Raw genomic sequence first — 114,899 nt, 5'->3', positions numbered from 1 at the left:
CCGATGGGCACTCGCGTACGAGTGGTGGCCCCGGTGTGCGAGTTGACGGCGCGTCACACGCGCGACCTTCGTACGCGGTGACCCGTAGGGAGCACCGGAGTCCCGACCGGTGGCCCCGAAGCGAGGAATAGGCAAGGCTTGCGCGGTGAACGTGCTGGACATTCTGCTGCTGCTCGCCGCCGTGTGGTTCGCGGTCGTCGGCTACCGCCAGGGCTTCATCGTCGGCATCCTCTCGGTCGTGGGTTTTCTCACCGGCGGGCTGCTCGCGATCGTGCTGTTGCCGCCGCTGTGGAGCGAGTTCGGCGGTGACGCCTCGCCGGGCACGCTGGGCGCGGTGCTGGCCGTCGTCGTGGTGGTCGTCTTCGCCTCCGTCGGACAGGCACTCACCACGCAGATGGGCAACAGGCTCCGGGGGCGGGTGACCTGGAGGCCGGCCAAGGCGGTGGACGCGACGGGCGGCGCCCTCGTCAACGTACTGGCGCTGCTGCTCGTCGCCTGGCTGCTCGGCTCCGCCCTGGCCACCACCTCGCTGTCCACGGTCGGTCAGGAAGTGCGCAACTCCTCGGTGTTGCAAGGAGTGTCGCGGGTGATGCCGACCCGCGCCGACACCTGGTTCGCCGGTTTTTCGACCGTGCTTGCGCAGAACGGCTTCCCGCAGGTCTTCTCGCCCTTCACCAGCGAGCCGATCACCGCGGTGCCCGCGCCGGACCCGGCTCTGGCGGGAAGTGAGGTCGTGGAGCGGGCGAAGCGTTCCATCGTCAAGGTGACCGGTACGGCGCCCAGTTGCAGCAAATCGCTGGAGGGCACCGGATTCGTCTTCGACAGGCAGAGAGTGATGACCAACGCGCACGTGGTCGGCGGTGTGCCGGAGCCGACGGTCCAGGTCGGCGGCGAGGGACGCAAGTACGAGGCGAAGGTCGTGCTCTACGACTGGAAGCGAGATGTCGCCGTGCTCGACGTACCCGAACTCCGTGCTCCCGCACTGGAGTTCACCGAGGGTGCGGCGGCCACCGCCGATGACGCCATCATCGCAGGCTTCCCGGAGAACGGCGGCTTCGACGCCCGCTCGGCACGCGTCCGCGGCCGGGTGCAGGCGAAGGGCCCGGACATCTACCACCGCGGCACCGTGCGCCGGGACGTCTACTCGCTGCGCGGCCCGGTACGGCAGGGCAATTCGGGCGGCCCGCTGCTCACACCGCAGGGAAGGGTGTACGGGGTCATCTTCGCCAAGTCCCTGGAGGACGCGCACACCGGCTACGCGCTCACCAACGACGAGGTGCGGGAAACCGCGGCCCGCGGGCGTACTGCGGACGACCGGGTCGAAAGCCAGGGCTGCGCCCTGTGATCGGACACGTCTGATGGCCGATCAACAGGACGACAGCGCCCGGTGGTTGAGGTGCTGCGACGCTTCAGCCGCGGGGATGGCGCAGTCTTGCGCCCACCCAGCGCGCACGGCGCCGCAGAATCCGCGGGATACCCATGCGGGCATCGTGTGCGGTGCGAGGAGAATGTGAGACGGCCCTTGGCCCTGCGCCACGCTTTCTGACGCTGGTTTCCCGGTTCTTCTCCCGGGTGCTACGAGACACGTCACGGTGATCGTGAGTCCAGCCCATACCGGGGACTCTGCCCCGCTTCGGCGATCGGTAACCGCCCGACCCGAACTCGATCGGCCTATGCTCCGGGCACGTGTGCGAACCGGGCTCCTGGCCTGCGCTCCCAAGGGTCGTACGGCTTGCGCCGGCACTCCTCGCACGGCTCCGCCGAGCGCCGCCCCCCCCGCCGTGGGCACGTACGCGGAACCGCTGTCGGCACGTGCGCGGAACGGCCCCGGGCACGTCCGAGCGAGCCCTGCCGGGACGCGTCAGCGGTCCGGCTCGGGGTCCCGGAACCAGTCGACGAGCTCCGTGGTGAAGCCGGCCGGGTCCTCCTCGTGCGGGAAGTGCCCCAGCCCGTCGAACAGCCGCCAGCGGTACGGCGCTTCGACGTACGCGCCCGAGCCCGCGGAGCTGCGGGTGCGAAGCACCGGATCGAGTGAACCGTGCAGATGAAGCGTCGGCACCCGTACCGGTCGCTTCATCCGCCGGTAGAACTGCACGCCGTCCGGCCTCGCGAGCGAGCGCATCAGCCAGCGGTAGGGCTCCACCGAGCAGTGGGCCGCCGACGGGATGCACATCGCCCGCCGGTAGACCTCCAGGTCCTCCGGTGTGTACGTGTCGGGGCTCGGGCCCGTCCAGTCGCTGACGAGTCGTCCGACCAGCGCACCGTCGTCGGCGGTCAGCTGCCGCTCGGGCAGCCACGGGCGCTGGAAGCCCCAGATGTGGGAGCTCGCTGCCGTCTGGCGCGGATCGCGCAGCATCGCCGCGCGCCACCGCCGGGGGTGCGGCATGGACTCCACCGCCAGGCGCCGGATCAGCTTGGGCCGCATCACTGCAGCCGTCCACGCCAGGTAGCCGCCGAGACCGTGGCCGACGAGCGCCGCGTCCGGCTCGCCGAGCGAGCGGATCACGCCGGTGACGTCCAGTGCCAGGTTCGCCGGGTCGTAGCCCCGCGGGGTGCGGTCGCTGCCGCCCACACCGCGCAGGTCCATCGCCACCGCCCGGTAGCCCGCTTCCGCGAGCGCCGGCAGCTGGTGCCGCCAGGTCCACCAGAACTGCGGGAAGCCGTGCAGCAGGAGCACCAACGGCCCCTCGCCCATTTCCGCGATGTGGAAGCGCGCTCCGTTGGCGGCGACATCACGATGGGTCCAGGGGCCGTCGAGTTGAACGGCAGGCGGTACGGCGGAGGTCATACGGGAAAGTCTGTCACTGATTCTTCACCAGTCGGACCGCCTCCGGCTCGGTGCTGCGACGCGGGTGCGGCTTGGCGTTCGCCAGAACGGCGGCGGAGTCCTTGGCCGAGGCGATGGCCTTCTTCGGTGGCTCCAGCTTCTTCATCAGCCGGGCCGCGAGCCAACCGCAGACGACGGCGAACAGCAGCATCAGACCACCGGTGATGAGGAACGCGATGGCCAGCGGAATGCTCCACCACGCGTACAGCCAGTAGGCGAGCGCGAAGCTGAAGACCGGCAGCGAGAAGAGCGCCAGTACGCCCGCGACCGCGAAGAAGGCGATGCTCACCGCACCGCGGATCGCCGAGCTCTTCACCTCCGACTTCGCCAGCGCGACCTCGGCGCGGAAGAGGTTCGACATCTCCTCGGACGCCCGGGAGACGAGATCCCCCAGGCTCGGCTTGCCGTTGGCGGCTGTGCTCATCACTCACTCCCTGTCATAGGCGCGCCCGTGGAACTTACTTCGGCGTCACATCATGCCGCAGCTCCCTTCGTATCGTCGTCGCTGGTGGGTGGTTCGGCACGCCGTGGTGGCAGCGGCGTCTGCTTTCGGGGGATCTCGATGCATCTGCGTCGCCTGTGTGGCGCGCCGCCCGCGGCTGTGCGCGCCGGCCGGCTGCCGCCCGCGCCCGACTGCCGAGCACTCGGAAGCGAGGACGCGGAGACGGGCGGGTGGGACACGGCGATCCGTGCCCCACCCGCCCGTCATCCACCACCGGCACCGTCCCGGGCGAGCACCTCCGGGTGCCCGCCCCGCGCGGCTGCGCGCCTCCGCACCCGTCGGGAGGTCGCGTGCGGCTGTCGACCCGTCAGTCGTCCCCGCCGCCGGATGCCGGCAGCTGCTTCTGGATCAGCTCCATCACGGACGAGTCGGTCAGGGTGGTGACATCGCCCAGCTCGCGGTTCTCCGCGATGTCGCGCAGCAGCCGTCGCATGATCTTCCCGGAGCGCGTTTTCGGCAGCTCGGCGACCGGCAGGATGCGCGAGGGCTTGGCGATCGGTCCGAGCTGCTTGGCCACGTGGTTGCGCAACTCCGTGACCAGTTCGTCCTGTTCCGTCTCCGCCGCGCTGCCGCGCAGGATGACGAAGGCGCAGATCGCCTGGGTGGTCTGCGGGTCGGTGGCGCCGACCACCGCCGCTTCGGCGACCGAGGGGTGGGAGACCAGCGCCGACTCCACCTCGGTGGTGGAGATGTTGTGGCCGGAGACCAGCATCACGTCGTCGACCCGACCCAGCAGCCAGATGTCGCCGTCGTCGTCCTTCTTGGCGCCGTCGCCGGCGAAGTACCGCCCCTCGAAGCGGGACCAGTAGGTGTCCAGGAACCGCTGATCGTCGCCCCAGATGGTGCGCAGCATCGACGGCCACGGCTCGGTCAGCACCAGATAGCCGCCCGACCCGTCCGGCACCTCCCGCGCCTCGTCGTCCAGCACCGTCGCGGCGATGCCCGGCAGAGCCACCTGCGCGGACCCCGGCTTGGTGGCTGTCACGCCGGGCAGCGGGCTGATCATGATTCCGCCGGTCTCGGTCTGCCACCAGGTGTCCACCACCGGGGTGCTGCCGGCGCCGATGTGCTCGCGGTACCAGACCCACGCCTCGGGGTTGATCGGCTCGCCGACCGAGCCCAGCAGCCGCAGGGAGGAGAGGTCGAACTCGGCCGGGATGTCGTCGCCCCACTTCATGCAGGCACGGATCGCGGTGGGGGCGGTGTAGAAGATGGTCACGCCATACTTCTGGATGATCTCCCACCAGCGGCCCTTGTGCGGGGAGTCCGGTGTGCCCTCGTAGAGGACCTCGGTCGCGCCGTTGGCGAGCGGCCCGTAGACGATGTACGAGTGCCCGGTCACCCACCCGACGTCGGCGCTGCACCAGAAGACGTCCGTCTCGGGCTTGAGGTCGAAGACGGCGTGGTGGGTGTAGGCGACCTGGGTGAGGTAGCCGCCCGAGGTGTGCAGGATGCCCTTCGGCTTACCCGTGGTGCCCGAGGTGTAGAGGATGAACAGCGGGTGCTCGGCGTCGAACGCCTCCGGCGTGTGCTCGTCGGACTGGCGCTCGACGACGTCGTGCCACCACACGTCGCGGCCCTCGGTCCACTCGACGTCCTGACCGGTGCGCCGGACGACCAGCACGTTGCGCACGTTCTCGGTGCCGGGACGCGTCAGCGCCTCGTCGACGGCGGGCTTGAGTGCGCTGGCCGAACCCTTGCGGTAGCCGCCGTCGGCGGTGATCACGACGCGTGCGTCGGCGTCGTTGATGCGGGTGGCGAGCGCGTCCGCCGAGAACCCGCCGAAGACCACCGAGTGCGGGGCGCCGATCCGGGCGCAGGCCAGCATCGCGACGACCGTTTCCGGGATCATCGGCATGTAGACGGCGACCCGGTCGCCGGTCCGGACGCCGAGCTCCAGCAGCGCGTTGGCCGCCTTGGAGACCTCGCGCTGCAGCTCGGCGTAGGTCAGGGTGCGGCTGTCGCCGGGCTCGCCCTCGAAGTGGATTGCCACCCGGTCGCCGTTGCCCGCCTCGACATGCCGGTCGACGCAGTTGTAGGCGACGTTGAGCCTGCCGTCCTGGAACCACTTGGCGAAGGGCGGGTTGCTCCAGTCAAGGGTCTCGGTCGGCTCCGTCGACCAGCTGAGCCTGCGTGCCTGCTCGGCCCAGAAGCCGAGCCGGTCGGCGCGTGCCTGCTCGTACGCCTCGGCTGTGACGTTGGCGTTGGCGGCGAGCTCGGCCGGCGGCTCGAACCTCCGCTCTTCGCGGAGCAGATTGGCCAGGCTTTCGTTGCTCACGACATCTCCCTCGTCCCATGGCTCTCGCCCGGGGTGTGCGCTGTGTCCCAGGTCATAGCTGACCAGCTCCCGCCGGGCCCTGACAAGGGTTCACGGGCAAGTGGTGTAGACCTCTATCGGTGAGTGGCGTGCTGCCGCGCCGGACGGTTGCCGGACGGTCGTGGAACCGTTCGGCGCGCGGTCGGCGGGTCCGCCCGCACGGGCCGCCACCGGCGTCCGATCCGGAGTGCAGCTCGTACGGCCCGGGGCGCCGCTCAGGTGGACGCTGCTCTCGGTGAGGTCCCGGTACCGCGAACGTACGCCCGCGCCTCACCGCCGCGGAAGCACATCGGCCGCGGCGCCGAGGAGCGGCGGACCGCGACTTTCGCGGCCCGCCGCTCGGGCTTCGGTCGGCCGTCCGGTGCCTCGGTCGGTCCGGTCGGCTCCTCGGCCGGTCCGGTTCTTCAGCCGGCCGTCCGGCGCCTCAGTCGACCGTCCGGTGTCCGGCGGCGGATGTGGCGACGGCGTCGGATTCCGGTTGGACCGGCGTGAAGACCGGAGCGCCGCCGCTCAGTTCGGCTCCGGCGTCGGGCAGCTCCCGGTGGTCCAACACGTACGCCTGCGCCTCGCCGACGTGGAAGTACATTCCGTGCAGCTCCAGCGAGCCCTCGGCCAAGCGCCGGCCGACGCAGCTGTGTGCCCGCAGGTGCTCGAGCTGCTGCACCACGTTGGCCAGACAGAGCGCCTCGATCTCGTCCGCGGGCTCCCGTTCGGCCAGTCGCGGGCCGGCGACGGACTCCCGGGCCCGCCGCAGGCTCGGCCTGCCGTGGCGCAGCCAGCGGGAGAGTGAGCCGTCGCCGTCCGCAAGGCTGCTTCCCTCGGCGTGCAGCGCGTGCAGCGCGTACATCGCGCCGCAGCCCGAGTGCCCGCACACGGTGATCGAACCCACTTTCAGCACGTCCACGGCGTACTCGATCGCCGCGCCCACCGAGTCGTCGCCGGTCTCCCGGCCGGGCGGCGGCACCAGATTGCCGACGTTGCGGACCGTGAACAGGTCGCCGGGGCCGCTGGAGGTGATCATGCTGGTCACCAGCCTGGAGTCGGCGCAGGTCAGGAAGAGGTGCGAGGGTTGCTGGCCGTCGCGCGCCAGCCGGGCGAGTTCCGCCCGTACGAGTGGCGCGGTGGCGCGCTGGAAGTTCCGTACGCCGCCGAGCAGTTGACCGCGCCGCTCGGTGCGCGGGCCCTGCTTCTCCCGTGGGTGGGTGCAGTGGTGGTTGCGCCAGGGCGTCCAGGGTGTGCAGTGGTGGACCGTGCTCGGCTCGGCGATCCGCGCACCCGACCTGCCGGTGAGGCTGACCTCGCCGCCGTGGGTGGTGTACGCGGTCCGCCAGTCCTGGAGGGCCTCGTACGCCGCGTGGTCCATGAAGGAGCCGTCCAGCTCGATCACCACCCGGCCGCCGTCGGGAAGGCGGCCGAGCGCCCTGCTCAGTCTGGGCACCGCCAGGAACGTCAACTGCCCGCGCACCAGCACCCGGTGCTCGCCGCCCCCGGGCTGCGGGTTCTCGTGCATGATCCGGGTGTGCGTCAGCCGGTGCAGGTTCACGCCGACGGCCACCAGAATGCCGATGATCACTCCTTCGAGTACACCGAGGAGGACGACACCCGCGGCGGTCGCCACGTAGACCCACACCTCGCGGTGCCGGTTGACGGTCCGGATGTGCGTCAGGTTGACCATCTGCACACCGACCACCATCACCAGCGCGGCGAGTGCCGCCAGCGGGATCAGCTGGAGGACGGGCACCAGCAGGGCAGCGGCGAGCACCACCCAGCAGCCGTGGAGAATCGTCGAGCGCCGACTCACCGCCCCCGCCTGCACGTTGGCCGCGCTGCGCACCGCGACGCCCGTCACGGGCAGTCCGCCGAGCGCGCCGGACACGACGTTCGCCGCGCCCTGTCCGCGCAGCTCCCGGTCCAGGTCGGCGCGCGGGATGCGGGGCCCTCCCCGCTCGTTGGTGCGGCCGGCGGCCAGCTTGTCCACGGCCACGGCGGAGAGCAGCGACTCCACGCTCGCCACCAGCGTGATCGTCAGCACCGCGGCGATCAGACCGAGTACGGGCCCTTCCGGCACCTCGGGCAGCGCATGGCTGCGCCAGGACGGCAGGTCGACCCGCGGCAGGCTGAGCCCCGCCACCACGACCAGTCCGGTGGCCAGGAGAACCGCGGCGAGCGGGCCGGGGACCGTCCGCACCAGCCGCCCGGTGCGCCCGCGCAGCCGCGGCCACGCCAGCAGTACGGCGATCGTCAGCGCGCTGGCGCTGAGCGCCGCGGGGTGGGGGTTCGCCAACTGCTCCGGCAGTGCTTTCACGTTGGCGACCGCGGAGCTCTCCGGGTTGCCGCCGAGCACGATGTGCAGTTGGGCCAGTGCGATGGAGACGCCGATGCCCCCGAGCATCCCGTGCACGATGGCAGGGCTCACCGCGAGGGCCGAGCGGGCCACGCGCACGTAGGCCAGGACGAGTTGGGCGAGCCCGGCGACGACGGTGATCGCGCAGGTGGCGCGCCAGCCGTACTGCTGGATGAGTTCGGCGGTGACCACGGTGAGGCCGGCGGCGGGCCCGCTGACCTGGAGCGGCGCTCCGCCGAACCGGCCCGCGACGATCCCGCCGACGGCGGCGGCCACCAGACCGGCCTGGAGCGGAGCTCCGGTCGCCAGGGCGATGCCCAGCGAGAGCGGGAGCGCGATCAGGAAGACGGAGACGGACGCGGCGCGGGAGGCGGCTCGGCCGATCTCTCCGCGTCCGTCTCCGTCTTCCTGATCGCGCTCCCGCTCTCGCTGGGCATCGCCCTGGCGACCGGAGCTCCGCTCCAGGCCGGTCTGGTGGCCGCCGCCGTCGGCGGGATCGTCGCGGGCCGGTTCGGCGGAGCGCCGCTCCAGGTCAGCGGGCCCGCCGCCGGCCTCACCGTGGTCACCGCCGAACTCATCCAGCAGTACGGCTGGCGCGCCACCTGCGCGATCACCGTCGTCGCCGGGCTCGCCCAACTCGTCCTGGCCTACGTGCGCGTGGCCCGCTCGGCCCGGAGGGCGCCGAGGGTGGGAACGCGTGCGCAGGCGGACATCGATCTCGTTTCCGTCGCGGTAGTTCATCACGGTTTGTGTGCATTCAACTACCCCCAAGGGGAGGTAAATGAATCGTAATGACAGGTAAAGGAAGGCATGTGGTGATCCAGGGTGCTCCGTGTCGCTCTTCCGCCTTATGAGTGAACGATGAGCTGTTGTCCGCTTGTCATATCAATGTGCTTATCGGATCCATGCCACGTTGAGTCCGAATCAGCTGATTCGCTGTCAATGTGCGCGTGGGACGGCCTGTCAGTGCTGGTCAACAGGGTTCGGCAGCTGTCGCCCACTGCTCCCCGGCCGGCGCCGCACCTGTCTGCCCGCGCCGAAAGGCGAGGTGGAAACGTATGGCCAGGCCACGGACGTACCTCACGGGTGCAGCCGCGCTCGTCGCGACCGCCGTGCTCGCGACCGGGTGCGGAACCGGTTCCGACGGTCAGTCCGACCGGGACGGGAGCGCGGAGCAGGGGGAGAAGCAGGGGCAGGTGGACAAGCCGCTGCGGTCTCGGCTCATCGGTGACGGTTCGACCTCGTTCACCGGTATCCAGCCCAACCAGCCGCGGCCGAAGAAGCTCGTGCCGGGCGAGAAGCCGCCGCAGTTCGTGGTCTTCTCCTGGGACGGCGCGGGCGAGGACAGCAAGAAGCTCTTCTCCCACTTCCGCAAGCTCGGCAAGAAGTACGACGCACAGATGACGTACTTCCTCTCCGGCATCTACCTGCTGCCCGAGGGCGAGGCGAGTCGCTACAGCCCGCCCGGCCGCAAGCCGGGCGCCTCCGACATCGGCTACCTCAAGGACGAGAACGTCAGAGCGACGCTGGAGCAGGTCCGCGGCGCCTGGCAGGACGGCAGTGAGATCGGCACCCACTTCAACGGCCACTTCTGCGGGCCGAACGGAGTGGACAGCTGGAGCGTGGAGGACTGGAAGAGCGAGATCCAGCAAGCCAAATGGTTCGTCAAGAACTGGAAGAGCACCACGGGTTGGAAGGGCGCCGAGGCGCTGCCCTTCGACTACGAGCAGGAGCTGGTGGGTGGTCGTACGCCCTGCCTGGAGGGTCGCGACAACGTGGTGAAGGCCGGCAAGGAGCTGGGCTTCCGCTACGACTCCAGCGGCAACGGCAGCCAGGTCTGGCCGGGCAAGAAGGGCGGCATGTGGGACATCCCGCTGCAGATGGTCCCGATGCCCGGTCGTGCTTTCGAGACGCTTTCCATGGACTACAACTTCATGGTCAACCAGTCCGGACCCGGCAGCGGGGAGCCGGCCAAGCACCCGCAGTGGGAGAAGCAGATGCGCGACGGTCTGCTCCAGGGCTTCGACCGCGCCCACCAGGGCAACCGCGCTCCGCTGATCATCGGAAACCACTTCAACGGGTGGAACAACGGCATCTACATGAAGGCCGTCGAGGACGTGATCAAGACCGTGTGCGTGAAGGACGACGTCCGCTGTGTGTCGTTCCGTCAACTGGTGGACTGGTTGGACCTCCAGGACAAGGAGGTGCTCGACAAACTCCGCGGCCTCGGTGTCGGTGAACGGCCCAAGGGCGACTGGCAGCGCTTCCTCGCGGCGGGCCCGCCGGCCAAGTAGGCATCCGCGTCGGGTGAGAGGCGGCCACCACGGTTCGGTGGCCGCCTCTCACGTTCCGTCCCGATGGGCACCTCGCCCGTCCAGTGCGGAAGTCTGCGGTGGGCGCGGGCCCGGTGTGTTGTGCGCAAGCCTGCGGTGCGCAGGGTCGGATCAGGCGGGCTGGGGTGCGAGGAGATCCTCGCCGAGCAGGAAGTCCGGGTCGATCTGATGGGTCAGATCGGTGCCGGTGCGGGCGTTGCCCCAGCCCGTCGCGTTCTTGAGGTGGAAGTGCACCATCTGGTCGGTGTAGCGGCGCCAGTTGCGGTGGGCGTACGAGTCGTCGGCGGCGTCGTGAAGGGTGCGCAGTGCGTGCCTGTTGGCCTCTTCCAGCTGCGCCCAGGGGAGGGCTCGACCCTTCTCCCTGCCGCGCACCCAGTCCGAGTGGCCGAACGCGGCGAGCAGGTCGTCGCCCACCTCCGCGCTCAGGAAGTCCAGGTCGTCCTGGTTCTGGACCTTGTTGCCGACGACCTGGAGCCGTACGCCGAAGTCCCGGGCGTACTCGCGGTACTGGCGGTAGACGGCCACGCCCTTGCGGGTGGGTTCGGCCACCAGGAAGGTCGTGTCGAAGCGGGTGAACATGCCGGAGGCGAAGGAGTCCGAGCCCGCGGTCATGTCGACGACCATGAACTCCGAGCGCCCGTCCACCAGATGGTTCAGGCACAGTTCCACCGCTCCGACCTTGGAGTGGTAGCAGGCGACGCCGAGATCGTCCTCGGTGAACGGCCCGGTGGCCAGCAGTCTGACGTCCCCTTCTTCCAGTGTGAGCCGGTGGGCGCAGGCGTCGTAGACCGGGTTCTGTCCGGTGATGCGCAGCAGCCGCGAGCCGGCGCCGGGGGGAGTCGTCTTGATCATGGAATCGGCGGAGGCGATACGTGTGTTCGACCCCCGGAGGTAGTCCTTGATCAGGGGGAGGTGCGCGCCCATGGCCGGGATGCCGGCCGCCTCTTCGTCCGTCATGCCCAGAGCGGCGCCCAGGTGCTGGTTGATGTCCGCGTCGATGGCGACCACCGGCAGCCGGCGAGCGGCGAGATGACGGATGAACAGGGACGACAGGGTGGTCTTGCCACTGCCGCCCTTGCCTACGAAAGCGATCTTCATGTTCGTCAGGGTAGGACGGCACAGGTGGTGGAGCAGGTAGCCGAGTGGGCAAGACCACTCGATCGAGGGGCGTAGCGGCACCGCGGTGTGCGTAGGGTCGTGACCCATGAGCAACAGTCCCCAGGCACCCGGCTCGCAGCCGTCCGCCGGTGCTGATCCCTTGGTACCGCTCGGCGGCCTCCCCGGCGTGGGTGAGGCCGTCGATTCGGTGCGCCGCGCCGTCGACCTGCTCTACAAGCACCGCGTCATGCGGCGGCGGAGTACCGAGGTGACCGCCGAGGCCGTACTGCGCGGAGCGCGTGCCAGTGCGGGCCTGGCCGGCGCCGACTGGGCGCTGGAGGAGGTGCGTCGGCGCAGTGATTTCAGCGTCGACGGGCAGGCTCGGACCGTCGGTGCCGCGCTGCGTGTCACCGCCGAGGCGGGTCAACTCCTGCCGATCTGGCGGCAGTCGCCGCTCCGGGTGCTCGCACGGCTGCATCTGGTGGCAGCCGGCGGCGTGCAGCGGCCGGAGGTGCCGGGCAGCGGGGTGGACGCGATCGGTCGCCCGCGGCTGGCCGGCGAGTCGGTCGACGAGCCGACGCTCCCCTTCGAGCTGCCGTCGGCCGACGAGGTGTCCGCGCGTCTGGAGTCGCTCGCCGAGCTGATCGTTGCCGGTTCCTCCGCGCCCGCGCTGGTGACCGCCGCGGTGGTGCACGGCGAACTGCTGGCTCTGCGTCCCTTCGTCTCGCACAACTCCCTCGTCGCGCGCGCGGCGGAACGGGTCGTCCTGGTCGGCAGCGGCCTCGACCCCAAGTCGATCTGCCCGGCGGAGGTCGGCCATCAGGAGGCGCAGTCCGCCGACGGCGGCTACGCGGGCGCCTTCGAGGGGTACCTGTCCGGCACGCCGGAAGGTGTTGGCGCCTGGATCGTGCACTGCGGCCGATCGGTACGCCTGGGTGCGCGCGAATCGACCGCCGTCTGCGAGGCGATGCAGCGCGGCGCAGCCTGAGACATCTGTGACGGCGTGAGAGTCGCGAATTTTCCCGAGGCATGTGCCGGTGTGCGCAGTTGGACGTTTTCGGCGGTGCCCGTTGTCGGGTGAAACGCCGGGGTGAACGCCGGGGCGCGTTCCGGTGTGCGGGGTTCCGGTTGCCGCCTTTTGATTGAGGCGCGTCCGGTGTCGAGTCTGCCGGTGGCACGAAATTACGGCGGCACTGCTCTCGCAGTGCCGCCGCTGACATGTCCACCGGGGTACCAGTGCGTGCTCGAATCAGATCCGATCAGGTCGGGACTTTGCCCGTTACCTGGACGGTGGGCCCGTATTCGACGGGTCGGCGTCGCGTGGGTTCCCGATATTCATGCGCCGGTCCGTGGGCCTTGAACTCCTATTTCCGTCATCCTCTCGGATATCGGTTGAGGTCTCGCGGGCCGTTAAGTCCTTTGTACTCCGGTATGGGAGCGAGGGGAAGCCCGGAGGGCAACGTTGACTTTCCGCCGTTCTTGAGCCACTTGGGGTAGTCGGGTGGGCCGGTGGGCGACAACCGGGCCCGGCTCGATCAACCGGCGTACCGGTGCGAGCGGCGGGCAGAGGAATCGTGGGTGTCGTGGGTGTGCGGTGGAGGTCCGGGCCTTCTCGCGGTCCGAGCGGCCGTCCGCGCGGACCCGGCCTGCGTTGAGCCCCGCGCGGCCCCGCGCGGGACGTGGGTGACGCACTGGTGCGCGGGCCGCGACACTGCGCAGGGAAGCCGCTAAGCGGCTGACCCGGCACGTCTGCGCGCGGCGTACCAGAGCAGCCCGGCGGTCGCCGCCGCGGCTCCGACCGCTGCCGCCGCGGTGACGATCGGGCGGGGCGGCAATGAGGGCAGCCGCTGCTTGAGGCTGACCGGCCGGCTGAACGTCAGCACCGGCCAGTCCCTGGCGACGGCCTCCCTGCGCAGTGCGCGATCGGGGTTCACCGCATGCGGGTGCCCGACCGTCTCCAGCATCGGGACGTCGGTGGCCGAATCGCTGTAGGCGTAGCAACGCTCGAGGTCGTACCCTTCGCTCTCGGCGAGCTCCCGGACCGCCTCCGCCTTGGTCGGTCCGTAGGCGTAGTACTCGACCTCGCCGGTGTAGCAGCCGTCCTCGACGACCATGCGCGTCGCCACCACCCGGTCGGCGCCGATCAGTTCGCCGATGGGCTCGACGACCTCGGCGCCCGAGGTGGAGACGATGACGACGTCGCGTCCCGCGAGATGGTGCTGCTCGATCAGCGAGGCGGCCTCGTCGTAGATGAGCGGGTCGATCAGTTCGTGCAGGGTTTCGGCGACGAGCTCCTTCACGTGCTCGACATTCCACCCCTTGCACAGTGCGGACAGATAGGAGCGCATTCGTTCCATCTGGTCGTGGTCCGCGCGTCCGGCGAGGAACACGAACTGGGCGTAGGCGGTGCGCAGTACGGCCCGACGGTTGATCAGGCCGCCCTGGTAGAACGACTTGCTGAAGGTGAGCGTGCTCGACTTCGCAATGACCGTCTTGTCCAGGTCGAAGAAGGCAGCTGTGCGGGGCATCGAGTGGTTTTCCACGCTGTGGAGGATACCGATGATTGGCGCCCACCATTCGGCGTAAGCTGTTGCGTGTGGGTTTGCTCGAGAAGGCTCTCGGGTACACCATGGAAGTCACGGATCGTTCGCGACCGTGTTAACCCGGTTCGGCTCCTCCCCCCCGAGTCGACCGTGGAAGACGACCCCCGCTCTCCCCCCCCCGGCGGGGGTCGTCGCATGTCCGGACACCTTTGACCGCCCGACTCCGCCGCTGAGTGGCTGTCGGGCTGCCGGTGCACGGGCGTCGGCGCCCTACGGGGAGCCTCGGATGGGAATCACTCTGGGTAGTGGCCGGCTGCTGCGAGCCGACGGCGATGTATGACTCGGAAGCGTGAGCGAGTTATTCACAACCCGTGGGTTATCCACAGAATCTGACCAAGATCCCCAAGTTTCCCCGGACTTCTGCACGGTGAAGGCGCAAGGCGCCCCGGGCTTTGCGAATGGCCGTGGGGGCGCGCTCACCGAGCCCGAAGGGGAAGGCCAGATGGCCGAGACGATCCTGATCGTGACCGAGGACGCCGATCTCCTCGACGACCTGCTGCGACTGTGCGCAGCCGCAGGAGCGGAAGCGGAAGTGGTGCACGGGCCCCGGGTCGCGGATCCGTCCGGAGCACGGTCCTGGCGCTCCGCGCCGCTCGTACTGCTGGGAGACGACCGGGCGCGTCCGCTCGGCGCCGAACTGCACTCGGTGGCCCGCAGGGAGGGTGTGCTGCTCGTCGGCAAGGACCTCGACGACCACTCGATCTGGGAGCGGGGTGTGCGTCTGGGGGCGGAGCAGGTGGTCTTCCTGCCGGACGCCGAGCGATGGCTCACCGGCCGTATCGCGGACGCGGTGGAAGGCGTCGGGCGTCCCGCTCTCACCGTCGGGGTCGTCGGCGGTCGCGGCGGGGCGGGTGCCTCGACACTCGCCTGCGCGCTGGCGATGAGCGCCGCACGCGACGGCGAGCGGACGATGCTCATCGACGGAGACCCGCTCGGCGGCGGTCTGGACATCCTGCTCGGCGGTGAGTCCGCCGACGGCTTGCGCTGGCCCGCGCTGCTGGAGTCGCGCGGGAGGGTGGCGGCCAAGGCGCTGGAGGAATCCCTGCCTGCGGTCGCCGAGTTGAGGGTGCTCAGTTGGGACCGCAGCGACTGCGTGCTGGTCCCGCCCGAGGCGATGCGAGCGGTGCTCGGCGCTGCACGCCGGCGGGGCGGGGCGGTGGTGATCGACCTGCCCCGCCAGCTCGACGAGGCGGTCGCGGAGGCGCTGACGCAGCTGGATCTCGGCCTGATGGTCGTGCCCGCAGAGCTGCGGGCGATCGCGGCGGCCCGCCGGGTGGCGGCTCGTTGGGCGCTGCTGCTGAAGGACCTGAGGGTGGTGGTGCGAGGCCCGTACGCCGCCGGTCTGGGCGCCGAGGAGGTGGCGGCGCTGCTGGACCTGCCACTCGCCGGTGAAGTCCCGACCGAGCGCGATCTGTCCGAGGCCGCTGGCCGCGGCAGGCCGCCCGGCGCGTCGGCGGGTGGCCCGCTGGGGCGGTTCTGCAGCACCTTCTGGTCGCGGGCCCTGCCCGGGGACGGGCTGCAGGGGAGCGCGACCTCGTGAGCGGGGGACAACCGCCGTACGCCTCGGGCCCGTACGCGTCGGCGTCGTATGCGTCGAGTCTGCACGCGGGTCTTCGTGGTGTGCGGCCCGTCACGACGCCGGGCAGGGCCGGGCTCCGACAGCCCCTCGACATCGCTCGAGCGCGCGAAGGAGCGAGCGAACCGGCTGCTCCGTCCGAGGAGTTGGTCGACGCCGTCCGCCGCAGGCTCGCCGAGTCGGCGGCGGACCCGACCCCCTCACAGGTGGCCGCCGCACTGCGTGCCCAGGGCCGGTTGCTCGGCGACAGCGGCGTACTCGCCGTCGTGAACGCCCTGCGATCCGAGCTGGTCGGTGCCGGTCCGTTGGAGCCGCTGCTCGCCGACCCCGAGGTGACGGACGTGCTGGTGGCCGGCCCGCACCGGGTGTGGGTGGACCGCGGGGGAGGACTCGAGCGCACGGACGTCACGTTCACCGACGCCAAGTCCGTGCGTCGGCTCGCGCAGCGACTGGCGAGCGCGGCCGGCCGGCGGCTGGACGACGCCAGGCCGTGGGTCGATGCGCGACTCCCGGACGGCACGAGGTTGCACGCGGTGTTGCCGCCGGTGGCGGTGGACGGCCCGTGTCTGTCGCTGCGGGTCGTGCGCCACCGGGCTTTCGGCCCGGCCGAGTTGGTGGCCGCGGGCACCCTGCCGACGGGCGGTGACCGATTGCTGCGATCGGTCGTGGACGCCAGGCTCTCCTTCCTGGTCTCCGGCGGCACGGGCAGCGGCAAGACGACCCTGCTGAGCTGCCTGCTCGGCCTGGCCGGCCCGGCGGAGCGGCTGGTGCTGGCCGAGGACTCCGCGGAGCTCCGGCCCACGCACCCCCACGTCGTACGGCTGGAGGCCCGGCCGGCGAACCAGGAGGGGGCGGGCCGGGTCGATCTGCGCGATCTGGTCCGACAGGCACTGCGGATGCGTCCTGACCGGTTGGTTGTCGGAGAGGTCCGGGGCGCGGAGGTGATCGATCTGCTCGCCGCCCTGAACACAGGCCACTCCGGAGGGGCAGGCACCCTCCACGCGAACGCGGCGGCCGATGTCCCCGCCCGCCTGGAGGCTCTGGGAATGGCGGCCGGGGTGGGGCGGGCGGCGCTGCACAGCCAGATCGCTGCCGCCCTCGATCTCGTCCTCCATCTGCACCGGGACAGCGCGGGGCGCCGCCGCCTCGCGGAGGTGCACGTACTGCGCCGGGACGCCGACGGGCTCGTACGTACGTTGCCCGCCGCGCGTTGGGGCCCTGCGGGCTTCGTCGAGGCAGAGGGCTGGCCGGTGTTGAAGGACCTCTGCGCACGCGGGGGAGGGGCGGCATGAGCGCGGCACTGGTCGAAATGGCTTGGGCGAGCAGGCAGTTGGGCGGCGGCGAGATGCCTGTCGCGCTGCTGCTGTGCGGTGTGCTGGCCGCTGCGTGGTGGGGTGGTGCCGCGCGGCCGGAGGTGCGGCGGGCACGCGCCCTGTTCGGTGGCGCGGAGCTGTGCGCTTCGCCGTGGAGGCCGGGCCTCGGCGGCGGGCTGCGGCAGAGTGCTCGGCGGGACCCGGTGTCGCGGTGGGTGTTGCGGAGGTGGCCGCCTCGGTGGCGGGGTTCGCCCGGTCACAGCGCTGCCGTTGCGCCGATCGGCCGGCAGCGAGGAATCCGGCTGACGCCGCCCGACGCGTTGCTCTCCCCACGGTCGGCGCCCGAAGCGCTCGTGCTCGGCAGACTGGTTCTGTGCCTCTGCGTGGCAGCGGGTGGAGCGCTGGCGTACTGGCAGCGTTCGCCACTGCCGCTGCTCGGTTGCCTCGCGGCGGCCGTGGCGGTGCGTCGCGGGCTGGGGAGTAGGGCCCGGCGGGTTCTGGCGGACCGTCGTGAAGCGGCGGTGGTGGAGCTGTGCGTCGAGGTCGCGGCCGAGCTGAGGGCGGGCAGTCAGCCGCAGCAGGCACTGTTGGCCGTGGGCGTCACAGACCTCGGACCGCCGGGCACGGCGGTGTTGGCCGCCGCCCGATTCGGAGGGGATCTGCCCGGTGCGCTGCGGAGTGCCGCCAGACAGCCGGGCGGCGCGGGTTTGGGCGGAGTCGCCGCGTGCTGGCAGGTGGCGGCGGAGGGCGGCTCGGGTCTGGCCGTCGGCCTGGACCGCGTGGCACACGCTCTGCGCCTGGAGCGTGACCAGCGCGAGGACCTCCGAGCCCAGCTGGCGGGTCCCCGCGCGACGGTGTCGATCCTGGCGGGACTGCCGCTGCTCGGGGTGTTGCTGGGTACGGCGATGGGCGCCGACCCGTTGGGAGTGCTGCTGCACACGCCGGTCGGCTGGGCCCTGCTCGCGGCCACGCTGGGCCTGGAGCTGCTGGGAGCCCTCTGGGCGCGGGCGATCGTACGTCGGGCGGCGGGCAAGGGAGACGGGGAGGAGACGCGATGAGCATCCGGGTCGGTACGGGAGTTGTGGGGTTCGGTACGACTCCGGCGGGTTGTGTCAGTGCGGGCGTCGCAGCAGAGAGCTGGGCGGCCCCCGTCATCGGGCTGCCGGGCTGCCGGAAAGGGCAGTTGCAGGCGACCGCAGGCTTGCTGCCCGCCTGGCCGTCGGTGCTCTGGTTGTCGGTGGCCGTGGCGGCCGGCGTGGCGTTGCTGGGTCTGCGACGGTGGCGCCGCTCCCGAGGGCGGCGTGCCCGCGCAGTGCTGCTGCTAGGCCCGGTGGCGCCCGTGGTGGCGGCCCGGTCCGAGGGAGCTCGGGCGAGCTCCCGGAAGAGGTTGGCACGGCTCACGGCGCCTCGCGGTCTCGTTCCCGCGGCGGCCGGCCTGTCGGTGGCGGTTCTCCTCGAAGGTCTGCTCGGGGCGCAGTTCGGCCTGCTGCTTGGCGCCTGCTCGGCAGCGGCGGTGTGGCGAGTGCCGGGCACGCGGACCGGCCGCGGGCGCGGAGAGAAAGCGCAGCTGAGGGAAGCGGGCCGTCAACTCCCTTTCGCGGCCGAGTTGTTGGCGGCGTGCATCGCAGCCGGCAGTCGGCCGCGGGAGGCGGCGTGGGCGGTGGGCGCGAGCCTGGGCGGGCCCTTCGGAGAGCGTCTGGTGAGGGTGTGTCAGGAGCTTCGGCTGGGCGCGGAGCCCGACGTCGCCTGGCGGTGCGTCGCGGACGTCGAAGGCGGTCGCCGGCTGGCCCGCTGCCTGGAGCAGGCGGAGCAGTCCGGAGCGCCCGTGGTCGATGAGATATCGCGTCAGGCGGCGGCGGCGAGAGCCGACCGGGCTCGTACCAGCGCTGCCCGTGCCAGACAGGCGGCGGTGCACGTCACCGCGCCGCTCGGGCTGTGCTTTCTGCCCGCGTTTCTGCTGGCAACGGTCGTGCCCGTGGTGATCGGCCTCGGGCAGCGTCTCACCTAGGTCGCTCGCCCAACGGCACGCTCCCGTAAGTCCGTACCGCGTCCCGGCCGCATCGCGTTCCGTGGCTTTCCCCGCTCTGCGCCGCCCGATCCTGTGACCGGGGCGTTGCTCGGCGGGTGCCGGACAGATCGTCGGGCGGCACGGCGCTGGACGGTTGTCTTCGATTCTTTCCACCCGGATCAGTCTCAACTCCGAGGAGATAAAGCCATGTTGATGTGCCCCACCGTGCGACGGCGGCGTATCGCCGATGCCTTGCCGTATTGCGGCCGGCTTCGGCGTGCTGCGCGTTGGCCCCGTACGACCGACGCAGGGATGAGCACTGCGGAGTACGCGGTGGCAACGCTCGCCGCCTGTGCTTTCGCGGCGGTCCTGTACCAGGTGCTGACCAGTTCGTCCGTCACGGCGGCGTTGCAGGGACTGATCGAGCGTGCGTTCAGTTCGGCGGTGTGAATGCGTGGTCGCCGGGGTGAAGGCGGATGTGCGTCGGGGTCGGGCGCGGTGTCTGTGCCGGTGGCGGGATTCGGGACAGGCCACGGCGGAGACCGCGGTGGTCGTCCCGTCTCTGGTCCTGCTCACCGCGATGCTGCTGTGGGGGCTGCTCGCCGGCGCGGCTCACATCCAGTGCGTCGACGCCGCCCGCGCCGGAGCCAGGGCCGCTGCCAGGGCGGAACCGTGGCCTGGTGTGACGGCTGCGGCTCGACAGGTGGCTCCGGCCGGTGCGGAGGTCGAGGCACGTCGTGTCGGCGACCTGGTCCGCGTGCGGGTGAGAGCGCGAAGCGCCGGCCCTGGCCCGCTGTCTGTCGAGTTGAGCGCCGAAGCGGTTGCCCAGGCGGAGGACCGCCCGCCCCCGGGCGGTCCTCCGCCTGGGCAACCGCTTCGGCGCTCAACTCGACAGACAGCGGGCCAGGGCCGGCGCTTCGCGCTCTCACCCGCACGCGGTCGGCCCGGGACCGTCCGAGCCCGGGAGCCGCGTGTCGTCACCGTTGCTGCCGTCACCGCCGGTGGCGACAGCGCCGAGTGCGCCGACGATGCCGAGCGCGCCGATGCGTACGCCTCCGAGCGGTGGGCCCGAGCGGCCCGGGGAGAGCGCCGAGCCAGAGGGAGCAGCGGAAGCCGCCCGTGATGGTGGGGTGGGCGCGCCGGGGGCAGAGGGCGGGAGCGTCGGATGAGCGGAGGGGAGAGTCGGCCGGTCGGCCGGGGCCCTGGGCGGCCATTCGACGGCGCCCTCGGGCGGTGGCGCGCAGAGATGCAGGGGCCTCACCGGTTCTGCAGTTCGGCGGGTTACCGACTTCGTCGTTCGGCGAGATGCGGGGATGACGGAGGCTCCGCCACCGTGTGGGCCGCGTGGTCGGCGTTGGCCCTGTGCACCGTGTTCCTGGCGCTGATGTCGCTCTGCGAGGTTGTCGCCGTGCGCCATCGCACAGCCGGCGCGGCGGATCTGGCAGCGCTCGCGGCGGCAGCCCGGGCACCTCAGGGGCAGCGACCCGCCTGCGGCGCGGCACGTCGAGTGGCCGAGGCGCAGGGAGCCTCCGTGGTGCGGTGTGTGCTCGGGCCCGGTGGCGCTGTGGACCTCACGGCCCGGATATCTCGCGGTCCGTACGCGCCGGAGATTCGGTCGAGGGCGGGGCCGCCCGGAGCAGTTCGGTGAGCAGACGCAGCGCGCCGCGTTTGTGCAGGGGCTCGTTGCCGTTGCCGCACTTCGAGGACTGCACACAGGACGGGCACCCGCGTTCGCACTCGCAGACCGCGATGGCTTCGCGAGTCGCCCCGAGCCACCGCTGTGCGGTGCCGAAGGCACGTTCCGCGAAGCCGGCACCGCCCGGCTGCCCGTCGTAGACGAAGACCGTGGGGAGGAGCGTGTCGGGATGCAGCGGGACGGAGACGCCACCGATGTCCCACCGGTCGCAGGTGGCGAAAAGCGGCAGCATGCCGATCGAGGCGTGCTCGGCGGCGTGCAGCGCTCCGGGGAGCATCTCGGGGCCGATGCCGGCGGAGTCCAGCTGACCCTCCGAGACCGTCCACCACACGGCGCGTGTGCGCAGTGTGCGCGGCGGCAGGTCGAGTTTGGTCTCGCCCAGGACCTCGTTCGTCACCAGCTTGCGCCGCAGATAAGAGACGACCTGGTGGGTGACCTCCACCGAACCGAAGCACAGTTCGCCCTCGCCCCAGGGCACTCGGGAGGTGGTCTCCAGGATCGTGATGGCGGTGGTGTCCCTGGCCATGGTCGACCACGGCGGACTGGACTCCTCCACCAGCGCGACGGATCCGTTCGGGTCGTCCAGGTCGAGTTGTCGTACGACGTAGCTGCGGCCCTGGTGCAGATGCACGGCGCCCTCGTGGACCGTGCTGTGCGCCGCCGCGGCGTCGACGGTGCCGAGCAGTCGGCCCGTCGCCTCCTCGACGACCTGGACGGGCGCGCCGCCCTGCCCGCGGATGTCGGTGAGGTCGACGGCTCTCTCCCGACGCGTCCAGTACCAGGTCGAGCCCCGCCGCCGCAGCAGTCTGCGTCGCTCCAGCGAGGGCACCACCTCGGCCGCCGCAGGCCCGAAGAGTCCGAAGTCGGCTTCGGAGAGCGGGATTTCGGCTGCCGCCGCACAGAGGTGAGGAGCGAGCACATAAGGGTTGTCCGGGTCGAGCACGGTCGACTCGACCGGTTGTGAGAAGAGTGCCTCGGGGTGGTGCACCAGATAGGTGTCCAGCGGGTCGTCCCGCGCGATGAGGACGGCGAGGGCGTCCTGGCCCTGGCGCCCCGCCCGTCCGGCCTGCTGCCAGAGGGAGGCCCGGGTCCCGGGATAGCCGGCGATGAGGACCGCGTCGAGGCCGGAGATGTCCACGCCGAGTTCCAGCGCGGTCGTCGCGGCGAGGCCGAGCAGTTCGCCGGAGTGCAGTGCGCGTTCGAGGGCGCGACGTTCCTCGGGAAGGTAGCCACCCCGGTATGCGGCGATTCGTGCAATCCGAGAGCGATCATTTTCAGCCAGTCGTTCCTGGGCGATGACCGCCGTCAGTTCTGCGCCCCGTCGGGACCGGACGAACGCCAGCGTTCTGACGTCCCGGGCGGCGAGATCGGCCAGCAGTTCCGCGGCCTCGGAGGTTGCCGTGCGCCTTACGGGAGCGCCTCGTTCGCCCTGCCCGCCCGTCAGCGGCGGCTCCCACAGCGCGAACGTCAAACGGCCCTTCGGGGAGGTGTCCTCGGTGACCTCGCGCACGGGCACGCCGGTGAGCCGGGTCGCTGCCGCCGCTGGGTCGGCGGAGGTGGCCGAGGCGAGCAGGAAGACCGGGTCGGCCCCGTACTTCGCCGCGACCCGGCGGAGCCGTCGCAGCACCTGGGCGACGTGTGAGCCGAAGACGCCCCGATAGGTGTGGCACTCGTCCACGACGACGTAGCGCAGCCCGTGGAGGAAGGAGGACCAACGGGGGTGGGACGGGAGTATCCCGCGGTGGAGCATGTCCGGATTGGTGAGCACGTAGTTGGCGTGCAGCCGTACCCACTCACGCTCCTCGTAGGGGGTGTCGCCGTCGTACACGGCCGGACGGGCCCGGCTGCCGAGCGGGCGCGCGAGCTCCTTGAGGGCTCGCAACTGGTCGGCGGCGAGCGCTTTGGTCGGGGCCAGGTAGAGGGCGGTGGTGCCGCGGCCGTCCGGCGCCTGCGCACCTTCGAGCAGGGTGTTCAGAACCGGCAGCGTGTAGGTGAGCGACTTTCCGGAAGCGGTGCCGGTGGCGACGACGACGGACTCGCCGGCCAGCGCGTGCTGCAGTGCGGCCACCTGGTGCTCCCAGGGGCGCTCGACGCCCGCCGCGCGCACGGCTTCGATCACCTCTGGCCGGATCGGGGCGGGCCAGTCGGCATGACGACCGACCCTTGGGGGCACATGCTCCGTATGGGTGATCCGGCTGTCCCGGTCGGCCGTGCCGGCGAGCTGCTCGAAGACCGACCCGGGCGGTGACGGGGCGGGTCGGGCACCCTGTGTGTACGGGCGACGATTGCTGGCCATTGACACCGAGTGTGTCATCAGCCTGACGGACAATGGCTCAAGGCGTCGTGCACGCACGTGAGTAGGTGATTGAATGCCCCTGCGGCTGCCGATCCGTCCCTTCCGGGCAGCGGGGGATACCCATCCCCTTCTGAGGAGGGGATAGCCCAGGGGGCGACCGCTCGATAGCAAGGTGCTGGAGGATCCGTGGACCTGTCCCTGTCGACCCGTACCGTAGGCGATCGCACGATCGTCGAGGTCGGTGGCGAGATCGATGTGTACACCGCGCCCAAGCTGCGTGAGCAGCTCGTGGAGCTTGTGAACGATGGAAGCTTCCACCTCGTTGTGGATATGGAAGGTGTCGACTTCCTTGACTCCACCGGTCTGGGCGTGCTGGTGGGAGGTCTCAAGCGAGTGCGCGCGCACGAGGGTTCGTTGCGGCTGGTCTGTAATCAGGAGCGCATCCTGAAGATCTTCCGGATCACCGGCCTGACGAAGGTCTTCCCGATCCACAATTCGGTCGACGAAGCCGTCGCGGCCACCGACTGACGCGCCCTCATACAGAGGCTTCTCCCCGGGGGTCGGGCACTGCGTTGCGCCGGACCCCCGGTGAAGCACGTCCGTACGACCTCCAAGGGGATGGCATGGCCACCGTCGAACTGCGCTTCAGTGCGCTTCCCGAGCACGTGCGCACCGCTCGTCTGGTGGCGGCGGCCGTCGCTCGGCGAGCAGGGGTCGACGAAGCCGTGCTGGACGAAGTCCGGCTCGCGGTGGGTGAGGCGTGCAGCCGTGCCGTGGGTCTGCACCAGAGCGGCGGTCTGAGTTCGCCGGTGCGCGTCGCCCTCATCGAGGACGACAAGAAATTCGCCATCGAGGTGGGTGACGACGCCGCCGTGGCAGGAGAGACCGGCGGCACCGCGGTCGGTGGCGCGGCCGACGGCGCCGAGGACGAGAGCGACATGGGGCTCGCGGTGATCAGCGGCCTCGTGGACGACGTCGAGGTGCTCTCCGACGACCACGGCGGTCTCATCCGTATGACCTGGCCGACCGCTCCGGCGCCGCTCTTTTCCTGACGCCGCGGGCTTGACCGTCGGGGCCCGTTCGACGAGGTCGGGCCGGCGAGAGCCGGTCGGGTCCGTCGCCGATCCCCGTCGTGGGTCCCGAGCGGGTGTGCGGGCAGCCCGCCGGCCGGCGCACGCCGATTGGTGAGCAGCAGTACGAGCCGTGTGTGCCGTACGAGTTGCACGCGCCGCGCGTCTGGCCGCCTGCCGGTCCGTGCCGCTCCACGCCGGCGCTTGTGCGGCGTCCGTCGACGGTCGCCTCCGTCGGAACTGCTGCCCCGTACTGCGTCTGCTGCCGGGCGAACGTACAGCTGGGCCCATCGAGTTGCCGACCGAGCGCTGCCGGTGAAGCGCCGACCGAGCGCTGCCGAGGTCTTCTCGGGCGCGGCGACGCGCCAGGTTTCGCCTTCCTCGCTGGGTTTCGACCGCCGTGCCCCGTGCGCCACGGTCGGAGCGGTCAACCCGGTGACGTTTCCGGGACGCTCTTTCCGGTCGTCTTCGCCCGCTCAGGATCGCCGTGAAGACGTCCGGCAGTCGCTCGGACGTCCGGTGTGCGGATCTCCGGTGCTCCGGTCGCGGATCTTGTTCCGCGCTGCCGAGTGATCTCCTGGCGCTGCTGAGGCCTTTGTTTTTCCTGTTGGGAACCGGTGTGCCCGATCCCTGCTGATCGATAGTGAGATCATTTTCCGAGCAGTCAGGATTATGTACACACTCCCTTGTGAGGGAATTCCCAAAGAGTCGCCTTTCTGATCTTCGTCAACTCGCTGCGAATTCCTCGCGACGGCGCCCTGTTTAGTTCACAGGAAGATCTCTAGACTCCCTCGACATCTGAGCAGCAGGACGCCTGAGCGTGTGCTTGCGCGCGCCCATGTGCCAAACGTCAAGGAGGACGAATGGCGGGGCAACTCCCCACTCTGCAGGGCCATCACCTGTTGGCCGACGCCGTGCTGACAACGGGCAACAGAGGGCTGGTGGTGGTGATCGCCGTGATCGCCCTGGCCGCCCTCGTCGTTGCCGTGGTGCTCTTGCGCCAGGTCCTCGCGGCCGACGAGGGCACGGAGAGCATGAAGGAGATCGCTGCGGCTGTACAGGAGGGCGCGAATGCCTACCTGTATCGACAGTTGCGCACACTCGGCATTTTTGCCGTGGTCGTCTTCTTCCTGCTCTTCCTGCTCCCTGCCGACGATACGAATCAACGGATTGGGCGTTCACTGTTCTTCCTGGTGGGCGCTGCTTTCTCTGCGGCCACCGGGTATATCGGCATGTGGCTCGCGGTCCGCAGCAACGTCCGAGTGGCGGCAGCGGCGCGTGAGGCGACGCCCGCTGAGGGCCAACCGGCCGCCGATCTCACCGCGGTTTCGCACAAGGCGATGAAGATCGCTTTCCGCACCGGCGGCGTGGTGGGAATGTTCACCGTCGGTCTCGGCCTGTTCGGTGCTGCCTGCGTGGTGCTCGTGTACGCCGCGGACGCACCGAAGGTGCTGGAGGGCTTCGGTCTCGGCGCCGCGCTCATCGCGATGTTCATGCGAGTGGGCGGCGGCATCTTCACCAAGGCGGCCGATGTGGGCGCGGACCTCGTCGGCAAGGTGGAACAGGGCATCCCCGAGGACGACCCTCGCAACGCGGCGACCATCGCCGACAACGTGGGCGACAACGTCGGTGACTGCGCCGGTATGGCCGCCGACCTCTTCGAGTCCTACGCCGTCGTACTGGTGGCCAGCCTGATCCTGGGCACCGTGGCTTTCGGCGACGCCGGACTCGCCTTCCCGCTGATCGTTCCGGCGATCGGCGTGCTCACCGCGATGATCGGTGTCTTCGTCGTCGCGCCGCGCCGTACGGACCGCAGCGGGATGTCCGCGATCAACCGCGGCTTCTTCATCTCGGCGGCCATCTCGCTCGTACTGGTCGCGGTGGCGGCGTACACCTATCTCCCGGCCACGTTCGCGGAGTTGGACGGGGTCACCAACGAGGCCATCGCCGGCCACGAGGGCGACCCGCGGCTGATCGCGCTGACCGCGGTGGCGATCGGCATCGTGCTCGCGGCACTGATCCAGCAGCTGACCGGCTACTTCACCGAGACGACCCGCAAGCCGGTCCAGGACGTGGGGAAGAGCTCGCTGACGGGCCCCGCGACCGTCGTGCTGGCAGGCGTTTCGCTCGGTCTGGAATCGGCGGTCTACACGGCGCTGTTGATCGGGCTGAGCGTGTACGGCGCGTTCCTGCTCGGCGGTACGTCGATCATGCTCGCCCTCTTCGCCGTCGCCCTCGCGGGCACGGGCCTGCTGACGACGGTGGGCGTCATCGTCGCCATGGACACCTTCGGGCCGGTCTCCGACAACGCCCAGGGCATCGCCGAGATGTCCGGCGACGTCGAGGGCGCGGGCGCGCAGGTGCTCACCGACCTCGACGCGGTGGGCAACACCACCAAGGCGATCACCAAGGGCATCGCCATTGCCACGGCAGTACTCGCCGCCGCCGCGCTCTTCGGCTCCTATCGGGACGCCTTCGAGACGGCGGCACGCGATGTCGGCGCCGCGGCGGGGGAGATGAACCTCAGCCTGGACATCGCCCAGCCCAACAATCTCGTCGGCCTGATCCTCGGTGCAGCGGTCGTCTTCCTCTTCTCCGGCCTCGCGATCAGCGCCGTCTCGCGCTCCGCGGGCGCCGTCGTGTACGAGGTGCGGCGCCAGTTCCGGGAGCACCCCGGGATCATGGACTACACGGAGAAGCCGGAGTACGGGCGCGTCGTCGACATCTGCACCAAGGACGCACTGCGCGAGTTGACCACGCCGGGCCTGCTGGCGGTGATGTCGCCGATCGCGGTCGGCTTCAGCCTGGGCATCGGAGCGCTCGCCTGCTTCCTCGCGGGAGCCATCGCGGCGGGCATCCTGATGGCCGTCTTCCTGGCCAACTCCGGTGGTGCGTGGGACAACGCCAAGAAGATGGTCGAGGACGGCCACCACGGCGGCAAGGGCAGCGAGGCCCACTCCGCGACGGTGATCGGTGACACCGTGGGCGACCCGTTCAAGGACACCGCGGGTCCGGCAATCAACCCGCTGCTCAAGGTCATGAACCTGGTGGCGCTCCTCATCGCGCCCGCCATCGTGACCCTCTCGTACGGCGACGGCGCGAGCGCCCCGCTCCGAGCGGTGATCGCGGTGGCCTCGGTGATCGTCATCGTGGGCGCCGTCTACGTCTCCAAGCGGCGTGGAGTGGTGATGGGCGAAGAGGATGATTCGGACAACGTGAGCAAGCCCACTCAGCCAAGGGATCCGGTCGCGGCTCCCTGATCGAGACGGGTGGGTGAGGGCCGCCGGCCGTGTGGTGCGGTGGTGCTCACTGTCCGGGGTTTGTGCAGTTCAGCGGGTGGTGCGCGGAGTGCGCGCCACCCGCTTCCGCTGCCCGGGAGCAGGTGGCGGAAGTACCGCGGACCGCTGCAGAGGTCTGCGACAAAATTGCTGCTTTGGGTCCAGAAAGCATCGAACGCGTATCTTCGCCGCCTCGTGGGTGGCGCCGGGCGTGTATGTTCCGGGCCGAGTAGCCATGAAGGGATGGAACCGGTGAACAACAAGCTCGCCGCGGCGCTGTGTGGCAGCGCCGCCCTCGCTCTCGCGCTGACCGGCTGTGGCGGTGACGACGAGGACGACGGGAAGGCCCAGGCCTGGGCGAAGAAGGTCTGTGACCAGGTCCAGCCCCAGGTGAAGAAGATCCAGGGCGCCAACACGGCCATCTCCGAGGCCGCCGCCAAGGACAGCTCCTCCGCCGCCGTGCAGAAGGCCGACTCCGAGGCGTTCGGTCAACTCTCCGATGCCTACAAGTCGTTGGGCAGTGCGGTCTCGGGCGCGGGCGAGCCCCCGGTGGACGACGGGGCCAAGCTGCGCAAGGACGCGGTCAAGGAGCTCAGCGACATCTCCGCCTCCTACGCGGGCCTCAAGGTCAAGGTCGACAAGCTCGACACCAAGGACCAGGCGAAGTTCGCCGACGGTCTGCGCGAGGTGGCCAAGGAGCTGGAGACGCTCGGCAGGAGCGGCGACGCGGCGCTCAACAAGCTCGAGTCCGGTGATCTGCGCACCGCGATGAGCAAGGAGCCTGGCTGCTCCAAGACCGGCGTGGACAAGTCCGGACCCTCCAACGCCTGACGCCCTTCCACCGCCGAGAGGCGGCGTGTGCGGTGTCGGGGGCCTCCCGTGCAGGGGCGATGACGGGCGGCGCCGGAGCCGGGGCGATTCCACCGCCCGAATCGGGCGGTGCACAGAAGGCGTGCGGTCGGCCCGGTGACGCCGCGACGGCGAATCCACCGGGCCGACCCACCACAATGGAGGGGTGAGTACGAACCTCCCCATTGCCAGCGATACGACCGCCCGACTGCGTGAGGCGTTCCTGGCCGCCTCCTTCACCGTGGACGGGCTGCTTGAGCTGCTGGGCGCCCCCGCCTATGCGGCGCTCGCCCGCAGCGAGACCATCCCGGCGCTGCGCGCCACTCGCGGCGACAGCGCACTGGCCACACTGGTTCGGCTCTTCCTGCTCCAGGGCGGAGTGGACCGTGACCGTGCCGCTGCCGTGCTGCCCCTGCGGGAGGCCCTCGACGACGGCTGGCTGAGCGTTGTGCACAGCTCCCCGGGGGACGAGGTGCGCGCCACCGTCGACGTACGCCCCTACGGAGGTCCACAGGGCGAGGACTGGTGGATCGTCTCCGACCCGGGCTGCGCGGTGGGTGGCGCGAGCGGAATCCGTGGGCCCGAGAAGGACCGCGAGAACGTGGTTCTCGGCGTCGGCGGAGCCTCCACCACGCTGGCCGGCCTGGTGGTGCGCGAACCGGTCGACCGCGCCCTCGACCTCGGCACCGGCTCCGGAATCCTGGCCCTCCACCTCGGTCGGCACGCCACCGAGGTCACCGCGACCGACCTCAATCCCAGAGCCCTGCGCTTCGCAGAACTGACACTCGCCCTCTCCGACGCGCCCGAGGCCGAGCTGCGGGAGGGCTCGCTCTTCGAGCCGGTCGACAACGAGGAGCCGTACGACCTGATCGTCTCCAACCCGCCGTTCGTGATCTCCCCGGGGCGGCTCTCCGGCGAGGACAGGGCTCTGACCTACCGCGACGGCGGGCTCTCCGGCGACGCACTGTGCCGCACCCTGGTCCAGAACAGCGCTGCCCGGCTTGCCCCCGGCGGGTACTGCCAACTGCTCGCCAACTGGCAGCACATCAGCGGCGAGGACTGGCGCGACCGGGTGCGCGGCTGGGTGCCGCGCGGCTGCGACGCCTGGATCGTGCAGCGCGAGATCCAGGACGTCAACCAGTACACCGAGCTGTGGCTGCGCGATGCGGGCGCGCATCTCCTCGGCTCCGAGGAGTACGCGAGGCGCTACGACGCCTGGCTCACGGAGTTCGAACGCAGCGGCACCGAGGCGGTCGGCTTCGGCTGGATCAGCCTGCGCCGCACTGACAGCGAACAGCCCTCGCTCACGCTGGAGGAGTGGACGCACCCCGTCGAGCAGCCGCTCGGCGAGACGGTGCGCGAGCACTTCGCCCGACAGGACTTCCTGCGCCGCCACGACGATGCCGCGCTGCTCGACACCCGGTTCGTACTGGCCGAGGGCGTGGTGCAGGAGCAGGTCGGTCCGCCCGGTGCCGAGGACCCGGAGCATGTGGTGCTGCGCCAGAGTCGCGGCATGATGCGCGCGACCAAGGTGGACACCGTGGGCGCCGGCTTCGCGGGGGTGTGCGACGGCACGCTGAGCGCGGGTCGCATTCTCGACGCGATCGCCCAACTCGTCGGCGAGGACGCGGTGGCGCTGCGGGACCGCACGCCCGACGCGATTCGGCTGCTGGTGGAGCAGGGCTTCCTGCTGCCCTCCGCGGAGGGCTGACTGCTTCTCGGCCCGGGCCGCCTGTCGCTCCCCTCTCCGCCGGCCGCGCACGTACGGCGGCGCGGCGGGAAGACGGTCGCTTCGCGGGGGAGACGGGCCGGGAGTTGTCCGGGCCCTGTCGTTCGTCTCCTGGCAGGTCGGCCGGAACTCGCCGTCGCGTGAGGGGAGTTGCGCGCCGCGCCGTGCACGCCCCGGCGAGTGCGTCGATCCGCGTCGAAGCGCCCCGGGCGCCTGCTCGCGCCACGGGTCGGCGGGTCGGCAGACAGGGGCAACGGCAGTCGACGGTGCGGCATCTCCGTCCGCGCGCGACGGGCCCGGTGCGCCGATTCCCGGCGCGACGAGGTGATACCCGTCGATTCCGGGTGACGACGAGGCTGCGCGCGACGGGCCGGATGCGGCGGCGAGTTGTACGGGCGGGCGGTCGGCGTTCACCCGGAATTGGCGGGCGCGCCGCACAGGGCTGTGAGCCTCGCCCGCATGGAGAGAGCCGCAGGGGCTGGACTGGAGGCGGGGCCTGCGTTCTTCGCGGGGACCGTCTGCGTGCTCTTCGGAGCACTGCTGCTGGTGTGGACCGTCGCGCGGATGCGCCGGGGAGAGCCGGTGGTGGCAGAGGGGAGCCCAGTCGTCGCCGCGCTGTTGACGGTCACCTTCGGGGCGTTCTTCCTCGCCGGAGGCCTGTGGCTGCTGCTCAACCTCTGAGTGCTCCGTACGGGGCCGTCGTAGCGCTCGGCACGAACGTCGGCGAGTTCCCGATTCAGCGGCGACGAGACCTCCGGCGTGGCTCCGCCGGCCCCTTCGCCGCTTCTCGGCCACCCGCGGCGTGTCTGCGCGGCGGCTTCACCCCGTCCGCGCTCGCGCTCCCCGTCCCGTCCCGTCGCGGGTCAGCCGAGCACGTTGCGGACGACCATCCAGCCGGCCGCGACTCCCACGACCGCGATGACGCGCCCCGCCCCCCAACGCGGCGCGTAGCGGCGCCCCCGCAGACCTTCCAGCAGCCACCTTCCGACCAGAAACGCGGCGAGGGGCAGGCCGAGCAGGAGCAGTACGGCGTTGTCGTGGAAGGCGGCGACCACATCGCCGTGCAGCAGGTCGTACGTCATCCGGGTGCCCCCGCAGGCAGGGCAGAGCACACCGGTGAGCAGATTGATCGGGCAGCGCGGCAGCAGCTGCCCGGGGTCGTGGGGGTTGGTGTGCCAGAGGTACACCAACCCCACGACCCCGGTCCCCAGCACGGCCAGCGGCGCTGCGGCGGGGTGTCGAAATCGACTGGCGAGGGCCACGACGACCGCGTCAGCTGCGGAGGATGCGACCCTCGGAGTCCGTCGCGTCGTCCTTCACCAGCAGCATGATGCCGTCGATGAGCGCCCAGATTCCGAGACCGCCGCAGGTCAGCAGCATGCCGATGGCCATGCCGATGTGGCCGGTGTAGAAGCGGCCGATGCCCAGCGTGCCGATGAACAGCTGGAGGACGCCCGCCACGATCTTGGACTTGGAGGAGTACGGACGGCCGTAGGGGTCGTAGCCGTGCGGCGCGTTCGGGTCGAAGCCCATCTGGGGCGGCGGCGGGGCCGCACCGGGGTAGCCGTACTGGGGTCCGGCGGGGCCGGGCTGCTGCTGCGGGTAGCCGTAACCGGGCTGCTGGCCGGGCGGCGGACCCTGCGGCTGTCCTCCGGGCTGGCCGTACGGGTTGGGTGGCGGCTGGGACATGTCTCCCCCTGAGGCTGGATAAAACGTGCTACTGACTCGCACATAGTGCCAGCTGTCACCGAGCGGCAGGAATAACGGTTGTCGGGTTACCGTTCCATTGGCGTCGCGGACTTTTCTCGTTTGACACCGGACCGGGAGGTACCGTCACACTCCGCAGCGTCAGCTGTGTCAGACGGCGTCAGGGTTTGTCCCGGACCAGCAATCCACATACGGCGTCGCCCGGCCCGGCGGAAGATCGGGTGCCGGCGGCCGTCCACCTAGCCGAGAGAAGAGCGAGAAGTTGTCCCCGACCAGCGAAACCGCAAACGGCGGGCGGAGACTCGTAATCGTCGAGTCCCCCGCCAAGGCGAAGACGATCAAGGGCTATCTCGGCCCTGGCTATGTCGTCGAGGCGAGCGTCGGGCACATTCGCGACCTGCCGAACGGCGCTGCGGAGGTGCCGGCCAAGTACAAGGGACAGCCCTGGGCCCGCCTCGGAGTGAACGTCGACCACGACTTCGAGCCGCTGTACGTCGTCAACAGCGACAAGAAGGAGCAGGTCAAGAAGCTCAAGTCGCTGCTCGCCGAGTCCGACGAGCTCTTCCTCGCCACGGATGAGGACCGCGAGGGCGAGGCCATCGCCTGGCATCTCCAGGAGGTGCTCAAGCCCAAGGTGCCGGTCCGCCGGATGGTTTTCAACGAGATCACCAAGGACGCCATCAGGGCCGCGGTGAACAACACCCGCGATCTCGACCAGAAGCTGGTGGACGCCCAGGAGACCCGACGCATCCTCGACCGCCTCTACGGCTATGAGGTCTCGCCGGTCCTGTGGAAGAAGGTCATGCCGCGGCTGTCAGCGGGGCGTGTGCAGTCCGTGGCGACCAGGCTGGTGGTGGAGCGGGAGCGGGAGCGGATGGCGTTCCGCACCGCCGAGTACTGGGACCTCACCGGGGTCTTCCACACCGGACGTGCCGGCGACGCCTCCGACCCGAGCAGTCTGACCGCGCGGCTCAGCGCCGTGGACGGCCGCCGTATCGCCCAGGGGCGCGACTTCGGCTCGGACGGCCGGCTGAAGACCGGCCGCGACGGCGCCCAGGCCCTCCACCTCGACGAGGCGGGCGCCCGCTCTCTCGCCGCCGCCCTCGCCGACACCGACTTCTCGGTGCGCTCGGTCGAGTCCAAGCCCTACCGCCGCTCGCCGTACGCCCCGTTCCGCACCACCACCCTCCAGCAGGAGGCCTCGCGCAAGCTCGGCTTCGGCGCGAAGGTGACGATGCAGGTGGCGCAGAAGCTGTACGAGAACGGCTTCATCACCTACATGCGCACGGACTCCACGACGCTCTCCGGCACCGCCATCACCGCGGCGCGCGCGCAGGTCACCCAGCTCTACGGCGCCGACTACCTGCCCGACAGCCCGCGCACCTACGCCGGCAAGGTCAAGAACGCGCAGGAGGCGCACGAGGCGATCCGCCCCTCCGGCGACCGCTTCCGCACCCCGGCGGAGACCGGGCTGAGCGGCGACCAGTTCCGGCTGTACGAGCTGATCTGGAAGCGCACGGTCGCCTCGCAGATGAAGGACGCGACCGGTCAGTCGGTGACGGTCAAGGTCGCGGGCCGCTCCGCCGACGGCAGGGACGCGGAGTTCAGCGCGTCCGGCAAGATCATCACCTTCCACGGCTTCCTCAAGGCCTACGTCGAGGGCGCCGACGACCCCAACGCGGAGCTGGACGACCGCGAGCGCCGTCTGCCGCAGGTCGCCGAGGGCGACGCGCTGCGCGCCGAGGAGCTGACCGTCGACGGCCACTCCACCAAGCCGCCCGCCCGCTACACCGAGGCGACGCTGGTCAAGGAGCTGGAGGAGCGCGAGATCGGCCGCCCCTCGACGTACGCCTCGATCATCAGCACCATCCAGGACCGTCGGTACGTCTTCAAGAAGGGCACGGCCCTCGTGCCGTCCTTCCTGTCCTTCGCGGTGGTCGGCCTGCTGGAGAAGCACTTCGGCCGTCTCGTCGACTACGACTTCACCGCGCAGATGGAGGAGGACCTCGACCGCATCGCGCGGGGCGACGCAGCCTCCGTGCCGTGGCTGCGGCGCTTCTACTTCGGTGAGGGCGAGGGCACCGAGGGCTCGGCCGCCGCCGCGGGCAACGGCGACGGCGACCACCTCGGCGGGCTCAAGGAGCTGGTGTCCGACCTCGGTGCCATCGACGCCAAGGGCGTTTCGTCCTTCCCCATCGGCGGCGGCATCATGCTGCGGGTCGGGCGCTACGGACCGTATGTCGAGAAGCCGGGCCCCGAGGGCGAGACGGGTCACCGGGCGGACGTGCCCGACGACCTTCCGCCGGACGAGCTGACCGTCGAGCTGGCGGAGGAGCTGCTGGCCAAGCCCAGCGGAGACTTCGAGCTCGGGACGGACGAGGAGACCGGCCGTCCGATCATCGCGAGGGACGGCCGGTACGGCCCGTACGTCACCGAGGTGCTGCCGGAGGGCACGCCGAAGACCGGCAAGAACGCCGTGAAGCCGCGCACCGCCTCGTTGTTGAAGTCGATGTCGCTGGACACGGTGACCCTCGCCGACGCGCTCAAGCTGCTTTCGCTGCCCCGGGTCGTCGGCCAGGACGCCGAAGGTGTGGACATCACCGCGCAGAACGGCAGATACGGCCCGTACCTGAAGAAGGGCACGGACTCCCGGTCGCTGGAGACCGAGGAGCAGATTTTCGGGATCACGCTCGAAGAGGCGCTGGAGATCTACTCCAAGCCCAAGCAGCGCGGGCGGGCCGCCGCCAAGCCGCCGCTCAAGGAGCTGGGCCCGGACCCGACCAACGAACAGCCGGTGGTGGTCAAGGACGGCCGGTTCGGCCCGTACGTCACCGACGGCGAGACGAACGCGACGCTCCGCCGGGACGACGAGGTCGAGACGATCACGCCCGAGCGGGCCTTCGAGCTGCTCGCGGAGAAGCGTGCCAAGGGCCCGGCGAAGAAGACCGCCAAAAAGGCTCCGGCGAAGAAGACCGCAGCCAAGAAGGCTCCGGCGAAGAAGACCGCAGCGAAGAAGGCTCCGGCGAAGAAGGCTCCGGCGAAGAAGACCGCCGCGAAGAAGACCGCCGCGAAGAAGACGGTCACCGCGAAGGCTCCGGCAGAGAAGTCCTCCGCGTCGGTCGGATCGCAGGAGTCGGACGCGCAGTAACCGCACGCGCAGCAGCTGCCCGCCCGTGAGGCGGGCCGCGCGGCGGGCCGCCGGGGTTTCACGGTGCCCGCCGCGCGGCGTTGCGGGCGGCCTGTCCCGGCCTCTTGTTGCGGGCCTCGGGGCGCCCTCGTGCGAGCTCTCGGTGGCGTCCGACCGGTTGCGGTGGAGCCCCCTTCGGCAGGTTCACAACGGGCGAGGCGGACATAAGCGCACACCTTGCCGCGCCCTGTGCGTTCGGGTGGGCAGTAGCCTGCTCGGCTGTCAGCGCTTGCGGATACGCTGACCGATATGACGCGTGCAGAGCAGCCGACGGTTGTGAACCCCACCTCCGAAGCCCTGGCCGCGGAGTCCCGCGAACGTGCCATTCGGGCTCTGGTCCGCCATGCTCCGTTGCGGCGCCTGTGGAGCGCCCAGTGCGTGAGCGGTGTCGCCGACGTACTGGCGTTGTTCGTCCTGACGCTTCTCGCGATGCAGGCGACGCTCAGCGTGGTGCTCACCGGCGGCGAGCCGGTCTTCGGTGCCGGATATAGCGGGCTCGCGCTGGTCGTCGCGGCCGTCTTCGGTACGCGGCTGCTGTCCACGTTCCTCTTCGGCGCGGTGCTGCTCGGGCCGCTGTCCTCGCTGGTCGCTCCGGGGAACGCGCTGGACCGCCGCTGGACCATGATCGTCACGGACGCTCTGCGCGGTGCGCTGCTCATCGTCGCGCCGCTGTGGATCACCTGGTCCCCGGACAACGCGTACGCGATTCTGCTGATCACCGTCTTCGTGACGGGTGTGGCCGAGCGCTTCTGGACCGTCGCCGGTCAGAGCGCGGCTCCGGCGCTGCTGCCCGCACCGCCGGCCGAGGGCGCCGCGGTACGGCCGCTGCCCGACCACAACGACGCACTGCGCCGGCTCTCGCTGCGCACGAGCTTCCTCGCCGTTCCTGCTGCGGCCTCGGTGCTGCTGGTGGTGACGCTGCTGAGCAACCTGCTGGGCTCCGGCATCGACTGGTTCACCCAGCACCAGGCCGCGCTGGCTTCCTACGTGGCCGCCGGTCTCTTCGCGGCATCGGTCTCCGTGCTCGTCTTCCTGCAGCTGCCGTCCACCGGCACCCCGCGTCCGCGCTCCCCGCTGGAGGGGCTGCGGCGCCCGAAGAACGCCGAGGGCACGGACAAGGGTCGCACCGGCGCGGTACCGCTGCTGGTGGTGACGGCCGCCGCCGTCGCTGCCGCGATCGCCGCCGCGGTGGCCGTCGCCGTGCTGCACGCCATGGGCCTGGGTGGCGGCCCGGTCACCTTCGCGCTGCTGGCCCTCGCGCTGACCGGCGGCACCGCCGTCGGTATCCGCTTCGCCGGCCGCATCCTGCCGACCCTCCCGCGGCGCCGGCTGCTGGGGCTCGCGCTCATCGTCTGCGCGGGTGCGCTCATCGCCGCCGGCCTCCTCGCCGACACCGCCACCGCATTGCTCACCGCGTTCCTCGCCGGTGTGAGCGCCGGTGTCGCCGCGCACACCGCGCACACCCTGATCGATCTGGAGGTCGAGGAGTTCCGCCGCCCGCGGATGGCGGAGCACCTGGCCGCGGTCGTTCGGATCGCGGTGGCGTTCGCTGCCGTGGTCGCGCCGGTGCTCGCCGCGCTGATCGGGCAGCACCGGGTGCAGAGCGGCAGCTTCGTACTCGACCAGGACGGCGCGGGATTCACCCTGGTGCTGGCCGGAGCCCTGCTGCTGCCGGTCGCGGCGTTGGTGCTCAGCCGGGTCGACGACCGGGGCGGCGTCCCGTTGCGGCGCGACCTGCTGGACGCGCTGCGCGGCGACGACCCGGCCCAGGCACCGTCGACCACGGGCTTCTTCATCGCGGTCGAGGGAGGCGACGGCGCGGGCAAGTCGACCCAGGTCGAGGCGCTCGCGACGTGGATGCGGGACAAGGGCCACGAGGTGGTCGTCACCCGCGAGCCGGGCGCGACCGCGATCGGCAAGCGACTGCGCTCGATCCTGTTGGACATCTCCTCCGAGGGGCTGTCCGGTCGGGCCGAGGCGCTGCTCTATGCGGCGGACCGCGCGGAGCACGTCGACTCGGTCGTGCGGCCCGCGTTGGAGCGGGGCGCCGTCGTCATCTCCGACCGGTACATCGACTCCTCCGTCGCCTACCAGGGAGCCGGGCGCGAGCTGTCCGCGACGGAGATCGCCAGGATGTCGCGCTGGGCCACCAGCGGGCTCGTTCCGCATCTGACCGTGCTGCTGGACATCTCCCCGGAGACCGCGCGCGAGCGCTTCACCGAGGCTCCCGACCGGCTGGAGTCGGAGTCCGCGGAGTTCCACCAGCGGGTCCGGTCAGGTTTTCTGACGCTCGCCGCCGCGGACCCGGTGCGCTATCTGGTGGTGGACGCCGGCCAGGAGGCCGAATCCGTCACCACCGTCGTAAGACACCGTCTCGACCTCGTGCTGCCGCTCTCCGAGAAGGAGCTCGAGCAGCAGGAGGAGGCCCGTCGCAAGGCCGAGGAGGAGCGCCGCAGGCGCGAGGAGGAAGAGGCCGCCCGCAAGGCGGAGGAAGAGCGCCAGGAGCGGGAGCGCCAGGAGCAGTTGGCGAAGCTGCGCGCCGACGAGGAGGAGCGCCGCCGCCAGGAGGCAGAGGCCCAGCGCCGGGCCGAGGAGGCGCGGGTGGCCGAGGAGGCTCGCCGCAAGGCCGAGGAAGCCCGCCAGCGCGCCGAGGAGGAGCGCAAGCGCCGCGAGGCCGAGGAGGCTGCCCGCCAAGCGGAGCAGGAGCGGCTGCGGCGCCAGAAGGAAGGCGAGGAGCGGCTGCGGGCCGAGGCGGAGGCGCGTCGGCTGGAGAAGCAGCGCAAGGCCGAGGAGTCGTTGCTGCTGGCCGAGCAGGCGCGGCAGGAGAAGGCCGCCCGCAGGGCCGAGGAGGAGCGTCAGGCCGAGGAGGCCCGGCAGCAGGCCGAGGCCCGTCGTGCCGAGGAGGAGCGGGGCCGTCGGGAGGCCGAGTCGGTTCTCCGGGCCGAGGAGGCCCGCAAGGCGGAGGACGCTCGTACGGCGGAGGAAACGCGGAGTGCGGACGCGGCGGATGGCGCGGGCGCGAAGCGCTCTGCGCCGAAGTCGTCCGGTTCGGACGAGGACACGGTGCAGACGCCGCAGCCGGCGGTGCCCGAGTCCACGAGCGAAGAGACCACCGTGCTGCCGCAGTTCGCCCCTGACGAGGCCGAGACCTCGCTGCTTCCCCGGGTGCAGGCCGAGGAGAGCGGTGCCGACCGCACCAGGGAGCTGCCCCAGGTGGACGAGCAGGGCCGGCCGCGTCAGCAGCGCCCCCGCTCTGACTGGGCCGAGGAGACACCGATGGACGATCTCCCCACCCTTGCGGACGAGTTGCTCGGCCCGTACGGCGAAGAGGGGAACGGCGACTCGCGGGGCGGAAGCCGCTGATCCGGCCAGGAGCTGATCCGACGCGGCGCTGAGCGGGCAGTGGCGTCGCTCGGGCGGCTCGGCGGGCCCGGGGCGGTGGCGCGGCTTCGCGCCTCGCCTCTGCCGCTCGACGTGCGGGAGGCGTTTCGTGCTGCTGCCGGAGCGCAGGAGCCTTCGTGCTGCCGCCCTCGGGCGCTGCCCCGGGCCGAGCCGTGCGGCCGGTGTGAACTCCCCGCAAGCGGGCGGGAGTTCGGCGCGCCCGCGGTGAGTGCGGCGGGATGTGTCAGTGGAGTCGCGCACAATGGACGGCGGTAGCACGTACAGCGGTGAAAGGGCTGGCCATGGCGGTGTGGGACGACCTGGTCGGGCAGGAGCGGGTGGTGGCCCAGCTGACGGCCGCCGCGGTGGACGCGGACGCGTACGTCACCGCTGCGCGCGCGGGTGAGGAGCCGCGTACGAGCGGTTCGGCGATGACCCACGCCTGGTTGTTCACCGGCCCGCCGGGTTCAGGGCGGGCCACCGCGGCCAGAGCCTTCGCCGCGGCGTTGCAGTGCGTCGATCCCGAGCGGGCCCGTGGCGGAGTGCCGGGCTGCGGCTTCTGCGACGGCTGCCACACGAGTCTGGTCGGCACTCACGCCGATGTCGAGGTGATCCGCACCGATCTGCTGACCATCGGCGTCAAGGAGACCCGCGAGCAGGTCCGGCACGCGCAGATGTCGCCGTCCGGTGGCCGCTGGCAGGTGATCGTCCTGGAGGACGCCGACCGGCTCACCGAGGGCGCGGGGAACGTCCTGCTCAAGGCGATCGAGGAGCCCGCGCCGCGTACGGTCTGGCTGCTGTGCGCCCCCTCCACCGAGGACGTGCTGCCGACGATCCGGTCGCGCTGCCGGTCCCTCTCGCTGCGCACCCCGCCGATCGAGGCAGTCGCCGACCTGCTGATGCGGCGCGACGGAGTGGAGCCCGAGCTCGCCCACGGGTGCGCGCGTGCGACGCAGGGCCACATCGGACGGGCCCGTCGGCTGGCGACGGACGCGCGGGCTCGTTCGCGGCGGGCAGCGGTGCTGCGGCTGCCGCAGCGGATGTCCGGTGTCGGGGGCTGCCTCAAGGCCGCGCAGGAGCTGATCGACGCGGCGACCGAGGACGCGAAGCAGGTCGCCGAGGAGCTCGACGCGAAGGAGACCGATGAGCTCCGTACCGCGCTGGGAGGGGCGGAGGGCAAGCGGATGCCGCGCGGCACCGCGGGTGCGATGAAGGAGCTGGAGGACCGGCAGAAGCGGCGCGCCACCCGTACCCAGCGCGATTCGCTCGATCTGGCGCTGACCGACCTCACCTCCTTCTACCGCGATGTCCTCGCCCACCAGCTCGGCACCTCCACGGGGTTGGGTGCCGGCGCCGAAGTGCAGGATGCGGTCGAGGAGTTCGCGGCGCGCGGTCGTCCCGAGGAGACGCTGCGGCGGATGGAGGCGATCCTGGCGTGCCGTCAGGCGCTGGACCGCAACGTCGCACCGCTGCTCGCGGTGGAGTCGATGACGATGAGCCTGCGCACCGGCTGACCGTTATACGCTCGTTCGGCGGCCGGGTCCGCGGAACGCGGTGCGGTCGCCGACGTGCGGGGAGTGCCAGTGCCCGAGGCCCGGCGGGGTGGAGACCGATCACGTGGCGAGGGGCCAGCATGGCAATCAGCAGGCTTTTCCGTACCTCGGGGGCGCTCGCCGCGGCGGCGGTCCTGCTCGCGGGCTGTACGTCGGGGAGTTCGGGCGGTACTGACGACGCCGGTACGCCGCCCGCGATGGAGCGGCAGCAGGGCACGGACAAGCTTCTGGAGCCGCTGCCCGCCGCGTTCCCGGCGGACCTGAAGCGCTACTACGAGCAGAAGCTCGACTGGGACGACTGCGGCAGCCAGGATTTTCAGTGCGCCACCCTCAAGGCGCCGATGGACTACGGGAATCCGCGCGCCGAGGAGGACCTGGAGCTGTCCGTCGTGCGCAAGAGAGCCGACGGCGACTCGGACAGAATCGGCTCCCTGATGGTCAATCCGGGCGGTCCGGGCGGATCGGCCGTGGACTACGTGCAGTTGGCGGCCGGCCCGAGCTTCCCTTCGCAGGTGCGGGAGCGGTACGACCTGGTGGGCATGGACCCCCGCGGCGTCTCCCGGAGCGAGCCGATCGAGTGCCTGACGGATGCGCAGATGGATCGGCACACCCGGGTCGACTCCACTCCGGACACCGAGGAGGAGGTCGCCGAGCTCGTCCGGATGAAGAAGACCTTCGCCGACGGCTGCCGCAAGCGGGCCGGCAAGCTCCTCGGCCATGTCTCGACGGTCGAGTCCGCACGCGATCTGGATGTGCTGCGGGCGGTGTTGGGGGACCGCAAACTGCACTACGTCGGCTTCTCCTACGGCACGCTCCTGGGTGCCACCTATGCCGGCCTGTACCCGAGCCGGGCCGGACGGCTCGTGCTGGACGGCGCGTTGGACCCCTCACTCGACGCGGAGCAGCTCAACCGCGACCAGACAGCCGGCTTCAACACGGCGTTCACCGCCTTCGCCGAGGACTGCGTCAAGCGCTCCGACTGCCCGCTCGGCACGAAGAGTGCGCAGGACGCGGGCCGTCAACTCGGCGAGTTCTTCGAGAAGGTCGACCGCAAGCCGCTCAGCACCGGTGACGCGAAGCGTGATCTCACCGAGTCGCTGGCCACCACCGGCGTCATCCTCGCCATGTACGACGAGAGCATGTGGGGGCCGCTCAGGGAGGCGCTGAAGGAAGCCGAGAAGGGCGACGGCAAGAGTCTCCTCCTGCTCTCGGACAACTACTACGAGCGCGAACCCGGCGGCTCGTACAGCAACATGATGTACGCCAACGCCGCCATCAACTGCCTCGACCAGCCCGCCGCGTTCCGTACCCCCGAGGAGGCGGAGAAGGCGGTGGCAGGCTTCGAGAAGGTCTCGCCCGTCTTCGGGCGCGGCTTCGCCTACGAGGCGCTGGCCTGTGCCGACTGGCCGACGAAGCCCACTGGCGAGCCGAACCGCATCGAGGCCGAGGGGGCCGACCCGATCCTTGTGGTCGGCACCACCCGGGACCCGGCCACCCCGTACGTCTGGTCGGAGAGCCTCGCCGAGCAACTCGCCTCCGGGCGGCTGCTCACCTATGAGGGCGACGGCCACACCGCCTATGTGCGGGGCGGCGACTGCGTCAACTCGGCGGTCAACGCCTACTTGTTGGAGGGGACGATGCCGGAGGACGGCAAGCGCTGCGGTTAGCCGCGCAGCCCGCCGCGTCGCAGCTCGTGGCCGGCAGCGCGCAGCCCGGCGCTTGGCGGGGCGGGGCGCAATGCACGTTTGGCGGCTGCCCGCCGGTCCTCCGAGCGGACTCGGGAAACCGGCGGGCAGCCGCCAAATCGCCGTTCGGGCCGGTCGACCGAAGCCGGACCGGCGTACGGCACTAGGCCGTGTTTTAGAACTGGTCTCCGGGTCTTGCCTTGCGGCGTGATGATCATGGTGTGGGGCGAGGGGATCTTTCTGATGAGCAGTGGTCGGTGCTGGAGCCGTTGTTGCCGGCGGTGAGGTTGGGTCGTCGGCCGCAGAACCGTCGGCGTTTGATCGACGGGGTGCGGTGGCGGGTGCGGACCGGTGTTCCCTGGCGTGATCTGCCGGGCGAGTACGGACCCTGGCAGACCGTGTATGGGCTCTTCCGCCGGTGGCAACGCGAGGGTGTGTGGGTTCGGCTGCTGGCCTCGCTCCAGGCGCGGGCCGATGCGGCCGGGCTGGTCACGTGGGAGGTGAACGTCGACTCCACGGTCTGCCGGGCTCATCAGCACGCCGCTGGTGCCCGCCGAGACGGGGTCGGGCAGAAGGAGCCGCCCGGCGGGGTCGGCCAAGAGCCGGACGATCACGGCCTGGGACGGTCCAGGGGCGGGTTCAGCACGAAGATTCATCTGGCCTGCGAGCAGGGCCAGAAGCCGCTGTCGCTGCTGGTCACGGCAGGACAGCGGGGTGACAGCCCGCAGTTCGAACCGGTCCTCGAAGCGATTGGGGTGCCCAAGGTCGGTGGCGGGCGCCCCAGGCGCAGGCCACTGCGGGTGCGGGGTGACAAGGCGTACTCGTCTCGCGCGAATCGTGCCTACCTGCGCAGACGCGGGATCCGGTGCACCATCGCCGAGCCGGCCGATCAGATCCGCCACCGCAAGCGTCGAGGCCGTGTGGGCGGCAGGCCACCGGCCTTCGATCGGGAGGACTACAAGGCCCGACATGCGGTCGAGTGCGGGATCAGCCGGCTCAAGCAACACCGGGCGGTGGCGACGCGTTACGACAAGCTGGCGGTCCGCTTCGAGGCCACCGTGCAGATCGCGGCGATCCACCAGTGGCTGTGACCCATCGGCTGGTCGTCCGGCCGTGCCATCCTGGCCACCGGTTCGATCAGCACGCACATGGGGAGGACCTGTGGCCGCCGGGCACTACTGCGCCGACAGCGAGAACGGCGACCACGTCGACGACCCGTCCGAGGATGCCCTATTCATGCTGATCAGCGATCTGAACGACAGCGACAACACCTTCATCGTCATCCAGCCCGACGAGGACGAGCCAGCCTGGTTCGCCTCTGTCTCCGTCCTAGACGAGGACGGATTCGAGATCGTCCGCCACGACACCACCTGCCGCGAGCACGACATCGCCATCGAGAACCATCGTGACCGGATCGCGGGCGACCTCACCAAATGGCTGGCCGCCCGCGACTTCTAAAACACGGCCTAATGCGACGACCGCACCGGCACGGCCCCTGTCGACCTCGGCCGGCAGGCCCGGGACCGGCCCTGTCGGCCGATCCCGCAGGCCGTCACTGGCCGATGTACTCGCCCAGGAACTTCTCGATGCCGGCCTTCGGACGGGCGCCGATCAGCTGGTTGACCATCTCGCCCTTGTGGAAGATCGCCAGCGTCGGCATCGACATCACGCCGTACTGGGCCACGGTGACCGGGTTCTTGTCCGTGTCCACCTTCACGACCTCGATCTTGTGGGACTGCTCCTCGGCGATCTTCTCCAGCGCCGGAGCGATCTGGCGGCACGGGCCGCACCAGGTGGCCCAGAAGTCCACCAGCACGGGCTTCTCGCTCTTCAGGACGTCCGCCTCGAACGATCCGTCCGTCACATCCTTCAGGGTGCCGGCCACAGTCGTCTCCTCTGCTCGTTGCGTGCACTTCCGTGGGGCGGGAAGCCGCCGTACACACGGCACAACGGAGCCCCGGGAGCAGATATTCCCCCACCCCACTCGGGGTGTCCAACACCCACCTCAGCGCCGCCCGCCCCCGGTCCGAGCACCCCCGACGACTGTGTAGACTTGTCCCGGCTGCGACCGCAAGACGGTCCCACGCCATCCGCCGCCTTAGCTCAGTCGGCCAGAGCGACGCACTCGTAATGCGTAGGTCTCGGGTTCGAATCCCGAAGGCGGCTCAGCGAAACCCCAGGACTCACTCGCCGTGACCTGGGGTTTTGTGCTTTTCATGATCCTTTTCTGTGGGCACTGCTGCCCGCCCGGCGCCTCATGATCGCCCCCGGTGGACAGCCGGTGGACAGGCGTGCAGCGGGCGTGCAGAGCGGTGGACGGGCGGTCGATCCGGTGGCCTCTCCGAGGTGTAAGCACTGAGGGGTGGGCCCGCAGCCCTGCGGTCGCGATCGACGGTGGGGAAGTTGGCCGGTTCCCACAGTGTCTGGCGCGGTGACCCGGCGTGTGGGGTGATCGCCGCCTCGACCTGAGTTGTCGGTCCCAGTTGTCGTGTGGATTCCGAGCCGTGTCGAGATTGACGCAGAAACTAAAGTGATGCAGCATGATCCCGTCGAGCGGTAAAGTCCGCTGGGGCGTTGAACTGTCCTACTAGGGGTGGGTTCCTTGACGTTGCACGGCTCTCGGTTTGATCAGTTGGTCGGGGTCTCGGCCCCACGAGTTCGCAAGCACGTGATCTGGTCCTTGAAGACGGGGACGCAAGAAGCGGTCGACGCGTACGAGTTCAGCAAGTACAGCGACGGCCACACCTTCGGGACGAATCGTTGGCGGTTCACCGTCGGGGCGCTCAAGGACCAGGACCAGCTCGAGGCCCTTCCCGAGGCCAAGCCGCTGCGGGTGCGAAGCACCTTCATGCTCGGCGTCGGAAACGCCATCCTTTACCCCGTTTGCTACGCCAGTGACTCGACGACGGATGTGCGGGGGATGAAGATCCGGACCTCGCAGATCCGCAGCGAGATGTTCGCCGCTTACGGTCAGCTCGCGCCGCAGGTACAGACCGCGCTTCGCATCAGTGACGGTATTGACGGTCAGGAGTGGGCCTTCGAAGACCTGGAGGAGACACTCGAGGAACTGCCCGAGCAGCCCAAGATGTTGTTGCTCGCCTACGCGAGTAACCGGGAGGGCGGCCTGCTCAACTGCTTCGTCGGGGAAGCCAAACTGGACTTGTCGGGCTCGGTGTCCTGGGAGTGGCTCGAACCTCTGGCCATCACAGATGCTGAAGGCGGTACCGGCGGAATCTCCGTCGTGTCGCCCATCGACCCCTCTACTCCCGGATTCGGTACCGGCGCGGAGCCCCCCATCAACCTGGAAGACGCGGACGACACCGCGAACGAAAGCAATGAGCACTAAGCGATCTTCACTCTCGGTGGCACCCGTTCTGCCACTCGACCTCTCTGCGTCAGTCGCAGCGGCCTTCGACGGCGCTCGACTCACGCAGGCCAGGCGCCTAGCTGGTTGGACCAAGAAGGAGTTGGCGACAAAGATCAACGTAACGCCCGCCGCGGTCGGTCAGTACGAAGCAGGAGCTATCCGGCCCCGGCCGGAGCAGGTCCGTCGACTGGCAGAAGCCCTCGGCATGCCCAGCGCCTTCTTCACCGCTGGCCGACCCCGAGCCGGCCTGGATACGGCAGCCGTGCACTTCCGTTCCCTGCGCTCGGCTCCTGCCCGCGAGCGTGAGCGGAGCGTGTCTTTTACGGAGCTGCTGTGGGAGCTGGTGTATGAGCTGGAGAGTTATGTCCGGCTGCCGACGGTTGACCTGCCTGGCTGGGACGGCGGAGAAACCATCCCTGACCTACCCAGCGATCCCCAACAGGCTGCGCGCGCTCTTCGTGCACGCTGGGGCCTAGGTGATGGACCGATCTCTCACCTGGTTCGATTGCTTGAATCGCGCGGCATCGTGGTGACAGCTCTTCCGTTTCCCAACGCGGACAGCAGGAAGCTGGATGGCTTCTCCACGACTAGGTTGCCTACCCGTCCTGTCGTAGTGCTCAACGACGAGCGCGACGACGTGTACCGCCATCGGTTCAGTTGCGCGCACGAGTTGGGTCACCTCCTGCTGCACGGTGAAGCGCACCCCGGAGATGTCCAGCACGAACGTCAGGCAGACGCCTTCGCGGCGGAGTTTCTCACACCAGCGGCACGGCTGACGGGCTCGCTTCCGACGCGGGTCGACTTCACGGTCCTAGGGCGGCTACAGCAGACCTGGGGCGTGTCGTTGGATTCTCTCCTGGTCCGCTGCCGAGAGCTCGGCCTCCATACTGAAGCGGTAAGCAGTCGAGGATGGAAGCGCCTCAGAACCCTGCGGGGGCAGGGGCTGTTGCCGCATACGCCGGTGCAGGGCTTTCCGGGAGAGGTTCCGGTTCTCTTGCAGCGAGCCTTCGAGATGGCTGAACGCAAGGGCATCACTGTCCAGCGGCTCGCTGATGAGCTGCGCTGGCCTGCAGACCTGGTACTCAAACTGCTCGCACAAGATCCTCGCCCGGATCTGCACCTCGGTGCAGCTCCGTCTGTGGCCAGACAGCCTTCGGCCGGGGGATAGACGCCGGCATCGGGGCTCACGGGCCCCGATGCCGGTAGCAGATGTCCTCGACTATGCGTTCCTAGAGGTCAGGCGGAACGATTCTGCTGGGCCGCGTCGTCCTTACGCGGCGGCGCCATCCTCGGCAGACGGGACGCGGGGTCTACCTGCGGCACGACGTCCGGAACAGCCGCCAGCGCCTTACGCGCATGAGGTACGAGCTGCACGACCTTCTCGGCGGCGTCGCGCGCCAGGTCGTCGAGGACCGACTGGTAGATGTCCCGCGTGATCCGCGTGTCCGAATGGCCGAGGGTCTCCGAGACGACCTTGATGTCGACGCCCGCCGCGAGCATCAGCGTCGCGGCGACGTGTCGGAGGTCATGAAGGCGGATCGGTGGAAGGCCGGCCGCCTCCACGAGGCGCTCGAACAGATCGCTGACCTTGCCCGGGTGGAGGAGGGAGCCATCCTCCTGGGTGAAGATACGACCGGTGTTCTGCCAGCCCTCACCCCACGCCTCGCGCTCGGTCTGCTGGCGAGCCTTGTGCGTGAGGAGGCCCTCGTTGGTCTCGCCGTCCAGGGCGATCAGTCGGAGGCCGCTGTCGGTCTTGGGCGCACCCTCGTGGACCTCCCAGCCGTCTTGGACGAGCTGCGTGGCGATGGCCAGCGAGCAGTGCTTCGCGGAGTAGTCCTCCCAGCGGACACCGCACGCTTCTCCTCGCCGAGTGCCTCGAAACGCAATGAGTCGCCAGAGCAAGTACAGCCGGTCTCCCGCGACGAAGTCGAGGAAGACGGCGGTCTGCTCCGGGGTCCAGACCATGACTGGCGACGGCCGCTTGCCGGTCTCCTGCCAACGAGCGATGCGCTCCTCGGTCCAGACAAGAGCCTTCGGCTTGGTACCGGGCAGCAGCTCGACGTGAGCGGCCGGGTTGAAGTCGGGCATGACCTGCTGAGCGATGGCGACGTTGAGCGCGGCCCGGAGCGTGTCGCGGATGTGAGGCTGGGTGTTCAGCCCGGTGACTCGACGGAACGGCGGCATCGCGTCGAGCTGTGCGCGGAACCACTTCCGGCGCGCCCGGTTCTCGGCTCCCTTGTTCGGGGTGGCCTTCAGCTCGTCGGCGACCGCGCGTCGCTGGGCGTTCTGCTCCTGGATCTCGATGTTCCGCTCGTTGATGGCGTCAAACATCTTGTCGATGTGGTGGACTCGGAGCTTGTCGAGGCGAAGGTGCCCGAGGTGCGGCTTGAGGTGGACGCGGATGTCGCATTCGTAGCGCGACGCACCGCCACGGCGCAGACGTTTCCGCCCGGCCAGCCAGGTGTCGAGCCACTCCCCGACGGTGGTCTTCGAGTTGAGCGACTGACCCGTCTGGAACCGGCGACGGGTCTCGTCGTAGTCCGGCAGAGGGGTCTTCTCCTTGACGCAGTCCTCCAGCAGGTCGCTGATCTGCGTCCTGCCCCATGCGTCGTCCTCTTCGGGAATCGCCATGAGGGCGCGGACCTTGCCCAGCTCCTCCTGGGCTTTGGTGGAGGTCTCGAAGCCACCACGACGGAACCGCCGTCGTCGGCCGTCCTGGGCGGGGTCCAGCTCCTGGAACACCCCGAAGGTCCCGTGCCGTCGCGACTGGAGCTTCGGGCACGACGCCCCGAGGTCCTTGCCGGTCTCGGGGTCAGTGCACCGGCACCGTCGCGTGATGGTGCCCTTCTTCATTCACGCTCCTCGGCCTCGGGGTGTATGTCGGGCTCGTCGACAAAGGCGAGTCGGTCAGGAAGGGCCGGAGGGGTGAGGCCGCGCTGACGCATCCGCTCTCGGTACGCGCGCAGCTCTTGGGCGTCCTCGAAGGCGTGCGCCTCGTATCCCTCGGCCCGCTCAAGAAGCGTGGCTCGGCGACTGCGGTCCAGAGTGGTGCTGGCTACTCGTCGCCGCTCCTGCGCCAAGTCGTACGAGGACATCGACGCGGCAACGAGGTCGCCATGGTGTCGGAAGCTGTCGAGCACGTCCCGGGGCGAGCCCTCGGGGGCCGCATCATCCAGAGGTGTCTCACCGGTGAACCACGCGACCGCGTCCCAGGTGGACAGCTCGCGGCCCGGCAGAACCTCGACCGCCGCCGAAGAACCGAGCGGGAACAACAGGGTGACCGGCGGGACGTCCAGTACGTCGGCAAGCATGACGACGTCCGCCACGCTGACGCTCGTCTTGCGTCCGGACTCCAGGTTCTTGATCGAGTGCTCGGTGATTTCCGGCATGCCGCGGGCCGCGCACTCCTGCGCGACCTCGGCCATCGTGAGGCCGGCGGCCCGGCGCGAGTCTCGTAGGCGCTGAGCGATCCGACCGGTGAACGCTGTCGACCATTGATCAGGTGTCATGGTGACACCCTAAGAAGCGAAAAGGCGCTGCCGCAACTCCGTGATACATCTTTCGCGTCACTACGGCACGCGTAAACGTCAGGAGAGCGTCATGGCAGCACCTAAGACGGCAGGAGCGGAGCGAGGACTGACGAGCGACGAGCTGCTCGCTCTTCCGGCGGTGATCGATCTCGACACCTCGAACAAGGCGCTGATGATCGGACGGTCCACCGGGTATGGGCTCGCCAAGCAGGGGGAGTACCCGGTCAGGGTGCTGCGCCTAGGGAACGCCTACCGAGTGGTCACGGCCGACCTGCTGAAGTTGCTGGGCCTTGAGCGCCAGCAGCCCGGCGGCAGTCGAGAGCCCGATGGCAGCGAGCGGCACGACCTCGCCGCGTAGGGGAGTTCCGCGCACCCCTCGGAGGCGAGCTGCGCGGTCCAGTGGGCCGAAGTCCGACGGGTACGTTCGGCCCGGATCCGGGCGACCAGCGCTTGTCGACTGCGTCAGCCCTCTGGGTAGGGTCGCGGTACCCGAGCTGGAGAGGTAGCCGCATGGACCCCGAGATCGTGATCGCGCAGACGACGAGTGACAACGAGGAGCAGGCGAAGACCCTCGCCAGAGGCGCTGTTGAGAGCAAACTGGCGGCGGGCGTCCACATCGATGCGCCCATCACCGCCTTCTACTGGTGGCAGGGGAAGGTCGAGGCGGCTCAGGAGTGGCGGATCTCCTACATGACGTCGTCGGATCGCCTCCCCGCGCTAGAGGCATGGCTGCACGAGAGGCACCCGTACGACGTCCCCCAGTGGGTCACGCTGCCTGTGACCGGAGGGTCGGAGGCGTACCTGTCCTGGGTCGTCGACGAGACGCGCCCGGGGTAGAGGTCTCCACTACAGCGCCTTGCTCTCGCTGAGCCTGTGCGCTTCGACGCTTCACAGCGTCGCGAACGTCAGCAGGTGGCTGGCCAGGTCATGCTCAGTGTCGGGGAGCCCGGCAGCGATGGCCTGAGCCCGCTGCCGGCCCATGGTGTTGGGCTTCGACTCCGCCGCTGCGGCGAACTGGTGCGCTACGTAGGCTCCGCGATCTATGTCGCCGCCGCGCAGAAGGGCGGACGCCAGGTCACCCAGGACGACCACGCCGGACTCGGGTAGTTCGCCGCCGAGGCGCTTGACTGCGGAGTCGGCCGTGGCGGTCAGCTCCTGACGCGCGAGTTCGCCATAGACCGAGAGGGTTAACGAGTCCATGCGGTATGGCGTCACGAAGCGGACCCACGCCTGCTCGCTCGTATGGTCGGCGAAGTCATAAGCGAACTTGGCCTGATCGAGAGCACGAAGGGCGCCAGCGTCATCGCCTGACTGGGCGGCTTCCTCCGCGTACCGGCCCAGAGCCCACGCTGCGGCGGTTGCGTTGCCGCGTCCGCGTACGTCCTGAGCTGCCTGCGAAAGCATCTCCAGCGCCTTCGCCGGGCTGGGGGCACCGTAGCTCGCGTAGCCCAGAGCGAGAGCGCGCAGCGGAGGGTGTCCGGCCCTTTTCGCGCACTCCGAGGTCACTCCGTAATAGGAAGTGGCCTTGTCCTGCTGGCCGAGGTCCCAGGCGACCCACCCAGCAAGAGCGGCAGTCTCCCCGGCCGCGATGGTCAGGGCTCGCTCGTGGGCTCCGGCGCGGGGAAGGGCTGCGGTGATCGCGTCCAAGTGCGCCTCGACGCGGGACTGCAGGCTGAGCGCACTCTCGTTCAGCTCGTCCACGTGCAACGTGGCGGCATGATCAATAAGCACCGCCGCGGACTCAGGGTCGATCTTGGAACCCTTGCTGAGTGCGTAGGCCAGTCGGCCCCAGGGCTCGGCAGCCGCAGCCGCACCGACGACTGCGCCTCCCAGCAGCGTTCGGCGTTTCACGTCGTCCAGGTCCTCCGCCTCGGCCTTGTTCTTCTCTCGCCGCCTGGCGCGGGCGGCTTTCGCCTCGCGCAGTAGCGGCTCCAGCGGGACGCCACAGGCCAAAGCGATGTTCCCCAGGGTGTGGTCCGTCGGAACGTTCGCACCGTTCTCGTACCGGTTCACCTCCCGGCGGGTCACCGTTGCCCGGCCGGAGGCGGCGTTGATCGCACCGGCCTGCTCGTCCTGCGTCCGATTCGCGTTACGCCGCAGGTGACGGAGCAACTCGGCAAATGGATCCACCGCCATGAGTCTGACCCCTATCCGTGGGAGAAAGCCAATACTCCCCTCAACTCCCCCCCTGATTTTCCCCCCTTGACAAAGATTTCCCCCCTCCGGTTTCCCCTGTCCCGGATCGCGCAGCCACGGTGCGATGTGCTCATGACCACGCACCGGACAGCAACGCCGCCCCGACCTCGGGGCGACGACGGTGGCGCCCACGCCGTCGGCGCCTCAACCGCTCGGTGTCCGCTGGCCTCTCACGTCTTCGAGATGGCCATGGAGCCGGTAGATGTGCACGTCGCTCAAGCGCGACGAACGACGGCCACCGTGTTGAAGCACTGGTCGTTGCCGGAGACGCCGGCAGAGGACGCCCGGCTCGTCGTCTCGGAGTTGGTGTCCAACGCGATCATTCACGGTTCCGGGGACGTCCGACTGCGACTGCGACTGCGACACGACGAGCACGAGCTTCGAATCCGAGTCACCGACGACAGCACGGCACCGGCGAGGCGGCGACGTGCGAGTGCCGCTGGCCTCGGCGGTCGAGGGCTGCACCTCGTCGCCTGCTTGTCGCTTCGGTGGGGCGTCGCGGACGGCGGCCGGACGACGTACGCGGTCATCCCCACTCTCACGGAGGCACCCCCATGTCGCCGCACAACGCACTCAAGCACGGAGCCGACGTGTTGAGCCTCGTCGCCTTTGATCGGGGGCGAGAGAAGCACACGGGCGGTGGGGCGCCGACCGCTGGCCGTGACTACCCGAGCTGGCCTCGCACCTCTGCCCAGGTGAAGCGCCGGTCCCGAGCTGGCCAACTCCGAGGCGTGCGCCAGCACTTCTACCGTCAGACCGTCGGCGCGCAGGCCGATCAGCCGCTGCGCGTGCTGGCGTACAGCCTGGTACCGAGTCCGAGGGCCCGACCTGACGAGGACTGGGGGACGCTACAGGCTGAGGCCGACCAGCTCGGTTACGCGATCACCGCCCGGCTCCACGATGTGGCGGTCCCGGTGACCACGACGTACCTCCCGGCATCCAGTGCGAGCCAGGGCGTCTACACGCCGCCTTGGGATCGACCTGGTTGGCGGGAAGCCGAGCGACAGCTCCGAGAGGGCTTGGCCGACGGCGTGCTCGTCCTCGACCGGCACAACATCAGCTCCGATGACGACGAGTACCACGCCGTGATCAAACACCTGGGCGAGCACTGCCGGGCGTTTCTCCACCTCGTGATCTCCGAGGAGCCCGTCGCGCCAACTTGAAGGCGGCCGCTGCGCTGGATGGACAGGAAGGGCTGGGGCTGGCGGCAGATCAGCGCCCAGATCGCCCTGATCGTCACCGTGAGCGTCGTGCTCGTCTTCACCTTCAAATACACCTGACCGAGGGCTGACCATGACTTTCGAGGGACACATCGATCGTGCGCCGCGCCTCCTGCCGCACCGCGAGCAGGGCGAAGCGCTCCTCGCCATCAGGGAGGCCGCCCCTTCGGCACCCAGCGAAGAGGGGATCGACCTCTTCGCCGTGCCCGCTGGTGAGGTTCAGGGGCGTGGCTTCGACCTCTCGCGCTTTCACCGGCTCGCGCGCCTGCTGGCCGTGCCGGACCGATTGACCTCGCCGTCGGCTGAGGGCCCGCCGGACGCGGCCTGACTCTCCTCAAGCGAACACGACGGCGACCACCACTGCCCCGGATGCCGCCGCCGGTTGCCGCACCGCCCCATCCATCCCCGAGTAAAGGTCGCAGATGAACCGTCCCGTTCTCGCTCTGGCCACCACCATCGCCCTCGCGTCCGCGCTGCACATCGCCCAGCGTCGCCAGCAGCACCGCCAGTCCCTGGAGTTGGCAGTGCACCAGGCTCACGGCCGCATGCTCGAAGTCGCCACCACCCACCCGGACTTGGACCCGATCTGGGTGCGCAACCACCCCGACCACGTCAAGGACGACGAATCGGGTCCGCTCCTGATGTGCCAGTGGTGGCTTGAGTTCTGGCGCACCGGCCTCAATCTCAGGGTGTTCACCCCCGCCATCCTGCGGCAGAACGCGCGGAACTTCATGCAGGACCCGACGGCCCTCAAGGCGTGGGCTTTGACCCGCCACGGGCGTGCTCTGCAGTCCCGAGGGCGATGGGACCGCTTGCACGTGGCGCTGCTCGACGCGGCGTTCGAGGAGGCCGGCGGTCCGTCCCAGTACCCCGAGTTGGAACTTGCCCCGGCTTCGGCCCTCTGAGGCACGACGACACCCTGACGAGAGGATGATCATGACCGTTCCCGCTTGCGGATCGCCACCCGCCCCGGCCGCGCCGAGCGACCACGGGTCGCGCGCTCTTCTCCTCGACCTCGACGGGGTCCTCCTCGACACGCGTCCCGTGATGCGGAGGGCGTGGCAGAGGGTCCAGGAGGTCCATGGCGTCGCGCTCCCGTTCCGTGACTACGAGCGCCACCTGGGTCGCGAGTTCGGGGACATCATGGAGCGCCTGGGCGTGACCGATGCCGAGGCGGTCCGTAGGACGTACGAGGCGGAGTCCGTGGCCACCGCGCACCTCGCGGAGGAGTTCGCCGGCATCGTCGAGACGCTCCACGCCTTCGTGGCCGCCGACTGGCGGCTGGGCGTCGTGACGTCCAAGCACGTCGACCGGGCGGCCCCGCTCCTCGCGCGCCTCGGGTGTCCCTTCGCGACCATCCGCACGCCCGCCGGCGCGGGCCGAACGAAGCCGGCCCCGGACCCGCTCCTCCTAGCACTGGTCGACCTGGGAGTCGACCCCGCCTCCGCCGTCTACGTGGGTGACATGGCGGTCGACCAGGAGTCGGCCGCACGTGCCGGCGTCCCTTATGTGCACGCTGGGTGGGGCTACGGGCAGCCGACGGCTCCCGCCCCGGAGACGGTCTGGTCCCCCAGGGAACTGCTGAGCCTCCTCCCCGCCAAGCAGCTCGTCGAGGGGAGCACGGTGTGAGCCCCCGCACCAGTGGTGGCCTCGGCCTGGTCCGCTCCTCCAACGTCGGGAAGCCGACGTGGACTCTCGTCGGAACCGGCGCCCTGGCGCACGCGCGAACCGACCACATCCACACGACGGAGCTTGATGCGACGGCCGTCGACAAGCAGTTACTGCGCTCCGGCGTCGAAGACGTCATGGAGGCCGTCGACCGCTACAGCGCCAAGTGGGCCGCCACCCCGGGCGGAGCCGACTGGCTCCACGTTCAGCACGTCCCCGTGCGACGCTTCGTCGCCGAGATCGTGCGCAAGCTCCTGGCCCTGAACTCCTGGGCACCGTTCGCCTCCGCCCCAGGGCCCCTGATCCTGGCCCCCTACGAAGGTCTCGTGGGACTGCGTTCGAGCAGCTCGCGGGAGTACCTGGCCTACACCGTGACATGGTCCGGCGTCGCGTACGTGCTCGGTGCTGCGGCACCGCACAACCCGACCCGCTCCGCCCAGCTCCGGAACCGCGCCCGGACGAGTACGGCGAACGCGGAGCCGAGGCCGCTCCCCTCGGATCTCGGACGGCAGGACGTTCTGGCGCTGTCGTGGACCTCCCGCCATGCCGCCACGCTGACCCCCGTTCTCGCCGAGCTGGCGCGAGGCGGCCAGAGGAGCCTCCTGCTCGATCTCGCCACTGATGCCGCCGAGCGATGCAGCGCGGGACCGGCAACGGGTTTCGAGCTGCGAGCGGCTCCGAGCGACCTCTTCACCATCTCGGGCACCGCCGAGGGCCTCCACCGCCCCGACGACGAGCACGTCGTCCAAGTGGAAGGCCACGGAATCCAACTTGCCCGGCTCGTACGACTCTTGTCCGTTCTCTTGGAGACCAGCGGGGGCTGCACCCAACCGTCGTGGCGGACGGTGGTGCGGGCGGAGAGCTGGCTCGACGACATCCTGTCGACCACCCGGCCGCACACCGTCCTACTGAGCAACGACACCAGCCCGCTGGGCGTGCTGGCCGCGCACGCCGCCGAGCGGCACGGAGCGAACTCGGTGCACGTCCAGCACGGGGCGTGGACGCCGGAATCGGTCGCCTGGCCGGCCCTGCACAGCCGCGACATCATCGTCATGGGCGAGCGGGACCTTGCCCTGGGCCGAGGGTGGGCGCGCCACCCCGAGGCCGAGGTGCACGTCCTCGGGCAGCCCCGCTTCGACGTCCTCACCAGCCTGAGCCGCCAGACACAACGGCGGTACCTGGAGAACCTGCTCGCTCCGGGGGGCCGACGCGCGCCGACCCGGATCGCGGTGTGGGCCTGCCAGCCCTTCAACCCCGATCACCTCAAGTCCCACGTGGACCTCCTCCTGGACGGGCTTGCCGAGGCGGACGGCGACTGGGGGCTCGTCATCGCTCCACACCCGGCGCAGGGAGCCGACGCCTTCACCGCTCTGATGAAGCGGGACGCCGGGCCGCCCATCGCGGTGGTCGATCCCCGAGTCGGAGCCCGAGGCTGCCTCGCCGGCGCGGACGTCCTGGTGAGCGCGTACTCGACGTGCGGGATCGAAGCCGCGCTGCTCGGCATCCCGGTCCTCGAAATCGGCCCGCCGGGCGAACGCACCCTGGGCCTGACCAGTCACGGACTGGCGACCCGGTGCGAGGCCGCCGATGAGGTCGCCGAAGCACTTTCCGGCTTGCGCGCGGGCCCTGCGCCGATCCCGCGGGCGGCCCTGGACGCGGTCTGCCGGTGGCGCGGCGACAGCGCCACTCGGATCGCCCGGCTCATCACCGACCGCGCCACCTCCGGCCCGAGGGCCGACGACTCCACCCACCACCACCCGGGCGCCGCTGCGTCGCCCAAGGACGAAGGAGCATCCGTCCGATGACATCCCTCACGGCCGACAGCATCGCCGAGCTGTTCTCCGGCGCCGTCACGCTGGCCAAGTCCGGCGAGAAGATCAGCCCCCGGGGCATGGCCACCCACGAAGTCCGCGATGTGCACCTGCTGCTCACCCAGCCGCGTGCTCGCCTGCTCTACGCCCCGCCCGCCCGCATCGTGAATCCGGCCTTCGCCGTGGCCGAGACGGTCTGGCACCTGTCTGGCTCCGACGCCCCGTGGATCTTCGACTACAACAACCGGCTGCGGCAGTTCGCCGACGAAGGCGTCCTCCTGGGGGCGTACGGCCCCAGGATGCGGAACTGGGGTGGCAAGGTCGACCAGCTCGCCCGCGTCGTCGAGATCCTCCAAGCCGACCCCGACTCCCGGCGAGCCCTGATCCAGCTCTACGACCCGGCCCAGGACGCCGCAGGGCACAAGGACGTGCCGTGCACCCTCGGGTTCCGGTTCCACCTGCGCGCCGGCCGCCTGCACATGGCGACCATGATGCGCGGCCAGGACGTATGGATCGGCATGCCGTACGACGTGTTCTTCTACACCGTGCTGCACGAGCTGGTCGCCGGATGGCTCGACGCCGAACTCGGCGAGTTTCACCTACACATCGGCTCGCTGCACATCTACGACGAGCACATCGAACAGGCCGACACGCTCACCTCGCTCCCGGCAAGCGGGATCATGCCCGACCTGCGAACACCCTGGAACGGCTTCGACGGCCTGCTCGACCAGGTCGAGGCCCGTGACGTGACCGGCCACCCCGGCTGGGACGCGATGGCCGAGACGCTGCGCAGCTACCGGTTGTGGAAGGACGGCAAGCGCGAGCAGGCGTGGCGGGCGGCCGACACGATCGACGGGCCCCTCGGCCAAGCCCTCACCGCCTGGTACGGAGAGCTGGAGCGGCGCTCGACCAATCGCGCCGCGACGGCAGGGGCAAGGTGACCGCCGCCATGAAGCGCACCCCCTCCGTCGTCCTCGGCCTGTGCTCGTACACCCACGACTCCTCGGCCGCCCTTCTCGTCGACGGTGAACTCGTCGGCTTCGTCGAGGAGGAACGCCTCTCCGAGCAGAAGCACACCAAGCTCTACCCGGCTCGCGCCGTGGGCTGGCTCCTCGACCAGGCCAAGCTGAGCGCCAGCGACGTGGACGCCGTCGCTTACAACTTCCAGCCCGCCCGCTACCTCGCCGAGTCGCCCGTCGCCCTGCGCATGGCGCTCTCGTCGGCCACACGCGACCGCAGCCTGGCTCGCGCCCACGGGTTCGCCAAGGTCGCCCTGCGCACCCGGCGGCGGCTGCGCGTCCTCGGCAGCCAGTTCCCCTCGGCCCGCGTCACATCGGTCCTGCACCACCGAGCCCACCAGCTCACGGCCTACGCCGCCTCCGGCTGGGACGAAGCGGCCGTACTCGTCGTCGACAGCCTCGGCGAGCGGCAGACCACCACGATCGCCCACGGCCACGGCGTTCAGCACCCCCGCGTCCACACCCTGGAAGCGATCAACGACCCGGCCTCCCTCGGCTACGTGTACGGCGCCGTCACCGAGCACCTGGGCTGGCGGCGGGGCGACGAGGAAGGCACCGTCATGGCGCTGGCCGCCCTCGGCGACCCAGCCCGCTTCCGGCACCTGTTCACCACGGCCGTCCGCACGACGGCCACGGGCTTTCGCATCCACCCCGGCTACTTCCCGACGCGCACCCTCAGCTCGGGATACCCGAGGACATCCCGGCGATTCGTCGCCGAGACCTGCCCCGAGCGGCACCCGAGCGAGCCGCTCACCGACGTCCACCGAGACCTGGCGGCTGCCCTCCAGGAACGGACCGAGCAGGTGATGGTTCACCTTGCCCGCCGCGCCCGTGTGCTCACCGGCTCCCGGCGCCTGTGCGTGGGCGGCGGCGTCGCCACGAACTGCGTCAGCATCGGGAAGATCATCGAGGCTGACATCTTCGACGAGGTGTTCGTCCCGCCGGCGCCCGGAGACGCCGGAACCGCCATCGGGGCCGCCCTCGCCGTGCATGTCGATGGGCGCAGCCCTCGCCCGGTCGCCGGCATCGCCCGCCGCTGTTACCTCGGCCCCTCCTACGAGGACCAGCCCCTCGACCTGACCCCCTGGCCCGGCCTGAGCCAGAAGACCCTCGGCATCGAGACCGCCGAGTTCCTCGCCGACCAGCTAGCCCACGGCATGATCGCCGGACTGTTCCAGGGAGGCGTTGAGGCCGGGCCGCGTGCCCTGGGCAACCGCTCGATCCTCGCCTCCCCGCTGGAGCCCGGCGTCGTCGAGCGGCTCAACGCCACCGTGAAGTTCCGCGAGCCGTTCCGGCCCTTCGCCCCCATGGTCCCGGCCGAGCGCGCCGCCGAGTTCTTCACCCTCGGCCAAGCGGCCCCGTACATGTCCATGGCCTCCGGGGTGACGGACCTGACGCACGAGCGGGTGCCGGCGATTGTGCACGCCAACGGCACCTCCCGCCTGCAGACCGTCACCCGGTCGCAGAACCCGTTCATGCACGCGGTGCTGACCGCCTTCGGCCGCCGAACCGGCATCCCCGTGCTGATCAACACCTCGCTCAACGTCAAGGGCAAGCCGATCTGCGGGACACCCGAGATGGCCCTGGACTGCCTGGCCAACTCCGGCCTCGACGCCCTGCTCCTCGAAGGGCGGTGGATCACCAAATGAAGATCGGATACAGCTTCTGGGGCTTCCTCGGCAACGGTGTCACCGACACTCCCGACGGAGGCCGCAGCCACCGCCGCCCCTTCATCGACGCCCTCCTTGCCCGCGGTCACGAGATCGTCTTCCTCCAAGCCGACCGCGACCGCCTCGAAGCCGGTGACGACCTCGGCGGCGCGTACACCTTCGACGACGGCTTGCCCGGCATCGACGCCCTGTTCCTGGAGTGGCGCTGGGCCATCCCCGGCCGCAGCACCACCGTGTGCGGCAGCGAGGGGCACACCTGCGACCTCCACCGGCAGGCACAGCTCATCAACCACTACACGGTCCGGTCCCAGACGCCCACCATCATCTGGGACAAGGACCGCACCCTGCGCGCCGAGAGCGTGTGGCGCCGTACGGCCCACACCCGCGTCTGCGAGGCCGCGCTCGCCCCGACGCTCGGCGCGCACTCGCTGCTCTTCCCCGTCGCCGAGGACCTCCTCGCCCAGGCTGATCCCCACACCCTGGCGGCGCGGCCCCGGGATCTCGCGCTCGGCTACGTGGGCAACCAGTACGACCGCGACGAGCCCTTCGACCGCTTCTTCGCCCCGGCAGCCGCCCGCGTCGAGCACCTGGTCGCCGGGAAGTGGGCGAAGACCGGCCGCTGGCCGCACGTCCGCTTCGCGGGCCGGATCCCGTTCGAGGACGCCGCCGGCGTCTACGGCCGGTCCCTGGCCACGGTACTCATGCTGCCCGAGCGGTACGCCGCCGTCGGGCAGATGACCCAGCGCATCTTCGAGGCCGTGCTCGCCGGCTGCCTGCCGCTGGCCCCGGCGGACATCCGCTTCGCCGACCGGTTCGTCCCGAAGGAACTGGTCGTGCGCTCCGGCGACGACGTCCTCGAACGCCTCTCCTACCTGAGCGAGATCGCCGGCACCGAGCAGCACGCCGCCCTGATCGCCGCATGTGTGGACCGCCTGCGCCTGTTCGGCCTGTGCAGGCAGGTCAACACCCTGGAGTCCGTCCTGCACGGCCTCCTCCAGACCACGGCGACCGAGCGGGGAGCTGCCTGATGCAGACCGCTCGATCGACCACGGCGCGCGGGTCCTCCGGGCGCGTCCCGGAGGATGGGTCCGCCGGACACCCGAACCTCTCTACGCTGGAGCACCATGAAGAAGGTCGCCATCGTCGGCTGCGGAGGCAGCGGCAAATCCCACGTGGCCCGCGAACTGGGCAGGATCCTCGATGCCCCGGTGACGCACCTGGACGCCGCGTTCTACGACGGCGAGTGGAACCCGTTGCCCATGGACAAGTTCACCGACGTCCAGCGCGAGCTGGTCGCGCAGCCGCGGTGGGTGATCGACGGCAACTACAACTCGACGCTGCAGGTACGGCTCGAAGCCTGCGACACGGTGGTCCTGATGGACGTGTCGACCGTGGCTGCGCTGTACGGGATCTTCTCCCGGCAGATCCGGCACGGGGCCGGACACAAGGGCAACGGGGTGCACAACCGCATCCACTGGGGCGTGATCAAGTACGTCGCCACGTACCGGCGCAAGATGCGGCCCCGCGTGATGGCGAAGATCGAGGAGTTCGGCTCCGGCGCCGATGTGGTGCTGCTGGCCAACCGGCGCCAGACGCGCCGCTGGCTGCGGAAGGTGGCCGCCGAGCAGTCCTGACCGGTCCGTGCCCCCGGTCAGGGGGTGCGGCATGAACGAGCCCAACCCGTTCCTGGACCCCGCCCGGCAGTCGGAGTTGTACGGACACGCCTCGCGGCTGGCCGGGCGGACCAGTGCCCTGATGCGCGCCAAGACCGCCGGACACCCGGTGCCCGAGACGATCGTCAGCCTGGTACAGACCCACCACGCCCGGCCAGACCGGCTCGGCGTGGTGCTCGACATCGGCTGCGGTCGCGGCACGAGCAGCCTCGTCATCGCCGAGCAGCTCCGGCCCAAGCACGTCGTGGGCCTGGACGCCGCCCCCTCCCTGCTCGCCCAGGCCCGCGAGCGCGCCAAGGACCTGCCCGACAGCACGGTGGAGTTCGTCGAAGGCGACTTCCATGACCTCCCTCTGCCCGACGGGTCGAGCGACGTCGTCGTCGCGGCGTTCTGCCTCTACCACTCGCCGCGCCCCGAGGACGTCGTCGGGCAGATCGCCAGGGTCCTCGCCCCCGGTGGTGTGGCCGTGCTCGTCACCAAGGGCCTCGACAGCTACCGGGAGATGGACCAGCTGGTTGCCTCCGCCGGTCTCGATCCGCGTGCCGCCCAGCACGAGAGCCTCTACACCGCAGCCCACAGCGGAAACCTCGCCGTGGTGGCAGCCTCCTCGCTCGACGTGATCGCCGCCCTGGACGAGGAGCACGTCTTCACCTTCGACGGCCACGACCACTCGGCGCAGTACCTGGCCACCAACCCCAAGTACGACCTGGCTCCCGGCTTATACGGCAACCCCAGGGCCTTGGCGGCGACCCTGCACGAGTTCCTTCCCGACCAGCCGCTGACCACCCGGTCCCGGATCACCTTCGTCGTCGCCCAGCCGAAGGAAGTAGGTGAGCCGGCATGAGCCCCGCCCCGTTCACCAAGCACTACGCGGAACCCGAGCGCGCGGCAGGGGCGGTGCGCCACTACCGGTGGCTTACCGCGCACGCCAAGCCGCTGCGGCAGCCGGCCCTCCACACCGCCGGACCGCAGTCCCTGACGTTCGAACGGATCGAGGGCCGCCCCGTACGCCCCGAGGACCTCCCGCGCGTGGCGGAACTGCTCGGCCACGCCCACGGTGCCGCCTGGGCCAGCGACCTGCACTCCGCATCGCTGGACACCCCGCACCACTTCCGGGACGGCACGCAGTTCGACGACTACCTCGGTCCCCGGAGGGTCGCTCTGCGGCGACGCCACGAGCAGGGCTACCTGCCGAACAAGACGGCACTGCACGCGATGCTCGGCCTGCTGCAAGCGACCGCCGAGGGACCTTGCGCCTTCTACAAGGACAGCAACCCGCGGAACTTCATCATCACCACGCAAGACATCGTTGCCGTCGACACCGACGACCTGTCCCTCGCCCCGCTGGGCTACGACCTCGCCAAGCTCGTCGCGACGCTCCACCTGACCTACGGGCCGCTCACGGACCAAGCCGTCACCACCGCCCTGCTCGCGTACAACGCGGCAGCCCGACGCCACGACGCCCGGCTGGGCACGACGGACCGGGGCCAGCTCGACAGCTTCCTGGGCCTGCACGCCGTGCTCACCGCCCCGTACGTCGGCCGCAACGGCTACCACTACAGCCTGCCCCTCCGTTTCAGCCACCGAGGAGCCTCGTGATCACCACCGAACTCGTCTTCGTCCGGCACGGCCAGGCCCAGTGCAACGCCGACGGCCTCGTCGGGGGCCCGCGCACCTGCACCGGCCTGACCAACCTCGGGTACGCGCAAGCCGAACAGGCCGCACGCCGCCTGGCCACCGAGCACCTTAAGAAGCCCTTCGACGTCATCTACACCGGCCCGCGGATCCGCCTCGTCCAGACCGGCGAGATCATCGCCCAGACGCTCCAGATCCCCGTGCACCACGACGACCGACTCGACGGCCCGGTCCACGGCGACGCCGACGGCCGGCCCTGGGACGCGGTGAAGACGGCCGCCGACGGCGGGCCGCACGCTCACCCCGACACGCCCTGGGCCAACGGCTCCGACACCTGGAACGGGTTCCTGGAGCGCGCCGGCAGGAACCTGAGCCAGCTCATCGAGGAGAACCACGGCAAGCGCGTCGTCTTCGCCGCCCACGGGGAGACGGTGATCACCGCCCACACCCTGCTGCTCGGCATCCCGATCGGCTCGCCGTCCGGGTTCACCCACAACCACGCCTCCATCACCCGCTGGCAGCACCACCGCAACCGCCTGGGCCAGACCCGCTGGATGCTCGACCGGCACAACGACACCGAGCACCTCAGTCTCCTCACGCCGGAGCCGACTCCGTGATCGCGACCGCGGACGACCCCCGGATACGACTGGCGCACCACCTCCTCGGCGCAGTCGACATCGCAGCGGACCCCGCGCTCCGGCCCCGCGTCGTACGCCTGGTGGCCGGTGACGGGCGTCAGTACATCGCGAAGCAGCACGCGGAGCGTGACCGGTACGCCGGAGAACTCCACGCCTACAGGGCGTGGGTCACCCATCTGACCGGCCATGCACCGGGGTTGGTCGGCCGGGATGATGCCACCCACACCCTGCTGCTCACCGCACTCGCAGGCGACCGCGCGGACACCTTCGCTCCGGGCTCGCCCGAGGAGGAGCTGGCCCACCACGAGGCCGGGCACGTGCTGGGCAAGCTGCACCGGGCCACGGCCATGCCCCAGGGCGGTGCCGTCGGCGCCTCACTCGCCGAGCGGTTCCAGGGGTGGATCGACCGGGCCGTCCGAGCCGACCTGCTCGACGCGGCCGAGGAGAACCTGCTGAAGCACCACGCGGTCATCCTGGGGACTAGCCACATGGACAGCGCGATCTGCCACCTCGACTACCAGCCGCGCAACTGGCTGCTCGGCGACACCTTCGGCATCTACGACTTCGAGCACATGCGACGCGACGCCAGGGTCCGCGACTTCGCCCGGCTCGAATTCCGACGCTGGCAGGCAGCCCCCCACCTCCGCACCGCCTTCTTCGACGGCTACGGACGCTCGCCCAACGACCTCGAACGACGCCTCCTGGAGTCCTTCGGCGCCATCGAGGCGGCCACAGCCCTGGTCAAGGGCCACCAAGAGGACGACGCCGCGCTCAGCGCGCACGGCAGAACCGTCCTGTCGCGGCTCACCTGACCAGCCCCTTAGACGACACCACTCTGGAGATCTCCGTGCCACAGCACGAGCAGCCCCCGACCAGCGCTTCGCCCCGACGGGCCGTGGTGACCGGCTCCGCCGGATTCATTGGCTCCCACCTCGCCCACGCCCTCGTCCAGGCCGGCACCACCGTGATTGGCGTGGACCGCCGAGACCCGTCTACCGACCCGACGGCCGCCGTCAACCTCGCCGCGCTGCGGGGTCGCCCGGGATACCACCACGTCACGGCCGACCTCCTCCACTGCGCGATCGACCCGCTCCTGATCGACGCCGATGCCGTCTTCCACCTCGCCGGCATCCCCGGCGTACGGCCCTCGTGGGGACCGCAGTTCGGCGACTACCTCGCGTCCAACGTGCTGGCCACCCACCGCGTCCTCGAAGCCTCCACCCGGATCGGCGTATCCCGACTCGTCGTAGCCTCCTCCTCCAGCGTCTACGGCCCGACCGACGGCGAAGCGAGTCGCGAGACCGACCGCCCCAACCCCGCTTCCCCGTACGCCGTGACCAAGCTGGCCGAGGAGCAGCTCTGTCTCGCCTACGCCGAGCGCCCCGTCGGCCCCAGCGTGGTCGCCCTGCGGTACTTCACCGTCTACGGCCCCCGGCAGCGTGCCGACATGTTCACCCACCGCGCCCTGTACGCCGCCCTGACCGGACAACCCCTGCGCCTTTACGGAGACGGTCACCAGCGCCGCGACTTCACCTACATCGACGACGTGGTCGCAGCCACGATCGCCGCCGGCACCGTCCCGAACGCGCACGGCACCATCAACGTCGGCGGTGGCTCGAGCGCGTCCCTGCTGGACGTGATCAACATCGCCAACAGCCTCACCGGCCGCGAGATCCAGCTCCATCAGGACCACGTGCGCAACGGGGACGTCCTCCTCACGCGTGCCGACCCCGGCCGTGCGGGAGAGGTCCTCGGCTGGCAGCCGCGCGTCGACCTCCACAGCGGACTGCGCGCTCACATGCAGGCGCTGGCCTCCCCGGTGCCGGACTACAGCCGTGCCGCCTAGGCCGTGTTTTAGAACTGGTCTCCGGGTCTTGCCTTGCGGCGTGATGATCATGGTGTGGGGCGAGGGGATCTTTCTGATGAGCAGTGGTCGGTGCTGGAGCCGTTGTTGCCGGCGGTGAGGTTGGGTCGTCGGCCGCAGAACCGTCGGCGTTTGATCGACGGGGTGCGGTGGCGGGTGCGGACCGGTGTTCCCTGGCGTGATCTGCCGGGCGAGTACGGACCCTGGCAGACCGTGTATGGGCTCTTCCGCCGGTGGCAACGCGAGGGTGTGTGGGTTCGGCTGCTGGCCTCGCTCCAGGCGCGGGCCGATGCGGCCGGGCTGGTCACGTGGGAGGTGAACGTCGACTCCACGGTCTGCCGGGCTCATCAGCACGCCGCTGGTGCCCGCCGAGACGGGGTCGGGCAGAAGGAGCCGCCCGGCGGGGTCGGCCAAGAGCCGGACGATCACGGCCTGGGACGGTCCAGGGGCGGGTTCAGCACGAAGATTCATCTGGCCTGCGAGCAGGGCCAGAAGCCGCTGTCGCTGCTGGTCACGGCAGGACAGCGGGGTGACAGCCCGCAGTTCGAACCGGTCCTCGAAGCGATTGGGGTGCCCAAGGTCGGTGGCGGGCGCCCCAGGCGCAGGCCACTGCGGGTGCGGGGTGACAAGGCGTACTCGTCTCGCGCGAATCGTGCCTACCTGCGCAGACGCGGGATCCGGTGCACCATCGCCGAGCCGGCCGATCAGATCCGCCACCGCAAGCGTCGAGGCCGTGTGGGCGGCAGGCCACCGGCCTTCGATCGGGAGGACTACAAGGCCCGACATGCGGTCGAGTGCGGGATCAGCCGGCTCAAGCAACACCGGGCGGTGGCGACGCGTTACGACAAGCTGGCGGTCCGCTTCGAGGCCACCGTGCAGATCGCGGCGATCCACCAGTGGCTGTGACCCATCGGCTGGTCGTCCGGCCGTGCCATCCTGGCCACCGGTTCGATCAGCACGCACATGGGGAGGACCTGTGGCCGCCGGGCACTACTGCGCCGACAGCGAGAACGGCGACCACGTCGACGACCCGTCCGAGGATGCCCTATTCATGCTGATCAGCGATCTGAACGACAGCGACAACACCTTCATCGTCATCCAGCCCGACGAGGACGAGCCAGCCTGGTTCGCCTCTGTCTCCGTCCTAGACGAGGACGGATTCGAGATCGTCCGCCACGACACCACCTGCCGCGAGCACGACATCGCCATCGAGAACCATCGTGACCGGATCGCGGGCGACCTCACCAAATGGCTGGCCGCCCGCGACTTCTAAAACACGGCCTAGGACCTCAAGAGCTTCGATGGGCTGGCCCCAGGCGTTCTCGATCATGGCCGTGGCCTGGTCGAGCATGGTGGTGGTGGGCATGGTGGAACTCCTGTTGGGCGGGGACGGTCGCGAGTGGAGTGCGGCCTGGGGTGGGAGTCAGCGTCCGCGCCGGGGCGTCGGCGAGCTGGCCGGCAGCCGGGCAGAGGTCGCGGGCGGGGGGTGTCCCGTCCGTTTCTGCGCCGCCCCCGTGGAGCGGCTCTGCGCGGCCATCACCCGGAGGTCGGCTGCTGTGCGTGGTGCCCGCGCGGCACGGTGTACGGCCTGGGTGACCGCGGTGCGGCGTACGTCCAGCGGAGTCGGAGCGCGCGAAACCTGAGCCTCGGCGATCGGCGTGGCCGAAGCGACAGGGGTCATCGTGACAAGGTGTTGCATCCGCCGGTCGACTTGGTGGCGTTCACGGACCACCGGGGTCGACTTCGCCATCACAGCGGCGGTTGCGGCGATCAAGTGGGACGGGGTGCGGGCCGTGAACGTCGCTTCGGCACGAGTGCCCCAGCCCGGCGGGCCAGCCCACAGCTCGACGGTCGTGCGGTCGGAGCCGTAGCCGCGCCGATCGATGAGGATGCCCGCTTGGTCGTCAGGAGCGATGATCTCGACGGTGCCGAGTTCAGCAGCTCCGTCAAGGTTCCAGCCGGCATCGGTCAGCGGCCGGACGGTGTCCCTCCAGGGGACGGTTGGTCCTGTCAAGAAGCGGCCGGGGGTGTCGGAGGCGATGGCTTCGTCGTAGTCCTGGACCAGTGCGGCGGTGAGGCCGGCGGCCATCTCGGCCGGGGTGACGTGGTTGAACGTCGCCGTCCAGCGAGGCGCCGAGAAGGCGTCCTCAGCTGCGCTGATCTTCCACAGTTCGAAGTCGTCGCCGAACCAGCCGATCCGAATCCGTTGGTCGGGAGAGGTCACGAGGAGCTGGCAGGGGCCCTCATCGAGGTACTGATGGGGCCAGTGGGCGACGGGCGCGAAGCCAGCCTCGCCGGTCCCGTTGGAACCAGCCAGATACATGGGGCTGACCAGTACCTCTTGGTACCGGGTCGGGTCATCAGGGGCGTACATGGTCGAGTCTCCGGAAGCGAAGGAGGAGAACGGATCCGCGTATGCAGCGGCGGGAGCCGCCGGAGCGCACGCGGATGCCGTAGTGGCGGCGAGTGGCCTCTCGTTCTCACCCCCGTCACCGGCCCCGGCCCCGGCCCGGTGCCGACTGGGCGGTCACGGCCGACGGCACCCGCGGTTCCGGCTGAGGCGCGTGGCTGAACATGACGTTCGACGCGGCGGCGCTCCGTCGTAGGGCCGCCGCGGTCCGGGCGCTGTCGGCTCCCGCCCCCAGCGGAATGCCGACGTGGGTGCGCGTGGCTGCCGCTGTCGGACGCGGTGCCGCTGTTCCACCTCGCAGCGCGAAGGGCTGGCTCCAGTGCTCGACACTCGCGTAGACGGCCCCCAACGCCTGGCCGGCATCGGTGAGCACGTACGGGTCTCCGTGCCGGGAGCCCGTCCGCGTGACCAGGCCATCGGCCTGAAGCCGGACAAGTCGCTGCCGTGCGAGGCCGTTGTCCAGACCGGCCGCCTCGGCGATGTGAACGAACCGCATCTGGCCGTCAGCCGAATCGAGGGCCTGAATCACGGCAGTTGAGTGCCGAAGATGCAGGCGGCGCAGCGCGTCCTCGACACGCTCGGCTTCGGCCATCGGTTCTTGTGTCAGGTGGGTGCGGGACCAGTCCGAGACCGTGCGGAGGACGGGGGCCAGAGACGTGCCGAGCGCGCTGAGCCGGTACGGCGCACCCCGCCGGTCGTCCTCGCGGATCACCAATCCGTCAGCGTGCAGCGTGGCCAGCCGTTTGCCGACGAACTGCTCACTGACGAAGGGGAGCTGCGCAGCAACGTCGCGGACGCGCACGGGGCCGTTCACCTGGGCCAGAGTCATCGCGGTCCAGGTGGTCCACTTGGGCCCGATCCGGGCGAGAGCCTGCTCGACGCGCTGGGCGTCGATGGAAGCGATGGAGAAGGTGGGAGGCAGGCCGGGGGTAGCCATGGTGGGGTCCTTATCGGGATGAGGTCAGCGTGAGCGGGGGGTCGCGAGGGAGGTCCTGGCGACGGGCACGGCGGCCGGGTCGGAGAGCGCGCCTGACGTGGTCCGCGTGGTGGTGCGGCCGAGGGCGGCGGACACCCGGGAGGTCGTCGCGCGACCATCCCGCAGGGCGGCTTCCCCCTGCGCAGTGAGCGAGAGGAGCTGGCCGGGCCGGTACACGTTCTCGGTGATGTCCTGATGCAGTAGCCCGTCGGCGACCAGCCGCTGCACGGTCTGCGGGAAGATCGCCGGGTCCTGCCACTGGGCCTTCCCCCGCGAGATGTACGGGTCCTCGCCGATCGCGTTGCGACGAAAGCGAACACCTCCGGCCGCAACCGCTTCGAGGGCTACCAGCCCGCGCCCCCCGGCAACGGCCCAGTCGTCGTCCCGGTGGGGCCGCGTCTTCTGGCCCTGCCCGTGGCTCCTGTTGGTCGCGCGTTGAGCAGGCTCGGGCGAGGAAAGAAGCCGGCGGTAGGCGGACAGGGACTCGACGAGCTGGCTGTACGCCCGGTCTTGCTGCGCCAGAACGTCTCCGAGTTCGGGGAGTGCTGTCCGCAGCAGCGCGTACGACACCTGGGCTCGGCCGCCTTCACCCCGACCAGTGCCTTCGAGCAGCCGCTGAGCGCGCTGGACCGCGTTGAGCACGCTCTCGTGTCGCTCGTCCAACGCCGCTGCGGCTTCGATGACGCGTGTAGCGGCCTGGTGCAGCGGCTCCTCCGGACCATGTGCGAGGGCGTGCACGCTGACATCCCCGACACCGAGCACTTCGACGACGAGATAAGGCCCAGGGTGTGTGTCTGCGTCGTACGGGTTCACTCCGTTGCCTCCATCCGGGCGAGCAGGGAGCGGACCAGAGCGGGCAGGCTCCCGGGATCGTTGTCGAGCCGAGGGCGGTCGCTCACTTCGCTGAGGAGATCGGCGTCATCGAGCAAGCCGCTGGAGATCTCCATGCAGGCGTCGGTGATCCGGGCGGCGGCGAGCAGCGACTGGGAGAGAACCTCGACGTAGTCGTCCGGCGCGAGACCGGCCACCTCGGCTGCGTTGCGGACCGCCTCCAACTCAAGTGCGTTGAAGGCGAAGTCGAACTCGTCGTCCCGCTCAGTACCACCGGGCGCGGCGACGATCGGAGCGCAAGGCTCCGTAGGGATGCCCACGCGGGTACAGATCTCATCGACCGAGGAGGTCAGCTCGGCGAACGACTCGGTGAGCCACCCCAGCGCGGAGGCGTAGGAGGCCAGAGCGAACAGGCCCGCCGAACCAGCAGGGCGGGGCTCGGTGGCCACGAAGCCCTCGAACCGGTCGTTCAGCTCGGTGATCACGCGGGGCCCAGCGGCCAGCGGACCCAAGACGGGATGCAGGTAGGAGCGGGCGGCAGCCGTCGGGTACTCGGCGGCAGGGATGCCGCCGACGTTCTGAGCGGCCTCGGTGAGGAGGTCCGCCAGCTCTGAACGAGTCAGCGCAGTACGGTCGTTGGTCATCGCTGGGCGACCTTTCGAGAAGCAGCGGCCGAGGGCGGCGCTGGTGACGGGGCAGCCGCGCGGCCCGTTGTCGGCCGTTCGGTGGTGAGCGTCGAGCGAGACCGGGCGGCCTGCACACGGGCCTCCGTGGCGGAGTCCGGGCCGACCCCTTGCTGGGGGCCAGTCCGCAGGTGGGCCGCGCGGTAGACCGCGTAGTCCTTCCGGCTGCCAGCCGCCACGAGGTAGATCTCGCGCTTGTGGGTCGAGGTCGGTGGCGCTTGACGGAACTGGATGACCAGCCGGTAAGAGACCTCCGGGTCGACGTACACCTTGTGGAAGCCGGCGAGACGGCCCTTCAACGGCAAGCAGTCGTCGCTTCCGTGGACCAGGTTCTGCAGCTCCAACAAGGCCAAATCGCGCATCTCGGGCGGGAGTTCCCGCAGGTCGGCGATGGCGTCAGGGTGCGCGGCGAAGGCGAAGCGGGCGTGGCTCACAGCAGCCTCCCCTGAACCGCGCGCTGGACCGGTGCCTCCGCTGTCGCGCGGGGCGCGTCGAGCCCGGTCTGTGGTGTCGGAGAGGTTCCGGCGGACCGGGAAAGGGCGATGCGGGCGATGCGGGCCCGGACGACAGCACCGTTGTGGTCGCTGTACTCCGGAGGCTCGGGCAGCGGTTCGCTGCGCTCGTCCAGCCAGGTCTGGGCGACGCCGACGTCGGGGAAGGCGCCTTCGCGCATCGTGTACGTGCCGGCATCGTGGTTCCACTCCTCGTAGAAGAGGCGAACCGGTGCCTGGGTGGCCTGGGAGTCGTTGACGAGTGTCCACGCCTCGCTGGGGTTGTCGTCGGAGGTGTAGGTGTCGAGGACCTCGTAGCGGGTGCCCGACTTCTGGATCTGCTGTTTCACCTGGAGGGTGAGGTCGTCGGCGGGCTCGATGTAGTCGCCACCGCGCAGTGCGATCCGTTCGAGCGGGCAGCCGCGTTCTGCCAGCCAGTTCTGTGCGAAGGACGCCGTGGCGTGGTGACTCGTCTCGAACGTGAACGCGGACTGCCGCAGATCCCGAGCGACTGCGATCGCAACGAGCTGTGGCTCGCCGGGTATCCCCCAGGCGACCGATCGGTCGTGGGCGAGGACGAAGCTGTGCGAACCGTTGGGCGTGGTGTGGTGCTGGGACAGCACCGTCAAGTCGCCAGTCCAGAGGGCCTCCATCGCTTCCTCGGAGTCGTCGTCGACTGGCGAGAGAGCGTCGAGGCCGAAGTCGAGAATGTCGTTCATGCCGCCGCCCCCGCCTGCTCGGGCGCCGGGGTGGCCAGCACCCGGTGATTGGGGCGGGTTGCGTTGGTCGTGCAGGCCGCGAACGGTCCGTCGGGCGCACGCAGGTGCGCCAGGGTTTGGTCCAGGTGGTCGCGGTGCCAGGTCGAGGGGCCGGACAGGCCGGCCTCCGTGTCGGTGAACTGCTGCCAGGCGAGCCAGAGTGCGTGGAGCCGGGCGACGGCCTCGGGGTGTTCGTGCCAGTGCGCGCACCAGGGACGGCTCGTGCTGATCTCCCGGCCGTACACCGGCAGGAAGAGGTAGTTCACCCAGTCGCTGAGGGCAGCGAGTTCGACGGCATATTCCTTGCCGCCCAGGGCGAGGATGAACACCGAGGTGGGGCCGTCGCGCTTCTTCCCGTCAGCCGCCTCGGCTTCCGAAGCGCCGTCCGGCGGCTGGATGGCGCCGGATTCGGGCTCGGAGCCGAGGCGGTCGAGGATGACGCCGTGCTGCCTGACCTCGGCCATGGTCTTGGCGAGGGTGCTGGCGAGGTCGTCGAGGTCTGCGTCGGGGACGCGGTACGGCTCGGGGCCGGGGGAGGTCTGGCTGGTGTCGGCCATGGGGGTGTGCTCCATCTGTGAGACGGCGACATGCCCGAGAGGATCCGGAGAATCAGCGGTTTGGTCCGGCCGGAGAATCGCGGTAGTGGAGCGCTATCGGTCGGCGCAGCGGGGACAGCGGGGGAAGGGTGGTGCCAGCAACTGCAAGGCGCGCGAAGCCTGTTGTGGGACGACGCCGTTGCCGAGCGCGGTGAGCTGCGCTGGACGTCCGAGCCCCGGAGTCGCGGTGACCCAGCCGGCGTCGAGGCCCTGCATCCACTCCACGAAGTCCGCGCGGAGCCGACCGGCGCCGTCCGTGGGGGCCGGGGCCGGGCGGGTGAGGCTCTCCCATCGGGTGATGGCGGATCCGTACGCTCCCCATCGCCGGTCCGCGCCCCCGCCTCCGGCGTCTCCTCCGCCCAGAGGGGCAGGACCACCGCCGACAAGGGAGGCCGCCATCCCTTCCCGGGGCGGTGGCCCGGGGTGCCCGTGTTGCTGGCCCTCGGCGTCGGCAACAGAGACGCAGCCGCGCTGGGCAGGGTCATGTCGCCATTGCCGTGCCGCTGGTTCGGCGAACCCTTGATTCCGTCCGACGCCTTCGGGGTCGGCAGCAGCAGCCACTCGACCTCGTCGGCCAGGTTCGGACCGTGCCCCCCGCTCTTCCGCTTCGATGGATGCTGGCTGCCGCCGTTCTTCCCGATGTTGCTGGTCGGCGTCTTCAGCAGAGTGCCCGGCGGGCCATGCGGCGAGGAAGGTCCGCTCGCGGCGGTGCGGGGCCCCGACGTCGGAGGCGCGAAGCACGAGCCACTTCGCGTCGTACCCGAGGTCGGCCAGGGATCCGAGTACGGCACCGAGTGCCCGCAGAGCAGGCTGACCTGCGGTGTCTCCCAGACACCACGGGCAGGGTTCCACGTCGCCAGGGGAACCGGCGGGGGAGGTGAGGAGGCCGCGCACATTCTCGATCACAACCAGGCAGGGTCGGAGGGCTGCGACCGCACGGGCGACGTGCAGCCAGAGCCCGGAGCGGGTCTGGGCGTTGAGTCCGGCCCGGCGGCCGGCGACCGAGACGTCTTTGACAGGGGAAGCCGGCCGTCAGGACGCACACCCGGGGGACGGTGGACCAGTCGACGGCGGTGATATCGCCCAGGTTCGGGACGCCGGGCCAGTGGCGGGCCAGGATGCGTGAGGCGTTCGGGTCGACCTCGGCATGCCAGGCGAGCGTGCCGCCGAGCGCGGACTGCACACCCAGGTCGAGGCCGCCGTACCCCGAGCAGAGAGACCCGATCAACGGGGCGGCGAGCCACGGGGCCGTGGTGCGTAGGTCCGGCGCGGCTGCGGAGATGGGGTAGATCAAGGCGATTTCCAGGGGCAGAAGAGGCTGGTGGGGAGGGGGCCTCACGGGTGGCCGCGCGAGGGTGGTCGGGCTGCTGACAGCGTGGGGAGACGGCTGGCCGGGGCTGGGGGTGACGCGCCTGGGCGGGGTGTGCTGCGGGCGCGGGCGGCCTTCACTCGGTCGGACGGCGGCTCGGCCGCCGACGGAGCGGATGCCGTGGCCTTCGGAGCCGGACTGCTGTTCGCGGTGGACCAGCGGGCACGTACCTCGTCGAGCGGACCGAGTTCGTGCATGGCGTGGTTGATCAGCCGGCCGGGCCCCAGAACCTCGTCCTGGGCCAGGGTCCGGATGGCTCGCGCGGAGGCGGCGGCGGTGCGGGTGACGGAGGAGCGCATCACCCGCTGTCCGAACCAGTCAGCGCTTCCGGGGACCATGCCTTCGCAGACGGCGGTCAGCTGCTCGCTCGACACAGTGCCGTCGGCCAGCAGACCGCGTCGCTGGGCCTCCCAGAGCAGGGTGATCCGGTCGATGGGTTCGCCCCGGTGGTGCAGCGCGCCCAGGCACCGGTAGAGCTGCCCGTGGGTCGCGTCGGCAAAGTCTCCCGGCCGCAGCCAGGCCACCACCTCGCCCATGGCCCCCGGCTGTTCGGCGAGGACGGCCAGGAGGAAGCGCTCGTCCTCGGCGACCTGGCCGCTCTGCGCCGGAGGCGGGATGTCCGTGGCGGCAGAGGGCCCAGCGGTGGGTGGGACCGGTCGAGGATCGGTTCCCCAGCGTCGTGCAAGGTCGGTGAGTACGCCGGTCAGGACGTCCGCCGTGCGCAAGGCTCCCTCGACCTCGCCCTGGACGGCGTCGGCCCGAGCCGCCTGGTGGAGACGGATCGCGTGCTGGGCGACGGTGCGGTGAATCGCCCCCTCCAGCACCATGCGTCCGTACACCGGGGCGTGCTCGGTTCGGGGACACGCCTGGATCAGGGTGTGAGCGTACGCCGCGGTCAGCCCGCGCACGTGCTGTCCGGCCTCCTCGACCGCGTCGGTCACCCACGACAGCGGCAACGGACCAGCGGCCGAGAGCGCGGGATGCCCGTCGTTGCGCAGCTTGCGGAGCGCGGCGAACAGCGCCTGGTGGACGGGCCGATAGAAGTGGTCCGCAGCGAGCCACTCCAGGTGCGTGAGCTGCTCGGGGTCGAGTAGTGCGGCACCGAGGACCGCCTGCTCGGCGCTCATCAGCGGGTTCACCGCCGGCCTCCGGGATCAACGCAGGGCGCCTCGTCCTGCCGGATGAGGAGGTTGGCGACTGCCTGGTCGGCAGCGGCCATCGACAGCGCGAAGTCGTCCAGGACGGCGGTGAAGGCGGGATCGGAGGCGGGAACCGAGCCTGCCCCGCCGTCAAGCCACCACCGGCCACCGCGCAGGACGACCGGAGCGTGGGCCAACCGCCCTTGCTGTGGTGTGGGCGCGCTCATGCCGACAGTCCAAGATCGTCCTGGCCGATGCTCTTCGCGAGGGCACGCTCGGTGATGGCCTTCGTGGCGCGAGCGGAAGCCGGGCCGACCACCTTGGCGGAGGGCTCCTTGTACCAGGGCTTGAGGTTGAGCATGGCGACCCGGATGCCGGTGGCCAGCAGCAGCACCTTGCCCTTGGGCAGGGCGCGGATGGCGTCCGGCGGAAGGATCCGTTCCGTGCGCATGCTCACCGAGGTGGACTTGCCGCCCTCGCTGGTCGACACCGAGGTGGTCTGGACTTCGTGATCGCCGACCTGACGGCTGAGCCGGTCGGCGAAGTCCGCGTCGTCGATGCCAGATCCGATGATCTTGATGGTGGCGGCGGAGTACAGGGCGTCCATACCGGCCTCGCCCCAGCACCGCTGGCCCTGACGGTAGGACTGCAGGATCGTCATCGGGATGACGCCTCGGCTGCCCAGGTGGCTGTAGAGATCAGGGAGGTCCGAGATGCGGCAGACATTCGCCGCCTCGTCGAGGACGCAAAGGGCGGGCGGGTCGAGTCGCCCGCCGGAGCGCTCGGCCACGATCACGGCCGCGCGCATCACGGCGTCGGCCGCCGCCGCGATGATCGCGGACGCACTGCCGCCGCCGTCCTTGCTCAGCAGGTACAAGGTGTCGCGGGACGTGGCGAAGGCGAACGGCTGGAACTCGGGAAGGTCGTCGTTGGGGGTGACCCAGGCGGCGACGTCCGGGTCGAGCAGGCAGCTCGCGTACTGCCTCGCCGTCTCATAGATGCCGTCGCGCGTTTCGGTCGCGCCGGAGACGGTGCCCTGGAGCTGGGCGGCGACCGCATGGTGGCCGGCGTCGGTGAGCAGGTCCACCGGGGTGCGGTCGGCCGGCATCGCGAGCCAGGCCAGGACGTCGGTGATCGGCCGCCGGTGGGACGCGGCGGCGAGGAAGAGGGCACCGAGGGTGTTGCTCGCGGCGGTGGACCAGAAGTCGGAACCGCTGGACTCGTCCACGCTCGCGGTCACGAAGTGCCCCGCCAACCTCTTCGCCCCGGCGAGATCGCGGGCGTCAGCGAGGATGTCCCACCACATCTCGCGCGGGTGGTGGGCGATCTGCTGCGGATCGAGGGTCCAGATCGTGCCGACCTCGGCACGGGCGTCCACCGTGGTGGTGAAGGCGTCGTTCGCGGCTTTGTTACTGGTGAGCAGGACCGGGCCCGGTGCCGAGAGGATCGCGGGGATCGCCAGCCCGGACGTCTTGCCGGAACGCGGGGCCATGATCGCGACGATCACGTCCTCCCAGGACGCGCGGACCTCCGCACGACCGGGATCGAGGGTGCCGAGCAGGATGCCGCGGTCAGCGGGCAGGACCTCTTTTACTCTCCCGGCCGCCCAGGCTCGGGCGCAGGCTCTTCGCCTTGGCGACGATCTCCTTGTCCAGCAGCGGCGCCAGGTCCGCCTTCCGGGCGAGGCCGGACTTGGACCCGGCACGCCACCGCATCCACAGCACGGCAGCGGTGACGACCAGGGCAACGGTGAACAGGGCGGGGACGACGCGGGCGCCGACCATCAGCATGCTGGTGCTCAGGGCCGGCCACAGCACCTCCGGGTGCAGCAGCGCGTCCGTTATGCGGAAGGGGGCCCATGTCCCGCTCCCGACGAAGGTGTTGGTGAGATTTCCGGTCAGCCAGGCCAGGGAGCCGAAGGCCATGGCGGCGCCGAGGATGCCGAACAGGAGGTAGAGGAGCGCGTCCGACCCAGTGGTGGTCGAGGGCGCGCTGGTGCGCGGGGAAGGCACGGCGGTTCCTTGGGTGTGCGAGCGGGCAGGGGCGGGGCGCGCTCGGCTCTCGTGCAGAACATGGGGGTACTCCTGGACGTCTGAGGCGGAACGTTTCAGCGGGGTCGGCCGGCAGAACGAGGCGCGGGCGGAGGTGCTGCGGTGGCCGGCGGACTGCCGGTCGACGGCGATGTTCCGGCGCGCGGCGAGGAGGCGCGGGCCGCCCGCTGCCGGTCTGAATCGACGTTCTGGGCAGCGGACGGCACAGGAGCAGCCTCGGCACCGAGGACGTCGTCGAGCAACTCCCGGCTGCGCAAGACGTTGACCATCTGGTGGTGCCGGGGGTCCGTGCGCTCTGCGGGATAGGCAGCGAGACCGTCCTCGGCGACTTCCAACTGCTCACGGACGTCCTGGAGCATCCCGTACGCGGCTGCCAGTCGTGTCCACGTCTCGAAAGTCGGATGGTGATGCGGGTCGTCGAAGTCGAGACGGGCGCGAGTCCAGTCGGCGGCAGAGGCGACGAGGTCGGTCAGCTCGGGCAGAGCCCCGACCAGTGCGCCGTTGACCTCCTCGATGATGCCCGCCACCTCATCGGGCGAGGCGTCCTCGTGGAGGCGAGAGATCATTCCGCGGACCGAGTACGGATCGGCGGAAGCGCTGGGCAGGTCCCTGACCTGCAGCGGCTTGTTGGAGCCCGGTGCCGCGCTGCGGTGGGCGAGCCGGATGTTGTGCTGCATGGCCGCACCGACGGCCTCGCCGATGCTGGAGTAGTACTCGGGCACGTTTGCCTCTTCGGGTGAGTGGTCTTTGACAGGTGGGTCAAGCGGGGACGCGCGACGTTCTGGTGGCCGACGGCGAAGAGAGCCGCCGGGGTCACCGTCGGGGCGTTGCGGCGCGCGGCGGGTGACCCGTTGTAGTGAGCGGCGCCGTCTGGGAACTGGACGCCGAGGAGACCTTGGCCTGGTTCGCAGCAGGAGAAGTGGCCAGAGCGGCATCACGGTGATCACGGACGGTCCGTGCTGCCGAGTTACTCGTCGAAGCGGCGCCGACGCGGCGTAGCTCGGCCTCGGAGTCGCCGAGTTCGGACTGGGCCGAGCTGACGAACTCCGAGGCGAAGCCGAACCGGTCGGCGAGCGCATACGCGTCGTCGTCCAGGTCGTTGACCTGTTCTCCCGCTGCTTCCAGCGCCTCCCGGACACGCTCCAGCGCACCGTGCTCGGGGTGAAGCAGGTGGTCGACTGCCCGCTGAAGGCTGGCTCCGTCTTCGGCCGCACGGATCTGGTCCGTGATGCTGAGGAGTTCGGCTCCGGCGGCGTAGGGCCCCAGCGCATGCACCGGAGGGCTCATCCGGGCCGTGTCGAGGGACGGCGGAAGGGTGACGTCATAGCGAGCGGCTCGAAGCATCTCGGCCGCATGGCTGGCGATGGCGACCTGGTCGGCGAGCGGAGTGGTGGTGGGCAGGCGATGGCGTCGGCCGTGCCAGTCGTCGATCTGCTTGAAACCGGCGTGACGGAGGAGCTGCGCGGAGAGGTCATCAGTAGCGCCCTTGGCAACGACGCTGCCGCTGAACTCGGACGTGATGGTGATCGAGGTAGGCACGGAAGTCTCCGGGGCAGAGGGAGCGAAGGACCCGTTGGAGGTGGGCCAGTGGGCAGAGCGTCCGGCAAATCCGGGGTTTGGTCCGGCCGAGAAGCGCTGGTAGAGGCCGCACGGCGGCGGTCAGCCGGGCGCCCCGCCGCAGCAGGGCACCCGGTCGTTCAGACGAAGGGATTCTCTGTCGGCCGGTCGGCCCCGGTGGCGGCCATGAGCAGTTCGGCGAGGTCCTCGGGCTCGGACGACCTCTGGTCTATCCACCACCCGGCGCGGGTCACCGTACGAGCGTTCTCCTCGATCTCCGCCCACTCCGCTTCGCTGGTCGTGCCTTCGGTGACCAGTGCGGTGTAGGCGTTGGTCAGGATCTGGTGACGACAGCGCACGCCCCAGGGAACGGCCCGCTCGGTCCCCTCCAGGGGAGGCATCCGGTACTGCTCGGACCAAGCTTCGGACGCCGTCTGCTCCTCGGCGCGCTTCGCCTTGAGCCAGGCGGCCTTGTCCTGCTCGTTGCCCTCGTTCGATGCGCGCCAGCAGTCCGTGCACTCCTGCCTGGCGAGCCACTCGGCGAATCCGGCGCGGCGGTCGGCCGGTCGGTCGGACAAGTCGCGGTCGGCATGGTGACCGCAGGTGTGGTCGATGGGCCAGATCGTCTTCACGGCCATGGAAGGGCCTCCTTGAGGAGTTGGATCAGCGGTCGCGGGAGTACGCGACGCGGGGGTCAACCGGCCGGACCGCCGGTGTGGTGACGGCGGCGGCGGGGACCGGCGCCCTGCCCGGGATACCGGCACGGGCCGGGCTGGCGGCGAGCGCGGCGGCGCTCAACGGAGACGCGCGAGCGGGACCACGGCCGCGCTCACGGCCAGCGGTCGGCGCGGCAGCAGGGCGGTGCCGAGCCGTCACCTCTTGAGCGAGGCGTGGCTGCACTGCGACCTGGAGCCCCGAACGGTGCAGGGCCACCGTGGCGTCGGCGACTTTCCCCAGCGCCTCGACGCGATCGGTGGTCGCGGGGAGCGTGTAGATGTCCAGGCTCGAGTTGTGCCGCCAGCCGTCCTCCACCAGCGCGAGCCCGCTGAGGCCGGAGACACGGTCGTCGAGGGCTGCGACGATGCCGAGCTGCGGGTGATCGGCGAAGGCGACGTCTGGTTCACCGAGCGGACCGTGGTCGCGTACCTGTGCCGTTTCGGGCGCCAGCGCAGGGTCAAGGGCGACGTCCACATCGACCTGGTAGCCGGCCTTGCGCAGCAGCTCGATGGCCCGGCTCGTACGGCCGTGTCCGTCACGGTTCTGGTCGGCTAGCGCGTACAACGTCGGCTGGTCGGGGACGGGATGGAAGTCGAATCCCCTGAGCATCCAGGTGCTGGCCGCGAGGTTCTTCGGGTTCGCGGCGACGATGCCGTGGACGGGGTGGTGGCCGAAGGCCAGGTCGGGCAGCACGTCGTAGTGGCTGGGCATGGCAGATCCATCCGAGGCGGGTGCGGTTACAGGTGCGGGCGACGGGCGGATCAGTTCTGAGGGTGCGGTGCACGGAGGACTCCTGGATCGCGGTCGGTCAGAGCCGGGGAGCGGATGAGGAACTGGCCGGCGGCGGCGCGGCCCGCGCGGAAGACTCCGGCGGCGGACCGGTCGGGAGCACGCGCTGGCCGACCGACGGCGAAGAGGCGAGAGCGACCCTCGCCCGGGATGGAGCGGAGTCGGGCGGGAGCACGGTGGCGGCGCGCGCCTCGCCGGAACGTTCCTGCTCCTGGCGTGTCGGTACGCCAAGCTGGTCCAGGCGGGCGTCGACAGCGGAGAGGAGATCCGGCACGCTGCCGCCGTGACGCGCATGCGGACCGTCCGGCTCGGAGTCGTAGATCACCTCGTAGACGGCGGGCTCGGCGGACCGGTGGCGGGTGACCATCCAGCTTTCCGGGGTCTCGGGGTGCTCGGAGGGTGGCTCCTGCGGGGGCGAGATGATCAGCGAACTGCCGTCGGGAAGCTCGGCGTGGACGATGTAGTCGCTGAGGCCATACTCGACGGTGCCCTCCAGGCCGCGCTGCCCGAGTGCGGAGCAGAGGGCGGCTTGAAGGCGACGCGGATCGGACACGGCGGTCGGGGGCGGGGTTTCGTGGTGCGTGGAGTTCTCCGTTGCGAACGTCCCGCCGCACGGCGGGAGCCGACGGGGCGTGGAGCTTGAAGGAGTGCGGTGGTCCATGAGGATCTGGTGATCGGGCAGTTTGGCGCTGCCGTGACTGCGTGCTAGGGATCACCGCGAGCGACCGAGAGCTGGCGGTTGCGATGCCGGTGGGAGCTGGGGCGAAGCAGGTGATCCGGCAGGGGCGTTGTGCGTCGAGCGGGTCAGGGCGACGCGAGCCCGCTCGGTCTGCGCCGGCCGTTCGGTGTCCGCTCGGTGAGCGAGGTATTCGCCGACGCGCACCAACGCCGGTCCCTTGGAGCCGAGTTCGTGTGAGTAGTGCCAGCCTTCGGTGTTGCGGTGCTCCTCGGCACGCTCCTTGTAGAGGTGGAGCACGCTCGGCTGCGAACCGTCCATAAGCGCCATGACGTCGGCCCATTCGTGCCGCAGTTCCTCCGCCCGGAGCAGGATGGTGTCGATCCCGCGTATCCGACGGAGGTCGTCACTGATCGGCCCCTCGACGTAGTCGGGGCCGGCGGCGGCGCGGACCCCGGCCAGCACCTCGGGTCCGTGGTCGAGGAACACTTCGGCGTGCTTCCACGCTTCGGCGTCCCGCTTGACCTTCCCGTCCCCGTAGACCTTGTCGTCCAGCGGCCAGCCGTCCGCGTCGCAGAGGGAGTCCGAAACCGCGTCCCAGGCGTCGCACGCCTCGTTGATCCCGGCGGCGGCCGAGGCCAGTGCCGGGAGGTGCCGTCGCCACGCCAAAGGGTCGGTGGCCTGCGACGGCTGGTTGTCACCGGAGGAAGGAGTGGAAGAAGCAGACATGATCGATTCCCGTTGCTGTGCTGGTCGTTGGGCTAGGCGGCCATGCGGGCGTCTGTGTCGAACAGCTCCCGCTCGGCCGGGTGGAGGATGTGCTGGGTGATGAACGAGCGGCCTGCGACCTTCCACAGACCTCGGCCCTTGGTCAGGGCGGACACCGCCTGGGTCTCGACGCCGGTCAGGCCGAGCAGAGAGGCAGCGGCGGCGAGCTGGTCGGGCTCCTGGCGGTAGATGATGCGCGTGCTGCAGTCCGCGAGGAGCCCCTCGGCCAGGACTCGGCCGCGTGAACCGGCGTCGCCCGCCGAGAGCAAGTCGCTGAGCCGGTGGATCACCATGAGGTTCGCGATGCCCAGCCCTCGGGAGAGCTTCCACTGGCTCTGCATCCGCTCCAGCAGCCCGACGTGCCGCATCAGTCGCCACGCCTCGTCGTAGATCACCCAGCGCCGACCACCATCGGGATCACTGAGGGCTGACTCCATCCACGCGCTCGCGCACGTCATCGCGAGCACCAGTGCCGTGTCGTCACCGGAGCCGCCGAGACGGGAGAGATCGATGGACAGCATCGGTGTGGTCGGGTCGAACGACACGGTGCTCGGCGCGTCGAACATGCCGCTCAAGTCGCCGTGCACGAGCCGTCGCAAGGCATGGGCGAGGTCCTGGGCGGCTGAACCTAGGTGCCCCGCCTGGTGGCCGAGGGCCTGGTCGAGGCGTTCGGGGGAGCCGAGTACGTGCGCGATCTCGCCGAGCAGCGGCACCGTGCCCCGGGCGGCGGCGTCGGCGACGACCAGATCCAGGGCCAGGTCGAGGGCGGTGTGCTCCATCGGCAGCAGGTCGCGCTTCAGCACGGTGCGGGCGAGGCTGGCCAGCAGCAGCAGACGGCGCTTGCGAACCTCCGTGAACCAGTCCTCCTCGCTCACGGAGGCGGGACGGGCCGGGGCGTCCAGCGGGTTCAACCGGCCGGGGAGCCCCGGGCCCAGGGCGATGCTGTAGCCGCCGAGGGCCTGCGAGGCGCCGGTCCACTCCCCCTTGGGATCGCAGGGGATGTAGATCCGGTAGCCGTGGGCGATCGACCGGGTGGCGATCGACTTCGCCAGCGCCGACTTGCCCATGCCGATGATCCCGGCCAGGACCGCGTTGGGGTTGGTGAAGCCCTCCACCCTGCCGCTGTTGTAGAGCGAGAACGGGTCGAAGCAGAAGGCCGCCTCCGCGTGCACATCGCGGCCGATGAACACCCCTTCGGCGCCCAGGCCGCCCTCGGCCACGAACGGGTACGCGCCACTGGCTGTGGCGGTGGTCATCCGGTGGGCGGGCAGGGCGAGCTTGCCGCCGCGGGCGGAGGCCGGACCGGGGCGACCGGCGGGCGGGTAGGTGGGCCGCAGATCCGGGTCGAGGGTCTGCTCGGCGCGGTGCTTGGGCGGGTTTCCGGCGAGGCGTGCCTGGCGGCGGGCTTCGGTGAAACCGGCTCGGGCGGCTCGCTGTTCGGCGCGTGTCGTCTTACGGGGCACGAACAGGGGGGAGGCGCTGGCGCGGGTACGGGGCATGAGCGTTTCTCCAGATGAGGGGTGGGTCAGCGGCGGACGAGGCCGGTGAACGGTGCGTGCAGGTCGGCCGGGGTGGTGCGCCGCCGGACGAGATGAGCGGTGCGCTGGTGGCGCTGGCAGATGGTCAGTTCCGGTGCTCCCTCCGGAAGGCCGGCCTGGCACGCCTCCGGTGCGGGGATCTCGCTGGAGTCCGGCCGGGGCGCCGCGTGGTAGGCGGCGTGGAGGTGCTCGGCGGCCTGCCAGATGCGGGTGCGGGCGGTACGGAGCTGGTCGCCCTCGACCGCGACGAGCTGCCCGGTGCGACCGGTGTGGGCGTCGAGCAGCCCGTACAGCGAAACGAGGTGCGCGTGCAGGGCGTCCAGCTCGGCCCGGGTGGTGACCAGCGGGCCGCCCGGGATGTTGAGCGCCCGGTGGAAGTCGAGCGCGGCGGTGGCGAAGGGCACGAAGTCCTGCGCGGTCGGGCTGGCGGTGCGGGACATGAGGGTGCTCTTTCGAAGGGAAGGGTCAGGCAGCGAGCGCGAGCGGCAGGGCGGCGGCGGTGAACGCCTCGGCCTGCTGCCAGGTCAGCGGCCGGAGATCGAGCTGGGCGCCGACAGCGGCGGTCTCCACGACGGCGCAGGCGGTGCGCAGCTCGTCCTCGGTGTCGGCCGAGACGGTCAGCAGACCGGTCAGGGCGACGTCGGCGTGCCCGGCGATGAGCTGGCGTTCGCGGGACTTGATGTCCTGGTACTCGATCGAGTCCGCCTCGGAGTCGACCTGGCCGCGCCGGGCCCGTTCGGCGGCGTCGGCGATCACGCTGGACTTCTTGCGCTGCACGTCGCGCAGGGCGGCGTCGAGGTTCTTCGGCTCGTAGGAGAGCGACAGCGTGCGCCGCACCCCGCCGGTGAACAGGAGCTGGTGCAGGAAGCCGGCGCTGGTCTCGGTGCGCGGCCAGTTCTCCACCCAGTAGGTGGCGTGCACGGCGGAGTCGGTGGCGATGTGGTCCGCCTTCTCGACGACCACGACGGGTCCGGCGGCGGCGGGCTCGGCCTCAGGGCGACCGGCCGTGGACCAGCGGTCGAGTGTCGCCAGCGCCTTCGGGTCATAGGAAGTGCGCACCACGGCGGCGATCTCGCGGGCGGTGAGCCAGCCCGTCGGGGTGAGACCGGCGGTCCGCGCCGCCTGGTCGAACATGGAGGTGAGCTGGGCGAGGACGCTGAAGGCACCGGTGAGACCGCCGCCAGCCTGGTTGATCAGCCGACGGGCCGCCTTGGTGTCCAGGGACACCGCGACGTACGCCTCGTGCGGGGCGGCTGCGGGACTGGCGCTTTGGATCAGCTCGTTGTAGATCGCGCCGGCCATCGGGGTGTTGGGGCGGCCGTGCTCTTCCCAGTAGCGGCGCAGCGCGTCGCCGGAGTCGGGGATGGTGCGCTCGATCACCTGGATGCGGGCGATCTGCCCGGTACGGGCGAGAGCTGCCAGCGCGCGTCCCCAGCCGCCGACGTTGGCCTGCTGGGTGCCGGGGTCGAGCAGGGCGTAGGCGCGGGAGGAGACCTTGACCACCGCGGTCAGCGTCCCGGTGTGCGGGTTGTGGACGGCGCCGTACTTGCCGTCGGGAGCAGTGGTCACGCGCAGGCTGGCAGCGGTGCCGGGAAGGTGGAGCAGTCCCTCGCGGGTCGGCCGGCGAGAGGGCCGGGTGAGCCAGACGAGCTGGCCTCGCATCCGGCGCAGCGCGTACCGGACGACGATCGGGGCCCAGTCCGCCAGAGCACGGCCTCGGTGGCGGACGAAGACGAGCAGAGCGATCACGGCCCACAGCGGGATGAGCTGGAGGGCGCCGACCACACCGCGGGCGAGGATCACGGCGAGAAGGAGAAGGCCGGTGAGCCCGGCGACGACCAACTGCGGGACGGACAGGCCGAGCAGGACGCCGCGCCTGCTGCGGTGTGGGAACTTCACGGTGGGCGTGGAGGACTGGTGCTTGCCGGACATGGTGGTTCCAGACGGTGAGAGCGGGCGGAGGACGGGGCGCGCGGCGCTCTTCTGGACGTCATGGCGAAACCTTCCTGCTGGTGGGAGGCGGGGGCGGGCCGTGGAGTGCGGCCCGCCCCCGGGGATGTGGGTCAGGAACCCGACGGCGGCTGGGTGGGATACACCCAGTTCGTCGGCGTCGCGGAGCCGGTGGCCGACGGTCCGGACCCGGACGCCGGAGTGCCCGAGGCCGAAGGTCCGGGGTCGGCCGGCGGCATGGAGGTCATGTCGCCGCCCGGAGCCGATGCGGCTGCGAGGTGACCGGAGCCGCCCGCAACGCCTTGGGCAGCCGATGCGGACCCTTCCGGTTCGTCCTCACCAGGACGTGTGATCAGCGTCGGGATCCCGGGGCGCTGGATCAGAGCCCGGCCCTTGTCGCCGCTCGCGTCCGGGTCTTCGCCGTACCGGAAGCGGGTCTGCTGCTTGGGCGGCCCGGCGTCGATGCCCTCCTTGCTGAGGTTGCCGCCGGAGGGGTTGATGCCGGAGGCGACGCCATCGGTGCCCGCGCCGGGGACCTGGTTCGGACCCTGCGGAGCGGGGGCGCCGGTACCGGCCCGCAGCGCGAGGCTGCCTGCGGTCTTCGCGGCTCCTGCGGCGACCGCCATGCCGGCGACACCGGTGCGGTGCATGTCGTCGTGGCCGCCGCCGTCGCTGGCCCAGTGGACGAACTTGTACGTCGCGTAGGGGCAGAGCAACACCAGGACCATCACGACGATGCCGGCCATCGCGTCGGACAGAGCCGCCATTCCGTCGCTGGCGTCGGTCTTGCCCATGGCGGAGACGCCGATCAGGAAGACCACGGTCATCAACAGCTTGGAGACGATCAGGGTGCCGGTGGCCTCGATCCAGCCGCGCCGCCACCGTTTGGCGACTTCCCAGCCGCCGCCCGCCCCGGCGAACACCGCGAGCGCGACCATGATCAGGACGCCGACCTTGCGGGCCACCATCACGCCCCAGTAGAGGAAGGCGCCGATCGCGCACCCGAAGGCCACCAGCGCGGGCACACCCCAGCCGAGGCCGTACATGGCCCCCATCTGATCAACCTTGATCACACGACGGATCGCGTCGTCGATCGAGGTGTTGGCGGCTTTGAAGAGGCCGTCGGACAGCGCGTCCACCACGGTGATGGCGACGGTCGTGAAAGCGATGGCGGAGAAGCTGAACAGGACTCCGGTCATGGTGCCGAACGCCGCCTTGGCGAGGGCACGTTCGTCTCGACGCCAGGCAGCGGTCATGAGCTGGATGCAGAAGATGCCGACGGTCAGGGCGAGGCCGATGGGCAGCAGCAGCTCGTAGTTGTCGCGGAACCACCCGGCGTTGAGGTCGATGGCCGTCGTCTTGTTGACGGCCTTGGCGGCCAGGTCGGCCGCGCTGGACGCCAGCTCGCCCGCCGACTTCGCGATCCACGCGCCGAGACCGTCGGTGACTGTGCCGGCGGGGTTGGTGGCGAAGTCGACAGCGCCGCACACCTTGTCCATCAGCGGGAAGTCGCAGACTCCCATGGGTCGTACCTCCGTTATGGGGCGAGGGTCAGGGCGCGACGGACGGCATGACGCCGACCAGGGCGCAGGGGTGGTTGGGTCGGCACTGGACCGCGAGGGTGGTGGACCGGCTCTCCGCGCCGCCGGCGGCCGAGCCCTTCCAGCGAATCGACTGCTTGCCGGAGACCGTGACGGCGTAGACGTACGCCTGGGTGATCGCCCCGGGGTCGTCCTGGAGGGCCTGGGTGAAGGCGTGCGGGAAGTGCCCCTCGTTGATCTTGGCGGTGGCGACCTGCTTGTTGGCCGCCATCTCCTTCCACAGCACGGCCGAGGGGACCGCCTGGTCGACGGAGGCCGGGTCGGCGTACTTCGACTCCGTGGTCAGCCAGCCGTGCAGCGCCTTGCGCAGCTCGGGCTGCGAGTATGCGCGGGTGTCGTACGACCACAGCGCTGCGGCGGCGGCCTTCCCGTACGTGATCGGGTCGTGGGTTTTCGGCGGAACGGGCAGAGCGCGGGGCCTGATGTGTGGCCCGGACGGTGCCGCGGGTGACGAGGATGCCGTGGGCGAACTCGGTGGTGGGGAAGCGGTATCGGAGGGGCTTCGGCCCTCGCGGGTGAGGTAGGCGGCCAGGCCGGCGAGGGCGACGAGCACCGCCAGGACGGCAGTGCCGAGCAGCGCCCGGCGGCGCACGCGAGATGCGCCGCCGGGGTGGGTGGAGTGCTGAGCCATCAGTGGACCTGCGTCCCGAGCGTCGAGAAGAACGCCACTACACCGTTGGCCGCACCGAGAAGAAGGGCCGCGCCCGCGCTGACCAGCACGCCCTTCTTCCCGTTCGCCTCGGCCTGGTGACCACCGGAGTGGTGACCCCAGGCCCACACGCCGGCACTGACGGCGAGGGCTCCGACCACGGCGATGAGTCCGAACAAGTTGATCGAGCCCATCACCTGCTTGAGGACGTTGAGGCCAGGGAGCCCGCCCTCGTTGGGCTTGATTCCGGGGTCGTAGGCGAGCTGTATGACCTGTTCAGCGAGATACATGGGAACTCCAGTTCGAATGGACGCACGCCAACGCCCGGAGGGGCGAACCAGCGGTGCGAGGGGAGGTGAGGAGGGGGAGGAGCGCCGGTCAGACGACTCGGCGGGCCGCGAGAATCCGCGATTTCCAGGACGCGACGGTGGTGATCCGTACGACGTCACCGGTGTGCGGGGCGTGGACGATCAGGCCCTGCCCGATCGCCATCCCGACGTGTTCCGGTACGGCGGCCGTCCCCTCGCTGAAGAGGAGGTCGCCCGGCTTGAGGGCATCGACCGAGACGGCCTTGCCGTCCTTGACCTGCGTGTACGTGGTCCGCGTCAGGGCGACCCCGGCGGCCTTGTACGCGCCCTGCATCAGGGAGGAGCAGTCGCAGCGGCCCATCGGGTTCTTGCCGTGGGAGTCGGTGCACGTGCCGCCCCACTGATACGGGGTACCGAGCTGGCCGAGCGCCCACCGGATCGCCGTCTGTACCTTCGGCAGCGCGGAGGCGGGAATCTTGTACTCGTCCGGCAGGGCGCCCGCCGGGATGGTGCCGAAGTCCGTCCCGTCGCCGTCCGCTGAACAACCCCCCGCGGAATCGGGAGAGGGGCTGCCGGTGTCGGCAGAGCCGGACGGCGATGGGCTAGGCGATGCGCCGCCAGCCTTCTGCAGCAGGGGCTCGATGGCCTTCTGCAGGGCGGTGGCCAGCGGCTCCCATTTGGCGTACGCCTCCGGGAAGCCCGACTTCTGTACCGCCTGCGCGGCCTGGGTAACAGAGAGGGACTGCCAGCCGGAGACCTTCTTGAGCCCCTCGTAGAACTTGGTGCTGGCGTGAACCGGATCGAGGATCTGGCTGGCTGTGCCCCAGCCCATAGACGGCCGCTGCTGGAAGAGGCCCAGCGAATCGCGGTCGCCGTAGGTCAGGTTCCGCAGGCCGCTCTCCTGCAGCGCGGTCGCCAGGGCGACGACCTGCCCTCGGGCGGGGACGTTCATCGCGACGCCCGTGGCCTGGATCGTCTTGGCGTTGGGCACTTGGTCGGCAGGCGCGTCCAGACCCGGCACGGAGACCGAGCCCTTGTCGCCGCCGTCCAGGATGGCCTTCACCTGCTTGGCGACTGCGGAGGCGTCCACACCCTGTGCACCGTCGGTCGAGCACGAGGCCGAGGCGGTCCCGGCGCCGATGCCGAGGATCGGCAGTGCCAGCAGGAGCGGTCCGGTGGCGCACAGACCGACGAGGGCTCCCGTCGTCTTCTTCACGGCCGCCGCCGTTCAGCGCGACGGCGGTGCGGACGGGGCGACGGAGGTGGGTCGGGGCGCTGGTGGGTCAGGGCATGCTGCATCGCAGCGGCTCCTCGGTGTTCGAAGGAGACGCGGTGCCGACTTCTCGTGCAAAGCCGTCGGCACCGCGCCGATGTGTATCCGCCTCTCGGCGGGCCCGGGTCAGAGGAGTTGGTAGCTCCCGGACGCCGGTTTCAGGTCATGCGCGGCAGCCAGCCGCGCTCGTAATCTCAGGCAGTGCACAGGGGCCTCCTCACGGCGCTCGCGGGCAGATGGGCAACATGCCTCCGACGCTGCTCGATTGGACGAGACGGCACGGATAAGCACAGCTCAACGGGGGTGGAGCAGCGCTCCTTCCCGGTGGCACGGCGAGACAGTAGACCGGGATTCCGGCCGCACCAAACGACTGCCAGCCAGGGGCCCGAAGCAGGGAGCCGCCTCGTTAGGCGCGGCCGGAATTCGCCGTTAACCTCCGCAGCAACCTCGCACCGGATGCGCGCCGTTGAGCGCTGCCCGGAGCAGGTCCAGACTCCGCCGCGCCCGAAAAGAGGCCCTCCCCATGAGCTACACGCTGCACCGAGGCGACGCCCTGACCGTCCTGAAGTCCCTCCCGGACGAGAGCGTCCAGGCGGTGATCACCGATCCGCCGTACAACTCCGGGGGCCGCACCAGCTCCGACCGGACCGGCCGTACCGCACGTGCCAAGTACGTCACGAGCAACTCGGCGCACGACCTCGCCAACTTTCCGGGGGAGAACCGCGACCAGCGCTCCTACCGCTCCTGGCTCACCGAACTGCTGACCGAGGCGTACCGGGCCTCGACCGAGCACGCGGTCGCCATGGTCTTCACCGACTGGCGGCAGGAGCCGACCACCTCCGACGCCCTGCAGATGGCGGGATGGACCTGGAGCGGCACGATTCCGTGGATCAAGCCGTCCAGCCGGCCCCGCAAGGGCGGGCCGAAGCAGGACTCGGAGTTCATCATCTGGGGCGTCAAGGGCTCCCTCGACAACACCCGCGACCTCTACCTGCCGGGGCACTACATCGCCTCCCAGCCCCGCAAGGGCCGAGTTCACATCACTCAGAAGCCGGTCGAGGTCATGCAGCAGCTCGTCCAGGTCTGCCCCGAGGGCGGCACCGTCCTCGACCCGTTCACCGGCAGCGGCTCCACCGGGGTCGCGGCCCTGCGCGAGGGACGCCGCTTCGTGGGCGTCGAGCTGTCCGCGCACTACGCCGACGTCGCCGAGGAGCGGCTGCGGGCCGAACTGACGAAGGACGACTTCGAGCTGGCCGGACCGGAGGCATGATCGCGCGAGCGAAGAGAGGCCAGGGCCGGCGGCCCACAGACGCCAGAGGGGCGGCTGGAGCATCGACTAACCGATGCACCAGCCGCCCCTCCTGTTACGTCAGGCCGCCTCGAACGCCCGCCGGATCAGCGGCGCCGCCTTCTCCAAGTCGGCTGCCGAGACGACGCGGACCTCCAGGTCGCCGGTCCCGAGGTGTCCGATACCGCGCATGTCCCGGGTGAAGCCCTCCTCCAACTCGACCGTGTCCGGGTCGAGTCTGAGGTACACAAGGATCGCCTCGTGCTTCGGACGGAAGATCACCGACGCCACGTTCACCAACCGCCGGTAGGCGATGTAGTGCCGCAGGGACGCCACCTCCACCTCGCCCCATGCCGTGAGCGCCTCGTCCAGTTCCGCGTACAGGTCCCGCAGGCACTCCGGCACCGCTCCTCCACCCGCAGGCGGAGAGACCGCCGAAGCCGTCGGCACGCTGTCCGCCACGGGTGCCCGCTCTCGGCCCCGGCGAGACGAGGCAGCGCTCGGGAAGCCGGTCGCGGAGTCCACGAGCAGCAGCCCCAGCAGGCCACCGTCGAAGATCCGGTAGCGCACCAGGTCGATCCGCTCGGGCAACCTCTGCACCGCTACCCGGTCGTGGTGCGAGAAGCCCGCCGCGATGCAGATCATCCGCGGACGACGCCAGTCGACGGACTCGGCGGCCTCCGCCCCCAGCACCTTGCGCACGAGCGCCTCGAACTCATGGTGCGCCGACTCCAGCCAGGACAGGTAGGAGACCGCCTGGGACATCACCCCGCTGTCCGAGCCCTTCTTGAACTCGATCACCACCGGGCTGCCGTTCTCATCGAGCCCCAGGGTGTCGATCCGCCCTCGGTGCCACGGACCGGTCGGATACTCCGACGCCAGGAACCTGACGCCCAACATCTGCTCTAGGCCGGCCTCGACCCGGCGCTGCAGCTCTACCTCCAGCGTGACCGACGAACCGGGCAGTTCGACGTCCCGGTCGGCGGCGTCGAGCCGGAACAGCTTCAGGTCGCTCACCATCGTTCCCCTCCGTGATTACTACAGGAGAAGCAATCGAAACCGGCCTGCGGGTATTCCAGTGGATGCCCGCGCGATATGCCGCGTTAGGTCCTCTGGCCTCGCTGTTCTCGGCCAACGTGGAGGGCGCAGGGGAGTTCAGAGAAAATGATCAGCCGCGTCGGGATTGTCCGACTTAGACAGGCGCTGCACGCGTCACGGCGCTCGCGAAGTGAACGTAGGAGTCGTCCCTCCCCGGGCAGCGTGGTTCAGCGTCGGATTGCGACGACCTCAACTTCTGCGTTCATCGCGCGCAAGCGGCGTGCTGACTGGAGAAGGGATACCTGGGCGAAGGCGAAGAGGGAGTCAACGGTGATCTCCTTTCCGTCCTTGAGGAGGATGGCGAGCACGACCTTCAGCGTGCCGAAGTCGCTCAGGAGGCGGTGGTCGGGAGTGCGGTCCGCGACCTGCCTCAGGAAGCCGCTGCGGATGGCTTCGTCACTGCGCAGGGTTTCGACGGCGGTGACTGCCTGGGCGAAGAGGTGGTTCAGCGGCGCGGTGCCGTCGCTGCTGGTGGCCTTCTTGACGCAGATCAGTTGGTTGTCCGGGCCGAGGACATCACAGACCTCCAGTCCGCCACCGTTGAACTTGTCCGTGACGATGTTCTTCTTGTCGAAGAGGAGGTAGCCCGCCTGCTCTGCCGCCTGCTTGTTGTACCAGTCCTCATCGTGAGAGTCCCGCCCTTTGGCGTTCGGTACTCCCTTCGGCCAGGCGGGCAGTTGGACACTGGACGGCTTGCCCAGCAGCTCCCGGAGCTCTTCCTCCAACGTCTCGAGGAATCCGGCTCCCACCTCGTACCACTTGCCGTGGCCGTAGAAGTACCGCGCCGTTCCCACGGGGACGTCCGCGATGAGCCACTCCTTGCCGGTGGTCGCGGCGCTGGCCGGCGTTTTCAGGTCGTCGTCGCTGAACATGACGACCCGTACCTGGGCGAGCGCCTTGAGGCGCTCGCCCTCGGTCTTGTCCGAGACGAACTCGAGGAGGACAGGAAGGGCCAGGTCTGTGACGTCGATGCTGCGGCTGCCCGAGGTGATCCGGAACGCCTGGGCGGAGCCGAAGCCCTCCTGGCAGCTCTCCGGAACTCCCAGCGTGAGCCGCGGGTGACTCGGGTCGGCGAGCATGCGCTCAAGGACCGCCTGGGCGTCTATCGCCTTACGGCTGCGGTTGTCCAGCGTGCGGAGCCGATCGACGAAGCCCAGTTCGGGCAGCGGATCCGCGCGCGAGCAGACCTCCTCGATCGCGCGCAGGTCGCTGAGGAATTCCTCCGGAGTGGTGGCCAGCGGCAGCTTGATGGTCGACTCGGAACACTCGACTCGAACATGCTTGGAGGTTCCGGAGGGCAGTGAAGTCAACGGGATGCCGCTGACCGTTCCACAGATGCGGCGGACGACTGCGCCGAACCGGTCGAGCCCGAAGCCGTCGATACGCTCCCCGCGAGCGACGGAGTACTCGTCGACACGTCCTCGTCCGTCCATGATCTGGTTGCGCACCTTGATGATGCCGTCCTCGTCGAGGCAGCGGGTGGCGAACTCCAGACCGAACTCATCATCTCGGTAGTACGGATCCAGCATGTGCTGGCCGACCCCGTAACTCAGGGCGTACAGGCCGCGCTCGGTGCGCATGAGCACCAGGCCCGCAGCGGAGTGATTCCGTTCGTTGACGTCCAGGCCGGTGATCCGCTCGACGGCAGGGCACCAGTCTGCGCGGTCCCGGGGGATTCCCCCGTTCACCAGCAGTCCTGTGACGCCCTCCCGGGCGAACTCGCGGACTTGGTAACCGGGTCTGTCGAGATAGTGGGGGCGCACGAGAGTGCGGAGTTCTACCTCGCCGCCGTTTGGAACGGTGAGTCGGTGCAGCGTGGACTTGCGGGTGCCGGTGCTGCTCTTCTCCTTGGCGGTCACGTCAGGCTCCTTCTAAGCGAGGTGTCGGAGGTCGATGCCCGCGGGGTCGTCTTATTCGGTCCGCGTGACTCGTGCTCGTGCCCGGACCTCCCGCGCGTTGGGCGCTGCGCGGTGCGTCGGAGTTCCTGGCGCGTGATACCCAGTGAACAGGGCCGCGTTAGCGCCGTCAACTGAATGTAACTTGGCGATCAAGAGCTTCCGGTGTACGGTCGTGTCATGTCCGGAGGAAACGAGGTATCCGATGCCACGGCGACCGCTGCGGAGATCGCACGGTTGGCGGGCGTGACGCGTGCCGCAGTGTCCAACTGGCGCAGGCGCCGTTCGGACTTTCCCGCGCCTGTCGGCGGCACCTCGGCGAGTCCCCTGTTCTCGCTCGCCGAGGTACGGCAGTGGCTGGAAGGGCAGCGCGAAGGGCGAGAGGTCAGTGTGGAGGTCCGGCTCTGGCAGTCGCTGCGTGGCAGCTATGGCGAGGAAATGATCAGGGCGCTGGCTGATGTCGGGGAACATCTCCTGCGTGAGGCGGATGCACTCACCGACCAGACCGCCCGCGAGGCGGTGGACGGGCTGGTCGCCGACCGGATGCCCACCGAGGTGATGGACGCTTTGGTAGCCCGGTTGCTGGAGTCCACAGCGCGCGCCGCGTTGGACGGGGCCTCGACACTGCGGCTGGCTCGCGCGGTCCGAGAATTCGCCGGTGAGACCGCAGGCACCGTCTTTGACCCCGCGTGCGGCATCGGATCGCTCCTCGTTGCAGTGGGCGACGGTGCGGTCCAGAGCAGGCTGGGGCAGGACACACAGGCGGATGCAGCACGCGTAGCTCAGGTGCGTGCGGCCTTGGCCGCCACTGGGACGGCGGCGCCGGTTCAGGTCGCGGCAGGCGACTCGTTGCGGGCTGACGCGTTCCCCGATCTCCGCGCAGACCTGGTCGTGTGCGAGCCGCCGACCGCCGTGGCCGACTGGGGCCGCGAACAGTTGCTCGTCGATCCGCGCTGGGAGGCCGGTGTGCCCTCACGCGGGGAGAGCGAACTCGCATGGCTTCAGCATTGCTACCACCACACGGCACCCGGCGGGCGAGCCGTAGTGGCTCTGCCAGCATCGGTCGCCCATCGCCGCTCGGGTCGCAGGATCCGGGCGGAGTTGGTGCGTCGCGGCTGCGTCGCCGCGGTGGTGGCTCTACCGTCCGGCCTCGCTGCCAGTCATGCACTTCCGCTACACCTGTGGCTGCTGAGCCGTCCCTCGGGCACTGGGCGGGCGGCGGGGACCGTACGCATGGTTGATCTCAGCGCCAACAGCCCGGACGGACCGTGGGCCCCTCAGCCGCACCAGGAGGCGGAGGTGCAGCTGATCGATCTGCTGGACAACGAGGTGGACCTCACTCCCAGCCGCTACGTACGCGAGCCGGAACCCGACTACGCGGTGGAGTACGCCAAGCTGCGCGAGGAACTCGACACGCGCCTGCGCCGCCTTCGGACGCTGCTTCCCGAGCTGCCACCACGTGGCCGAGCCGACGCCCTGGACGATAGCGTCCCGGTGGCGGTGAGCGACCTGCTGGCCGCCGGCTTGGTCAGCCTGGACGGTGACGAGCTCATCTCCGTCAGCGACCAGGTGGACCCCGACTACGTGCGTGGATTCGCCCGCAGCACGGCGAACGTCCGTCGTAGCACGTCCTCCTCGGGTACGTTCCGAGCGGACCTGCAGGCGGCGCGCCTACCCCGCATGGACGTTGAGCGACAGCATCGCTACGGCGACGCCTTTCGCTCGTTGGGCGCGTTCGAGCACGAACTTGCCGAACTCGCCAAAATGGGCGACCGGGCTGCGCGGCTCGCCCGCGACGGGCTCACCGGAGGTGCCCTCGATCCGCCGCCAGCCTATGACGGCGGCAAGGCTGAACACCAAAGTATGACGAACGACGGACACGCCGCAGTGGGGCGAGAGGACAGGATGCTTTGAGCAAGAACCAGGAACTGGCTGACTTCATCTGGTCGGTGGCCGATCTGCTGCGCGGCGACTACAAGCGCTCGGAGTACGGAAAGGTCATCCTGCCGCTGACGGTGCTGCGCAGGCTGGACTGTGTCATGGCCCCGACCCGCCAGGCGGTGTGGGACCGGGCGGCCTCCTACACCGGAGAGAACATGGACGGACTGCTGCTGGCAGCCTCCAAGCTGAAGTTTTACAACCTCTCCGAGCAGACCTTCGACACCATCAGCAGCGACGCGGCCAATGTGGCGAAGAACCTCAAGGACTACATCCGGGGATTCTCCTCGGAGGCCACCGAGATCATCAACCGCTACGAGTTCCACCTTCAGATCGACCGTCTGGACAACGCCGATCTGCTCTACCAGGTGGTGCGGAAGTTCGCCGGCCTGGACCTGAGCTTCGGGGCCGTGGACAACCACGACATGGGCTACGTCTTTGAGGAACTGATCCGTAAGTTCGCCGATGCCTCCAACGAGACCGCCGGTGAGCACTTCACCCCGCGCGAGGTCATCGAGCTGATGGTCGAGCTGCTGCTCGCCCCGGACGACGACCGGCTGACGGGGGAGGGCCAGGTCGTCAAGATCCTCGATCCGGCCTGCGGCACTGGCGGCATGCTCTCGGCAGCTGAAGAGCACATCCGCAGGCTGAACCCGCGTGTGCGTGTCAACCTGTTCGGACAGGAGCTGAACGCCGAGTCGTACGCGATTTGCCGCTCCGACATGCTCCTGAAGGGCCACACGGCCAAGAACATCCGCTTCGGCAACTCCTTCAGCCAGGACGGCCACGACGGCGAGACCTTCAACTACATGCTCGCCAACCCACCCTTCGGTGTGGAGTGGAAGAAGGTCGAGAAGGTCGTACGCCAGGAGCACGAGGACCGCGGATTCGGCGGCCGCTTCGGAGCCGGCCTGCCTCGGATCAATGACGGTTCGCTGCTGTTCCTGCAGCACATGATGAGCAAGATGCAGCCTCTCAAGAAGGACGCGGCAGGCGATGAGGTCGGCGGTACCCGCCTTGCCATCGTCTTCAACGGCTCCCCGTTGTTCACGGGTGGCGCGGGGTCAGGCGAGTCGGAAATCCGTCGGTGGATCATCGAGCACGACTACCTGGAGGCGATCGTCGCCCTTCCAGACCAGCTCTTCTACAACACGGGTATCTCCACATACTTCTGGATCGTCACGAACCGCAAGCCCGCCGATCGCAAGGGGCACGTGATCCTGCTCGACGCACGCGACCAGTGGTCCAAGATGCATAAGGGCCTCGGCGAGAAGCGCAAGAGGATCACGAGGGCGCAGATTGGACACATCGGCGCGATCTACCGCGACGCGCTTAGCATCGCCAGCGACGAGAACCATCCGGACCATGGACGGGTGAAGCTATTCGCCAACCGGAACTTCGGCTACCAACGCATCACCGTGGACCGACCGCTCAAGCTCCGCTTCGAGCTGACCGAGGACAGCCTCGCTCAGCTCGGTGCGTCGGCCGCCGTGAAGAAGGCGGTCGGGAACGAGGTGGCGGTGGAGCTGTTGCTGGCCGCGCTCAAGCCGCTGCTCGGCTCGCAGTGGGCCACCAAGGCTGAGGCATGGGACGCCCTGCGGACGGCGATGGTGGCTGGCGGCGTGCTGTGGCCCTCTGCCGCGCCGTTCCAGAAGGCCCTGCGCGACGCGGTGGGCGTGACCGATCCAGAAGGCGAGGTCCAGCTTGTTAAGGGCAAACCCGAGCCTGACCCCGACCTGCGCGACAACGAGAACGTCCCGCTCGGCGAGGACATTGACGAGTACTTCGCCCGCGAGGTGCTGCCTCACGTCCCGGATGCCTGGATCGCAGAGACCCGCAACCCGAAGACGAAAGAGATGGAGCGGTTCAAGCTGGGGTACGAGATCCCCTTCACGCGCCAGTTCTACACCTACACGCCACCGCGGCCTCTGATGGAGATTAGCGCAGAACTAAAGTCGTTGGAGGCGGAAATTCAGGCACTGTTGGGAGAGGTGACAGGGTGAACTCGGCGCGAATTGATCAGTCGATTCTCTCATCCGTTGCCTGGCCCTCGGGCTGGCGCACGGTTCCTCTCTGGGCGATGTTTGACCGTATTAAAGACGTCGGGCATCCATATGAGGAACTATTGAGCGTTTATCGCGACTATGGTGTAGTGAAGCGGGAAAGCCGAGACGACAATTTCAACAAAGCTGCGCCTGACCGTAACATTTACCAGCTAATCGGCCCAGGGTGGCTGGTGGTGAATCGGATGAAGGCTTGGCAAGGGTCGGTCGGCATCTCTAAATATCGTGGCATCGTCTCCGGTCACTACATTTGCTTTCGCCCGAACCATCGCGAGGAAGGTCGTTTTCTGAACTGGCTTCTTCGTTCGGGAATCTATGCAACGGAATTTGCCTCGCTATCGCGTGGGGTGCGCCCAGGGCAGGTGGAAATCGATAATGACCTGCTGCGAGTGCTTCCAGTGAAGATTCCTCCTGTAGGCGAGCAGCGACGCATTGCTGACTTCCTCGACGCTGAGATTGGGTATATCGACGCTCTCCTCGACGCCCGTAAGCGTCAGCTCGACCGCCTCAAAGAGCTGTGGACGTCGAGCCTGGCTGCCCGAGTGGAGAGCATGATCGCGGAGCATGGAATTGTCCGTCTCCGCAGGGTCGTTCGCTCTGTTGAGCAAGGGTGGAGCCCGCAGTGCGAAGATGCACCCGCCGGGCCGGACGAGTGGGCAGTGCTGAAGACGAGCTCGGTGAGCTCAGGCGTCTTTCGTCCCATGGAGCACAAGCGGCTACCCGGTGGCCTGCACCCCGATTTGCGATACCGGATCCTTGATGGTGATCTCCTTATGACGCGCGGAAGTGGGTCGACCGAACACGTCGGGGTGTCTACAGTAGCCAATACAGAGGGGCGAAATCTCCTCCTCAGTGACCTCCTCTATCGTATCCGCACAGACCGTGAATGGAGTCCTGAGTTTGTGGCCTTGATGTTGCGTAGCCGCCCGGTGAGAGGATTTATGTCATTGCTGATGCGGGGGCAATCGGGGCAGACCATCAAGTTGAGGTCCGAAGATATCAAGGAAATCCACGTCCCATCTGTTCCTGTTGAACAACAAGTGCGAATCACGGCTGATCTCACAGCTGAGGAGCGGCGTATCGAAGCCACCAGGGCTGCGATCGAGACGTCTTCCGCGCTGCTCTCGGAGAGTCGCCAAGCGTTGATCACTGCTGCCGTCACCGGCCAGCTCGACGTCACCACCGCCCGCCCCACGCACGACCGCAACCTCTGAGGGGGATTCAGATGAACGACGCCCGCGTATACACCGAGAAGGCATTCGAAAACGCCGTGGAAGCGGCGCTACTGCGCAGCGGCTGGCAGCGCGGGTTGTCGAACACCTACAACCCCACGCTCGGCATCGACACCTCCGAGCTGGCCGCGTTCCTCGGCGCGTCTCAGAACGACGCGTGGCTGGCGCTTCAGGCAGCCTACGGCGAGGACGAAGAGCAGGCCATCGGCCGGTTCGCGAAGCGCGTGGCGCGGGAGATTGACTCGCGCGGCCTGCTGGATGTGCTGCGTCGGGGCGTGAATGACCGCAACGTGAAGATCCAGCTTGCGTACTTCCGTCCTGCGCACACGCTCGCCGCCGACGCTCTCGCCGAGTACGACGCCAATCGGCTCACCTTCGTGCGCCAGTTCCACTACTCGTCATCGCGGCCGGCCGATAGCCTCGACATGGCCTTCTTCCTAAACGGACTCCCCGTCGCCTCGGTGGAGTTGAAGAACGGGCTGACCGGCCAGACCGTTGAAGACGCCAAGCGGCAGTACCGCCGCGACCGCGACCCGAAGGAACTGTTCTTCGCAAAGCGCAGCCTGGTTCACTTTGCGGTCGATCCGACGTTGGCTTTCCTGACGACCCGCCTGGCCGGCGACGCCACCCGCTTTCTCCCGTTCAACACCGGCTCTGGTGGCCCTGGCCAGATCGGTGGCGCGGGCAACGTCCCGGCGTCGACCGATGGGAAGTACCCCACCTCCTACCTCTTCGACGAGGTGTGGGCGCGGGTCAACTGGCTGGAGTTGCTCCAGCGGTTCCTGCACGTCGAGGACGCTGCGGCGAAGGCCGGACGGGCGCCGTCGCACAAGCCGGGTAGCGCGCACACGCAACCGTTGATCTTCCCGCGGTTCCACCAGTGGGACGCAGTGCGCAAACTCATCGCGCACGCGGCTCGCCACGGGGCGGGGGAAAACTACCTGATCCAGCACTCCGCCGGCTCGGGCAAGTCCAACACCATTGCCTGGCTCGCGCACCACCTGTCCAGCCTGCACACCTCCCACGACCCTGGGCAGATCGCGCCCGCCGCGCTCGCCTCCGGTCTGGGAGTGAACAAGCTGGTCTTCGACAAGATCATCGTCATCACCGACCGGCGGGTGCTGGACAAGCAGCTTCAGGACACTATCCACCAGTTCGACCACAAGGCTGGCGTGGTCGTGCGGATCGACGAGAACTCCCAGCAGCTCGCGGACGCGCTGACCGGGCCGACTGCCCGGATCGTGATTACTACAGTGCAGAAGTTCCCCTTTGTCCTGGACAAGGTTGCAGGGCTTGGTGGACAGCGCTACGCGGTGATCATTGACGAGGCGCACTCCTCGCAGGGTGGGGAAAGCGCGGCGGCCTTGAAGAAGGCGCTGGGACGTCTCGGCTCGGACGCGGTGGACGAGGACGGCGACCCGCTGACGGCCGCGGCTTTGGCGCGCGGCAAGCAACCGAACCTGTCCTTCTTCGCGTTCACGGCCACGCCCAAGGCGAAGACGATCGACCTCTTCGGCACTCCTTACGCCAATCCCGGCTCGGGGGAGCAGGAGAAGGGACCGTTCCACGTCTACTCGATGCGGCAGGCCATCGAGGAGGGCTTCATCCTCGATGTGCTCGGCAACTACATCACCTACGCCACGTACTTCAAGCTCCAGGAAGCCGCCGCCGAGGAGGCGGAGCAGCAGGTGGACCCGCGCAAGGCCCGTTCGCGGCTAGTGCGAGCCGCGCTGATGTCGGAGGCGTCGATGGCCTCCCGCGCGAAGATCATCGTCGACCACTTCCGCGCGCACTCCAGCCCGCGACTCGGCGGCCGAGCCAAGGCGATGGTGGTCACCTCCGGCCGTGACCACGCCGTACGGCTCTACCAGGCCATGCGGGCCTACATCGACCAGCGGGGCTTCACCGACTGCGGCACGCTGGTTGCGTTCTCCGGGGCTCTGACCCTCGACGGGATCGAGTACACCGAGCCCAAGCTCAACGGCTTCCCCGAACGCGAACTGCCGGCACGTTTCGGCTACACCCGCGCGGACGACCCGAACCCGCCTTCCGTCCCCAAGCCCGAGCATCGCATCCTCGTCGTCGCTGAGAAGTACCAGACCGGCTTCGACCAGCCGCTGCTGACCACCATGTACGTGGACAAGATCCTTGCGAACCTGGCTGCGGTACAGACGCTTTCTCGGCTCAACCGCACCCACCGGCTCAAGAGCACCGAGGACCTGTTCATCCTCGACTTCGCCAACCGGCCCGAGGACATCGAGCAGGCTTTCCAGCAGTACTACGAGGCGTCGGTCAGCGAGCCCACCGACCCCAACCTGCTGTTCGACCGCGAACGTGAGGTGATGGCCTACCAGCTCCTGGTGGAAGCCGAGATGGACGCCTTCGTCACCGCTTACTTCGCAGCCTTTCAGGGCGGCTCGGCCACCGACACCGCCATCATGAAGGCCCACGCCCGCCTCTACGGCTACCTGCAGCCGGCGCTGGACCGCTTCAACGCCCTCAACGCTGCAGAACCGGACACCGCCTCCGAGTTCCGCCGCGCTCTGGATTCCTACACCAAGGCGTACGGCTGGCTCTCCCATGTGATCGGATTTGAGAACCTCGAACTGGAACGGCTCTACCAGTACGGACGCTTTCTGCTGCGCCGCCTGCCCGCGCCCGCCCGCAGCGCTGGCGCCGACATAGGGACGGCCGCCCCGAGCCACATGCGCATCGTTCAGACGGGTACTCCGGAGCTGAGCCTGGAGGCAGCGGGCGCCCAGGTATTGCCTGGCTTGGTGCCCGAGGCGGCCGGAGCGGTGGCCGAGGCGGAGGAAATGTCTCTGGCGGAGGTGATCCAGTCCGTCAACGACGAGTACGGGACCGGGCTGTCCACCACCGACCAGATCCTGCTCGGCCAGCTCGTCGTCGCCGTCAGCGAGGACCCCGAACTCCGGGCCATCGCCCTGCACCAGGACCAGGACGTCTTCGGCGGGGAGCTGGAGAAGGACCTCGACCGGATCGTCATCGACCAGGCAGCGTCCAACGACGCCCTGATGGTCCGCTACTTCGACGACACCGACGTCAACCGCCTGTTCAAGCAGGTCGCGACCCAGCAGGCGTACCAGCTCATCCGACGCCCGGTCCGACGCGAGGCCGAGCGCCGTGCCACCGAGCAGCGGGCCGCCGAGCTCAAGTCGTCCGGAAGCCGTCGGGCGGAACCGCCGACCGCATAGCCTGTGCTCTGCGACACGTCAGACAAGAGGCCGAACGGGGTGGTCACGCTCCGACCGCACAGAGAGGGACCTCGCATGGTGCAGGGCGGCACGCCGAGCTTCGACGCCGGCGTACCGGCCCGCGTGATCGCGGGCCGGTACCGGCTGCACACGCCCATCGGCGCGGGCGGTATGGGCGAGGTCTGGCAGGCGTACGACGAGCGCCTGGACCGCCGGGTCGCGGTCAAGATGATGCTGGCCGAGAGCCCGGTCCCGCCCGGATTCCAAGGCGCGGCCTTCGAGGAGACCCTGCAGACCCGCCGCGCCCGATTTCTGCGCGAGGTCCAGATCACCGCCGGCATCGAGCACCTGGGTGTGCCGGCCGTCTACGACACCGGAACCGACGAGGCCAGCGGACGGCTCTTCGTCGTCATGCAGCTCCTGCAGGGACGCGAACTGCAGACATTCATCGACGAGACCGACTACGAAAACGAGACGGTCCCCGTCTCCTGGGCCGCGGCCGTCGGGGCCCAGATCGCCTCCGTCCTTGACACCGTGCACCGTCACGACGTCGTTCACCGCGACATCAAACCGTCCAACCTGATGCTCACCCCCGGAGGCGTGGTCAAGGTCCTCGACTTCGGCGTCGCCGCCCTGCGTGGAGTCGGCACCCTGCCCCGCCTTACCCAGGTCGGCATGACCGTGGGCACCCCGCCCTACATGTCCCCGGAACAGAGCCTGGCCAACGCTGTCGGCCCCGCCGCCGACGTCTACGCCCTCGCCTGCGTGCTCCACGAACTCCTCACCGGCAAACCGCCGTTCACCCCCGACGACAGCCGCTCCCACATGTGGCACCACGTCCACACCCCGCCCCCGCTCATCCGCGCCCTGCGCCCGGATGTGCCAGCCGACATCGAGAAGCTCCTGCTGGGGATGCTCACCAAGGAATCCGAGCAGCGCATGGACGCGATGGAGGTCTACGACACCCTCCTGCCCTTCGTCCGCGCCTCCACCGGTGCCCCCGCCGCGACCGACGAGGGCATCCTCGACCCCCGTCTCCCGTTCCTGCGCCCCTTCGGGGGCCGGGTGCCCAGCCCCAGTGCCGCCGCCTCGTACACCCCCACCCTCGTCGTTCCCTCGCCGCTCACGCCCTCGTTGGCTGCCGCACCGCAGGGGTTGGAGCCAGGCCCCGCCGCACTGACCGAGCAAGAGGCGGACGTGGTCTCCGACCGGGCAGCGCGACTGGCTCAGGATGGTCAGTTCACCCAGGCGGCCGACGCACTCTCCGAAGCCATCGCGAGAGCCGCTGACCCGGAGCTCAAAGAAGACATGCAGTTCAGCCTCGCCCAGGTGAAGTTCCTGGCCGGAAGCCACCGTGAGGCCCTCGCGCTCTTCGAGCCGCTCGCCCGCCACTACACCGACCGCTATGGCGACCACGACGAGCAAGCCCAGCTGTGCTGGTACTACGCCGCGCAGTGCCGGATGGAACTCGGCGAAGCCACCGCCGCCATCCAAGCCTTCGACCGCGTCAGCGAGGCCATGCCCACGCCCGACGACGAGGACGCCGTCAACCGCTACTTGGACGCCCTCGCACGATTGATGAGTCTGCATGCCGCGGCGGAAAGCCTCCCGCAAGCAATGCACGTAGGCGACCGGCTCCGATCGGAGACCTCCCGCCTGCGGGGGAGCGACTGGCCCGGTTTGGGGCAGATCGATGCCTACCTCCATCGCATTCGCCAAGATCTGGGCTGACACGCACGTGTGCGTTTTGGACCGGGTCTTCGGGCAACCGTGGTTTGTATGGGGCCGACAAGGCGTCCGGCCGTGCCGCAGGTTCCCTGAGCAGCTAGGCCTACCACTCCGAGTGGTCTCTCTGGCGGCCCCGAAGCGGCTCCGTCGGTGGACAGCCGGTGGACAGACGCCTTTGGACCGTGCATCACGGGGTGGCACAGGTCAACCCGTCGCACATGCTCTGATCAGGGAAAACGTCACCGGACAGCGCGGCGGAGCACCACGTAACACGATCGCTCTCGGTCTCGTAATGCGTAGGTCAGGGGTTCGACTCCCCTAGGCGGCTCATACGGAAAAGGGCCGGGTCAGAGACATCTGACCCGGCCCTTTCCGTGTGTACGGGGTGTGTGGTCGGGCGGACGGGGGCGGCGGTGCCGGTCGGGTTACGGGGAGTCCGCGGGCGGGGTGGGGAGTTCGGCGACGAGGGTGTCGATGTCCTTGGCGGCCAGGGCGTCGCGGGCGGTGGTGGGCAGGCCCGCGTCGGTGACGATCGCGTCGAAGTCCTCCAGCTCCGCCACCCGGTACATGCCGAACGAGCCGTACTTGGCGCTGCCGCCGACCAGTACGGTGCGGGCGGTGCCGGCCATGGCGGCCCGTTTGACCTCCACCTTGGCGGCGGACGGAGTGGTGACGCCGTGCCGAAGGTCCCAGGAGCTGGTGGAGACGAAGGCGATGTCCAGCGCGAGTTGGCCGAGGGTGGCCGCGGCGAGGCCGCCGACCGCCGAGCGGTTCGCGGGCTCGACCCGCCCGCCGGTGTGGATGACCTCCACCTCGGGGGTGGCCATCAAGGTGGCCGCGGCGGTGAAGTCGTTGGTGACCACGGTCATGCCACGACGCCTGACCAGGTGCGGGATCAGCGCCTGGCAGGTGGTGCCGGCGTCGAGGTAGACGGTGGTGTCGTCGTGCAGGAAGGTCGCCGCCAGCTCGGCGATGGCGAGCTTGGCGGGGGTGTCCATGGTGCTCTTGTCGGCGAGGCTCGGCTCCTGGTGGAGCTGGCCCGCGATGCGTACGCCGCCGGGCACCGAAACCGCCCTGCCCTGGCGTTCCAGGGCGGCGATGTCGCGACGGACCGTCATGTGCGAGACGTCGAGCAGCTCGGTGAGCTGCTGGACGCTCAGCACGGTGTGCTCGCGCAGCAGCGTGACGAGCAACTCGCGGCGCTGGTCCGGGATGAGGGTGGCGCCGCGGCTGTCTTCGGGCGGCATGCTTCCTCCAGTGCGAGTGCGAGTGCGAGTGCGAGTGCGAGTGCGAGTGCGAAACCGGGACGGGTACGGGGGCTGCTCGGCGGTGCGGAGTTGCGGACTGTGTGGGCAGCCCCGCCGCGCTCTCCTTCGACCGAGCGGGTCGAAAGAGAGCGGGCGGCGGGGCGGCGGGGCGGCGGGTTCGCCCGATCGAGCGTCAGGACTTCGTCATATCAAGCCGAGAACGTACAGCACATAGACGATCGCGCCGCCGGTGACCCCGGAGAGGGCGGAGGCCACGCCGATCGAGCGGACGCCCTGGCCCACCGTCATGTTGGAGAGCGTGGTGGTGACCCAGAAGCCGGAGGAGTTGGCGTGCTTCATGATCTGGGCGCCGGTGCCGCAGGCGAGGTAGACGGCGAGCATCGAGACGCCGAGTCCTTCGGCGAGCGGCTCCATGATGGCCGCGGCGGTCATCACGCCGAGGATGTTGGAGCCGGTGATGGTGCAGATCGCGGCGGCGACCAGGAACGGAACGATGATCGGGGAGAGTCCCCAGTCGCTGATCATGTCGGCGACCGACTCGGCGACCTCGGTGTCGCGGATGATTGCGGCCAGTGCTCCGCCGACGCCGGTCAGGGCGACGGGCATGGCGGCGAGGCGCAGTCCCGCCTCGAAGAGGTCGTTGACGGTCTCCTTGTCGCGCCAGCGTCCGCCGAACAGGGGCAGTGCGGCCAGGCAGCCGATGAAGAGCGCCAGCGTGGGGTTGCCGACGAAGGCGACGATCGAGCCGAAGACGTTGTCGATCTCCAGCATGTCGACGACGTAGGAGCTGATGACGATCAGCACGATCGGCAGCAGTACGGGCGTCAGGGACATCCACAGGGCGGGGAGCTTCTTCTTTTCCTCCGGCTCGGCGTCGGTGCCGCCGGATCCGCCGCCCGGGGTGAGGTGGGCGACCAGCTCGGGCTTGGGGTCCACATGCGTCTTGATGGTGAGCAGGTAGAGGGTGGCGACCAGGATGCTGGGGATCGCCACGGCCAGGCCCCAGAGCATCGCCTCGCCGAAGTCCACACCGAGCATCGCGGAGGCGGCGAGCGGGCCGGGGCCGGGCGGCACGAGCGAGGTCATCACGTAGGCGCCGAGGTAGAGGATCGGGCCGAGCCGCATCATCGAGATGTTGGTGCGGTACGCGAGCGCGGAGACGACCGGGATGAGCATCACGACGGCGGTGTCCGCGATCAGCGGGATGCCGAGCACCATGGAGGCCAGGGCGACGGCCCACGGGGCGCGCTTGCTGGGGAAGAGGGTGAGGGCGCTGAGCGTGATGCGTTCCGCGGCGCCGCTCAGCTCCAGCATCTTGCCCAGCACACAGCCGAAGATGACCAGGAGGCCGACTTTCGCCAGGGTGCTGCCGAACGCCTCGGTGACCAACTCCATGGTTCTGGCGCCGCCGATGCCGAGGCAGAGGCCGAGGGTGACCACGATGACGAAGAGCGTGGCAACTGGATGGACCTTGAATCTGGCAATCAGCAGCACCAGCACCGCGATCGCCACCGCGAACGCGATGAGTGTGTAGATGTCGGACATGGCTTACCTCTCGGCGGTGCGGGAACGGGCCGGCCCGTTCCCGCACCGCCGAGAGGTAAGCCATGTCCGACATCTACACACTCATCGCGTTCGCGGTGGCGATCGCGGTGCTGGCCGGTCGCGCGGACGGCGACCTCGCCCCGGGCACCGAGCTCACCCTGTACGGCCACCACCACGAGGTACGCGGCGTCGCCCCCGCGCTCTGCGACGCCGACGCGGTCCCGGCCGACGCCGCACCCTTCTACCTCCTCGCGGGCAGCACCACCGCCACCTGACCCACCGACCGCGTGCAGGGCCCGGGGGGGGCAGGGCCCTGCACGCGGTCGGTGGGTCAGGTGGCGGTGGTGTTCCGGCCGGCCTGCCAGGCGGAGAGCAGTTCGGGGTCGACGTCGGCCAGATCGTCCAGGGTGATCAACGAGCCGTCGGCGATCTCGCGGGCGGTGGTGCTGCCCGCGAGGAGGTAGAAGGGTGCGGCGTCGGCCGGGACCGCGTCGGCGTCGCAGAGCGCGGGGGCGACGCCGCGTACCTCGTGGTGGTGGCCGTACAGGGTGAGCTCGGTGCCCGGGGCGAGGTCGCCGTCCGCGCGACCGGCCAGCACCGCGCACTGGTGCGGCGTACGGGGTGAGACGCCGGCGCCCTCGACGACCGCGCGGCGCAGCGTGGCCGGCGTCTCCACGCCCATGGCGTGGTACGGGAGGTAGAGGCAGCCGTAGCGGCCGTCCCGGCTGACCAGGTGGCCCTTGGCCCGGAGGGTCTCCCAGGTCTGCGCGTCGTGGGTGCGCACCACCGCGAAGACGCCGCCGGCGAAGCTCGCCTCGTCGGGCAGGCGCAGCACGCTGAAGACGTCCAGCACTCCGTCCCGCTCGCGGATGCCGCCGTGGTCGCGGTGGGCGTAGACGTCGGCGAGCTCGGAGACGCGGGCGACGGGGTAGTGAAGTTCGGGGCGGTCGGCGGTGAAGCCGGTGGCGGAGGCGACCACGGCCATCTCGCAGTGGTCGGCCGCCGCGGAGCGCTTGAGGGCGCGAACCGCCTCGGCCCGGGCGGCGAGGGTGGCGTTCGGGTCGTCGCCGAGGCGCAGCAGGGCGCCCAGTTCGGGGGCGGCCACGGTGGTGTCCAGCTGGGAGACGGTGCCCTGCTCGGGGTCGTAGACCAGGTCGTACTCGCTGGACTTGCCGAGCGCGACGATGTCCAGGCCGAGGCCTGCCAGGCGTTCGTACCAGAGGATCAGGTTCGCCGGCTGGTCGCCCTCGGCGGGGGTGTAGACGAGGCCGCGGTCGGCGGCGATGGCGGCGAGGCCGACGCCGGCCACCGAGTCGACCTCCTTGCTGACCATGGCGACGTGCCGGTCCTCCAACAGCGCCTGGCGGGCGGCCCGGTAGCCGGCCGCGGGGCTTCCGGTGGCCTCGACCAGGATGTCGAAGTCGGCGCCCGAGAGCAGTGCGATGTCGGCGACCACGGCGATGCGGCCGGTGGCCACCGCCTCGGCTACCTGCGCGGGCGTGTCCGCGGTGAGCAGTGCGTCCGCCGGGTGCCCGAGATCGGCGGCGAGTGCGTGGACGCCGTCGGTGTCCCGGTCGCACAGGACGGTGGGGCGGATGTCGCCGGTGAGACGGGCGGTCGCCAGCAGCGTACGGGCGAAACCGCCGCACGCGCCGGTGAGGGCGAAGGTGACCGTGCGGCCCTGCGGCGCGGTGCCCGCGGTGCCGGGGTGGAGCGGAGTCATCAGGAGCCTTTCGACGGACTCGGTGCGGCGGACCATCACGGACGGCCTCGAAGCGGGAACGTAACTTCGATTAACATCTGCGTCAACTGTAGTAACATAAATTCACAGACTTGAGCGGCTGGGTCTACCGCAGTAACGAGGAGTCCGCTCCTCCGTGCACGCCCGCGCACAGCCGTAGGACATGACAACTCTTCGTGACGAGGACGGGTGACGCATGGTCACATGGGGTGGAATCGCCGACGACTTCACCGGGGCCACCGACCTGGCCGGCAACTGGGTCGCACGCGGGCTCCGTACCGTGGTGACTCTCGGCGTCCCGGACGCCGCGGACCGGGCGGCGTTCGCCGCTGCCGATGCGGTGGTGGTCGCGCTCAAGTCCCGGACCGCCCCGGCCGGCACGGCGGTCGGCGAATCGCTGGCAGCGCTGGAGGCGCTGCGCGGGCTCGGGGTCGAGCACGTGTACCAGAAGTACTGCTCGACCTTCGACTCCACCGCGACGGGCAACATCGGCCCCGTCGCCGACGCGCTGATGGCCGCGCTCGGCACCGAACTCGCCGTGGTGGTGCCCTCGTTCCCGGCCACCGGGCGGACCGTCTACCGCGGTCATCTCTTCGTCGGCGACCGGCTCCTCTCCGACAGCTCGATGCGCCACCACCCGCTGACCCCGATGACCCGCTCCGATCTGCCCGGTCTGCTCGGTCCGCAGACCGCGCACCGGGTGGCGGCGATCCCCCTTCCGGTCCTGCGGGCCGGTGCCGACCGTCTGCGGGACGAACTGGACCGGCTGCGCAGGCCGAACGATCCGGTGCTGGTGGTGGTGGACGCCGTCGACGAGGAGGACCTCGCGGTGATCGCCCGGGCCACCGCCGCGCACCCGCTGGTGACCGGTGGTTCAGGGCTCGCCCTCGGGCTGCCGCCGGCCGCCCCCGCCCACGAGGCGATGCCGGTGGAGCAGGGGCACCCGCTGATCCTCGCGGGCAGCGCCTCCACTGCGACCAGGGCGCAGATCGCCCACGCCCGTCAAGCCGGCACACCGGCCCGCAAGTTGGACATCGACGACCTGCGTGCGGATCTCGGCGCAGCCGTCGCCCGGCTGGTCGACGAGGTCACCGCGCACTGGGTCGAAGCGACCGACGCTCCGTTCCTGATCCACGCGGTGGAGAACGCCGAGGACATCCGCCGGGAGACCCCGCAGGGCGCTCGCCCGGCTGGAGAACTCGTCGAAGAGGCACTGGCCGAGTGCGCCCGGCGGCTCACCGCCGCCGGTGCGCGCAGGCTGATCGTCGCCGGCGGTGAGACCTCCGGCAGCGTGGTGCAGGCCCTCGGCGTACGCCGCCTGGAGCTGGGCCCGCCCCTGGCCCCCGGCGTCAGCTGGGCCCACGGCGTCGCCGGTGACGGGCGCGCCTACAACCTCGCCCTGAAGTCGGGCAACTTCGGGGCCACCGACATCCTCACCGAGGGCTGGCGTGCTCTCGGCTGACAACAGGCCGCCGGTACGGGCCAGTCCCCGCCGTCGGCGCCGCGCCCCGTACCCCGACGTGCCTCTCCGCCACAGCGGCCGACAGACCGAGCACCCCCACCCAGGAGCCCGAACATGACCGACCCGCGTACCGAACTCGTGGCCGCGGGCCGCAGCCTGAGCGACGCCGGACTCAGCCCGGGCTCCTCCGGCAACCTCAGCGTGCGCATCGGCGACCGCATGTATCTCACACCCACCGGCAGCGCGCTCGACGCGCTGGACGCCGAGCGACTCTCCGTGCTGGACGCCACCGCGCCGCCCGGCACTCCGCTGGACCGGGCCCACCTGTCCGGGCCACGGCCCTCCAAGGAGTTCCCGCTGCATCTGGCGCTCTACCGCCGCGACCCGGACGCCACCGCCGTCGTCCACCTGCACAGCGCCCATGCCGCCGCTCGCTCCTGCCTGCCCGCCTGGTCGGAGCAGAGCGCGGTGCCGCCGCTGACCCCGTACTTCGTGATCCGCGTCGGTCAGGCGCCGCTCATCCCGTACGCGCCCCCGGGCGACCCGGGGCAGGCGGAGGACCTGGCGGCTCTCGGCTTTCCCTTCCGGGCGGCGCTGCTGCAGAACCACGGACCGGTGACCTGTGGGCGCGACATGGCGGAGGCGGTGGACGCCGCCGTCGAACTGGAGGAGACCAGCCGGTTGCTGCTCCTGCTCGGGGCGCAGCGGCCCCGGGTGTTGTCGCCGGCGGAGGCGAGCGCGCTCGCCGAGCAGTACGGCACCCACTGGACGCCGCCGTCTGCCGAGCCGCTCCGGGTGTGAACGACGGCCGGACGTTCGGCTCCGGCGGTCGGGGTGCCTGCCGGTTGTGGGCTGCCCGCCGGTCGGGGTGCCCGCCGGTTGGAGTGACCTGGGTGATCGGGGGTGACCTGGGCGGTCGGAGTGGTCGGGTGGGCGGTCGGCCGGGGTGGTGGTCGGGCGGTGTCTAGTGCCTGTCGGCCTGGAACGGGAGAGGAGCAGCGGAACGTGGGTGGAGTGGTCGCCGGGTTCGCGACGATCGCGCTGATCGTTCTTGTCGGCTTCGTCGCCGGCAGGCGCGACGTGCTGGGGCCGGCCGGTCCGCGGGTGCTGTCGCGGCTCGCCTTCTCCATCGCCACCCCGGCGCTGCTGTTCACGGTGATGGTGGACGCCGAACTGTCGGACGTCTTCTCCGCGCCGCTGCTGGTCATCGCGCTCAGCACGATCGGCTGCGCGCTGCTCTTCCTGATACCTGCCGTCCTGCGCCGGTGGAGCGTCGGCTACTCCACGATGGGCGCGCTCTGCGCCAGCTACGTCAACGCGGGCAACCTCGGCATCCCCATCTCCTCCTACGTTCTGGGAGACCCGTCGCTGGTGGCGCCGGTGATGCTCTTCCAGATGCTGCTGGTCTCCCCGGCGGCCCTGACAGTCCTCGACCTCACCGCGGCTCAGGGGCAACGCCCGGGCGTCCTGCGGCAGTTGACCACGCCGGTGCGCAACCCCGTGGTGGTCGGCTGCCTCGCCGGGGTCACGGTCAACGCCACCGGGCTGACCGTGCCCGACCCGGTGCTGGAGCCGATCGCGCTGATCGGCGGGATCGCGGTCCCCGCCGTACTCCTGGCGTTCGGAATCTCGCTGAACGGCCGCACCGTACCGGCGCGGGGGCCCGACCGAGTGCCGGTGCTCCTCGCGGTACTGCTGAAATCCGGGGTCCAGCCGCTGCTGGCCTGGGCCATCGGATACGGGCTGTTCGGCCTCAGCGGCTCCGCGCTCTTCACCGTCGTGGTGCTGGCAGCGCTGCCCTCCGCGCAGAACCTCTACACCTACGCGCAGCGCTACGACACCGCCACCACCCTCACTCGTGACGCCGTGCTGCTGTCCACCGTTCTGGCCGTGCCCGCCCTCTTCGCGGTAACCCTCCTGTTGAGCTGACGCGTTCCCGACAGCGGACAGGAGCGCTGTGAAGCTGCTCTGACCAGCAGATTCGTCGTATCCGGAGAGTCGGGCTTGACCTTGACACGGTGCTAACGTCTCCACTGGGCGCTGGAGGTGGTCCCGATGAACACGACCGAGGGAACCCAGCAGGGCAGCCGACTGGCCGAGGCGCTGAGCGCGGACGATTCGTCGATCCGACTGAAGGCCGCGCTCGCGACCGGCACACGACCGGACCCCGAGCTGTTGGACACGCTGGTGGAGCGCTGCGCGGTCGAACCCGACTTCTACGTACGGGACATGCTCTCGTGGGCCCTGACCCGGCTCCCCGCGGAGAACACGCTCCCCAGGGTCCGCCGCGAGCTGGACTCTCCGCGCGACCAGGCCAGGAGCCAGGCGCTGCACACCCTTTCCAAGATCGGCGACGGTCGGGCGTGGGCGTGGATCACCCGCGACATGCTGCGGGACGCCGACGACGAGGTGGCGCGTACCGCTTGGCGCGTCGCGGTCGTACTGGCTCCGGAGGAAGAGCGGGCCGAGCTCGCGAAGGAGCTGACCGGCCAGCTGGGTCGCGGTGACCGCCAGGTGCAACTGAGCCTGAGCCGGGCGCTCGTCGACCTAGGCGCGGTGATCGAGGCGGCGTTGGCGCGCGCCTCGGCCGACCGGGACCCGGCTGTCGCCGCTCATGCCCGCGCCACCGGGCTGCTGCTGCACGACCCGGAAGCCGGCTTCGACTGGGCGATCCACGAGGCGCGTCGAATCGTCAGCCTCGGCCCGGACACCGCGGTGTCGATCGCCGAGGGGTCCGGAGCGGAGTCCGCCGGTGCGGAGGGGGCCGGGCCCGGGTCGGTCGGCTCTGCGGGGGCCGGTAACGCGGGAGTGGGTGCTGCCGGTGCCTCGGGAGGTGACGGTGCGGAGACTGCGGAGGAGATGGGGTGCTGATCGGTGAGGTCGCACGACGCTCCGGCGTGAGCGCCCGGATGCTGCGGCACTACGACGCCCTGGGGCTGGTGCGGCCCACGGGTCGTACTCACGGCGGCTACCGCGAGTACTCCGACGCCGACGTGCGCAGGATCTTCCATGTGGAGAGTCTTCGGACGCTCGGTCTCTCTCTCAGACAGATTGCCCGAGCGCTGGAGGACGCGGAGTTCGCGCCGGCCGAACTGGTGGCCGACCTCATCCGCTGGACCGAGGAACGCCTGGAGCGGGAACGCGAGCTGCTCGAGCGGCTCCGAACGATCGACGCTTCGGCGCCCACCGGTTGGCTGGACGTGCTTCGCATCGTCGAGCTCGTACGGGGCCTGGACTCCACCAGCGCCGCACGCCGCCAGCAGGCAGTCCTGAACCGGCCGGAGACCGTGCGGGCACCCGCGGAACTGCTGGCCGCCGCTGCGCTCGCGGAGGTCGACCCCCACGTGGCGGGCGCCCTGCGCTGGGCGCTCGCGAGAGCGGACGGGCGGGGAACGGCGGAGCTGATCGAGGGCGTACGGGCGGACGACGCCGGGGTACGACGGCGCGCAGTGCTCGCGCTCGCCGAGCTGCCCACCGCTCCCGAGGCCACTGCCGCGCTGACGGTCGCGCTGAACGACCCCGAACCGGAGGTGCGCCGATGCGCGGCGCTTCGGCTGGCCGGCCCGGGAGTGACGGAGGCAGTGCCGACTCTGGTCGAGATGGTCGTCGAGGGAGACAACGACGTGGGCGCGGCAGAGGCGTTGGGGTCCGTTGCAGCCGACCACCACTGCACACCCGAGGTCGTCGCGGCGCTGAGCGACGAACTCGCCGCGCCCACCACGACCTCGGCGACCCGGCATCCGCCTGGTGGTGCCCGGTGCATGAGGATCTCCGAGCTCGCGGCACGTACCGGGACGCCAGCGGCCACGCTTCGCCGGCACGGGTCCGCCGAGCTGCTGCCGGCTTCGCGCACGGCCTCGGGGCACCGGCTGTGCTGCGAGGCCGTGCGCGAAGCCGGCAGCAGCTCGGCGGACCCGTGCCGGCGAAGCGTGGCCGCTGGCGTCCCGGTACGTGCCGCGAGCTCGGAGATCCTCATGCACCGGGCACCACCACGGGTTGCCGGGTCGCCGGTGGGCTCCCTGTCCGTCGGGTTTCAGCGAACCGTCCCGTCGAGCACCTTCAGGAACGCCGAGGCGACGCGGGCGACGTCGCCCGCGTCGCCTCGGCGTTCCTGAAGGTGCTCGACGGGACGGTTCGCTGAAACCCGACGGACAGGGAGCCCACCGGCGACCCGGCAACCCGTGGTGGTGCCCGGTGCATGAGGATCTCCGAGCTCGCGGCACGTACCGGGACGCCCGCGGCCACGCTTCGCCGGCACGGGTCCGCCGAGCTGCTGCCGGCTTCGCGCACGGCCTCGGGGCACCGGCTGTGCTGCGAGGAGGCGGTGGAGCGGTCGGCGTTCGTCGACGCGGCGAAGCACCTGGATCTGTCGCTGAAGGCAATCAACGTGCTGTCGGCCGTCCGGGCCCGGCGCTCAACTCCTCGCCGCGCCCTTCGGTGAACCGCCCCCGCCCGCGGGAAGCTCCTGACGGTTCGCCGTCCCAAACCCCCTGACCGTTCCCCGTCCCAAGCCTCCGGGGGCGGTTCGCCACCGATTCGTACACTGCCCGTGAACGATCCCGCCGACGAACGGTGTCCCTGCCGCGAGGAGTCCCCACGATGCCCGCGCCCGCCGACCGGCCCGAGGAGCCCGAACAGGGGTCGTCGCACGCCGTCGTCGAGGCGATGGAACGGCATCAGGTCGCCGTCTACGTCGCGGCCGTCGCGGCCGGGGTGCTGTGCGGGTCGGCCGTGCCGTCGGTCGGGCCGGGGCTGTCGTGGGCGGTGACGCCGGTGCTGGGCGCGCTGTTGTACGTCACCTTCCTCCAGGTGCCGGTGGCGGATCTGGTGCGTTCGCTGCGGGCGGGGCGGTTCCTCGCGGCGGTGCTGGTGGTGAACTTCGTCGTCGTACCGCTGGTGGTGGCTGCGGCCTTCCCTTTCTTTCCGGCGGACCGGGCACTGCGCCTGGGGATGCTGCTGGTGCTCCTCGCGCCCTGCGTCGACTACGTGATCGTCTTCAGCCGCCTCGCGGGTGGCAGCGCGGACCGGCTGCTCGCGGCCACTCCGCTGCTGCTGGTGGCGCAGATGGCGTTGCTGCCGCTGTTGCTCTGGGCGTTCCTCGGGCCGGGGTTGGCAGAGGTGGTGGAGGCGGGGCCGTTCGTCGAGGCGTTCGTGACGCTCATCGCCGTACCGCTCGTGCTGGCCTGGGCCACCCAGGCGTGGGCGCGGCGCAGACCGGTCGGACGTCGAGTGGCTGACGGCGCCGGCGCGGTGATGGTGCCGCTGATGGCGGCGACGCTCTTCGTTGTCACCGCTTCCCAAGTACCGATTCTGGAGGGGCGGTTGGGTGAGGTCGCGGGGGCGTTGCCGTTCTTCGTCGGCTTCCTGGTGGTGATGGTGTTCGCGGGCCGGCTGGTGGCCCGGTTCTTCCGACTGGGCGCTGCGGAGGGACGGGCGGTGGTGTTCACCGGAGCAACCCGCAACGGCCTGGTGCTTCTTCCGCTCGCGCTCGCGCTGCCCGGGGAACATGCGGCGGTCGCGCCCGTGGTGATGGTGTCGCAGACGTTGGTGGAGGTCGTCGGCATGGTGGTCTGCGTCCGCCTCGTGCCGCGTCTGGTGCCGTCGCGCTGAACCGCCGGGCGGAGACCCGCCGGCGCCGGGGCAGCCGGCCTCCCCGGTCGCGTCCCCGTGCCGGGCCGCGGCACTACTCCGGACCGCGGCAGTGTTCCCCGCCGGTGACGGCAGTCCCGCCCGCCGTGCAGTCCCGCCTGTCGCGCTGCCCGACCCGCAGCGTCGTACGGCCCCGCCGTGTTCCCCGCCCCGCCGTGCTGTCGGGGGGCCGCGGCGCGACGTCGTGTCACGTGTCACACCGGCGACGGATGCGATGAAGTCTGCACGTCAAGTGTGTTAAATCGCAAGGGAGTTCAAGGACGCGCGTGAGTGAGATCCGCGGACCGCCACCCCGGTCGGCAACGGCCGGTGACGGGTGTGCGGTCCACCCGACGAGAGGATCGTCATGAGCACGTTGGAAGCCCGGCCCGCGGCCGGAAGCACGCCCGACGCCGCGCGCGGGGGTGGGTCCGCACCACTGGAGCAGGTGGTCGACACTGCCAGGTACCCGCTCTCCTCCCCGGAGAGCGACACCATGCGGTCCGTGATCGACCGCGCCGGACGGGAGTTGCGCACGCAGGGCTGCACGGTGCTGCGGGACTTCGTCCGTCCCGAGCTGCGGGAACATCTTCGCCGGGAGTGCGCCGCTCTCGCGCCCCAGGCGCACTACGACGTGGAGACCGTCAACGCCTACAACATCGCGGTCGACTCGCGATTGGCCGAGGACCATCCGGGCCGGATCGCCGTCGACCGCGGCAACGCCTTCGTCGCCAGAGACCGAATTCCGGGCGAGGCACTGATCAGCAGGCTGTACACGAATGAGTGGTTCCGCGAATTCGTCGCCCGCTGTTTCGAGTTGCCGCGTCTGCACGAGCTTGCCGATCCGCTGTCCGGGCTGGTTCTGAACGTGGTGCGGCCGGGCATGGAGCACCCGTGGCACTTCGACACCAACGAGTTCACCGTCAGCATGCTCACCCAGGAGCCGGAGAGCGGCGGCGTCTTCGAGTACTGCCCGAACATCAGGACCGTCGAGCAGGAGAACCTCGACGACGTGCGCGATGTGCTCACCGGTCGGGGCGAAAGCCTGGTCCGGCGCCTGACGCTGCGGCCGGGCGACCTCCAGCTCTTCAAGGGCCGTTACTCGCTCCACCGGGTCAGCCCGGTCGAGGGGGCAGCCGACCGCCATTCGGCGATCTTCGCCTACAGCGAGCGCCCCGGCGTCATCGGCAGCCCGGCACGGACCCGTCAGCTCTTCGGGCGGGTGCTGCCCGAGCATCTGGCCGCCGAGGAGGGCCGGGCGAGGGCCGTACGGGTCGACCAACTGCTCGACTGAGTCGTCCGGGGCGTACGGCCGACCGGCCGCCGTCGCGCCGCTGAACCACGGGCGCGTGCCCTGCTCGCGGGCTTCGGGTGCACGGACTGCGGTGCACGGGTCGGCTCGGTGGGAGTGCCGCGCACCGCGGTCCGTGGTGAACGTCCGTACCGGCGCCCGCCCGCCCGACGGACGCCCGCTCCGATGAACGCCCGTCCGGCAAGCACACCCGCGCCTGCCCCTTTCGGGGGAGCGGGCCCGGCCCACCGCACCCACCGTCCGCACGACACCGACGCGCAGTCGTCGCCACAGCTGCCCGTCCTGCCACCAACGCACCAACAAGCCGAAACGAGAGTGGACTTGAACACCAGCCAGCCGACTCCGAACACCGGCACAGCCGCCGCCACAGCCACCCCCGCCGCGACAGCCACAGCCCCCACCACCTTCGCCCACGAGGACACGCTGCCCAGGGTCCCGCTCCCCGGTCTGGAGGAGAGCTGTACGCGCTTCCTCCAGTGGTGCGCGCCGCTGCTCTCGGCGGACGAGATCGCGGCGACCGAGGACGGGGTCGCCGCCTTCCTCGCCCCCGACGGTCCGGGGCGTGCCCTGCACGATGCGCTGGAGGAGTGCAACTCGCAGGATGGCGTGCACAGTTGGCTCGACACCTTCTGGCCGTACCGCTACCTGGGCCGTCGTGACCGGATCGCTCTGAACGCGAACTTCTTCTTCCTCTTCCAGGACGAGGCCCCGCC

At 70.0% G+C, this 114,899-nt stretch carries 101 protein-coding genes, 1 tRNA gene and 4 pseudogenes; 61 read left to right on the top strand and 45 right to left on the bottom strand.

The window, feature by feature from the left end; translation table 11 throughout:
- The first annotated feature begins 145 nt into the window (after positions 1-145).
- Entirely contained in the window at positions 146-1,345 is a 1,200-nt protein-coding gene (locus JGS22_RS06400) for a MarP family serine protease (protein WP_211042216.1), read from the top strand.
- Positions 1,346-1,409: 64 nt separating this feature from the next.
- Here JGS22_RS06400 and JGS22_RS27310 read toward each other — a convergent pair whose 3' ends face one another.
- The 5 genes from JGS22_RS27310 to JGS22_RS06380 form a co-directional block, all read right to left on the bottom strand.
- Positions 1,410-1,613 (bottom strand): hypothetical protein, encoded by a 204-nt coding sequence (locus JGS22_RS27310; RefSeq protein ID WP_236073050.1) that lies wholly within the window; start codon positions 1,611-1,613, stop codon positions 1,410-1,412.
- Positions 1,614-1,861: 248 nt separating this feature from the next.
- Positions 1,862-2,788: an alpha/beta fold hydrolase gene (locus tag JGS22_RS06395; protein WP_211042217.1), complete on the bottom strand. Its 927-nt coding sequence runs from the start codon at positions 2,786-2,788 to the stop codon at positions 1,862-1,864.
- 13 nt (positions 2,789-2,801) lie between these two features.
- The gene (locus JGS22_RS06390; protein ID WP_211042218.1) at positions 2,802-3,251 is read right to left on the bottom strand and encodes a phage holin family protein; all 450 of its coding nucleotides are present in this window, start codon (positions 3,249-3,251) and stop codon (positions 2,802-2,804) included.
- A 385-nt stretch (positions 3,252-3,636) separates the two neighbouring features.
- Positions 3,637-5,607 carry an acetate--CoA ligase gene (acs, locus tag JGS22_RS06385; RefSeq protein ID WP_211042219.1) on the bottom strand — a complete coding sequence of 657 codons (1,971 nt, stop codon included), beginning with the start codon at positions 5,605-5,607 and terminating at the stop codon, positions 3,637-3,639.
- Positions 5,608-6,070: 463 nt separating this feature from the next.
- Positions 6,071-8,311, bottom strand: a complete 2,241-nt coding sequence (locus JGS22_RS06380) for a SulP family inorganic anion transporter (protein WP_236073491.1) — start codon at positions 8,309-8,311, stop codon at positions 6,071-6,073.
- Between JGS22_RS06380 and JGS22_RS26065 the strand changes: the two genes are divergently transcribed.
- A complete protein-coding gene (locus JGS22_RS26065) occupies positions 8,210-8,782 on the top strand; it encodes a SulP family inorganic anion transporter (protein ID WP_236073490.1) in 573 nt (190 codons plus the stop codon). The two genes, JGS22_RS06380 and JGS22_RS26065, sit on opposite strands and share 102 nt — an antisense overlap.
- Before the next feature lie 266 nt (positions 8,783-9,048).
- Complete coding sequence (locus tag JGS22_RS06370; protein WP_211042294.1) at positions 9,049-10,284, top strand: polysaccharide deacetylase family protein; 1,236 nt, start codon at positions 9,049-9,051, stop codon at positions 10,282-10,284.
- A gap of 150 nt (positions 10,285-10,434) precedes the next feature.
- Here the strand turns inward: JGS22_RS06370 and JGS22_RS06365 are convergent, their stop codons facing one another.
- Positions 10,435-11,421, bottom strand: a complete 987-nt coding sequence (locus JGS22_RS06365) for an ATP-binding protein (protein ID WP_211042293.1) — start codon at positions 11,419-11,421, stop codon at positions 10,435-10,437.
- A gap of 106 nt (positions 11,422-11,527) precedes the next feature.
- Between JGS22_RS06365 and JGS22_RS06360 the strand changes: the two genes are divergently transcribed.
- Positions 11,528-12,409 (top strand): Fic family protein, encoded by an 882-nt coding sequence (locus JGS22_RS06360; protein ID WP_211042292.1) that lies wholly within the window; start codon positions 11,528-11,530, stop codon positions 12,407-12,409.
- A 739-nt stretch (positions 12,410-13,148) separates the two neighbouring features.
- Here JGS22_RS06360 and JGS22_RS06355 read toward each other — a convergent pair.
- Positions 13,149-13,976 (bottom strand): HAD family hydrolase, encoded by an 828-nt coding sequence (locus tag JGS22_RS06355; RefSeq protein ID WP_211042297.1) that lies wholly within the window; start codon positions 13,974-13,976, stop codon positions 13,149-13,151.
- A 490-nt stretch (positions 13,977-14,466) separates the two neighbouring features.
- Here JGS22_RS06355 and ssd point away from each other — a divergent pair, with 490 nt between their 5' ends.
- The 7 genes from ssd to JGS22_RS06320 all read left to right on the top strand — a co-directional run bounded on the left by ssd (position 14,467) and on the right by JGS22_RS06320 (position 20,569).
- Complete coding sequence (gene ssd / locus JGS22_RS06350; protein WP_211042291.1) at positions 14,467-15,564, top strand: septum site-determining protein Ssd; 1,098 nt, start codon at positions 14,467-14,469, stop codon at positions 15,562-15,564.
- Between the two features lie 182 nt (positions 15,565-15,746).
- Positions 15,747-16,892 (top strand): TadA family conjugal transfer-associated ATPase, encoded by a 1,146-nt coding sequence (locus JGS22_RS06345; RefSeq protein WP_216814864.1) that lies wholly within the window; start codon positions 15,747-15,749, stop codon positions 16,890-16,892.
- Positions 16,893-17,296: 404 nt separating this feature from the next.
- Complete coding sequence (locus tag JGS22_RS06340) at positions 17,297-17,971, top strand: type II secretion system F family protein (protein WP_308405542.1); 675 nt, start codon at positions 17,297-17,299, stop codon at positions 17,969-17,971.
- Positions 17,968-18,921 carry a type II secretion system F family protein gene (locus JGS22_RS06335; protein WP_211042290.1) on the top strand — a complete coding sequence of 318 codons (954 nt, stop codon included), beginning with the start codon at positions 17,968-17,970 and terminating at the stop codon, positions 18,919-18,921. The genes JGS22_RS06340 and JGS22_RS06335 overlap by 4 nt, the downstream gene beginning before the upstream one ends.
- Positions 18,922-19,233: 312 nt before the next feature.
- Positions 19,234-19,371, top strand: coding sequence for a DUF4244 domain-containing protein (locus tag JGS22_RS27305; protein ID WP_236073049.1), 138 nt, complete (start codon positions 19,234-19,236; stop codon positions 19,369-19,371).
- Positions 19,349-20,044, top strand: a complete 696-nt coding sequence (locus JGS22_RS26995; RefSeq protein ID WP_308405541.1) for a TadE family type IV pilus minor pilin — start codon at positions 19,349-19,351, stop codon at positions 20,042-20,044. The genes JGS22_RS27305 and JGS22_RS26995 overlap by 23 nt, the downstream gene beginning before the upstream one ends.
- A gap of 42 nt (positions 20,045-20,086) precedes the next feature.
- Positions 20,087-20,569 carry an Rv3654c family TadE-like protein gene (locus JGS22_RS06320; protein WP_308405540.1) on the top strand — a complete coding sequence of 161 codons (483 nt, stop codon included), beginning with the start codon at positions 20,087-20,089 and terminating at the stop codon, positions 20,567-20,569.
- Here JGS22_RS06320 and sftH read toward each other — a convergent pair.
- A pseudogene (sftH, locus tag JGS22_RS06315) lies at positions 20,493-22,966 on the bottom strand (DNA 3'-5' helicase SftH). The gene JGS22_RS06320 and the pseudogene sftH overlap by 77 nt on opposite strands.
- Before the next feature lie 133 nt (positions 22,967-23,099).
- Here sftH and bldG point away from each other — a divergent pair.
- The 6 genes from bldG (at position 23,100) to JGS22_RS06285 (ending at position 30,520) form a co-directional block, all read left to right on the top strand.
- Positions 23,100-23,441 (top strand): anti-sigma factor antagonist BldG, encoded by a 342-nt coding sequence (gene bldG / locus JGS22_RS06310; RefSeq protein ID WP_143647025.1) that lies wholly within the window; start codon positions 23,100-23,102, stop codon positions 23,439-23,441.
- 95 nt (positions 23,442-23,536) lie between these two features.
- The gene (locus JGS22_RS06305; protein ID WP_211041017.1) at positions 23,537-23,965 is read left to right on the top strand and encodes an ATP-binding protein; all 429 of its coding nucleotides are present in this window, start codon (positions 23,537-23,539) and stop codon (positions 23,963-23,965) included.
- A gap of 881 nt (positions 23,966-24,846) precedes the next feature.
- Entirely contained in the window at positions 24,847-27,243 is a 2,397-nt protein-coding gene (locus tag JGS22_RS06300; protein ID WP_211041018.1) for a sodium-translocating pyrophosphatase, read from the top strand.
- 261 nt (positions 27,244-27,504) lie between these two features.
- Positions 27,505-28,092 carry a small secreted protein gene (locus JGS22_RS06295; RefSeq protein ID WP_211041019.1) on the top strand — a complete coding sequence of 196 codons (588 nt, stop codon included), beginning with the start codon at positions 27,505-27,507 and terminating at the stop codon, positions 28,090-28,092.
- A 184-nt stretch (positions 28,093-28,276) separates the two neighbouring features.
- Positions 28,277-29,821 (top strand): DUF7059 domain-containing protein, encoded by a 1,545-nt coding sequence (locus JGS22_RS06290; protein ID WP_211041020.1) that lies wholly within the window; start codon positions 28,277-28,279, stop codon positions 29,819-29,821.
- Between the two features lie 477 nt (positions 29,822-30,298).
- Positions 30,299-30,520 carry a hypothetical protein gene (locus tag JGS22_RS06285; protein WP_372454199.1) on the top strand — a complete coding sequence of 74 codons (222 nt, stop codon included), beginning with the start codon at positions 30,299-30,301 and terminating at the stop codon, positions 30,518-30,520.
- Positions 30,521-30,702: 182 nt separating this feature from the next.
- On the opposite strand, the gene JGS22_RS06280 is transcribed toward JGS22_RS06285, so the two are convergent.
- Together JGS22_RS06280 and JGS22_RS06275 are read right to left on the bottom strand one after the other, a co-directional pair.
- Positions 30,703-31,101, bottom strand: coding sequence for a DUF2752 domain-containing protein (locus tag JGS22_RS06280; protein WP_211041021.1), 399 nt, complete (start codon positions 31,099-31,101; stop codon positions 30,703-30,705).
- Between the two features lie 10 nt (positions 31,102-31,111).
- The gene (locus tag JGS22_RS06275; protein ID WP_211041022.1) at positions 31,112-31,528 is read right to left on the bottom strand and encodes a TM2 domain-containing protein; all 417 of its coding nucleotides are present in this window, start codon (positions 31,526-31,528) and stop codon (positions 31,112-31,114) included.
- 280 nt (positions 31,529-31,808) lie between these two features.
- On the opposite strand from JGS22_RS06275, the gene topA reads away from it, so the two are divergent.
- From topA to JGS22_RS06245, 6 genes are all read left to right on the top strand, one after another.
- Positions 31,809-34,694 carry a type I DNA topoisomerase gene (topA, locus tag JGS22_RS06270; RefSeq protein ID WP_211041023.1) on the top strand — a complete coding sequence of 962 codons (2,886 nt, stop codon included), beginning with the start codon at positions 31,809-31,811 and terminating at the stop codon, positions 34,692-34,694.
- Positions 34,695-34,982: 288 nt separating this feature from the next.
- On the top strand, positions 34,983-38,096 hold the full coding sequence (gene tmk, locus JGS22_RS06265) for a dTMP kinase (RefSeq protein ID WP_211041024.1): 3,114 nt from the start codon (positions 34,983-34,985) through the stop codon (positions 38,094-38,096).
- 320 nt (positions 38,097-38,416) lie between these two features.
- Positions 38,417-39,628: a DNA polymerase III subunit delta' gene (locus tag JGS22_RS06260; protein WP_211041025.1), complete on the top strand. Its 1,212-nt coding sequence runs from the start codon at positions 38,417-38,419 to the stop codon at positions 39,626-39,628.
- 119 nt (positions 39,629-39,747) lie between these two features.
- Positions 39,748-41,334, top strand: coding sequence for an alpha/beta hydrolase (locus tag JGS22_RS06255; protein WP_211041026.1), 1,587 nt, complete (start codon positions 39,748-39,750; stop codon positions 41,332-41,334).
- Positions 41,335-41,573: 239 nt separating this feature from the next.
- Positions 41,574-42,443: an IS5 family transposase gene (locus JGS22_RS06250; RefSeq protein WP_211043814.1), complete on the top strand. Its 870-nt coding sequence runs from the start codon at positions 41,574-41,576 to the stop codon at positions 42,441-42,443.
- Between the two features lie 70 nt (positions 42,444-42,513).
- On the top strand, positions 42,514-42,810 hold the full coding sequence (locus tag JGS22_RS06245; RefSeq protein ID WP_211043812.1) for a hypothetical protein: 297 nt from the start codon (positions 42,514-42,516) through the stop codon (positions 42,808-42,810).
- 94 nt (positions 42,811-42,904) lie between these two features.
- Here the strand turns inward: JGS22_RS06245 and trxA are convergent, their stop codons facing one another.
- The gene (trxA, locus tag JGS22_RS06240) at positions 42,905-43,237 is read right to left on the bottom strand and encodes a thioredoxin (protein WP_211042585.1); all 333 of its coding nucleotides are present in this window, start codon (positions 43,235-43,237) and stop codon (positions 42,905-42,907) included.
- Between the two features lie 207 nt (positions 43,238-43,444).
- Between trxA and JGS22_RS06235 the strand changes: the two genes are divergently transcribed.
- From JGS22_RS06235 to JGS22_RS06225, 3 genes are all read left to right on the top strand, one after another.
- Positions 43,445-43,518 (top strand) — tRNA-Thr (locus JGS22_RS06235).
- A 502-nt stretch (positions 43,519-44,020) separates the two neighbouring features.
- Positions 44,021-44,698 (top strand): hypothetical protein, encoded by a 678-nt coding sequence (locus JGS22_RS06230; protein ID WP_211042584.1) that lies wholly within the window; start codon positions 44,021-44,023, stop codon positions 44,696-44,698.
- Complete coding sequence (locus tag JGS22_RS06225) at positions 44,688-45,887, top strand: helix-turn-helix domain-containing protein (RefSeq protein WP_268980887.1); 1,200 nt, start codon at positions 44,688-44,690, stop codon at positions 45,885-45,887. The genes JGS22_RS06230 and JGS22_RS06225 overlap by 11 nt, the downstream gene beginning before the upstream one ends.
- 68 nt (positions 45,888-45,955) lie before the next feature.
- Here JGS22_RS06225 and JGS22_RS06220 read toward each other — a convergent pair whose 3' ends face one another.
- Together JGS22_RS06220 and JGS22_RS06215 are read right to left on the bottom strand one after the other, a co-directional pair.
- On the bottom strand, positions 45,956-47,572 hold the full coding sequence (locus JGS22_RS06220) for a tyrosine-type recombinase/integrase (protein WP_211042583.1): 1,617 nt from the start codon (positions 47,570-47,572) through the stop codon (positions 45,956-45,958).
- Complete coding sequence (locus JGS22_RS06215) at positions 47,569-48,228, bottom strand: helix-turn-helix domain-containing protein (protein ID WP_096624663.1); 660 nt, start codon at positions 48,226-48,228, stop codon at positions 47,569-47,571. Before JGS22_RS06215 ends, JGS22_RS06220 begins: the two co-directional genes overlap by 4 nt.
- Before the next feature lie 91 nt (positions 48,229-48,319).
- Between JGS22_RS06215 and JGS22_RS06210 the strand changes: the two genes are divergently transcribed.
- Together JGS22_RS06210 and cutA are read left to right on the top strand one after the other, a co-directional pair.
- Complete coding sequence (locus JGS22_RS06210) at positions 48,320-48,607, top strand: hypothetical protein (RefSeq protein ID WP_211042582.1); 288 nt, start codon at positions 48,320-48,322, stop codon at positions 48,605-48,607.
- 152 nt (positions 48,608-48,759) lie between these two features.
- On the top strand, positions 48,760-49,086 hold the full coding sequence (gene cutA / locus JGS22_RS06205; RefSeq protein WP_211042581.1) for a divalent-cation tolerance protein CutA: 327 nt from the start codon (positions 48,760-48,762) through the stop codon (positions 49,084-49,086).
- Positions 49,087-49,137: 51 nt separating this feature from the next.
- Here cutA and JGS22_RS06200 read toward each other — a convergent pair whose 3' ends face one another.
- The gene (locus JGS22_RS06200) at positions 49,138-50,385 is read right to left on the bottom strand and encodes a helix-turn-helix domain-containing protein (RefSeq protein WP_211042580.1); all 1,248 of its coding nucleotides are present in this window, start codon (positions 50,383-50,385) and stop codon (positions 49,138-49,140) included.
- 132 nt (positions 50,386-50,517) lie between these two features.
- Between JGS22_RS06200 and JGS22_RS06195 the strand changes: the two genes are divergently transcribed.
- The 17 genes from JGS22_RS06195 to JGS22_RS06115 all read left to right on the top strand — a co-directional run bounded on the left by JGS22_RS06195 (position 50,518) and on the right by JGS22_RS06115 (position 64,916).
- Positions 50,518-51,042, top strand: coding sequence for an ATP-binding protein (locus tag JGS22_RS06195; protein WP_308405539.1), 525 nt, complete (start codon positions 50,518-50,520; stop codon positions 51,040-51,042).
- A 134-nt stretch (positions 51,043-51,176) separates the two neighbouring features.
- On the top strand, positions 51,177-51,608 hold the full coding sequence (locus JGS22_RS06190; protein WP_224354190.1) for a hypothetical protein: 432 nt from the start codon (positions 51,177-51,179) through the stop codon (positions 51,606-51,608).
- Between the two features lie 130 nt (positions 51,609-51,738).
- Positions 51,739-51,993: a hypothetical protein gene (locus JGS22_RS06185; protein ID WP_211041862.1), complete on the top strand. Its 255-nt coding sequence runs from the start codon at positions 51,739-51,741 to the stop codon at positions 51,991-51,993.
- 94 nt (positions 51,994-52,087) lie between these two features.
- The gene (locus JGS22_RS06180) at positions 52,088-52,570 is read left to right on the top strand and encodes a DUF6082 family protein (protein WP_211041861.1); all 483 of its coding nucleotides are present in this window, start codon (positions 52,088-52,090) and stop codon (positions 52,568-52,570) included.
- Between the two features lie 31 nt (positions 52,571-52,601).
- Positions 52,602-53,294, top strand: a complete 693-nt coding sequence (locus JGS22_RS06175; protein ID WP_236073047.1) for an HAD family hydrolase — start codon at positions 52,602-52,604, stop codon at positions 53,292-53,294.
- Positions 53,291-55,138 (top strand): glycosyltransferase family protein, encoded by a 1,848-nt coding sequence (locus JGS22_RS06170; RefSeq protein ID WP_211041859.1) that lies wholly within the window; start codon positions 53,291-53,293, stop codon positions 55,136-55,138. Before JGS22_RS06175 ends, JGS22_RS06170 begins: the two co-directional genes overlap by 4 nt.
- Positions 55,135-56,085 (top strand): thymidylate synthase, encoded by a 951-nt coding sequence (locus JGS22_RS06165; protein WP_096624679.1) that lies wholly within the window; start codon positions 55,135-55,137, stop codon positions 56,083-56,085. The genes JGS22_RS06170 and JGS22_RS06165 overlap by 4 nt, the downstream gene beginning before the upstream one ends.
- 8 nt (positions 56,086-56,093) lie before the next feature.
- Positions 56,094-57,812 carry a carbamoyltransferase family protein gene (locus JGS22_RS06160; RefSeq protein WP_211041858.1) on the top strand — a complete coding sequence of 573 codons (1,719 nt, stop codon included), beginning with the start codon at positions 56,094-56,096 and terminating at the stop codon, positions 57,810-57,812.
- The gene (locus tag JGS22_RS06155; protein WP_211041857.1) at positions 57,809-58,861 is read left to right on the top strand and encodes a glycosyltransferase family protein; all 1,053 of its coding nucleotides are present in this window, start codon (positions 57,809-57,811) and stop codon (positions 58,859-58,861) included. The genes JGS22_RS06160 and JGS22_RS06155 overlap by 4 nt, the downstream gene beginning before the upstream one ends.
- 96 nt (positions 58,862-58,957) lie before the next feature.
- On the top strand, positions 58,958-59,467 hold the full coding sequence (locus JGS22_RS06150) for a P-loop NTPase family protein (RefSeq protein WP_211041856.1): 510 nt from the start codon (positions 58,958-58,960) through the stop codon (positions 59,465-59,467).
- A 31-nt stretch (positions 59,468-59,498) separates the two neighbouring features.
- Complete coding sequence (locus tag JGS22_RS06145) at positions 59,499-60,350, top strand: class I SAM-dependent methyltransferase (protein ID WP_211041855.1); 852 nt, start codon at positions 59,499-59,501, stop codon at positions 60,348-60,350.
- Entirely contained in the window at positions 60,347-61,105 is a 759-nt protein-coding gene (locus JGS22_RS06140; protein ID WP_211041854.1) for a phosphotransferase, read from the top strand. Before JGS22_RS06145 ends, JGS22_RS06140 begins: the two co-directional genes overlap by 4 nt.
- Positions 61,102-61,758 (top strand): histidine phosphatase family protein, encoded by a 657-nt coding sequence (locus JGS22_RS06135; RefSeq protein ID WP_211041853.1) that lies wholly within the window; start codon positions 61,102-61,104, stop codon positions 61,756-61,758. Before JGS22_RS06140 ends, JGS22_RS06135 begins: the two co-directional genes overlap by 4 nt.
- Positions 61,755-62,591, top strand: coding sequence for an aminoglycoside phosphotransferase/kinase family protein (locus tag JGS22_RS06130; protein WP_211041852.1), 837 nt, complete (start codon positions 61,755-61,757; stop codon positions 62,589-62,591). The genes JGS22_RS06135 and JGS22_RS06130 overlap by 4 nt, the downstream gene beginning before the upstream one ends.
- Positions 62,592-62,626: 35 nt before the next feature.
- On the top strand, positions 62,627-63,625 hold the full coding sequence (locus tag JGS22_RS06125; protein WP_308405538.1) for an NAD-dependent epimerase/dehydratase family protein: 999 nt from the start codon (positions 62,627-62,629) through the stop codon (positions 63,623-63,625).
- 54 nt (positions 63,626-63,679) lie between these two features.
- A complete protein-coding gene (locus JGS22_RS06120; RefSeq protein WP_211043814.1) occupies positions 63,680-64,549 on the top strand; it encodes an IS5 family transposase in 870 nt (289 codons plus the stop codon).
- Positions 64,550-64,619: 70 nt separating this feature from the next.
- A complete protein-coding gene (locus JGS22_RS06115) occupies positions 64,620-64,916 on the top strand; it encodes a hypothetical protein (protein WP_211043812.1) in 297 nt (98 codons plus the stop codon).
- Between the two features lie 150 nt (positions 64,917-65,066).
- On the opposite strand, the gene JGS22_RS06110 is transcribed toward JGS22_RS06115, so the two are convergent.
- The 26 genes and pseudogenes from JGS22_RS06110 to JGS22_RS05990 form a co-directional block, all read right to left on the bottom strand.
- On the bottom strand, positions 65,067-66,017 hold the full coding sequence (locus JGS22_RS06110) for an SPDY domain-containing protein (protein ID WP_211042639.1): 951 nt from the start codon (positions 66,015-66,017) through the stop codon (positions 65,067-65,069).
- A gap of 115 nt (positions 66,018-66,132) precedes the next feature.
- Positions 66,133-66,990 (bottom strand): winged helix-turn-helix transcriptional regulator, encoded by an 858-nt coding sequence (locus JGS22_RS06105; RefSeq protein WP_211042640.1) that lies wholly within the window; start codon positions 66,988-66,990, stop codon positions 66,133-66,135.
- Positions 66,991-67,014: 24 nt separating this feature from the next.
- Positions 67,015-67,842 (bottom strand): large ATP-binding protein, encoded by an 828-nt coding sequence (locus tag JGS22_RS06100; protein WP_211042641.1) that lies wholly within the window; start codon positions 67,840-67,842, stop codon positions 67,015-67,017.
- A complete protein-coding gene (locus JGS22_RS06095; protein WP_211042642.1) occupies positions 67,839-68,504 on the bottom strand; it encodes a hypothetical protein in 666 nt (221 codons plus the stop codon). Before JGS22_RS06095 ends, JGS22_RS06100 begins: the two co-directional genes overlap by 4 nt.
- A complete protein-coding gene (locus tag JGS22_RS06090; RefSeq protein ID WP_211042643.1) occupies positions 68,501-68,977 on the bottom strand; it encodes a type II toxin-antitoxin system RelE family toxin in 477 nt (158 codons plus the stop codon). The genes JGS22_RS06095 and JGS22_RS06090 overlap by 4 nt, the downstream gene beginning before the upstream one ends.
- Entirely contained in the window at positions 68,974-69,753 is a 780-nt protein-coding gene (locus JGS22_RS06085; RefSeq protein WP_211042644.1) for a glycosyl hydrolase, read from the bottom strand. Before JGS22_RS06085 ends, JGS22_RS06090 begins: the two co-directional genes overlap by 4 nt.
- A complete protein-coding gene (locus JGS22_RS06080) occupies positions 69,750-70,349 on the bottom strand; it encodes a DUF4913 domain-containing protein (protein ID WP_211042645.1) in 600 nt (199 codons plus the stop codon). Before JGS22_RS06080 ends, JGS22_RS06085 begins: the two co-directional genes overlap by 4 nt.
- A 93-nt stretch (positions 70,350-70,442) precedes the next feature.
- Positions 70,443-71,348 (bottom strand): annotated as a pseudogene (locus JGS22_RS06075) (DNA cytosine methyltransferase); the annotation flags it as partial.
- Positions 71,349-71,469: 121 nt separating this feature from the next.
- Positions 71,470-71,571: pseudogene (locus JGS22_RS26755) on the bottom strand (DNA cytosine methyltransferase); the annotation flags it as partial.
- Between the two features lie 152 nt (positions 71,572-71,723).
- A complete protein-coding gene (locus JGS22_RS06070) occupies positions 71,724-72,896 on the bottom strand; it encodes a DnaB-like helicase N-terminal domain-containing protein (RefSeq protein WP_216814862.1) in 1,173 nt (390 codons plus the stop codon).
- Positions 72,893-73,123 (bottom strand): hypothetical protein, encoded by a 231-nt coding sequence (locus tag JGS22_RS06065; protein ID WP_165684135.1) that lies wholly within the window; start codon positions 73,121-73,123, stop codon positions 72,893-72,895. Before JGS22_RS06065 ends, JGS22_RS06070 begins: the two co-directional genes overlap by 4 nt.
- Positions 73,120-74,388: a type IV secretory system conjugative DNA transfer family protein gene (locus JGS22_RS06060; RefSeq protein WP_236073046.1), complete on the bottom strand. Its 1,269-nt coding sequence runs from the start codon at positions 74,386-74,388 to the stop codon at positions 73,120-73,122. Before JGS22_RS06060 ends, JGS22_RS06065 begins: the two co-directional genes overlap by 4 nt.
- Positions 74,389-74,467: 79 nt before the next feature.
- The gene (locus JGS22_RS06055; protein ID WP_096624751.1) at positions 74,468-74,908 is read right to left on the bottom strand and encodes a hypothetical protein; all 441 of its coding nucleotides are present in this window, start codon (positions 74,906-74,908) and stop codon (positions 74,468-74,470) included.
- Positions 74,909-75,003: 95 nt separating this feature from the next.
- Positions 75,004-75,669: a hypothetical protein gene (locus JGS22_RS06050; protein ID WP_211040217.1), complete on the bottom strand. Its 666-nt coding sequence runs from the start codon at positions 75,667-75,669 to the stop codon at positions 75,004-75,006.
- A 91-nt stretch (positions 75,670-75,760) separates the two neighbouring features.
- Complete coding sequence (locus tag JGS22_RS06045; protein WP_211040216.1) at positions 75,761-76,486, bottom strand: hypothetical protein; 726 nt, start codon at positions 76,484-76,486, stop codon at positions 75,761-75,763.
- Between the two features lie 158 nt (positions 76,487-76,644).
- Positions 76,645-77,142, bottom strand: coding sequence for a hypothetical protein (locus JGS22_RS06040; RefSeq protein WP_211040215.1), 498 nt, complete (start codon positions 77,140-77,142; stop codon positions 76,645-76,647).
- Positions 77,143-77,167: 25 nt separating this feature from the next.
- Positions 77,168-77,932, bottom strand: a complete 765-nt coding sequence (locus JGS22_RS06035) for a hypothetical protein (RefSeq protein ID WP_211040214.1) — start codon at positions 77,930-77,932, stop codon at positions 77,168-77,170.
- A gap of 97 nt (positions 77,933-78,029) precedes the next feature.
- Positions 78,030-78,563 carry a hypothetical protein gene (locus JGS22_RS06030; RefSeq protein ID WP_211040213.1) on the bottom strand — a complete coding sequence of 178 codons (534 nt, stop codon included), beginning with the start codon at positions 78,561-78,563 and terminating at the stop codon, positions 78,030-78,032.
- Between the two features lie 159 nt (positions 78,564-78,722).
- Positions 78,723-79,415: a hypothetical protein gene (locus tag JGS22_RS06025; protein WP_236073045.1), complete on the bottom strand. Its 693-nt coding sequence runs from the start codon at positions 79,413-79,415 to the stop codon at positions 78,723-78,725.
- A gap of 32 nt (positions 79,416-79,447) precedes the next feature.
- Positions 79,448-80,953 (bottom strand): putative type IV secretion/conjugal transfer ATPase, encoded by a 1,506-nt coding sequence (locus JGS22_RS06020; RefSeq protein WP_211040212.1) that lies wholly within the window; start codon positions 80,951-80,953, stop codon positions 79,448-79,450.
- A gap of 26 nt (positions 80,954-80,979) precedes the next feature.
- Positions 80,980-81,432: a DUF6238 family protein gene (locus tag JGS22_RS06015; protein WP_211040211.1), complete on the bottom strand. Its 453-nt coding sequence runs from the start codon at positions 81,430-81,432 to the stop codon at positions 80,980-80,982.
- 25 nt (positions 81,433-81,457) lie between these two features.
- Positions 81,458-82,924 (bottom strand): SCO6880 family protein, encoded by a 1,467-nt coding sequence (locus tag JGS22_RS06010; protein ID WP_211040210.1) that lies wholly within the window; start codon positions 82,922-82,924, stop codon positions 81,458-81,460.
- A 131-nt stretch (positions 82,925-83,055) separates the two neighbouring features.
- Positions 83,056-84,465: an SCO6881 family protein gene (locus JGS22_RS06005; RefSeq protein WP_211040209.1), complete on the bottom strand. Its 1,410-nt coding sequence runs from the start codon at positions 84,463-84,465 to the stop codon at positions 83,056-83,058.
- A gap of 28 nt (positions 84,466-84,493) precedes the next feature.
- The gene (locus JGS22_RS06000) at positions 84,494-85,174 is read right to left on the bottom strand and encodes a hypothetical protein (RefSeq protein WP_211040208.1); all 681 of its coding nucleotides are present in this window, start codon (positions 85,172-85,174) and stop codon (positions 84,494-84,496) included.
- On the bottom strand, positions 85,174-85,482 hold the full coding sequence (locus JGS22_RS05995) for a DUF6112 family protein (protein WP_011029048.1): 309 nt from the start codon (positions 85,480-85,482) through the stop codon (positions 85,174-85,176). The genes JGS22_RS06000 and JGS22_RS05995 overlap by 1 nt, the downstream gene beginning before the upstream one ends.
- Before the next feature lie 88 nt (positions 85,483-85,570).
- On the bottom strand, positions 85,571-86,716 hold the full coding sequence (locus tag JGS22_RS05990; RefSeq protein WP_211040207.1) for a C40 family peptidase: 1,146 nt from the start codon (positions 86,714-86,716) through the stop codon (positions 85,571-85,573).
- 580 nt (positions 86,717-87,296) lie between these two features.
- Between JGS22_RS05990 and JGS22_RS05985 the strand changes: the two genes are divergently transcribed.
- Positions 87,297-88,043, top strand: coding sequence for a DNA-methyltransferase (locus tag JGS22_RS05985; protein ID WP_047471334.1), 747 nt, complete (start codon positions 87,297-87,299; stop codon positions 88,041-88,043).
- Between the two features lie 99 nt (positions 88,044-88,142).
- Here the strand turns inward: JGS22_RS05985 and JGS22_RS05980 are convergent, their stop codons facing one another.
- Complete coding sequence (locus tag JGS22_RS05980; RefSeq protein WP_236073044.1) at positions 88,143-89,081, bottom strand: DUF5655 domain-containing protein; 939 nt, start codon at positions 89,079-89,081, stop codon at positions 88,143-88,145.
- A gap of 245 nt (positions 89,082-89,326) precedes the next feature.
- Positions 89,327-91,018: a DUF6119 family protein gene (locus JGS22_RS05975; protein WP_211040206.1), complete on the bottom strand. Its 1,692-nt coding sequence runs from the start codon at positions 91,016-91,018 to the stop codon at positions 89,327-89,329.
- A 216-nt stretch (positions 91,019-91,234) separates the two neighbouring features.
- Here JGS22_RS05975 and JGS22_RS05970 point away from each other — a divergent pair, with 216 nt between their 5' ends.
- The 5 genes from JGS22_RS05970 (at position 91,235) to JGS22_RS05950 (ending at position 101,233) form a co-directional block, all read left to right on the top strand.
- Positions 91,235-92,968, top strand: coding sequence for an N-6 DNA methylase (locus JGS22_RS05970; RefSeq protein ID WP_236073043.1), 1,734 nt, complete (start codon positions 91,235-91,237; stop codon positions 92,966-92,968).
- The gene (locus JGS22_RS05965) at positions 92,965-94,995 is read left to right on the top strand and encodes a type I restriction-modification system subunit M (RefSeq protein WP_211040204.1); all 2,031 of its coding nucleotides are present in this window, start codon (positions 92,965-92,967) and stop codon (positions 94,993-94,995) included. The genes JGS22_RS05970 and JGS22_RS05965 overlap by 4 nt, the downstream gene beginning before the upstream one ends.
- A complete protein-coding gene (locus JGS22_RS05960) occupies positions 94,992-96,269 on the top strand; it encodes a restriction endonuclease subunit S (RefSeq protein WP_211040203.1) in 1,278 nt (425 codons plus the stop codon). Before JGS22_RS05965 ends, JGS22_RS05960 begins: the two co-directional genes overlap by 4 nt.
- An 11-nt stretch (positions 96,270-96,280) precedes the next feature.
- The gene (locus tag JGS22_RS05955) at positions 96,281-99,502 is read left to right on the top strand and encodes a type I restriction endonuclease subunit R (protein ID WP_211040202.1); all 3,222 of its coding nucleotides are present in this window, start codon (positions 96,281-96,283) and stop codon (positions 99,500-99,502) included.
- Positions 99,503-99,577: 75 nt separating this feature from the next.
- On the top strand, positions 99,578-101,233 hold the full coding sequence (locus JGS22_RS05950) for a serine/threonine-protein kinase (RefSeq protein ID WP_211040201.1): 1,656 nt from the start codon (positions 99,578-99,580) through the stop codon (positions 101,231-101,233).
- Positions 101,234-101,655: 422 nt separating this feature from the next.
- Here the strand turns inward: JGS22_RS05950 and JGS22_RS05945 are convergent, their stop codons facing one another.
- Positions 101,656-102,477 (bottom strand): DeoR/GlpR family DNA-binding transcription regulator, encoded by an 822-nt coding sequence (locus JGS22_RS05945; RefSeq protein WP_216814861.1) that lies wholly within the window; start codon positions 102,475-102,477, stop codon positions 101,656-101,658.
- Positions 102,478-102,681: 204 nt separating this feature from the next.
- The gene (locus JGS22_RS05940; RefSeq protein WP_211043765.1) at positions 102,682-104,043 is read right to left on the bottom strand and encodes a GntP family permease; all 1,362 of its coding nucleotides are present in this window, start codon (positions 104,041-104,043) and stop codon (positions 102,682-102,684) included.
- A 62-nt stretch (positions 104,044-104,105) separates the two neighbouring features.
- On the opposite strand from JGS22_RS05940, the gene JGS22_RS05935 reads away from it, so the two are divergent.
- Positions 104,106-104,318, top strand: coding sequence for a hypothetical protein (locus JGS22_RS05935; RefSeq protein WP_216814860.1), 213 nt, complete (start codon positions 104,106-104,108; stop codon positions 104,316-104,318).
- 56 nt (positions 104,319-104,374) lie between these two features.
- On the opposite strand, the gene JGS22_RS05930 is transcribed toward JGS22_RS05935, so the two are convergent.
- Entirely contained in the window at positions 104,375-105,766 is a 1,392-nt protein-coding gene (locus JGS22_RS05930; protein ID WP_211042659.1) for a homoserine dehydrogenase, read from the bottom strand.
- A 214-nt stretch (positions 105,767-105,980) separates the two neighbouring features.
- On the opposite strand from JGS22_RS05930, the gene otnK reads away from it, so the two are divergent.
- The 9 genes and pseudogenes from otnK to JGS22_RS26055 form a co-directional block, all read left to right on the top strand.
- On the top strand, positions 105,981-107,246 hold the full coding sequence (gene otnK, locus JGS22_RS05925; protein ID WP_211042657.1) for a 3-oxo-tetronate kinase: 1,266 nt from the start codon (positions 105,981-105,983) through the stop codon (positions 107,244-107,246).
- Positions 107,247-107,360: 114 nt separating this feature from the next.
- Positions 107,361-108,047 (top strand): class II aldolase/adducin family protein, encoded by a 687-nt coding sequence (locus tag JGS22_RS05920; RefSeq protein WP_211042655.1) that lies wholly within the window; start codon positions 107,361-107,363, stop codon positions 108,045-108,047.
- Positions 108,048-108,251: 204 nt separating this feature from the next.
- Positions 108,252-109,175, top strand: coding sequence for an AEC family transporter (locus JGS22_RS05915; protein WP_211042654.1), 924 nt, complete (start codon positions 108,252-108,254; stop codon positions 109,173-109,175).
- Positions 109,176-109,301: 126 nt separating this feature from the next.
- Positions 109,302-110,117, top strand: a complete 816-nt coding sequence (locus tag JGS22_RS05910; RefSeq protein WP_236073042.1) for a HEAT repeat domain-containing protein — start codon at positions 109,302-109,304, stop codon at positions 110,115-110,117.
- Positions 110,111-111,361 (top strand): MerR family transcriptional regulator, encoded by a 1,251-nt coding sequence (locus JGS22_RS05905; protein ID WP_216814859.1) that lies wholly within the window; start codon positions 110,111-110,113, stop codon positions 111,359-111,361. The genes JGS22_RS05910 and JGS22_RS05905 overlap by 7 nt, the downstream gene beginning before the upstream one ends.
- Positions 111,362-111,444: 83 nt before the next feature.
- Entirely contained in the window at positions 111,445-111,687 is a 243-nt protein-coding gene (locus tag JGS22_RS05900) for a MerR family transcriptional regulator (RefSeq protein WP_216814858.1), read from the top strand.
- Positions 111,688-111,845: 158 nt separating this feature from the next.
- Entirely contained in the window at positions 111,846-112,856 is a 1,011-nt protein-coding gene (locus JGS22_RS05895) for a bile acid:sodium symporter (RefSeq protein WP_236073041.1), read from the top strand.
- 385 nt (positions 112,857-113,241) lie between these two features.
- Positions 113,242-114,168 (top strand): HalD/BesD family halogenase, encoded by a 927-nt coding sequence (locus JGS22_RS05890; RefSeq protein ID WP_236073040.1) that lies wholly within the window; start codon positions 113,242-113,244, stop codon positions 114,166-114,168.
- 441 nt (positions 114,169-114,609) lie between these two features.
- Positions 114,610-114,899: pseudogene (locus JGS22_RS26055) on the top strand (choline/carnitine O-acyltransferase); the annotation flags it as partial.

Origin of the sequence: Streptomyces tardus, assembly GCF_018101125.2 — a bacterium.
Classification (GTDB): Bacteria; Actinomycetota; Actinomycetes; order Streptomycetales; family Streptomycetaceae; genus Streptomyces; species Streptomyces tardus.
Note: the sequence above shows the minus strand (reverse complement) of the source record. Positions and strands in the feature narration are given on the sequence as shown.

What these genes read in the sequence shown, in the direction of transcription:
- JGS22_RS27310 (WP_236073050.1), bottom strand. Translation starts at nt 1,613, where the DNA reads ATGGGCTGGACTCACGATCACCGTGACGTGTCTCGTAGCACCCGGGAG.
- JGS22_RS06395 (WP_211042217.1), bottom strand. Translation starts at nt 2,788, where the DNA reads ATGACCTCCGCCGTACCGCCTGCCGTTCAACTCGACGGCCCCTGGACC.
- JGS22_RS06390 (WP_211042218.1), bottom strand. Translation starts at nt 3,251, where the DNA reads ATGAGCACAGCCGCCAACGGCAAGCCGAGCCTGGGGGATCTCGTCTCC.
- JGS22_RS06370 (WP_211042294.1), top strand. Translation starts at nt 9,049, where the DNA reads ATGGCCAGGCCACGGACGTACCTCACGGGTGCAGCCGCGCTCGTCGCG.
- JGS22_RS06365 (WP_211042293.1), bottom strand. Translation starts at nt 11,421, where the DNA reads ATGAAGATCGCTTTCGTAGGCAAGGGCGGCAGTGGCAAGACCACCCTG.
- JGS22_RS06360 (WP_211042292.1), top strand. Translation starts at nt 11,528, where the DNA reads ATGAGCAACAGTCCCCAGGCACCCGGCTCGCAGCCGTCCGCCGGTGCT.
- ssd (WP_211042291.1), top strand. Translation starts at nt 14,467, where the DNA reads ATGGCCGAGACGATCCTGATCGTGACCGAGGACGCCGATCTCCTCGAC.
- JGS22_RS06335 (WP_211042290.1), top strand. Translation starts at nt 17,968, where the DNA reads ATGAGCATCCGGGTCGGTACGGGAGTTGTGGGGTTCGGTACGACTCCG.
- JGS22_RS27305 (WP_236073049.1), top strand. Translation starts at nt 19,234, where the DNA reads ATGAGCACTGCGGAGTACGCGGTGGCAACGCTCGCCGCCTGTGCTTTC.
- JGS22_RS06320 (WP_308405540.1), top strand. Translation starts at nt 20,087, where the DNA reads ATGAGCGGAGGGGAGAGTCGGCCGGTCGGCCGGGGCCCTGGGCGGCCA.
- JGS22_RS06305 (WP_211041017.1), top strand. Translation starts at nt 23,537, where the DNA reads ATGGCCACCGTCGAACTGCGCTTCAGTGCGCTTCCCGAGCACGTGCGC.
- JGS22_RS06300 (WP_211041018.1), top strand. Translation starts at nt 24,847, where the DNA reads ATGGCGGGGCAACTCCCCACTCTGCAGGGCCATCACCTGTTGGCCGAC.
- JGS22_RS06295 (WP_211041019.1), top strand. Translation starts at nt 27,505, where the DNA reads ATGGAACCGGTGAACAACAAGCTCGCCGCGGCGCTGTGTGGCAGCGCC.
- JGS22_RS06285 (WP_372454199.1), top strand. Translation starts at nt 30,299, where the DNA reads ATGGAGAGAGCCGCAGGGGCTGGACTGGAGGCGGGGCCTGCGTTCTTC.
- JGS22_RS06275 (WP_211041022.1), bottom strand. Translation starts at nt 31,528, where the DNA reads ATGTCCCAGCCGCCACCCAACCCGTACGGCCAGCCCGGAGGACAGCCG.
- tmk (WP_211041024.1), top strand. Translation starts at nt 34,983, where the DNA reads ATGACGCGTGCAGAGCAGCCGACGGTTGTGAACCCCACCTCCGAAGCC.
- JGS22_RS06260 (WP_211041025.1), top strand. Translation starts at nt 38,417, where the DNA reads ATGGCGGTGTGGGACGACCTGGTCGGGCAGGAGCGGGTGGTGGCCCAG.
- JGS22_RS06255 (WP_211041026.1), top strand. Translation starts at nt 39,748, where the DNA reads ATGGCAATCAGCAGGCTTTTCCGTACCTCGGGGGCGCTCGCCGCGGCG.
- JGS22_RS06225 (WP_268980887.1), top strand. Translation starts at nt 44,688, where the DNA reads ATGAGCACTAAGCGATCTTCACTCTCGGTGGCACCCGTTCTGCCACTC.
- JGS22_RS06220 (WP_211042583.1), bottom strand. Translation starts at nt 47,572, where the DNA reads ATGAAGAAGGGCACCATCACGCGACGGTGCCGGTGCACTGACCCCGAG.
- JGS22_RS06215 (WP_096624663.1), bottom strand. Translation starts at nt 48,228, where the DNA reads ATGACACCTGATCAATGGTCGACAGCGTTCACCGGTCGGATCGCTCAG.
- JGS22_RS06210 (WP_211042582.1), top strand. Translation starts at nt 48,320, where the DNA reads ATGGCAGCACCTAAGACGGCAGGAGCGGAGCGAGGACTGACGAGCGAC.
- cutA (WP_211042581.1), top strand. Translation starts at nt 48,760, where the DNA reads ATGGACCCCGAGATCGTGATCGCGCAGACGACGAGTGACAACGAGGAG.
- JGS22_RS06200 (WP_211042580.1), bottom strand. Translation starts at nt 50,385, where the DNA reads ATGGCGGTGGATCCATTTGCCGAGTTGCTCCGTCACCTGCGGCGTAAC.
- JGS22_RS06195 (WP_308405539.1), top strand. Translation starts at nt 50,518, where the DNA reads ATGACCACGCACCGGACAGCAACGCCGCCCCGACCTCGGGGCGACGAC.
- JGS22_RS06185 (WP_211041862.1), top strand. Translation starts at nt 51,739, where the DNA reads ATGACTTTCGAGGGACACATCGATCGTGCGCCGCGCCTCCTGCCGCAC.
- JGS22_RS06180 (WP_211041861.1), top strand. Translation starts at nt 52,088, where the DNA reads ATGAACCGTCCCGTTCTCGCTCTGGCCACCACCATCGCCCTCGCGTCC.
- JGS22_RS06175 (WP_236073047.1), top strand. Translation starts at nt 52,602, where the DNA reads ATGACCGTTCCCGCTTGCGGATCGCCACCCGCCCCGGCCGCGCCGAGC.
- JGS22_RS06165 (WP_096624679.1), top strand. Translation starts at nt 55,135, where the DNA reads ATGACATCCCTCACGGCCGACAGCATCGCCGAGCTGTTCTCCGGCGCC.
- JGS22_RS06160 (WP_211041858.1), top strand. Translation starts at nt 56,094, where the DNA reads ATGAAGCGCACCCCCTCCGTCGTCCTCGGCCTGTGCTCGTACACCCAC.
- JGS22_RS06155 (WP_211041857.1), top strand. Translation starts at nt 57,809, where the DNA reads ATGAAGATCGGATACAGCTTCTGGGGCTTCCTCGGCAACGGTGTCACC.
- JGS22_RS06150 (WP_211041856.1), top strand. Translation starts at nt 58,958, where the DNA reads ATGAAGAAGGTCGCCATCGTCGGCTGCGGAGGCAGCGGCAAATCCCAC.
- JGS22_RS06145 (WP_211041855.1), top strand. Translation starts at nt 59,499, where the DNA reads ATGAACGAGCCCAACCCGTTCCTGGACCCCGCCCGGCAGTCGGAGTTG.
- JGS22_RS06140 (WP_211041854.1), top strand. Translation starts at nt 60,347, where the DNA reads ATGAGCCCCGCCCCGTTCACCAAGCACTACGCGGAACCCGAGCGCGCG.
- JGS22_RS06110 (WP_211042639.1), bottom strand. Translation starts at nt 66,017, where the DNA reads ATGTACGCCCCTGATGACCCGACCCGGTACCAAGAGGTACTGGTCAGC.
- JGS22_RS06105 (WP_211042640.1), bottom strand. Translation starts at nt 66,990, where the DNA reads ATGGCTACCCCCGGCCTGCCTCCCACCTTCTCCATCGCTTCCATCGAC.
- JGS22_RS06095 (WP_211042642.1), bottom strand. Translation starts at nt 68,504, where the DNA reads ATGACCAACGACCGTACTGCGCTGACTCGTTCAGAGCTGGCGGACCTC.
- JGS22_RS06085 (WP_211042644.1), bottom strand. Translation starts at nt 69,753, where the DNA reads ATGAACGACATTCTCGACTTCGGCCTCGACGCTCTCTCGCCAGTCGAC.
- JGS22_RS06080 (WP_211042645.1), bottom strand. Translation starts at nt 70,349, where the DNA reads ATGGCCGACACCAGCCAGACCTCCCCCGGCCCCGAGCCGTACCGCGTC.
- JGS22_RS06065 (WP_165684135.1), bottom strand. Translation starts at nt 73,123, where the DNA reads ATGAGCGCGCCCACACCACAGCAAGGGCGGTTGGCCCACGCTCCGGTC.
- JGS22_RS06060 (WP_236073046.1), bottom strand. Translation starts at nt 74,388, where the DNA reads ATGGCCCCGCGTTCCGGCAAGACGTCCGGGCTGGCGATCCCCGCGATC.
- JGS22_RS06040 (WP_211040215.1), bottom strand. Translation starts at nt 77,142, where the DNA reads ATGGCCGTGAAGACGATCTGGCCCATCGACCACACCTGCGGTCACCAT.
- JGS22_RS06035 (WP_211040214.1), bottom strand. Translation starts at nt 77,932, where the DNA reads ATGCCCAGCCACTACGACGTGCTGCCCGACCTGGCCTTCGGCCACCAC.
- JGS22_RS06025 (WP_236073045.1), bottom strand. Translation starts at nt 79,415, where the DNA reads ATGTCTGCTTCTTCCACTCCTTCCTCCGGTGACAACCAGCCGTCGCAG.
- JGS22_RS06020 (WP_211040212.1), bottom strand. Translation starts at nt 80,953, where the DNA reads ATGCCCCGTACCCGCGCCAGCGCCTCCCCCCTGTTCGTGCCCCGTAAG.
- JGS22_RS06015 (WP_211040211.1), bottom strand. Translation starts at nt 81,432, where the DNA reads ATGTCCCGCACCGCCAGCCCGACCGCGCAGGACTTCGTGCCCTTCGCC.
- JGS22_RS06010 (WP_211040210.1), bottom strand. Translation starts at nt 82,924, where the DNA reads ATGTCCGGCAAGCACCAGTCCTCCACGCCCACCGTGAAGTTCCCACAC.
- JGS22_RS06005 (WP_211040209.1), bottom strand. Translation starts at nt 84,465, where the DNA reads ATGGGAGTCTGCGACTTCCCGCTGATGGACAAGGTGTGCGGCGCTGTC.
- JGS22_RS06000 (WP_211040208.1), bottom strand. Translation starts at nt 85,174, where the DNA reads ATGGCTCAGCACTCCACCCACCCCGGCGGCGCATCTCGCGTGCGCCGC.
- JGS22_RS05995 (WP_011029048.1), bottom strand. Translation starts at nt 85,482, where the DNA reads ATGTATCTCGCTGAACAGGTCATACAGCTCGCCTACGACCCCGGAATC.
- JGS22_RS05985 (WP_047471334.1), top strand. Translation starts at nt 87,297, where the DNA reads ATGAGCTACACGCTGCACCGAGGCGACGCCCTGACCGTCCTGAAGTCC.
- JGS22_RS05980 (WP_236073044.1), bottom strand. Translation starts at nt 89,081, where the DNA reads ATGGTGAGCGACCTGAAGCTGTTCCGGCTCGACGCCGCCGACCGGGAC.
- JGS22_RS05970 (WP_236073043.1), top strand. Translation starts at nt 91,235, where the DNA reads ATGTCCGGAGGAAACGAGGTATCCGATGCCACGGCGACCGCTGCGGAG.
- JGS22_RS05955 (WP_211040202.1), top strand. Translation starts at nt 96,281, where the DNA reads ATGAACGACGCCCGCGTATACACCGAGAAGGCATTCGAAAACGCCGTG.
- JGS22_RS05950 (WP_211040201.1), top strand. Translation starts at nt 99,578, where the DNA reads ATGGTGCAGGGCGGCACGCCGAGCTTCGACGCCGGCGTACCGGCCCGC.
- JGS22_RS05945 (WP_216814861.1), bottom strand. Translation starts at nt 102,477, where the DNA reads ATGCCGCCCGAAGACAGCCGCGGCGCCACCCTCATCCCGGACCAGCGC.
- JGS22_RS05940 (WP_211043765.1), bottom strand. Translation starts at nt 104,043, where the DNA reads ATGTCCGACATCTACACACTCATCGCGTTCGCGGTGGCGATCGCGGTG.
- JGS22_RS05935 (WP_216814860.1), top strand. Translation starts at nt 104,106, where the DNA reads ATGTCCGACATCTACACACTCATCGCGTTCGCGGTGGCGATCGCGGTG.
- JGS22_RS05930 (WP_211042659.1), bottom strand. Translation starts at nt 105,766, where the DNA reads ATGACTCCGCTCCACCCCGGCACCGCGGGCACCGCGCCGCAGGGCCGC.
- otnK (WP_211042657.1), top strand. Translation starts at nt 105,981, where the DNA reads ATGGTCACATGGGGTGGAATCGCCGACGACTTCACCGGGGCCACCGAC.
- JGS22_RS05920 (WP_211042655.1), top strand. Translation starts at nt 107,361, where the DNA reads ATGACCGACCCGCGTACCGAACTCGTGGCCGCGGGCCGCAGCCTGAGC.
- JGS22_RS05910 (WP_236073042.1), top strand. Translation starts at nt 109,302, where the DNA reads ATGAACACGACCGAGGGAACCCAGCAGGGCAGCCGACTGGCCGAGGCG.
- JGS22_RS05900 (WP_216814858.1), top strand. Translation starts at nt 111,445, where the DNA reads ATGAGGATCTCCGAGCTCGCGGCACGTACCGGGACGCCCGCGGCCACG.
- JGS22_RS05895 (WP_236073041.1), top strand. Translation starts at nt 111,846, where the DNA reads ATGCCCGCGCCCGCCGACCGGCCCGAGGAGCCCGAACAGGGGTCGTCG.
- JGS22_RS05890 (WP_236073040.1), top strand. Translation starts at nt 113,242, where the DNA reads ATGAGCACGTTGGAAGCCCGGCCCGCGGCCGGAAGCACGCCCGACGCC.